The organism is Stenotrophomonas sp. WZN-1 (assembly GCF_002192255.1).
GTDB lineage: Bacteria > Pseudomonadota > Gammaproteobacteria > Xanthomonadales > Xanthomonadaceae > Stenotrophomonas.
On the sequence record NZ_CP021768.1, the window covers coordinates 4,291,314 to 4,404,947 of the forward strand.

Annotated in this window: 104 protein-coding genes, 1 tRNA gene and 1 pseudogene (2 of these 106 running past the window's edge); 36 read left to right on the forward strand and 70 right to left on the reverse strand. The window is 66.6% G+C overall.

What is annotated here, in order from left to right:
- From CCR98_RS20035 to CCR98_RS20045, 3 genes are all read right to left on the reverse strand, one after another.
- Positions 1–755, reverse strand: partial view of a S8 family peptidase gene (locus tag CCR98_RS20035; RefSeq protein WP_157721553.1) — the 5' portion only. 1,072 nt of this gene lie to the left of the window's left edge; the window shows 755 of its 1,827 coding nt (coding positions 1–755); it begins with the start codon at positions 753–755; the stop codon falls past the left edge of the window.
- Between the two features lie 121 nt (positions 756–876).
- The gene (locus CCR98_RS20040; RefSeq protein WP_198361041.1) at positions 877–5,211 is read right to left on the reverse strand and encodes an ESPR-type extended signal peptide-containing protein; all 4,335 of its coding nucleotides are present in this window, start codon (positions 5,209–5,211) and stop codon (positions 877–879) included.
- Between the two features lie 378 nt (positions 5,212–5,589).
- Positions 5,590–6,375 (reverse strand): response regulator transcription factor, encoded by a 786-nt coding sequence (locus CCR98_RS20045; protein WP_232463059.1) that lies wholly within the window; start codon positions 6,373–6,375, stop codon positions 5,590–5,592.
- Positions 6,376–6,488: 113 nt separating this feature from the next.
- Between CCR98_RS20045 and CCR98_RS21370 the strand changes: the two are divergent.
- Together CCR98_RS21370 and CCR98_RS21375 are read left to right on the forward strand one after the other, a co-directional pair.
- Positions 6,489–6,768: pseudogene (locus tag CCR98_RS21370) on the forward strand (transposase); the annotation flags it as partial.
- Between the two features lie 36 nt (positions 6,769–6,804).
- Positions 6,805–7,095 (forward strand): hypothetical protein, encoded by a 291-nt coding sequence (locus CCR98_RS21375; protein WP_087923971.1) that lies wholly within the window; start codon positions 6,805–6,807, stop codon positions 7,093–7,095.
- Positions 7,096–7,261: 166 nt separating this feature from the next.
- On the opposite strand, the gene CCR98_RS20060 is transcribed toward CCR98_RS21375, so the two are convergent.
- Complete coding sequence (locus tag CCR98_RS20060) at positions 7,262–7,900, reverse strand: response regulator transcription factor (RefSeq protein ID WP_198361042.1); 639 nt, start codon at positions 7,898–7,900, stop codon at positions 7,262–7,264.
- Between the two features lie 1,004 nt (positions 7,901–8,904).
- Between CCR98_RS20060 and CCR98_RS21150 the strand changes: the two genes are divergently transcribed.
- Positions 8,905–9,276: a hypothetical protein gene (locus CCR98_RS21150; protein ID WP_157721554.1), complete on the forward strand. Its 372-nt coding sequence runs from the start codon at positions 8,905–8,907 to the stop codon at positions 9,274–9,276.
- 374 nt (positions 9,277–9,650) lie between these two features.
- On the opposite strand, the gene CCR98_RS21155 is transcribed toward CCR98_RS21150, so the two are convergent.
- Positions 9,651–10,115, reverse strand: a complete 465-nt coding sequence (locus CCR98_RS21155; protein ID WP_157721555.1) for a hypothetical protein — start codon at positions 10,113–10,115, stop codon at positions 9,651–9,653.
- A 128-nt stretch (positions 10,116–10,243) separates the two neighbouring features.
- Here CCR98_RS21155 and CCR98_RS21160 point away from each other — a divergent pair, with 128 nt between their 5' ends.
- Positions 10,244–10,621, forward strand: coding sequence for a hypothetical protein (locus tag CCR98_RS21160; RefSeq protein WP_157721556.1), 378 nt, complete (start codon positions 10,244–10,246; stop codon positions 10,619–10,621).
- 889 nt (positions 10,622–11,510) lie between these two features.
- Here the strand turns inward: CCR98_RS21160 and CCR98_RS20070 are convergent.
- Positions 11,511–11,987 carry an NIF family HAD-type phosphatase gene (locus CCR98_RS20070; RefSeq protein WP_087923974.1) on the reverse strand — a complete coding sequence of 159 codons (477 nt, stop codon included), beginning with the start codon at positions 11,985–11,987 and terminating at the stop codon, positions 11,511–11,513.
- A 968-nt stretch (positions 11,988–12,955) separates the two neighbouring features.
- Here CCR98_RS20070 and CCR98_RS20080 point away from each other — a divergent pair.
- On the forward strand, positions 12,956–13,240 hold the full coding sequence (locus CCR98_RS20080) for a helix-turn-helix transcriptional regulator (protein ID WP_087923976.1): 285 nt from the start codon (positions 12,956–12,958) through the stop codon (positions 13,238–13,240).
- A 26-nt stretch (positions 13,241–13,266) separates the two neighbouring features.
- Here CCR98_RS20080 and CCR98_RS20085 read toward each other — a convergent pair whose 3' ends face one another.
- The 5 genes from CCR98_RS20085 to CCR98_RS20105 all read right to left on the reverse strand — a co-directional run bounded on the left by CCR98_RS20085 (position 13,267) and on the right by CCR98_RS20105 (position 19,964).
- A complete protein-coding gene (locus CCR98_RS20085; protein WP_087923977.1) occupies positions 13,267–13,779 on the reverse strand; it encodes a hypothetical protein in 513 nt (170 codons plus the stop codon).
- A 9-nt stretch (positions 13,780–13,788) separates the two neighbouring features.
- Entirely contained in the window at positions 13,789–15,777 is a 1,989-nt protein-coding gene (locus tag CCR98_RS20090; RefSeq protein WP_157721557.1) for a site-specific integrase, read from the reverse strand.
- Between the two features lie 62 nt (positions 15,778–15,839).
- Positions 15,840–17,828 (reverse strand): hypothetical protein, encoded by a 1,989-nt coding sequence (locus tag CCR98_RS21165; RefSeq protein WP_157721558.1) that lies wholly within the window; start codon positions 17,826–17,828, stop codon positions 15,840–15,842.
- A complete protein-coding gene (locus CCR98_RS21170; protein ID WP_157721559.1) occupies positions 17,815–19,137 on the reverse strand; it encodes a hypothetical protein in 1,323 nt (440 codons plus the stop codon). Before CCR98_RS21170 ends, CCR98_RS21165 begins: the two co-directional genes overlap by 14 nt.
- 77 nt (positions 19,138–19,214) lie before the next feature.
- A complete protein-coding gene (locus CCR98_RS20105; protein WP_087923981.1) occupies positions 19,215–19,964 on the reverse strand; it encodes a ferredoxin--NADP reductase in 750 nt (249 codons plus the stop codon).
- A gap of 83 nt (positions 19,965–20,047) precedes the next feature.
- On the opposite strand from CCR98_RS20105, the gene CCR98_RS20110 reads away from it, so the two are divergent.
- From CCR98_RS20110 to CCR98_RS20130, 5 genes are all read left to right on the forward strand, one after another.
- Positions 20,048–21,016, forward strand: a complete 969-nt coding sequence (locus CCR98_RS20110) for an ABC transporter ATP-binding protein (protein ID WP_198361043.1) — start codon at positions 20,048–20,050, stop codon at positions 21,014–21,016.
- Complete coding sequence (locus CCR98_RS20115) at positions 21,013–21,804, forward strand: ABC transporter permease (protein ID WP_049443488.1); 792 nt, start codon at positions 21,013–21,015, stop codon at positions 21,802–21,804. The genes CCR98_RS20110 and CCR98_RS20115 overlap by 4 nt, the downstream gene beginning before the upstream one ends.
- Before the next feature lie 397 nt (positions 21,805–22,201).
- Complete coding sequence (locus tag CCR98_RS20120; protein ID WP_087924253.1) at positions 22,202–22,969, forward strand: hypothetical protein; 768 nt, start codon at positions 22,202–22,204, stop codon at positions 22,967–22,969.
- A 297-nt stretch (positions 22,970–23,266) separates the two neighbouring features.
- Positions 23,267–24,205: a 2-dehydropantoate 2-reductase gene (gene panE / locus CCR98_RS20125; protein ID WP_087923982.1), complete on the forward strand. Its 939-nt coding sequence runs from the start codon at positions 23,267–23,269 to the stop codon at positions 24,203–24,205.
- Positions 24,202–25,086 (forward strand): NAD-dependent epimerase/dehydratase family protein, encoded by an 885-nt coding sequence (locus CCR98_RS20130; protein ID WP_087923983.1) that lies wholly within the window; start codon positions 24,202–24,204, stop codon positions 25,084–25,086. Before panE ends, CCR98_RS20130 begins: the two co-directional genes overlap by 4 nt.
- A 55-nt stretch (positions 25,087–25,141) precedes the next feature.
- Here the strand turns inward: CCR98_RS20130 and CCR98_RS20135 are convergent, their stop codons facing one another.
- Together CCR98_RS20135 and CCR98_RS20140 are read right to left on the reverse strand one after the other, a co-directional pair.
- On the reverse strand, positions 25,142–25,939 hold the full coding sequence (locus CCR98_RS20135; RefSeq protein WP_087923984.1) for a TatD family hydrolase: 798 nt from the start codon (positions 25,937–25,939) through the stop codon (positions 25,142–25,144).
- Between the two features lie 63 nt (positions 25,940–26,002).
- A complete protein-coding gene (locus CCR98_RS20140; RefSeq protein WP_087923985.1) occupies positions 26,003–26,389 on the reverse strand; it encodes a hypothetical protein in 387 nt (128 codons plus the stop codon).
- Between the two features lie 175 nt (positions 26,390–26,564).
- Between CCR98_RS20140 and hrpB the strand changes: the two genes are divergently transcribed.
- Positions 26,565–29,069, forward strand: coding sequence for an ATP-dependent helicase HrpB (gene hrpB, locus CCR98_RS20145; RefSeq protein WP_087923986.1), 2,505 nt, complete (start codon positions 26,565–26,567; stop codon positions 29,067–29,069).
- Between the two features lie 201 nt (positions 29,070–29,270).
- Entirely contained in the window at positions 29,271–29,645 is a 375-nt protein-coding gene (locus CCR98_RS20150) for a hypothetical protein (RefSeq protein ID WP_087923987.1), read from the forward strand.
- Positions 29,646–29,705: 60 nt separating this feature from the next.
- Here the strand turns inward: CCR98_RS20150 and CCR98_RS20155 are convergent, their stop codons facing one another.
- From CCR98_RS20155 to CCR98_RS20165, 3 genes are all read right to left on the reverse strand, one after another.
- Complete coding sequence (locus CCR98_RS20155; RefSeq protein ID WP_087923988.1) at positions 29,706–30,245, reverse strand: pseudouridine synthase; 540 nt, start codon at positions 30,243–30,245, stop codon at positions 29,706–29,708.
- Positions 30,246–30,313: 68 nt separating this feature from the next.
- Positions 30,314–30,574 carry a hypothetical protein gene (locus CCR98_RS20160; protein WP_087923989.1) on the reverse strand — a complete coding sequence of 87 codons (261 nt, stop codon included), beginning with the start codon at positions 30,572–30,574 and terminating at the stop codon, positions 30,314–30,316.
- Positions 30,575–30,673: 99 nt separating this feature from the next.
- Entirely contained in the window at positions 30,674–31,531 is an 858-nt protein-coding gene (locus tag CCR98_RS20165) for a class I SAM-dependent methyltransferase (RefSeq protein WP_087923990.1), read from the reverse strand.
- 169 nt (positions 31,532–31,700) lie between these two features.
- Here CCR98_RS20165 and CCR98_RS20170 point away from each other — a divergent pair, with 169 nt between their 5' ends.
- The 4 genes from CCR98_RS20170 (at position 31,701) to CCR98_RS20185 (ending at position 36,131) form a co-directional block, all read left to right on the forward strand.
- Positions 31,701–32,657 (forward strand): aldo/keto reductase, encoded by a 957-nt coding sequence (locus CCR98_RS20170; protein WP_087923991.1) that lies wholly within the window; start codon positions 31,701–31,703, stop codon positions 32,655–32,657.
- 642 nt (positions 32,658–33,299) lie between these two features.
- Positions 33,300–33,372, forward strand: a tRNA-Gln gene (locus CCR98_RS20175).
- A gap of 357 nt (positions 33,373–33,729) precedes the next feature.
- Positions 33,730–34,854, forward strand: coding sequence for a slipin family protein (locus CCR98_RS20180; RefSeq protein ID WP_087923992.1), 1,125 nt, complete (start codon positions 33,730–33,732; stop codon positions 34,852–34,854).
- A 56-nt stretch (positions 34,855–34,910) separates the two neighbouring features.
- Positions 34,911–36,131 (forward strand): RtcB family protein, encoded by a 1,221-nt coding sequence (locus tag CCR98_RS20185; RefSeq protein ID WP_087923993.1) that lies wholly within the window; start codon positions 34,911–34,913, stop codon positions 36,129–36,131.
- A gap of 42 nt (positions 36,132–36,173) precedes the next feature.
- On the opposite strand, the gene CCR98_RS20190 is transcribed toward CCR98_RS20185, so the two are convergent.
- On the reverse strand, positions 36,174–37,079 hold the full coding sequence (locus CCR98_RS20190; RefSeq protein WP_087923994.1) for an NAD(P)/FAD-dependent oxidoreductase: 906 nt from the start codon (positions 37,077–37,079) through the stop codon (positions 36,174–36,176).
- Positions 37,069–37,524 (reverse strand): Rrf2 family transcriptional regulator, encoded by a 456-nt coding sequence (locus tag CCR98_RS20195; RefSeq protein WP_087923995.1) that lies wholly within the window; start codon positions 37,522–37,524, stop codon positions 37,069–37,071. Before CCR98_RS20195 ends, CCR98_RS20190 begins: the two co-directional genes overlap by 11 nt.
- 183 nt (positions 37,525–37,707) lie before the next feature.
- Here CCR98_RS20195 and CCR98_RS20200 point away from each other — a divergent pair, with 183 nt between their 5' ends.
- Together CCR98_RS20200 and dkgB are read left to right on the forward strand one after the other, a co-directional pair.
- Positions 37,708–39,828: a methyl-accepting chemotaxis protein gene (locus tag CCR98_RS20200; protein ID WP_087923996.1), complete on the forward strand. Its 2,121-nt coding sequence runs from the start codon at positions 37,708–37,710 to the stop codon at positions 39,826–39,828.
- Between the two features lie 191 nt (positions 39,829–40,019).
- Positions 40,020–40,829: a 2,5-didehydrogluconate reductase DkgB gene (gene dkgB, locus CCR98_RS20205; protein ID WP_087923997.1), complete on the forward strand. Its 810-nt coding sequence runs from the start codon at positions 40,020–40,022 to the stop codon at positions 40,827–40,829.
- Between the two features lie 68 nt (positions 40,830–40,897).
- On the opposite strand, the gene CCR98_RS20210 is transcribed toward dkgB, so the two are convergent.
- Positions 40,898–41,605, reverse strand: a complete 708-nt coding sequence (locus tag CCR98_RS20210; protein WP_087923998.1) for an alpha/beta hydrolase — start codon at positions 41,603–41,605, stop codon at positions 40,898–40,900.
- 97 nt (positions 41,606–41,702) lie between these two features.
- Here CCR98_RS20210 and CCR98_RS20215 point away from each other — a divergent pair, with 97 nt between their 5' ends.
- Positions 41,703–42,083: a YbjQ family protein gene (locus tag CCR98_RS20215; protein ID WP_014038915.1), complete on the forward strand. Its 381-nt coding sequence runs from the start codon at positions 41,703–41,705 to the stop codon at positions 42,081–42,083.
- A 24-nt stretch (positions 42,084–42,107) separates the two neighbouring features.
- Here CCR98_RS20215 and CCR98_RS20220 read toward each other — a convergent pair whose 3' ends face one another.
- Together CCR98_RS20220 and mgtE are read right to left on the reverse strand one after the other, a co-directional pair.
- Positions 42,108–44,834, reverse strand: coding sequence for a bifunctional acetate--CoA ligase family protein/GNAT family N-acetyltransferase (locus tag CCR98_RS20220; RefSeq protein WP_087923999.1), 2,727 nt, complete (start codon positions 44,832–44,834; stop codon positions 42,108–42,110).
- Between the two features lie 143 nt (positions 44,835–44,977).
- Positions 44,978–46,348 (reverse strand): magnesium transporter, encoded by a 1,371-nt coding sequence (gene mgtE, locus CCR98_RS20225; protein ID WP_087924000.1) that lies wholly within the window; start codon positions 46,346–46,348, stop codon positions 44,978–44,980.
- Between the two features lie 340 nt (positions 46,349–46,688).
- Here mgtE and CCR98_RS20235 point away from each other — a divergent pair, with 340 nt between their 5' ends.
- Complete coding sequence (locus tag CCR98_RS20235; protein ID WP_087924001.1) at positions 46,689–48,467, forward strand: monovalent cation:proton antiporter-2 (CPA2) family protein; 1,779 nt, start codon at positions 46,689–46,691, stop codon at positions 48,465–48,467.
- A 123-nt stretch (positions 48,468–48,590) separates the two neighbouring features.
- Here CCR98_RS20235 and CCR98_RS20240 read toward each other — a convergent pair whose 3' ends face one another.
- The 27 genes from CCR98_RS20240 to CCR98_RS20370 all read right to left on the reverse strand — a co-directional run bounded on the left by CCR98_RS20240 (position 48,591) and on the right by CCR98_RS20370 (position 73,815).
- A complete protein-coding gene (locus tag CCR98_RS20240; RefSeq protein WP_087924002.1) occupies positions 48,591–51,929 on the reverse strand; it encodes an ankyrin repeat domain-containing protein in 3,339 nt (1,112 codons plus the stop codon).
- The gene (locus tag CCR98_RS20245; RefSeq protein WP_014648833.1) at positions 51,922–52,182 is read right to left on the reverse strand and encodes a YcgL domain-containing protein; all 261 of its coding nucleotides are present in this window, start codon (positions 52,180–52,182) and stop codon (positions 51,922–51,924) included. Before CCR98_RS20245 ends, CCR98_RS20240 begins: the two co-directional genes overlap by 8 nt.
- Before the next feature lie 160 nt (positions 52,183–52,342).
- The gene (locus CCR98_RS20250) at positions 52,343–52,783 is read right to left on the reverse strand and encodes an excinuclease ATPase subunit (RefSeq protein ID WP_087924003.1); all 441 of its coding nucleotides are present in this window, start codon (positions 52,781–52,783) and stop codon (positions 52,343–52,345) included.
- A 61-nt stretch (positions 52,784–52,844) separates the two neighbouring features.
- Positions 52,845–54,083 (reverse strand): beta-ketoacyl-ACP synthase, encoded by a 1,239-nt coding sequence (locus CCR98_RS20255; RefSeq protein ID WP_087924004.1) that lies wholly within the window; start codon positions 54,081–54,083, stop codon positions 52,845–52,847.
- Positions 54,083–54,814, reverse strand: a complete 732-nt coding sequence (locus CCR98_RS20260) for a 3-ketoacyl-ACP reductase FabG2 (protein ID WP_087924005.1) — start codon at positions 54,812–54,814, stop codon at positions 54,083–54,085. Before CCR98_RS20260 ends, CCR98_RS20255 begins: the two co-directional genes overlap by 1 nt.
- Entirely contained in the window at positions 54,811–55,266 is a 456-nt protein-coding gene (locus tag CCR98_RS20265; protein ID WP_087924006.1) for a hypothetical protein, read from the reverse strand. The genes CCR98_RS20260 and CCR98_RS20265 overlap by 4 nt, the downstream gene beginning before the upstream one ends.
- A complete protein-coding gene (locus tag CCR98_RS20270) occupies positions 55,263–56,447 on the reverse strand; it encodes a beta-ketoacyl-ACP synthase (protein WP_087924007.1) in 1,185 nt (394 codons plus the stop codon). Before CCR98_RS20270 ends, CCR98_RS20265 begins: the two co-directional genes overlap by 4 nt.
- Positions 56,444–57,001 carry a DUF3261 domain-containing protein gene (locus CCR98_RS20275; protein WP_087924008.1) on the reverse strand — a complete coding sequence of 186 codons (558 nt, stop codon included), beginning with the start codon at positions 56,999–57,001 and terminating at the stop codon, positions 56,444–56,446. Before CCR98_RS20275 ends, CCR98_RS20270 begins: the two co-directional genes overlap by 4 nt.
- On the reverse strand, positions 56,989–58,239 hold the full coding sequence (locus CCR98_RS20280; protein WP_087924009.1) for an NAD(P)/FAD-dependent oxidoreductase: 1,251 nt from the start codon (positions 58,237–58,239) through the stop codon (positions 56,989–56,991). The genes CCR98_RS20275 and CCR98_RS20280 overlap by 13 nt, the downstream gene beginning before the upstream one ends.
- Before the next feature lie 53 nt (positions 58,240–58,292).
- Complete coding sequence (locus tag CCR98_RS20285) at positions 58,293–60,647, reverse strand: hypothetical protein (protein WP_087924010.1); 2,355 nt, start codon at positions 60,645–60,647, stop codon at positions 58,293–58,295.
- Positions 60,640–61,263 carry an outer membrane lipoprotein carrier protein LolA gene (locus tag CCR98_RS20290; protein ID WP_198361101.1) on the reverse strand — a complete coding sequence of 208 codons (624 nt, stop codon included), beginning with the start codon at positions 61,261–61,263 and terminating at the stop codon, positions 60,640–60,642. Before CCR98_RS20290 ends, CCR98_RS20285 begins: the two co-directional genes overlap by 8 nt.
- A 2-nt stretch (positions 61,264–61,265) precedes the next feature.
- On the reverse strand, positions 61,266–61,697 hold the full coding sequence (locus tag CCR98_RS20295) for an acyl-CoA thioesterase (protein WP_087924012.1): 432 nt from the start codon (positions 61,695–61,697) through the stop codon (positions 61,266–61,268).
- Positions 61,684–63,234 (reverse strand): aromatic amino acid ammonia-lyase, encoded by a 1,551-nt coding sequence (locus CCR98_RS20300; RefSeq protein WP_087924013.1) that lies wholly within the window; start codon positions 63,232–63,234, stop codon positions 61,684–61,686. The genes CCR98_RS20295 and CCR98_RS20300 overlap by 14 nt, the downstream gene beginning before the upstream one ends.
- Positions 63,224–64,165 (reverse strand): acyltransferase, encoded by a 942-nt coding sequence (locus CCR98_RS20305; RefSeq protein ID WP_087924014.1) that lies wholly within the window; start codon positions 64,163–64,165, stop codon positions 63,224–63,226. Before CCR98_RS20305 ends, CCR98_RS20300 begins: the two co-directional genes overlap by 11 nt.
- Before the next feature lies 1 nt (position 64,166).
- Positions 64,167–64,937: a glycosyltransferase family 2 protein gene (locus CCR98_RS20310; protein ID WP_087924015.1), complete on the reverse strand. Its 771-nt coding sequence runs from the start codon at positions 64,935–64,937 to the stop codon at positions 64,167–64,169.
- Positions 64,927–66,612, reverse strand: a complete 1,686-nt coding sequence (locus CCR98_RS20315) for an AMP-binding protein (protein ID WP_087924016.1) — start codon at positions 66,610–66,612, stop codon at positions 64,927–64,929. The genes CCR98_RS20310 and CCR98_RS20315 overlap by 11 nt, the downstream gene beginning before the upstream one ends.
- Positions 66,605–67,156, reverse strand: coding sequence for a membrane protein (locus CCR98_RS20320; protein ID WP_032954654.1), 552 nt, complete (start codon positions 67,154–67,156; stop codon positions 66,605–66,607). Before CCR98_RS20320 ends, CCR98_RS20315 begins: the two co-directional genes overlap by 8 nt.
- A 22-nt stretch (positions 67,157–67,178) precedes the next feature.
- Positions 67,179–67,436 (reverse strand): acyl carrier protein, encoded by a 258-nt coding sequence (locus CCR98_RS20325; protein WP_005411609.1) that lies wholly within the window; start codon positions 67,434–67,436, stop codon positions 67,179–67,181.
- 17 nt (positions 67,437–67,453) lie between these two features.
- The gene (locus CCR98_RS20330; RefSeq protein ID WP_005411610.1) at positions 67,454–67,711 is read right to left on the reverse strand and encodes a phosphopantetheine-binding protein; all 258 of its coding nucleotides are present in this window, start codon (positions 67,709–67,711) and stop codon (positions 67,454–67,456) included.
- Positions 67,698–68,495 carry a lysophospholipid acyltransferase family protein gene (locus CCR98_RS20335; protein ID WP_087924017.1) on the reverse strand — a complete coding sequence of 266 codons (798 nt, stop codon included), beginning with the start codon at positions 68,493–68,495 and terminating at the stop codon, positions 67,698–67,700. The genes CCR98_RS20330 and CCR98_RS20335 overlap by 14 nt, the downstream gene beginning before the upstream one ends.
- Entirely contained in the window at positions 68,488–69,231 is a 744-nt protein-coding gene (locus CCR98_RS20340) for a beta-ketoacyl synthase chain length factor (RefSeq protein ID WP_087924018.1), read from the reverse strand. The genes CCR98_RS20335 and CCR98_RS20340 overlap by 8 nt, the downstream gene beginning before the upstream one ends.
- Before the next feature lie 217 nt (positions 69,232–69,448).
- Positions 69,449–70,462 (reverse strand): cytochrome d ubiquinol oxidase subunit II, encoded by a 1,014-nt coding sequence (gene cydB / locus CCR98_RS20345; RefSeq protein ID WP_087924019.1) that lies wholly within the window; start codon positions 70,460–70,462, stop codon positions 69,449–69,451.
- A gap of 1 nt (position 70,463) precedes the next feature.
- On the reverse strand, positions 70,464–71,861 hold the full coding sequence (locus tag CCR98_RS20350; protein ID WP_087924020.1) for a cytochrome ubiquinol oxidase subunit I: 1,398 nt from the start codon (positions 71,859–71,861) through the stop codon (positions 70,464–70,466).
- 198 nt (positions 71,862–72,059) lie between these two features.
- Positions 72,060–72,275 carry a hypothetical protein gene (locus CCR98_RS20355; RefSeq protein ID WP_087924021.1) on the reverse strand — a complete coding sequence of 72 codons (216 nt, stop codon included), beginning with the start codon at positions 72,273–72,275 and terminating at the stop codon, positions 72,060–72,062.
- Positions 72,272–72,925: a sigma-70 family RNA polymerase sigma factor gene (locus CCR98_RS20360; protein WP_087924022.1), complete on the reverse strand. Its 654-nt coding sequence runs from the start codon at positions 72,923–72,925 to the stop codon at positions 72,272–72,274. The genes CCR98_RS20355 and CCR98_RS20360 overlap by 4 nt, the downstream gene beginning before the upstream one ends.
- Before the next feature lie 37 nt (positions 72,926–72,962).
- The gene (locus tag CCR98_RS20365; protein ID WP_087924023.1) at positions 72,963–73,292 is read right to left on the reverse strand and encodes a hypothetical protein; all 330 of its coding nucleotides are present in this window, start codon (positions 73,290–73,292) and stop codon (positions 72,963–72,965) included.
- 79 nt (positions 73,293–73,371) lie between these two features.
- Positions 73,372–73,815, reverse strand: a complete 444-nt coding sequence (locus CCR98_RS20370; RefSeq protein ID WP_087924024.1) for a hypothetical protein — start codon at positions 73,813–73,815, stop codon at positions 73,372–73,374.
- Positions 73,816–73,964: 149 nt separating this feature from the next.
- Between CCR98_RS20370 and CCR98_RS20375 the strand changes: the two genes are divergently transcribed.
- The 7 genes from CCR98_RS20375 to CCR98_RS20405 all read left to right on the forward strand — a co-directional run bounded on the left by CCR98_RS20375 (position 73,965) and on the right by CCR98_RS20405 (position 82,718).
- A complete protein-coding gene (locus tag CCR98_RS20375; RefSeq protein WP_087924025.1) occupies positions 73,965–76,334 on the forward strand; it encodes a S9 family peptidase in 2,370 nt (789 codons plus the stop codon).
- A complete protein-coding gene (locus CCR98_RS20380; protein WP_087924026.1) occupies positions 76,331–76,750 on the forward strand; it encodes an NUDIX domain-containing protein in 420 nt (139 codons plus the stop codon). Before CCR98_RS20375 ends, CCR98_RS20380 begins: the two co-directional genes overlap by 4 nt.
- Positions 76,751–76,780: 30 nt before the next feature.
- Entirely contained in the window at positions 76,781–77,341 is a 561-nt protein-coding gene (locus CCR98_RS20385) for a hypothetical protein (RefSeq protein ID WP_087924027.1), read from the forward strand.
- A gap of 34 nt (positions 77,342–77,375) precedes the next feature.
- A complete protein-coding gene (locus CCR98_RS20390; RefSeq protein ID WP_087924028.1) occupies positions 77,376–78,497 on the forward strand; it encodes a hypothetical protein in 1,122 nt (373 codons plus the stop codon).
- A 37-nt stretch (positions 78,498–78,534) separates the two neighbouring features.
- Positions 78,535–80,151 (forward strand): hypothetical protein, encoded by a 1,617-nt coding sequence (locus CCR98_RS20395; RefSeq protein WP_087924029.1) that lies wholly within the window; start codon positions 78,535–78,537, stop codon positions 80,149–80,151.
- A 54-nt stretch (positions 80,152–80,205) separates the two neighbouring features.
- Positions 80,206–81,102: an oxygen-dependent coproporphyrinogen oxidase gene (gene hemF, locus CCR98_RS20400; protein WP_087924030.1), complete on the forward strand. Its 897-nt coding sequence runs from the start codon at positions 80,206–80,208 to the stop codon at positions 81,100–81,102.
- A 95-nt stretch (positions 81,103–81,197) separates the two neighbouring features.
- On the forward strand, positions 81,198–82,718 hold the full coding sequence (locus CCR98_RS20405; RefSeq protein ID WP_087924031.1) for a hypothetical protein: 1,521 nt from the start codon (positions 81,198–81,200) through the stop codon (positions 82,716–82,718).
- 43 nt (positions 82,719–82,761) lie between these two features.
- On the opposite strand, the gene CCR98_RS20410 is transcribed toward CCR98_RS20405, so the two are convergent.
- Both CCR98_RS20410 and polA read right to left on the reverse strand, forming a co-directional pair.
- Positions 82,762–83,241, reverse strand: coding sequence for a YetF domain-containing protein (locus CCR98_RS20410; RefSeq protein WP_087924032.1), 480 nt, complete (start codon positions 83,239–83,241; stop codon positions 82,762–82,764).
- A gap of 328 nt (positions 83,242–83,569) precedes the next feature.
- Positions 83,570–86,344: a DNA polymerase I gene (gene polA / locus CCR98_RS20415; RefSeq protein WP_087924033.1), complete on the reverse strand. Its 2,775-nt coding sequence runs from the start codon at positions 86,342–86,344 to the stop codon at positions 83,570–83,572.
- A gap of 98 nt (positions 86,345–86,442) precedes the next feature.
- On the opposite strand from polA, the gene CCR98_RS20420 reads away from it, so the two are divergent.
- The gene (locus CCR98_RS20420; protein ID WP_014038952.1) at positions 86,443–86,727 is read left to right on the forward strand and encodes a DUF2782 domain-containing protein; all 285 of its coding nucleotides are present in this window, start codon (positions 86,443–86,445) and stop codon (positions 86,725–86,727) included.
- A gap of 131 nt (positions 86,728–86,858) precedes the next feature.
- Here the strand turns inward: CCR98_RS20420 and CCR98_RS20425 are convergent, their stop codons facing one another.
- Positions 86,859–87,305, reverse strand: a complete 447-nt coding sequence (locus tag CCR98_RS20425) for a universal stress protein (RefSeq protein WP_005411629.1) — start codon at positions 87,303–87,305, stop codon at positions 86,859–86,861.
- A gap of 183 nt (positions 87,306–87,488) precedes the next feature.
- Here CCR98_RS20425 and CCR98_RS21240 point away from each other — a divergent pair, with 183 nt between their 5' ends.
- Positions 87,489–87,635 carry a hypothetical protein gene (locus CCR98_RS21240; RefSeq protein WP_185829990.1) on the forward strand — a complete coding sequence of 49 codons (147 nt, stop codon included), beginning with the start codon at positions 87,489–87,491 and terminating at the stop codon, positions 87,633–87,635.
- 88 nt (positions 87,636–87,723) lie between these two features.
- Here the strand turns inward: CCR98_RS21240 and CCR98_RS20430 are convergent, their stop codons facing one another.
- The 7 genes from CCR98_RS20430 to rpmB all read right to left on the reverse strand — a co-directional run bounded on the left by CCR98_RS20430 (position 87,724) and on the right by rpmB (position 94,784).
- Positions 87,724–88,278 (reverse strand): hypothetical protein, encoded by a 555-nt coding sequence (locus CCR98_RS20430; RefSeq protein ID WP_087924034.1) that lies wholly within the window; start codon positions 88,276–88,278, stop codon positions 87,724–87,726.
- Positions 88,279–88,401: 123 nt separating this feature from the next.
- Positions 88,402–90,594 carry a DNA helicase II gene (uvrD, locus tag CCR98_RS20435; RefSeq protein WP_087924035.1) on the reverse strand — a complete coding sequence of 731 codons (2,193 nt, stop codon included), beginning with the start codon at positions 90,592–90,594 and terminating at the stop codon, positions 88,402–88,404.
- 9 nt (positions 90,595–90,603) lie between these two features.
- Positions 90,604–92,025, reverse strand: a complete 1,422-nt coding sequence (locus CCR98_RS20440; RefSeq protein WP_087924036.1) for an FAD/NAD(P)-binding protein — start codon at positions 92,023–92,025, stop codon at positions 90,604–90,606.
- Positions 92,026–92,070: 45 nt separating this feature from the next.
- Entirely contained in the window at positions 92,071–93,489 is a 1,419-nt protein-coding gene (cls, locus tag CCR98_RS20445) for a cardiolipin synthase (protein ID WP_087924037.1), read from the reverse strand.
- 125 nt (positions 93,490–93,614) lie between these two features.
- A complete protein-coding gene (locus CCR98_RS20450; RefSeq protein WP_087924038.1) occupies positions 93,615–93,863 on the reverse strand; it encodes a hypothetical protein in 249 nt (82 codons plus the stop codon).
- Positions 93,864–94,369: 506 nt separating this feature from the next.
- Positions 94,370–94,537, reverse strand: coding sequence for a 50S ribosomal protein L33 (rpmG, locus tag CCR98_RS20455; protein ID WP_169411268.1), 168 nt, complete (start codon positions 94,535–94,537; stop codon positions 94,370–94,372).
- Between the two features lie 10 nt (positions 94,538–94,547).
- Complete coding sequence (gene rpmB, locus CCR98_RS20460) at positions 94,548–94,784, reverse strand: 50S ribosomal protein L28 (RefSeq protein WP_005411638.1); 237 nt, start codon at positions 94,782–94,784, stop codon at positions 94,548–94,550.
- 278 nt (positions 94,785–95,062) lie between these two features.
- Between rpmB and CCR98_RS20465 the strand changes: the two genes are divergently transcribed.
- A complete protein-coding gene (locus tag CCR98_RS20465; RefSeq protein WP_087924039.1) occupies positions 95,063–96,277 on the forward strand; it encodes a glycosyltransferase in 1,215 nt (404 codons plus the stop codon).
- 13 nt (positions 96,278–96,290) lie between these two features.
- On the opposite strand, the gene dnaQ is transcribed toward CCR98_RS20465, so the two are convergent.
- Together dnaQ and CCR98_RS20475 are read right to left on the reverse strand one after the other, a co-directional pair.
- Entirely contained in the window at positions 96,291–96,800 is a 510-nt protein-coding gene (gene dnaQ / locus CCR98_RS20470) for a DNA polymerase III subunit epsilon (RefSeq protein ID WP_087924040.1), read from the reverse strand.
- Positions 96,801–96,965: 165 nt separating this feature from the next.
- Positions 96,966–97,859 (reverse strand): LysR family transcriptional regulator, encoded by an 894-nt coding sequence (locus CCR98_RS20475; protein ID WP_087924041.1) that lies wholly within the window; start codon positions 97,857–97,859, stop codon positions 96,966–96,968.
- Positions 97,860–97,968: 109 nt separating this feature from the next.
- Between CCR98_RS20475 and CCR98_RS20480 the strand changes: the two genes are divergently transcribed.
- The 5 genes from CCR98_RS20480 to CCR98_RS20500 all read left to right on the forward strand — a co-directional run bounded on the left by CCR98_RS20480 (position 97,969) and on the right by CCR98_RS20500 (position 104,629).
- Positions 97,969–98,367, forward strand: a complete 399-nt coding sequence (locus CCR98_RS20480; protein ID WP_014038962.1) for a RidA family protein — start codon at positions 97,969–97,971, stop codon at positions 98,365–98,367.
- A 197-nt stretch (positions 98,368–98,564) separates the two neighbouring features.
- On the forward strand, positions 98,565–98,897 hold the full coding sequence (locus CCR98_RS20485; RefSeq protein WP_087924042.1) for a hypothetical protein: 333 nt from the start codon (positions 98,565–98,567) through the stop codon (positions 98,895–98,897).
- A 56-nt stretch (positions 98,898–98,953) separates the two neighbouring features.
- A complete protein-coding gene (locus CCR98_RS20490) occupies positions 98,954–100,207 on the forward strand; it encodes a TolC family protein (RefSeq protein WP_087924043.1) in 1,254 nt (417 codons plus the stop codon).
- The gene (locus CCR98_RS20495; protein WP_087924044.1) at positions 100,204–101,409 is read left to right on the forward strand and encodes an efflux RND transporter periplasmic adaptor subunit; all 1,206 of its coding nucleotides are present in this window, start codon (positions 100,204–100,206) and stop codon (positions 101,407–101,409) included. Before CCR98_RS20490 ends, CCR98_RS20495 begins: the two co-directional genes overlap by 4 nt.
- Before the next feature lie 10 nt (positions 101,410–101,419).
- Complete coding sequence (locus tag CCR98_RS20500; protein WP_087924045.1) at positions 101,420–104,629, forward strand: CusA/CzcA family heavy metal efflux RND transporter; 3,210 nt, start codon at positions 101,420–101,422, stop codon at positions 104,627–104,629.
- Positions 104,630–104,766: 137 nt separating this feature from the next.
- Here CCR98_RS20500 and CCR98_RS20505 read toward each other — a convergent pair whose 3' ends face one another.
- The 9 genes from CCR98_RS20505 to CCR98_RS20545 form a co-directional block, all read right to left on the reverse strand.
- Complete coding sequence (locus CCR98_RS20505) at positions 104,767–106,539, reverse strand: DUF885 family protein (RefSeq protein ID WP_087924046.1); 1,773 nt, start codon at positions 106,537–106,539, stop codon at positions 104,767–104,769.
- A 302-nt stretch (positions 106,540–106,841) separates the two neighbouring features.
- Positions 106,842–107,189, reverse strand: a complete 348-nt coding sequence (locus CCR98_RS20510; RefSeq protein WP_198361044.1) for a lipid-A-disaccharide synthase N-terminal domain-containing protein — start codon at positions 107,187–107,189, stop codon at positions 106,842–106,844.
- Complete coding sequence (locus tag CCR98_RS20515; protein ID WP_005420380.1) at positions 107,189–107,911, reverse strand: glycosyltransferase family 2 protein; 723 nt, start codon at positions 107,909–107,911, stop codon at positions 107,189–107,191. The genes CCR98_RS20510 and CCR98_RS20515 overlap by 1 nt, the downstream gene beginning before the upstream one ends.
- 90 nt (positions 107,912–108,001) lie before the next feature.
- Positions 108,002–108,967 (reverse strand): NAD-dependent epimerase/dehydratase family protein, encoded by a 966-nt coding sequence (locus CCR98_RS20520; RefSeq protein WP_087924047.1) that lies wholly within the window; start codon positions 108,965–108,967, stop codon positions 108,002–108,004.
- Between the two features lie 45 nt (positions 108,968–109,012).
- Positions 109,013–109,747: a suppressor of fused domain protein gene (locus CCR98_RS20525; protein WP_087924048.1), complete on the reverse strand. Its 735-nt coding sequence runs from the start codon at positions 109,745–109,747 to the stop codon at positions 109,013–109,015.
- A 95-nt stretch (positions 109,748–109,842) separates the two neighbouring features.
- Positions 109,843–110,766 (reverse strand): ParB/RepB/Spo0J family partition protein, encoded by a 924-nt coding sequence (locus tag CCR98_RS20530; protein ID WP_087924049.1) that lies wholly within the window; start codon positions 110,764–110,766, stop codon positions 109,843–109,845.
- Positions 110,766–111,563: a ParA family protein gene (locus CCR98_RS20535; RefSeq protein ID WP_087924050.1), complete on the reverse strand. Its 798-nt coding sequence runs from the start codon at positions 111,561–111,563 to the stop codon at positions 110,766–110,768. Before CCR98_RS20535 ends, CCR98_RS20530 begins: the two co-directional genes overlap by 1 nt.
- A 112-nt stretch (positions 111,564–111,675) precedes the next feature.
- Complete coding sequence (gene rsmG, locus CCR98_RS20540) at positions 111,676–112,314, reverse strand: 16S rRNA (guanine(527)-N(7))-methyltransferase RsmG (RefSeq protein WP_012512505.1); 639 nt, start codon at positions 112,312–112,314, stop codon at positions 111,676–111,678.
- A gap of 39 nt (positions 112,315–112,353) precedes the next feature.
- Complete coding sequence (locus tag CCR98_RS20545; protein ID WP_087924051.1) at positions 112,354–112,953, reverse strand: 4'-phosphopantetheinyl transferase superfamily protein; 600 nt, start codon at positions 112,951–112,953, stop codon at positions 112,354–112,356.
- Positions 112,954–113,037: 84 nt separating this feature from the next.
- Here CCR98_RS20545 and CCR98_RS20550 point away from each other — a divergent pair, with 84 nt between their 5' ends.
- Positions 113,038–113,289, forward strand: a complete 252-nt coding sequence (locus tag CCR98_RS20550; protein ID WP_005411656.1) for a GlsB/YeaQ/YmgE family stress response membrane protein — start codon at positions 113,038–113,040, stop codon at positions 113,287–113,289.
- Positions 113,290–113,365: 76 nt separating this feature from the next.
- Here CCR98_RS20550 and xth read toward each other — a convergent pair whose 3' ends face one another.
- Positions 113,366–113,634, reverse strand: the 3' end of a protein-coding gene (gene xth / locus CCR98_RS20555) for an exodeoxyribonuclease III (RefSeq protein WP_087924052.1). 499 nt of this gene lie beyond the right edge of the window; only the last 269 of its 768 coding nucleotides appear in the window; its start codon lies beyond the right edge, outside the window — the gene reads right to left on this strand; the stop codon is at positions 113,366–113,368.

The following is a 113,634-nucleotide window of genomic DNA, read 5'->3' on the forward strand; positions in this document are numbered from 1 at the left end:
CCGGCCACATGGGTGCCGTGCCAGGAACTTTCACTCTCGCCGCCGCACCACGGCATGCTGGCGTCGGTCCAGTCGCCTACATCGGTAGCGTCGGCATCACGGCCATCGCCATCGCCGGCGATGTCCCAGCCGTTCGGCGGCTGCCCATACTCGCTGATCATGTCATAGCCGGGCACGATGTTGGCGGTAAGGTCGCGATGCGGCAGGTAGCCGGTGTCCAGCACCGCCACGATCACGCCATCGCCCTGGCTGTGGTCCCAGGCGGCCGGTGCGGCGATACCCACGCCAGCCTGACTCATGTCCCACTGCCGGGTCGGCAGTTCCGGGTCGTTGGGTAGGCTGTCCAGGCGCTGCTTGAGCGTGTCCAGCTGGGCGTACTGCAGGTCTGGATCGCGGCGCAGTTCGGTCAACAGTGCATCGGCCTCGGCGGCCCGCAGTCCGCGCGAGGCCCGCACCAGCCGCGCACCGGTGGCGGTGCCACGCAGCACCGTGAACTGCAGTGGCGCAACCGTACCAGCCGGCCAAGCGGCACGGGTCCGGCTGGCAGCTGCCTGCAAGCGGTCGAGCAGCAGTACATCGCCGTGCGCCAGGCGTGTACCCGCCTTGTACTTGACGATTAGCTGCTGCGGTACAAACGCGGTCGCGGCATCGATTTTTAAGGGCTTGCGCAGCATCGGCGGCGCCGCGTTGGCCAGCGGGATGGCCAGGCCGATCGCAACGGCGGTGGAACAAAGCGTACGGATTGCTCTCTTCAAAATAATGCTCCCAACTTAGGGTCACCACAGGAAAGACCGCTTTGGCCGCCACCCGCGTAGGGCGGCGCCCTGTCCACGGCAAGGCCCACTGCCGGCCATCTGCGGTCGGCGGTGCGGGTACTTACAGATCGATGCCGAAACCAATGCCGGCTGAACTCTCGCTGCCACTGAACGATCCGCCCAGACTGAAGCTGGCGCGCTCGCCGATCTGCTTGGAATAGCCGATCGACAACGCCTTTTCACTGCCCTGGAAGCCGGCACCGACGCCGACCCGGCCGCGCTCGCTGCGGGTGTTGGCGGCGTTGATGGCCATGCTCATCATCGCCGAGTTCATCGCGCCCATCTTGTCGATGCGCTTGTCCTGGTTCCTCAGGCGGTTGTCGACGTCGTTGCGCAGCGCATCGAACTTGTCGTCCATCATGTCGAACTTCTTGTCGGTGTAGGACTTGGCCGAATCCAGGGTCCTGTCAGCGGTTTCATCGGCGTACTTCTTGGACTCGTTGTAGGTGTCCTGGTCGTAGGTGCCGTTGCCCGAGCCTCCCGGCGGGCTGTTCTCGGGGCCAGTGTCCGGACCCTCGTCATTGCCGTAGTCGGCGATCGGATCGACTGGCTTGTCCTTGGTGCCGCCGCTGCCGGCATTGCCGGGGCTCTTGCCATCCTCGACATCGCTGATGCGGTCATCGAGATTGTTGACCGCATCGTCCAGCGCATCCAGTGCACCGCCGACATTGCTGTAGGTACCGCCCTGGATCTGGTACTGCGGCCCGATGATCTTGCCATCGCTCCCCATGTACGCACCGCCGCCCAGCGCAGTGACCGCGCCCTGCAGCTGCTCGACGTTGGTTGCTTCATCCAGCGCGGTACCGGCCTTGAGGTTGGCGATCTTGGTGCCCTTCTCGCCTTCCAGGCTGACCTTGTCCTTGCGATCGGGGTTGTCGTACTTCACCGCCGACTTCTCCAGCTCTTCCATGCCACCACCGACGTCGGCGATGGCTTGGTCCATCTGGCCCTTGTTGACCGCATCGGTGTCTTCGGTACCGGCAGCGACGTTGGTGATTTGGCGCTCGTCACCTGCACGTCCCACCGAGACCGAGTTGTCACGGTCGGCCAGCGAGTTGGTGCCCAACGCGGTCGCGTTGTCGGCGGTCACTTCCGCGAACGCACCGACAGCGGTGGCATGGTCGGTCCAGGTGGTGGCACCGACGCCCAGCGCCACCGAGCCTTCGCCGCCGGCGTAGGTTGGACGCAGGTGCTCGGTGTCATCTACGCCCAGGCCGCCGATGGCGATGCCTTGGTTGTCGGCCACATAGCTGCCCACGCCCATCGCGATGCCCTGTTCGGCACCCTTAGCTACGGTGGCACTCAGGCCAAGTGCAATGGCACCAGCTGCATCGGCACCCACGGAGGCGCCCATGCCCATCGCCACGGCGCCACCGGAGTTCCTGCCGACCCCGGGGGTGGCACCTGCCCACATACCTTCTTCTTGGCCAGTATTGATGGCGGTGGAGCCATCGGATTCTGCCTTCGAGGCATAACCCAGCGCGACGGCGTTGGTACCCGATGCCTGCGCATGGGATCCCATCGCCACTGAATCCCAGCCGTTGGCAACGCTGCCATAGCCCACCGCCACCGAGGTTTCACCCAGCGCGGTGGCACCATTGCCGAGCGCTGTGCTGCCCTCACCGTCGGCATAGCTGTCGCTGCCAACGGCGGTGCTGCGGTCAGCTCCGGCCACGGCCTGGTTGCCCATCGCTACCGAGGCATCGCCGCCGGCATAGGCATTGGTGCCTATAGCAGCGGCATTGTCGCCGACGGCCAGCGCGTCATCGCTGCCATTGTCGGCGCCGTTTACCGACAGATAGTGGCTGGCCTCGGCCGCGCCATCGGCTACCGCCTTCAACTGCGCCAGGTTGACCGCATCGGTATCCTCGGTGCCTGCAGCCACATTGGTGATCTGGCGCTCGTTGCCGAGGCGGCCCACCGAGACGCTGTGAGAGCGGTCGGCAATTGAGCCCGCACCCAGTGCGATGGCGCTCTCGGCCTCCTTCCTGACCCAGGCATCTTTACCAACCGCAACGCTCCCTTCGCTACCGGCCCAAGCGTTTTTGCCGATGGCCACGGCGTTGGCGGGGCCGGCGTACGTTCCATTGCCGATACCGATGCTGCTGTCGCCGCCAACCTGTGCAAAGTCACCGATGGCGATGGCGTAGTCACCGAATGCCAACGCTAGATCCCCGATGGCCACTGAACTGAGCCCATCGGCCCAAGCACTGCGACCCATCGCGGCCGAACCTTCGCCCACAGCCAACGCATCGCCGACTGCCACGGACTCATCCCCGTGCGCCAATGCCCCCGTACCGAAGGCGCTGCTGCCAACGCCGCCGGAAATCGAACCCAGCCCGACCGCCGTAGACTTATCGCCCTTGGAGTTGCTGCCCTCACCGATGGCGATACTGGATTGCCCGCGCGCGAGCGCATCCTTGCCGATCGCCACGCTGTTGTCGGCGGTAGCCAGCGCCGAGCTGCCCATCGCCAAACTATCACTGCTCTGTGCCTGTGCGTTTCGGCCAGCGGCCAGGCTGCCCTCGCCGGTGGCGAGGCTGCCCTCGCCCAGTGCGGTGCTGCCATCGGCCAATGCGACCGCGCCGCTGCCCAAGGCCGATGCCCCGACGCCGGCGGCATAGCTCCCACTGCCCAGTGCGGTGCTGTAATCCCTATCGGCGACCGCGTTGTGGCCCAGTGCCATCGCATCCTCTCCAGAGGCCAAGGAATCGCTGCCAAGCGCCACGGCATGGTCACCGATGACCATGGCGTCCTGACCGATGGCAATGCCGCCGTCACCTGTCGCACGCGCGCTTTCGCCAAGCGCAACAACGCCATCGCCCAGTGCCCAGGCCTTGTAGCCAATTGCCGACGCAGCCTGGCCGAGCGCGCCACTGCTGGTGCCCAGTGCAATGCCATTCTCATCGAACACCTGGGAGCGCCCACCGATGGCGAGGCCACCAGCCTTGGCGGCCGTACTGAAAGCACCGATGGCCAAGCTGCGGTTGCCATAGGCGTTGCTCTCGCTACCGATCGCCACGGAGTCGTGGCCTTCGGAGAAGGCGTTGTCACCGAAGGCACTGCTGCCGTGCCCCACCGCATACGCGCTGGGTCCGACGGAGGTAGCCCGCTCACCGGAGGCATGCGCGTCGTCGCTACCATTGCCACGGCCATTGACCGACAGGAAGTGGCTGGCCTCGGCACTGTCTTCGGCCACCTCCTTCAACTGAGCCAAGTTGACCGCATCGGTATCGGCGGTACCGGCAGCCAGATTAGTGATTTGGCGTTCGTTGCCAGTGCTGCCAATTGAGATGCTGTTGTCACGATCGGCGACCGCGTCGGCGCCCAGCGCCACGCTGTTGTCAGCCAATGCCTGCGAATCACTGCCCAGCGCCAACGCGTCCTCACCAGCAGCCAACGATTGTGCACCGAGTGCAAGGCTGCCCGCGCCACCGGCACGAGCATTTTCACCGAGTGCGATAGCCTGGTCGGCTTCGGCCCTGGCCCGGTTGCCCAGTACCAGCGAACCTTCGCCGTTGGCCATCGCTTGGCGCCCCAAAGCAGCAGCATTCCCGCCGTTGGCCGTAGCATCTGCGCCAATCGCCACCGAGGCATCGCCGCTGGCACTGGCACCGGTGCCGAACGAACTGCTGCCCGCGCCCGTGGCGGTGCTACCAGCGCCCAAGGCCGTCGCTGCGGCGCCACTGGCGACGGACTCGGCACCCAGCGCGACACTGTGAGCGCCGCTGGCGAGGCTGTCAGCGCCAACTGCCGCTGCGCCCATACCGGAAGCCGAACTGCGGCTACCGATAGCGCTGGCGTCTTCATGCGAAGCGTTGGCGTGGTCACCCAACGCCAACGCACCTTCGCTCCCCGCAAAGGCGCTGTCACCGATTGCTACGCTGCTGTCGCCGTCGGCCTTGGCGTCGCTGCCCAGCGCCGTTGCTGCATCGCCGCGAGCGCGGCTATCGTTGCCCAACGCCAAGCTGTCATCGCCTTCTGCCTTGGCACGGCGACCGAACGAGCTGCTGTTATCACCGTCGGCCTTGGCGCCAGGGCCTACCGCACTGCCATTACGGCCGCTCGCCTGCGCATCGTCGCTGCCGTCACCGACTCCGCTCACCGACAGGTAATGGTCCGCACCACCGGCGCCGTTGACGTCCAAGTAGTGACAGTCCGTGCGGGCCGCCGCGCACCGCACGCCGCCGCAATCCAATGTGTCTTCGGCGCATAGCGGGGCTCCGCTGTTCTGCCGCTCGGCCGCCCAAGCCGGCATCAACAGCGCGCTAGCCAACAAGCAGAGCACCACGCGACCGCTGCTACCGCCGGCACTACCACAACCGCGGGCCAGTTCGGAGGTGACGACCAACTGCTGCAAGGCACGGTTCCAGACACGACGAAAGATCTTGTTCATGAAGCTTCCTGCACTGCGGATTGTTTGGGCAACAGGACGCCAATCGACCATTCGCAGGCAGTTACGCCAGCGTGTCGTTTCGGGTCTTGTCAGGGGTGTACGGTGCTCAAAGAAGGCAGGCTTCTGCACCGTTCGTGAACAACCTAGGCGCTTGAACAACAGCTGTCACGCACGCATTCTCACCGGATTTTCATGTCACATCACCGACTTCTCACCACCCACGTCAGCGCCCTGCACACAAGCATTTCGCCGCGGCGGTCGACGCGACACGTGTGCGACGATCGCCGATGGCCGCGACGAGAAACGAAGAGATGCAGACGTGCACAAGGTCAGCAAGGTGCGCCCACTTGGACGCCAACAGCCCAGCGCCAGACTGGATCAGGCGATGAACACGTAGCCTACGCCGTGTACCGAGGTCAGCGGAAGCGGCAGGCCGCATCTGTTGGCGACCTTGCGTCGCAGACGATGGATCATCGAATCCAGCCGATGGGAATCAAACTCGAACACGTCATCGGTCAAGGCGCCGATCAGTTCTTCGCGCAACACCACTTCACCGGTGGCGGCCATCAGTTGCTGCAGCAGTGGCCGCTCGCTGCGCGTCAGCGCTACGCCGCAGCCCAGAGGCGATAGCAATCGCCATCCGCCAGCGTCCAGCCGCCAACTGCCATCAGACACCGCCTCGGTGCTTGGCACCTGGCCACCACGCAGGCGCCGGGCCAGGCTGTGCAGTGTGGCGGCCAGTAGGCCGACGTCAACCGGCTTGACCAAATAGGCATCTGCGCCGTTGCTCAGGCCGCGCCGCTGGTCATTGATGCTCGACCGTCCCGTGAGCATCAGCAGCCCTAGTGACGGATACAACCGTCGCAACGACTGTACCAGCTCGAACCCGTCTGCATCGGGCAGACCAGCGTCCACTACTGCAATGTCCACAGGCTGCCGCCGTAGGCCATCGATCAGCTCGGCAGCGGCCGTCATCCCGACGACCTCGAAACCATAATCGTGCAGGCGCGGTAGCAGCACGCAATCACGCAACACTTGGTCATCTTCCAGTACAACGATCTTCACTGCAGTGTGTAGGCTATCGATCACGCTCAGAAGCAACATAGTACGGGCCACCCCGATGGTAACCAGAGACAGCGTGCAGGTCTTTCGATATTTGTCCAATTTTCCATGTCAAAACTGGCTACGCGGCAGTTGACCTACCCCAGAAAAATCGGGCCAGCGTAAAGCAGATTCTTCGCCTCGCATGGACGCCATGGATCACGAGGAATCAGGCGATGAAGAAGTTCCGTTTTACTGAGGAGCAGGTTGCCTACGCGCTCAAGCAAGTAGAGCTGGGGATGGTGGTCGTTGAGGTGTGCCGCAAAATGGGCATTGCGGAGTCGACGTTCTACGTGCGACGCATGAAGTAGGGTGGCATGGGGCCCTCGGAGCTCAAGCGCCCACGTCTGCTGGAAGAGGAAATCGCAAGCTCAAGCAGACGGTGGCGGACCTGAGTCTGGACAAGGCGATGCTGCAGGAGGTGGTCCCAAAAGAGCTTTAAGGGTGCCTCAGCAGCACAGCTGGGTTGGCCGCTTGAGAGAGCGCTTTGGAATGAGCGAACGGCGTGCCTTGGGGATTGTGGCAATGTCGCCCTCGGCGTTTTCGGACAAAGCCAAGGCGCTCGATTGCAGCGCCATCCGCCTGCGGATGCACGAGATGACACAGTTGCGTATCCACTATGATTGCGAGCGGGTGTGGTGGCGGTGCGAAGCGTGTGCGTCGCATCTAGGAAGAAGAGAGCCTGCCTTTACGGCATTGTCGGCCGATCTGCAGCCGGAGCAGCCGTCGCCGGAACCGATCTACGTGGTCACAGCGCCCAAAACGTTGTGGGCATGGACTTAGTCAGTGACGCGCTGTGCGATGGGCGTCGCTTCCGGTTGCCGCCGATGCGAGATCATTTCACGCACGAGTGTCTGGAGATCGTTGTGGATCAGTCCGTGCGTGCGGACGCCTCTTACTGGGACGCTACGGGTTACCCAGGCGTAGAAGAACAATGCCCCCTGAAACCCTAAAGCATGAAATCACTGCTATTGAGAAACACGTGCAACTCCGCGTCGGTGGTAAAGCCCAGCTTGCGCATGCCGCTAATTTTCTGGTGACTTATGGTTGCCACGCTGCGGTTCTGTTGCTGAGCAATCTCACTGACCGTTCGATGCGCGGCAATCAAACGTAGCACCTCGATTTCTCGCGGCGATAGCTGGCAGATTTCCTTTACTCGCTTGCCCTCCGAGCTTGCGTTCAGCTCGGCCTGGAGTGACTGTCCGATGTACGGCTTTCCGCGAAGGGCCGCATTGATCGCTTGCGGCAGTTCTTCCATCGCCGCGTTTTTGTTAACCACGCATCTGACACCCGAAGCAATGGCAAGCTGCAGAAGCCGGGAATTCGTGCTGACTGTGAACAGAACTATGCCCACATTCGGGTATTTTCGACGCACCGACGCCAGCATCGGCAGGCCATCTGGCTGGCGACCAGGCATGGTTAAGTCGGTGATCAGTACGTCGCAAGGCTCCCGAGCTAACGCGTCCATCAACTCTTCCGGCGTAGCCGCTTCAGCTACGACGATGAGCGACACGTCGCCGCTAACGATGCCGCGTGCACCTGCACGGACGATTGGGTGGTCATCGGCGATGATCACACGGGCACTCACGGGGTCCACCATAGGTCTCACTGAGAATTGTTGTATACCACAGTGTGCCCATTCATGTTGTGCGTGAACAACGAGCTGTCGGGGGCCGCTGTCCCAGCATTGGATCGGGGGCCTAGGATGAGCCTAGTCAACTCCCAATCTCGGAAGCCGTCCGGCATTCGCAAAACGAAGCCGCGATTAGGGGCATGAGGAGGTTCTACAGAAGGCGCGAAGAGCGTCATGGCTCGACACATCGGAACGTGGCCCCAATGCTAAGAGTCGCCAGAGTTGTCTTCTATGAGATAATTCGCAAAATCAACCGTGCAGTACTTTCGATTCAGCTCGATATTAGTTTATGGCTTACGCGCGCCTCGCGCTGCCATCCAAGCTCGCAAGTGATGCCATTCCAGTTGAACTTGGCTGATGAGGCAATGTAGAAAGTGGTGCAGGGGCAACTCGCACTCCACCTGCGGCGACTGATCAACAAGCAGTCTGGCAAAAGTAGGCATCCTCGGCTATGAGAATTTTCGTATTTTTAAGACTTCTCTGTTACGCATCTAGACAGCACCTAGCGATACGCGAGGCTTCGCTGTGCTTGAAGGCTTGGCGTTCGCAGAGCCTATGCCGGCAATGACCGTCTTTCAGGTCTGATGCAAGGGCGTCCTAGTTTTGCGGGTGGAGTCTCAATGCTGGCACCTGCTTAGCTAGCTGCCGCTGGGCAGCAAGCGACAGGCGTCGGCCATCGCCAATTTGTAGGAGACTATGAGCGGCAGCTGCAGCCTCTGCCGCATCTGGAACGGGTCTCGGCGGGTTTGAAGGAGCACGCCACGATGGATCGGCCGCTACCGGTATCAGCTGAAGCTCTGCCTAAAGATGAGCGACGTTGGGGACAGGAGCATTATGCCCACGTTGCTCCGGCGGAGCCCCCCAATGGTCCTGGCGTATACGTTGTAGCATTGCCCGCTTTCGGCCACAAGCAGCCGTACGCCTCGGCCTATCCTGCCGAACCGTGAAGCGAGTTCGGCGTGGATGAGCTAGTCCTCAGTCCAGGTGCCATTTCGGCAGTTTACCGGCTCGTCCTTATCAACCACATAGCGGCCCCAATTGCGAAGGCCTATGCCGAGCTTGTTCTTAACTTCACTTATTCCGATTACTCGGTAGAAGTCGCCGTCCAATTGACCTGGCATAAGAAGCAGGTCGTCCACTTGAAGTTCGGATGCGCGCATTCTCACAAGCACAATGCGCTCATTTCCGTCGCTACTTATTGCACGGACATGGATCCGCTCGCCGCATTCCGGGCATTTCCATTCGCTTGCAACATCGTCAAGGGATCGCTCCTGGTCACAATCATGGCACCAGTACTTCTCCATCGCCAAGCGATTGATTCCGCGCATTGAACGCATAAGTCTCCAATAAGGGCTTCTAGCCCTGGCAGTCCCCGATGATAAAGTGACTGGGCCAGGCCAACAAGCCAGTGAGTTGCCGGCCGCGCCAGGCTATCTGGAGGGTCCAATTCCCGTCAGGCGTGCAGAGCTCTGCCCAAGTGTGCAATTACAAAGCAGATATGCAATGAGCCTCGTTCCGCGAATCGTTCGCTTTCGGGGCCACGAGGGAAAGCTTGGCCAAGACCGGACACTCTTAGTGACCAGCGCCTATCTACAACACCCTGGGCAATTGACCTGACGCACTCTGCACACACAAGGCAGTCTTTCGGTCTTGACTCTTCTCTACAGGCGCATCGCCCACTAGCGGTGGGCCACGCGCCGATTAGCTATGCCTTGGCAAGCCTTGAAAAGGATGACGTGACATCGGAAAGCTCAATTTTTCTGAGCTTCCTCAAACGTGCATGGATGGGAAGCAATTCAGGGTCATCAACACTTCCGTACGCGATAGCATTGTTGACTATGACTGATGCCTTTTGCTGACTAGGAGGATTCCATGCCGCGAGGGAACCCACCCAATCTGCCATAGGCTTTAGGCCGCTATCCTGTCGACGGTCGAAATCCATCTGGCCTAAGAATGACTGCGATGTTGGATGCTTGATGATCTCGCGATATTTCCTTTCACGCCCGAAACGCATGCACGCCAGGAACACGGCGAGCTGTGGGAATGCAATCTCTTCAGGCCCACGTGTGCGGAGATAGACATCTATGAGTGTGAAGGCCTGCGCCTGATCTCTCAGCTTCAAATCGAGCCAAACGGCAACCGCATTCACGGCGGGCAAGTGGGTCTTCACCCCAGATGTCCTTGATAGTCGGCGTGTGCTGTTGGAGCTTCGAAAGAGACATCGCCGGTGTCCTTGATTAGGATGCCTCATTCTGGTGCCGGAAGTCGTCCCCAGCAAGAGTATCGACTCAATCGCGGGTGAAGCTCGCCGAGGCCTTGAATTTCTCCCAGAACACGATTCGGGCGAAGTTCCGCCTTCTGCACCGCATGTGCCTGGAGGCCATTGCGCTGCTGGCAGACATGTCGGTGGTCACCATTGCTGCAGCGCAAGACCTCCGAGTGTCACCGATTGCCCGGGAAGGGATCGAATCCGGGAGTGTGAAGGCCATCTGGAAAGGCCCTCAGGCGATCCATGATTTCGTGGAAGCGGTCAGGATTCAACACGACTACATCGCCTTTCTTAAACCACTGCAGGACCTCGAAGGGCTTGGAGGTATCCACCCGGCCACCCGCGTGCAGAAGACTGTTCCGCATACGGCGGATGTCGGAAAACAGGGGGGAGCGCACAGCGTTTAACTCTATGCCCAATGCCTTGGCAATTTCTCCCCGGGTTTTGTCCTCCCAATGAGCAAAGATCGACACTATGCCCAGCGAAGACAGAGCGCGGACGTTGAAACCATCGGGCGCACAGGCGTCTAGACGAGCACCCAGAGTGGACACATGCCGCACGTTCTCCGGGGTCGGATGGTCTACCCCGTGGATCAGCGGGGACATAAGGGCCTGTTCACGGGCCATACCCTTTTTGACCTGACTGTCTACGAGCAACTCAAGCATCTTTGAGAGCTGTTCCCAACCCCGCAAGCTGTCCATGAAAAGGCCACAGGTAGCTTCAACGTGGTCATGCAGCATGTCTATAGCCTGCTTCATCTGAGACACCTGCTCGCCATATCGCTGCATCTGTTGCGGGGTGGGCGGTCGGTGCATTGGGTCTGTCCGCAAGGGGGGCTTAGGCGAACCCTACGCCCACTGTGGCACGACCTCAACGGACCTCAGGCACACCCCGGTATCGGCATCCACTCGGCCGGTGTTCCGCAGGCGAAGCTGGATGTCGTAGTACGCCAAATCAACGAGTAGCCACACGAGGCGCTAGGCAAGGGAAACCGGCAGAGCGATATCGACAAGCTGTTGCGTCGATCGGTTGAACCCAAGGCCAGAAGTGGATATGAATCAACACCTGAATCAATGCGCATCGCGAAGCCGCATCGACTTGAATGAACTGTTACGCATCACGGGGTGATACTGAAATTCGATCAACCGGTGCACCAAATGTGCCGGCGTCGTGGACCGCGAAGCGCATCATCTGCAGTCGCAGATGAAGATGGCCTGGCCAGGGGGGATTCTGGCCAGACCGACACAGGGGAGTGTGCAGCACGTAATGCCATGTAGTGCAGATCCGAAAGCTACCTCATGGCTTGAGCTCTCCACCTCGAGCTGACGCGATTTCTCCAACATCCAGATCGCGAATACGATCCTGCAAACGCCTTGCGGCTATCTCGAACCCATCGTCTTCAGGAAGATAGGGGGGCCCAAACAATGGGATCTCAACCCACAGGTGCCGTTGGCCGGGGTGCACGTACGGACCGTGGTCATCGAGCAACAGCGCTTCTCCCAGAAGACGAGATACGTTGGTGAGATCCTTGGTAGGACCGCTCCAAGTTGTATAGGGCAGCTCGCTGAACCATGCAGGCGCTTTGCCCTCGATCACCAAAAGCTGGGCAATCTGGCGAAACAGGGTTTCTTCGACCGTGGTGAACATCACCAACTGGCCAAACTGCCGTTGGACTTGATCGAGAAATGCGTAGAGCCCTGGACGCGGGATCTGGCTGACTGCGTTGGAAATCAGGGTCCCTTCAAGGTCAAGGGCAAGTATGGCGGGTCGCATAATGTTGAGCCCTATCTGTGGCTTTCCCAGCCGATCTATCGAACATCGCGCCGAGGCTGGATGACAAGACCTCAGACGCTAAGCAGTGTTGGCGGAGCGAGCCAGTAGTTCGCCCCGATGGTGAGAATCGTTTCCATAGCCACATCGACCATTAGTGGGCGGCGCCACGAAGGTGCAGGCAGAAAACAGAAGTCAGTCCTCCGTAGCTGACCGGCCGACTCTCTGAAGGTCAACCAGCGCACTCTGTTTCGCATCTCCTCGGACATTGCGCGAATAGCAGCCTGATCGTCGCCGCCAGTACTCAGGAACTCGCTTGCCGCGCCTCGCACCGACGACCAGAGCACATAGCGCTTTCGCCCCAGACTTAGATGCACCCAGTCATCATCTTGTTGCGCAAGAATCTCCTCAGCGTGGCGCGCACCTATCCGGTGCCGACTCAGCAGCGAAGTCAGGTAGGCACATGCTTCTCGGTCAGCGAGCTGCCGCCAGAGCCACAGTCGGGCTTCCCCATCAAGACTGGACCGCCATGCCCCCAACACGTGCGAGAGCACCCTCTCCAAGTCGTCGCGCGCCTGCCATCGGTCGCGATAGTCCCAGCTGATGGGGTCGTAAAGCGATCTTCTTGCTCTATCGCTTCGGACCCCAGGCTCCATTAGCACGCCGGCACTTTCGAGGAAGGCGAGCAGCTGCTTCAGGACAGTCGGATCTGCAGAGACCGGAGCACTGACTCTGGCTGAGCGCTCAAGCGCGCACCATGCGCAGGCATAGAAGGGGCCAAGCGATACGACTAGGGCGTCGAGCTCGGGCCACGAGGAAGGGAGGGTCTGTTGGCTATGCCCATAGATCACTCGATCCCCGGCGAATTGGCCAGCCCGGATGCTAGCAAGGCCAGGCTGCACCGTCTACATAATTTTCTTGTAGAGGCGTCGCGAGCCATAGATTGCCATCCGCTCACCAAGGCGGACCGGATGGCCACGAAGACGATCTATCAGAATGCGTACCTTCGCTTGGTCGGTAGCCTTCGTGAACGTCGCGCATCATTGGGCCTAAGCCAAGTGCAGCTTGCCACCCATCTGGGATGGCCTCAGCAGAAGCTCTCGTCCGTAGAGACTGGTTCTAGGCGCTTGGATGTTCTGGAATTTTGCCTCATCACGTCGGCGCTGGGCTTCTCAAATGAGGAGGTGTCCGACTTGATGGGCACGGCTCGAAAATCCATTCGGGGCGCAGCTATCAAGGTCAATGCGCCCCGCTGAGGAGACGGCCGGGACTATGGCGACGCTTACTTCGGTGTCGCCTTGGGGTACGCCACTACCTTGTGTCCGGCGGCTGCGATGGCCAGTGCACGATTCTCAACCTCCAGTTCCTCGACACGCCTGCGCAATGCCTCCAGGCGTTCGTCCCTAAGAGGTATCTCAACTTGGTAGAGCAGCTGGTACTTAGCGGCCACTAGACTAAGCTCCTGCTGGAGACGCTCAGCACGCCCCGCGGCGCCGACGCCCCCCCGGACGATCGCATTAGCTTGTGGGCTGATCAGCCCTTTGAGCCAATCCTGAACATACCTCTTTGTCTGCGCCTGAGTTTTGTTCTGCAGCGTTTGCGGATGAACGCCCGCCCGGCGACAAACTTCCGCCAGCGGAAGAAGCCCCCCATTCTTTGGGTACACGCCTCCGTTAGACTTCAGCTCTTCCTCAATCCGCCCTAGCGCTGTCTCGATCTTGACCAGGACGGCTCCTGATCGAAGTTTCGCAGAGCGCGCGACGCATGCTGGGACTTCCTTCTTGTTCGTGGCCATAGATCTCTACTACACAAGGAGAATGGAGAGAGGGTGCTCATGCGCGTGCTTGTCAACCGCCCCCCACCTCCCCATGAGGGATTTGATTTGCCCGATGAATTGTCCCACAAGCATTTCCTCTCCTACATCGATAGCTTCCTGGAGCTTTGTGAACATGTAGTCAATGCTGATCACTGCGCGGTCCACGGCGGATTCCGTCGCCCCATCACCTCCTTCAAACGTCGGGAGAACAATCTGGTTTTGACAGGCGGGACTGCAGTGATGTGGGTTTGCACCACCCTGCTGCCCCTTGTTGCACAGACCGCCTCGGGTGAAACCAGTACACATCACCCCGGGCGAAATAACAGCCCACCCTTGACCGCCCTCGGTCATGGCTGAAGCGAACTCATACACGTTCTGCGGGTCAGATGCTGACTGTCCCAAGCGTCGGGCATACTCGTCAAAGCGCTTCTTCATTGCAGCAGCACCGGCGCCCTCAATCTCGTCTTGGCGACCCACCACCTCGACACCCTTAAGGATGATCATCTCTCGGACAAGCTCTTGAATCTCTGCAAGTATTCCCGGGTCTGAAAGGATGTACCGCATGATCGTCATCTGCTCGTCGTCGTGGCCCAGCAGATCCATGAGGACTTTGGGAGCATGCACCAAAGACAGCGCTACTGCCCTCACAAGCGTCTTTCGAAACCGATGCATGTGGATACCATCTTCGTCTAGAGCATCCTCCAAGCAGAATTTCTTGGCGAAGTTCTTGAGCGAATGGTAAAAGGTGCCAAGCGGGCTTCCCCTTCTAGTTGTGATCTGCACCCATAGGTGGTTTCCCTCCATCTTCCCAGAACGCTTGGCGAATGCTGCTAACCTCTCCTGCTGCTTGATCACCTCTACAACCAACTTTGGGAGCGGCACCTCCTTTGCGACTTGCCCTAAGCCCTCGATCTTCCAGCGAGGTAATTCAGTCGTCGGTATCTGACTAGACTCCCGACGAAGTGAGTCGACCTCCATCGCCTGCACCTCTCCATGACGTCCTGCGGTGGCGAACGCAATGATCCAGAGATGGCACCCCTGCAGGAGCACCAGTAGCGTGACTGCCTCAGCGAACGTCCTCGGAGGCCATTCAAACGCGCCGCCCTGACTCTTGCCGCTCCCACGCCATTTCGTTATGAGGTTGGTGTCCATAGGCAGGTCCGCGAGATCCGCCCCGCTCGGATCCTTCCATTGCCAGCCCAGGATCACGTCATCACGAGCCGGCGTAAGATGGTGGCGCCTCCCGCCCTCTGTTAGATCCTCCTTAATCGCTCTCTGCGGGTTGTTACGGGCAGCTTGAGGAAGCACTATCTCGCTCGCTGCCTCAATCGCAGCAAGCAGAGTCGGCCCGACCTGAGTGGAGAAAAAGATAGCGGCGAATCCCGCCCTTCCAACAAACCGATCAGGCAAGGGCAGGAACTGCCGAGTGGATTCCTGTGCATTGGCAAAATCCTTCTCTCCTAGCCGGTGCCTTGGCGCCAAAGTCCCATGAACAACGGGCTTACCTGGCAGACAGTCCGATAGTGCCCCAAGCGCGTGAAGTCGCTTCAAAATTGCTGAAGTTCCAGCGCTTCTTTGACTGCCGCAAGGCTCTGCAGCCCTCGACCAAAAATCTCTTTCTAGCGTCGATTCCATTCGGCGCGTCATCTTTCCGCACTGACGGATCACATTGATTATGTATGCGAATGAGGGCCGCTTTGCCCTTGCTCTAGCCTGCGGGAAGATCCTCATCCCGATAGCTACTCGCATTAGCTCACACCAGACCCTTTCGGCAAATTCCCCGCGGCAATCTAAGCCTTCTCTCAGCGCCAGTTCAATGCGATAACTCCTCTGACTCAGGGTTACATGCCCTGGACGGATCTGCTCAGCCGCCACCTCCAAGACGAACCATTCGGCTCCCATCATCAACTGTCCCTGAAGGGACAAAAGTTCGTCTTTCCCCATGCAGCGGAGCTGCTCAGGCGCGACTTCAAGCATGATCAAAGATCCTTCTACGGATAGGCGGTCTTCGCTTTTGATGCCGATTTTCTCTGATGCTTTCATCGTTGCCCCGCGAACATGAGCGGAATGTGCCTGCCTCTGGAGATCTCCGAACGCCAATGAGCGAGGTGCTTCTGAACACTCTCCTCCGGCCACTGCTCCAAAGTTCTTTGTAGGTACGCCATGTCCTTCAACTCACTACCCGCAGCAAAGCGCACGGCCCCAAGCATCATGCGTTTGGACTCCAACTCAGCGAGCATCTTGCAGATGCCACTCAAGCTGTCATTTAGCACGACCGCCTGCGGGCAGGCACGCGCCACACACAAGTGTCCTTGAATGCAGTGCGCAGAACCGTCTTTCGGATGCGTAGGGTCAATTGAGGACGGCGGATCGCGCGGGTTCCGGCACAGCACTCCTGAGTAAGTGCGCGCTTTCCGGTAGTGATCTAGTCGCTCTAGCGCATCTTCAGAGATACTAATTCCCTCAACTCTCGCACGAGTTAGCGCCGGGTCCCATTTTTTCGTGTGACTTACCTGCTCGAGCACATCACAGACAACCTCGACCACCTGCTGGTGCGACTCTTGCCTAACCGAATGCCGAAACCCATAGGAACGGGTTGTGATCATGTTCTTGTGACCTAACATGACCATTAATATCCACGCGTTGTAGCGGCTGTCGCGATACATTACTGCAGCAGCAATGTCTCTGAAGTCACTCGGAGTGACGCCCCTAACTTTCTCGTCATCAGGCGCAGTCGAGTTGATAGCTACGATATGAGTCGCCATAGCCCGACTGAGAGATGTGCCCCTGTAAGGACTTGCCACATATAGACGATTGGAGAACGTTTGATTCAACCCTAGCCACGGGCTGCGCAGTTCAGATTCTACAAGCCCCAGACGCCCAGGGTCCGCTATTGCGGCGTCTCTCAGAGGCTGGCCTCTTTCGATCAGCCTTTTTACTATCTGATAGGTTCCGGTAACTTGCTGCCCCCGCGAGATTGAGAACTGTCTTGCACCATCAGAGCGCTCCTTCGTCGCGTGCAGCCAATAGTGGTCTTCATCGTATGGGGCGCTCCAGTCCTCGTAGTCCATGGCGAGTAAGGTTGAGACATTCCAACCGGTTCTTGCCAACGCGAGCAGAGCAATTGTCGTGACTTGCACGGAGTTCGGATATGCGCCCGCCTGGCATTCGCCCCAGCTTACGACGTCTCCAACATTACCCCGCATTTGATCGCGATTGACAGCGTGGCGCGGCCACCATGCGGGCAGGGACTTTCGAGATGGAGTAATCGTCAACTTATTGAATTCCGAGACACTTGCCGTTGGCTTGCCCATACGGGCAGTGAATGCCCTGAAAGTCGCATGCGCATCAGCTTCCGTTGGCACTACATCATCTGGTAGCCACCCACCATTCGCTATCGCGATATCCAGCAGGTCCCGCCCTTGTTTAGCTAGGGCGTCAGCACGGCGCCACTCCGCGAATATTCGTGCTACCTCCTTACGAAGGTACTTGATGATACGTAGCCCTTCCTCCTCAGTAGCAGTGTCCTTGGGATCCGCTTTTCTTATTGCTACGGGAGCGAGAAGTAGAGGGCGCCCCCCAGCCAATCCCACTGCCGCTACAATCAATCTTCTGACTTCGGATTGACATCCGTAGGGCGCGACCTTCCAAGCGCCAGCTGGACCGGGGTTTGCCCAGGCCTCAACAACTGCCGCGCTGATTTGCGCCAGACTGTCTATTCTCAGCTGTACGCCATTTTTCTGCCGCCAACCCTCATACCGATCAAGGAACCTCCAAAATCCGCGCAGGACAGTGCGATACAGATAATTGATTCTAACTGGCCTCAGGTGGGAGTGATGCGCCCGAATCGCCGGCAACAAATCCCTTAGTAGACCTGGCCTGCCAGTATAGGAACCAGCACACTTGTGGTTGTTGCTCTTGAATTTTCCTAAGGCCAAGTCGGAAAGGTCGATCTCGACACCGTAATAATCAGAATGAAGACACGTAACGACCCATTCGAAAGGCTTTCCAAGTTCATTTGGCTTCATTCGCTGCACGCTCGATCCTCCGATCAATCTTGGCGTTCCACGCGAGCGAAGGATGCCCCGTCACCGTCGCCAATCGTCGATGCGCAGCTCGAAGGTAACGCATGGTGGTGACTTCAGAGGTATGTCCCAGGAGCGGACTCAAGATGAGGCGAACCTGATTCTGCATTAGGCCTTGCAGCCATCCGATCGGCACCTCTGCGGTGTCTTTAAGACCGTGGAGACTCATCAGATCAACGGTAGCTTTTACAATTTCTTCAACCGCAAAGTAGTGCCTACCTGCATGAGGATGCCAGCCAGGGGGGCACATAGGGGATTTCGTCCACGTCTTCCAGAGCATCTGGTAGCTGACCGGCAAGCACTTATCCTCTCCTAACCATAGACGGTCCGTCACCGCTGCCTGCCCATTAGTTCGGCGGTACCTGGCAAGCAGGGTAGGCCTGATGAACATCATGTAGTGCTCAATCCGCTCAGCAAGGTCTAACGGAATAAAAATCAACCTCGTGCGGACACTAAATTTCTCCTGAGGCAGCACCTTGGGTCCCTTGACCCCGTACTGAAGTTGGACCGGAAGGCGAGCTTCCCGATATACGCTCTCAGTCCAGTCGGACTTCCTGGGGAAACAGGTCACCCGGAGTTGGTGAGCCTCGTCTATGCGGCATCCGGTAGTTGTGATGAGCTCGAATGCCAGAGCCTTCACCGGATGCCTCTCCGCTACGGAGGCAAGCCATTTTTGGACGCTCTCCGCGCTAGGAAGAGAATCCAGAGAAACCTCGGGCAGGCTAAGTTTGTCTGAGCGAACCTTCACTTGCTTTGGAAGGTGGCCTTGGCTGTGCGTCCCGTCGCTGGACCGCACAGACTGTCCTCGGAGAGGAATCAATACTGGTGGGCGGTACCCACGCTCGTTCGCCCAAGCTAGGAAACCGCAAGCCTCGTCGACGTACTGATTGATCGTACTACGCGCCAGAGCTTTGGTTGCAGCACACTTCCGGCCTGCTAGCAGATCCAGCTGGTAGCCACCGCGGATATGATCTATGTAATCCAGCGCCCTCCAGTCCACATCGCGGTTTCGACACCATCGCAAGAAGACAACCATGCGTTGTGCCATGTTTTTTCGTGAACTGAGAGTTAGAACGACTGGCTGCCCCCCCGCCTCCATCGCAGGGGACCACTCTCCACACGATCGCTCGACCAGATAGCGGTTGGCTTCGACCGGGTAGCTCCCATCGTCCTCAATGAGGATGGGGATGAACTGAAGCTTCGGAACATTGGCCTCAACGAAGAAGCCACTAGGTGGCAGGATCCAGCGCATTCGGTTGCGGTGATGGAAGACGCATTGATGCTAAGCGACCCAGACCCGCGCGCATAGAGCGTGAACGAGCACGGCCGCTAGGTAGAACTTACGTACTTCTCGCGGCGGATCTGCGGGTTGCCCAGGCCGGCGGCCTTCAGCAGTTCGGCACAGGCATCGACCATGTCCGGATTGCCGCACAGGTAGGCAATGTCGGTGGCCGGGTCCGGGGTGAATCCGGCCAGCGCCTGTTGCACGTAACCGTGCTGCACGTCCGGGTGCGGATCGGGCGGCAGTTCGCGTGACAGGCACGGAACATAGCGGAAGTTCGGGTGCTTTTCGGCGAAGCTGTAGAAGTCTTCGCTGTACAGCAGCTCGCCCGGGCTGCGCGCGCCCTGCAGCAGCACGATCTGCACGCCGCGTTCGGCCATGGCCTTTTCAAGCAGTGGCAGCATCGAGCGGTACGGGGTAACGCCGGTACCGGTGGCGATCAGCAGGTAACGGGCGTTGTGATCACCGGGATTCAGGCAGAACCGGCCATAGGGGCCGGACGCACTGATCTGGCCGCCCTGCTCCAGCGCCTCGAACAGGGCCGTGGCAGCACCGCCGGGCACGAAGCTGACCGCGATATCCACCGCCTCGCCCGGGCCCAGCGCATGGTCGTGGATGGTCGCCAGCGAATAGCTGCGCTTGGTTTCGGTGCCGTCGGCGTAGCTGAAATGGACCTGGATGAACTGGCCGGGCTGGAAATCCAACGGCTGTCCATCATCACGCACGAACTGGTAGTGGCCGACGGTCGGGGCCAGCATGCGGCAGCCGACCAGCTTGAGGGGGAATTGAACAGGCACGACTTTTCGGGACAGTGTGTAGCCGGGGCAAGCCCTCGGGGTCTTCTATAATAGCCCTCCCCGCCCCTCTCCAGCGCCAGCCCATGGGCGCGAAGGCTTCGAGCTTGGCATCCCAGAACGATACGGCGCCCGCCCTGCGCGTGCGCGACCTGCGCAAGACCTACGACAACGGCACCCAGGCCCTGAAGGGGGTTTCCCTGGAAGTGGCCCCGGGCGACTTCTTCGCCCTGCTCGGCCCCAACGGTGCCGGCAAGTCGACCCTGATCGGCATCATCAGCTCCCTGGTCAACCTCAGCGAGGGCAAGGTGGAGGTGTTCGGCAGCGACCTGGTTCGCAACCGCAGCGCCACCATGCGCCTGATCGGGCTGGTGCCGCAGGAAATCAACTTCAACCTGTTCGAGAAGCCCTTCGACATCCTGGTGAACTACGCCGGCTTCTACGGCGTGCCGCGCGAGGAAGCCGAGCAGCGCGCCGAAGAGGAACTGAAGCGGGCCCACCTGTGGGAAAAGGCGCAGGTGATGAGCCGTACGCTGTCCGGCGGCATGAAGCGCCGGCTGATGATCGCCCGCGCGATGATGACCCGCCCGCGCCTGCTGATCCTGGATGAGCCGACCGCCGGCGTGGATATCGAGATCCGCCGCGACATGTGGCGCGTGCTGAAGGAGATCAACGCTGCCGGCACCACGATCATCCTCACCACGCACTATCTGGAAGAAGCCGAGTACCTGTGCCGCCACCTGGCGATCATCAACCATGGCCAGATCGTCGAGCAGGGGCCGATGCGCACCCTGCTGGCCAAGCTGGACGTGGAAGGCTTCCTGCTGGACATCGACGGTGACCTGCCGGCGCAGCTGCCGGTGATCGAAGGCGCGACGCTGACCGCGCCGGACCCGCATACGCTGGACATCGACATGCCGCGCGCGATGGACCTCAACCGCGTGTTCGCCACGCTCAATGAGTCCAGCATCCGCGTGCGTTCGATGCGTACCAAGAGCAACCGCCTGGAGGAGCTGTTCGTGCGCCTCACCGGCAACCTGGAGAAGCCTGCATGAGCACCACCGAGCTGACCGACGGCCAGCGCAACCGCATCGCACTGATGACCATCGTGCGCCGCGAAGTCGCCCGCATCATGCGCATCTGGGGCCAGACCCTGGTGCCTCCGGCGATCACCATGACCCTGTATTTCCTGATCTTCGGCAACCTGATCGGGTCGCGCGTGGGTGACATGGGCGGCTACACCTACATGCAGTTCATCGTGCCGGGCCTGGTGATGATGAGCGTGATCCAGAACAGCTACGGCAACATCAGTTCCTCGTTCTTCGGTGCCAAGTTCGGCCGCCACGTGGAAGAGCTGCTGGTCAGCCCGATGCCGAACTGGGTGATCCTGTGGGGCTACGTGGCCGGTGCCGTGCTGCGCGGCCTGATGGTGGGCGTGATCGTGCTGATCATCGCGATGTTCTTCACCCCGGTGCGCATCCCGCACCCGTTGGTGATGCTGACCACGGTGATCCTGGGTGCGACGATCTTCTCGCTGGCCGGTTTCATCAATGCGGTGTATGCGAAGAAATTCGATGATGTGGCGATCGTGCCGACCTTCATCCTGACCCCGCTGACCTACCTGGGTGGCGTGTTCTATTCGGTGCAGCTGCTGCCGGGCTGGGCGGAAGCGGCCACGCATGCGAACCCGATCTTCTACATGGTCAATGCATTCCGTTATGGCCTGCTGGGCAGCAGTGACGTGCCGCTGCCGGTGGCCTACGGGTTGATGATCGGATTCGTGGTGGCGCTGACCGCGCTGGCGCTGTGGCTGCTGCGTCGTGGCGTGGGCATGCGCAGCTGAGGGTTGCCTGCAGGGCCTGCGGCCCTGCACCCGCCGAATGAACGTCAACTTCAACTTCAACTTCAACTTCGACTTCGACTTCAACAGCAACTGCAACTGCAACTGCAACGGCAGAAGCTGACTATCCGTGGGATGGCGGGGTGGGTCCGGTTGCGGGGGCCGCTGCAAGTACGTCCATGTAAGCTCGGTCGCCGCATCCATGCGGCTCACGCCCCCGCAACCGGACCCACCCCGCCTTCGACGAATTCCTGCGATCTTCCGGGATGTCATTCTGCGCTGCTGTTGGTAGGTGTCGACCTTGGTCGACACGGTAGATCCACGCCATGCGTGGATGGAGCATTCACGGTAAGGCCGATGCTCGGCTCTTTTCGTTCGGGATTGCGGCTAGGCTGTGGTGATGAAGATCACTTCCATTGCGTTGGACAAGGCCGTATCGGAGGGTCCGATCGACGCCTTCAGCCATGTCCTGCTGAGCGATTCGCCCACGCTGGATGAGGTGCTGGATTGCCTGGCCTCGCTGCGCGTGGCCGATTCCCGCCATCGCTACCTGTGCACGCTCGATGATGCCGGCCAGTGCCGCTACACCAGCATGCACGCGTCAGACGACGCGCGCATCGCGCTGTACGAGGACGAAGACCCGGAAACCCCCGAGGATGCGTTGGCAGCACGCGAGCGGTTGCTGGCGCATGTCATCGCGCAGCTTGAGCATTCCACGCACCGGCTGCAGTGGCCCGCGCTGGCGGGCACGCTGATGTGCAGCGACGAGGACATCGAGGCGCTGGTCGCCGCCAATGCAACGCCGGACCTCATCGTCGACGAGGTGGTCTGCGTGCAGCAGGTGCCGGTGGACCGCGATGACCTGCTGATTGCCGCCCTGCCCAACGGCTACTTCAGCGCGGACTGGGACATCTTCCAGAACCATGCCCTGATACGGCATCTGCAGGAGCGCCACGACTACCGCCTGTTCGGGCTCGGCGCGTCGTGGCTCGGCTTCCAGCGCGATTGCGAACCGTCGCCTGCAGAAGCGGACGCGTTGGTCGCGGACCTGCAGCGCGTCTACGCTGCAGGTCCGCACGATACCTGGTCACAACTGGCTGCAACGCTGGCCACCCGTACCACACTGCTGTTGAACTACACCGAAGGCTTCAGCGAACAACTGCCCTGAGCGCGGCTCTACACGAGCGAGCGCAGCGAGCGACCCGCTTCCGCTCTTGATCTGCTTTCCGTGGTGGCCGCACCCGGAAACTGTCAGGGGTCGTGTGCGATGGGCTCGCGGGGGTATCCGCGCCATGGATGGCGCGGCTAAGCCCCCATGGACCGGTTCACGGCGTCCCCCGCGAACCCAGCGCACACGACCCAACCCATGAAACCAACTGCGCGAACCACTACGAGGGGCACCGCCGTTGGCCGCAATCTCCGGCACAATCGAAATCCTGATTCCCCAGAAAACGGTGAACGTGCAATGCGCATCCTGATCCTCGGCGCCGGCGGTACCGGCGGTTACTTCGGCGGTCGCCTGGCCCAGGCCGGCGTGGACGTGACCTTCCTCGTGCGCCCCGCACGCGCCGCCCAGCTGGACCGCGACGGCCTGGTCATCCGCAGCCCGCTCGGCGATGCCAGCTTCCCGGTGCAGCACGTCACCGCCGACGCGCTGCCTGCGCTCGCCGCACAGAAGCCGTTCGACCTGGTCATCCTCAGCTGCAAGGCCTACGACCTGTCCAGCTCGATCGACGCCATTGCCCCGGCCGTTGGCGCAGGCACCACCGTACTGCCGATCCTCAACGGCCTGCATCACTACAACGCACTGGACGCGCGCTTCGGCCGCGACGCCGTGCTGGGCGGCCTGTGCTTCATCAGCGCCACCAAGGCTCCCGACGGTGCGGTGCTGCACCTGGGCAAACCGGCCAAGCTCACCTTCGGCGAGCGCGACGGCGGCGCGGTCTCGGCGCGCGTGCGCGCCTTCGCTGCCGCCTGTGCGCAGGCCCAGCTTGATCACCTGGCCAGCGAACACATCGGCCAGGAGCAATGGATCAAGTACACGTTCCTGACCGCGCTGGCCGCCGCCACCTGCCTGCTGCGTGCGGATATCGGCACCATCGTCGCCACCGATGATGGCGAGGCGATCGTACGTGGCCTGTACGACGAGTGCCTGGCTGTGGCCGAGGCCGCCGGTGAACCAATTCCCGAGGCCGCGCAGGACATCGCGCGCGGCACCCTGACCCAGGCCGGCTCGGCACTGAAGGCGTCGATGCTGCGTGACCTGGAAGCCGGCCAGCAGGTGGAGGCCGAACAGATCGTCGGCGACATGCTGGCGCGCGCACGCAAGGCCGACCAGGAAGCCCTGTTCCTGCAGGTCGCCTACAGCAGCCTGCAGGCCTACCAGGCACTGCGCAGCGCGTGAGCCTTACCTCGCCCGCCAGTGCATTGCCCTCGCGGGTGCTGATCCTTGGCATGGGCTGGAGCGGACGCGTGCTGGCCCAGCATCTGCAGGCATTGGGCGCACATGTCGCCGGCACTGTACGCGATCCAGCATCGGCACCACACGATGGTCTGCGTCGCCATACGCTGCGTGCCGACGCTACGCCATCACCCGCCCTGCTTGATGAGATCGCGCAGGCCGAGGCCGTGCTGTGCAGCGTGCCGCCCGACGCCGATGGCGATCCTGCACTGCGCCTGCTGTTGCCCGCGCTGCAGGCCAGCCCGGCGCTGCGCTGGGTGGGCTATCTGTCGTCCACGTCGGTATATGCCGATCGGGCCGGCGGCTGGGTCGACGAGCGCAGTACAGCCGATGCCACTGAAGCCGCCGGCGTGCAGCGCCTGCGGGCCGAGGCGCAATGGCGTGCGCTTGCTGAAGACCGCGGCATCGCATCGGCAGTGCTCCGCCTGCCCGGCCTGTACGGGCCGGGGCGCAATGCGCTGCTGCAGCTGGCGCAGGGACGTGCGCGCCACGTAGTGCGTCCTGGGTTGGTATTCAACCGGCTGCACGTGGATGACCTGGCAACGGTCGTTATCGCATCGATGCAGCGGCCGTGCGTGGATGGGCTGTATCTACCGGCCGATGACGAGCCGGCACCGCCGCAGGAGGTACTGGCCTTCGCCGCGCAGTTGGGCGGCTTTGCGATGCCTCCTGCCGTGGCCTGGGACGACCCTGCACTGAGCCCGACACTGCGGCGCTTCTACGAGAGCAGCAAGCGCATCGACAGTCGCGGCACGCGTGAAGCACTGGCGTGGGCGCCGCAGTTCCCCAGCTACCGTGAGGGCCTGCGCGACCTGCTCCGGTAGTGCCGGCCGCTGGCCGGCAATCAACCGTGTTGCCGGCCAGCGGCCGGCACTACCATCAACCTGCGTCGGGCAGGCGGAAGAACGTACGCGTCGCGGCCGTTGCATTCGCGGCGGTCACTGCCACGTCCTCGCCACGATCACGCGCCAGTTCTTCCACGATGTGCGACAGGAACATCGGTTCGTTGCGGCGGTCCTTCGGCATCGGCTTCAGCGTGCGCGGCAGCAGGTACGGTGCGTCGGTCTCGATCATCAGGCGGTTGGCCGGAATGTTTTTCACCAGCTCGCGCAGATGCGCGCCACGGCGCTCGTCGCACAGCCAGCCGGTGATGCCGATGTACCAGTCCTGGTCCAGGTAATCGAAAAGCTCGTCACGCTCACCGGTGAAGCAATGCACCACCGCCGGGCCGATGCGACCCTCGAAGTTCTTCATCTGTGCCATGAAATCGGCATGCGCGTCGCGCTGGTGCAGGAACAGCGGCTTGCCGTTGTCTGCGGCCAGCTGCAGCTGGCGCTCGAACGCACGGTGCTGGGCCGGGCGCGGCGAGAAGTCACGGAAGTAGTCCAGCCCGCACTCGCCCACCGCCACCACTTCCGGGCGGGCATGCAGCGCGCGCATCTCGGCGTCGCATTCCTCGGTGTATTCCACTGCATGGTGCGGGTGCACGCCGGCGGTGGCATACAGGAAGCCCGGGTGCTGCTGCGCCAGCTGCAGGGCCAGTGGCGAGTGCTCGCGGCTGGCACCGGTGATGACCATCTGCACCACGCCGGCCTGGCGCGCGCGCTCCAGCACGGCATCGCGGTCGCGGTCGAAGGAGTCGTGAGTCAGGTTGGCGCCGATATCGATCAGGTGCATGGAGGGGCTACTGGACAGTATTCGTGCATATTGTAGCCCCCGCCTCGGCGGTGATTCGGCGGGTCAATGCGTGTGGCGGTCGTGGCGCTCCCAGCGCTCCGGCAAGTTGAGCGCAGCGCAGGGCTCGCACACCAGGTCGCCATTTGGCTGGCGGATGAACCGCATCCCCGCGTCGGGGCGTGCTGCGCAGGACTGGCGCGATCCACCCCCGACCAACAGCCGGAAGCCGTCTGGATTGTGGCACACGGTCAAGGTATTGAAGGTCGGTCCCATCCTGCTGCGCGCGAACTGGGCGAAGAAGATGAAAGCCTGGTCGCCGGAAAGTTCCAGCGAAGGAAAGTCCGGCGAACGCAGAATGCCCTGTTCATAGGCACGCCGGATCGACAGTTCATCGCTCATGCCCTGCGGCAGGTAGCGCTGCTGAACGTCCGCACCCAGCAGGCGCGCCATCGGGTGGGCTCTGTCGGACGGCGCGGCGCTGGCACTGTTGCACGTAGGCAGCAGCAGGAGTGAGGCAAGCAGGAGGCTGGGACGCATGGGCAGGCCGGAGGCAGGGCGCGTTACCAGAACACCCCGACCTTGCGGGGTCAAGCCACGTCGGTGCCGGGACGTTTATCCTTGGAACATGAAACCGCCTGTTTTCCCGATCTCCGCGCTGATTCCGCAGGTCCTGGACGTACTTCGACAGCACTCTCGATTGGTGCTGGAAGCGCCACCTGGCGCCGGCAAGACCACCCAGGTGCCGCTGGCGCTGCTGGATGCACCGTGGCTGCAGGGGCGGAAGATCATCCTGCTGGAACCACGCCGGGTCGCCGCGCGCAGCGCGGCGCAGTTCATGGCGCGGCAGCTGGGTGAGGAGGTCGGCGGCACGGTCGGCTACCGCATCCGCTTCGAGAACAAGGTATCCGCGCGCACCCGCATCGAGGTGGTCACCGAGGGCATCCTGACCCGGATGCTGCAGGACGACCCGATGCTGGAAACCGTCGGCGCGATCCTGTTCGATGAATTCCACGAGCGCCATCTCAGTGGGGATCTGGGCCTGGCACTGGCGCTGGACGTGCAGGCACAGCTGCGCGACGACCTGCGCCTGGTGGTGATGTCGGCAACGCTGGATGGCGAACGGCTGGCACGCTTCCTCGATGCGCCGCGGCTGAGCAGCGAAGGCCGCAGCTACCCGGTGACGGTCAGCCATTTCCCGGCGCGCCGCGATGAGGCGCTGGAATTGCAGGTTCGCCGCGCGGTGCAGCAGGCCCTGGCTGAACATCCCGGTGACCTGCTGGTGTTCCTGCCCGGCCAGCGCGAGATCGCGCGGGTGCAGGCCGGGCTGCAGGAATCGCTGGATGCGGGTGTGGAAGTGCTGGCCCTGCACGGTGAACTGCCGGTGGAGCAGCAGGCGCGGGTCCTGCAGGCAGCCAGTGATGGTCGTCGGCGCGTGGTGCTGGCCACCAACGTGGCCGAGTCGTCGGTGACCCTGCCCGGCGTGCGCGTGGTGATCGACAGCGGCCAGGCGCGCGAACCGCGCTACGACCCCAACAGTGGCTTCACCCGGCTGGACGTGGTGGCCATCGCCCAAGCCTCGGCCGACCAGCGCGCGGGCCGTGCCGGCCGCGTGGCCGAAGGCGTGGCATGGCGGCTGTGGCCGCAGTCGCAGCGGCTGGAGCCGCAGCGTCGCGCCGAAATCGATCAGGTCGAGCTGGCCGGACTGGCGCTGGAACTGGCGGCCTGGGGCAGCAGCGACCTGCGCTTCCTCGATCCGCCACCGGCGGGCCCGATGGGTGCCGCGCGCGAACTGCTGCAGCGGCTCGGCGCCCTGTCCAGCAGCGGCGCGATAACCGCGCTCGGCCGCCGTGTGCTGGCGCTGGGCACGCACCCACGGATCGCAGCGATGCTGCTGGCCGCGCCCGATACCCGCGCACAGGCGCTGGCCGCCGATCTGGCCGCCCTGCTGGACGCGCGCGATCCGTTGCGCCAGGGCGGTGATGCGCTGGCCGCGCGTTGGCGTGCGCTGGCGGCATTCCGCAATGGCCGCGCACCGGGCGACGCCAACCGCAGCGGCCTGGCCGCCATCGATGCCGCCGCCAAACAATGGCGACGTCGCCTGCGCTGCGATGCCGCGCCACCGGCCAGCATCGAGGCGCACGAGCTGGGTGACCTGCTCGCACATGCGTTCCCGGACCGCATCGGTGTCCAGCACCCCAGCGATCCGCTGCGCTACCTGCTGGCCAATGGCCGCAGCGCGCGCCTGCACGAGCTGAGCGACCTGCGAGGCGAACCGTGGCTGGTAGCCAGTGAACTGCGCTTCGAGGCACGCGATGCGCTGCTGCTGCGTGCCGCACCGGTGGACGAGGGCCAGCTGCGCAAGGCGTGGCCGGAGCGCTTCGTGACCGGGGATGTGGTGCGCTGGGACAGCGAGCGTCGCGCCCTGGTGGCACTGCGCGAGACCCGTTTCGACCGCATCGTGCTGGACAGCCGCTCGGCCGGCCGGGTTGATCCGCAGCACGCCGCACAGGCGCTGACCGACGCGGTGGCCGAGCTCGGCCTGCAGGCGCTGCCGTGGACCGAAGGCCTGCGCCAGTGGCAGGCACGGGTGGAATCGCTGCGGCGCTGGATGCCGGAGCTCGGCCTGCCCGACTGCAGCGACGACGCCCTGCTGGCCACGCGCGCGCAATGGCTGCAGCCCGCGTTCGCCGGCAAGACGCGACTGGATGCGCTGGATGAATCCAGCTTCGGCGAAGCCTTGAAGTCGCTGCTGGAGTGGTCGCAGCGGCAGCTGGTCGAACGTCATGCGCCGACCCGCATCACCGTGCCCTCCGGGCTGGAGCGGCCGATCACCTATGCGCTGGACAGCGAAAGCGGCGATCCGTTGCCGCCGGTGCTGGCGGTGAAACTGCAGGAACTGTTCGGCCTGGCCGACACGCCGCGCATCGCCGACGGCCGCGTGCCCCTGACCCTGCACCTGCTCTCCCCCGGTGGGCGCCCGCTGCAGGTCACCCAGGACCTGCGCAATTTCTGGGAAAGCACGTACGCCGAGGTGAAAAAGGAAATGAAGGGCCGCTACCCGCGCCATCCGTGGCCGGATGATCCGTGGACGGCGACGGCCACGCACCGGGCCAAGCCACGCGGCACCTGACCGGTAGTGCCGGCCGCTGGCCGGCAAAGCCCTCCACACGATGCCAGGAGGTTGCCGGCCAGCGGCCGGCACTACCGGTTGCGGACCCTGCCTGATCCTGAATGGCTGCGGTAAAGTCACGCCACGTGCTGCCTCGACTGACATACCGTTTACGGGCAACACGCGACACTGGACTTCGACCCGAGGCAAAGGACCCCCCGCATGAGCAAGCTGACCGTAATCACCGACCGCGCTCTGGAGCGCGCCCTGGAGCTGGCCCATACCGCCGGCGATGGCCTGAAGAGCGCCGGTGGCAGCCTGCGCAATGCGGACTGGATCAAGACCGGCGCCGCCATCGGCGCAGTGAAGACCGGCGGCAAGGCCGCCACCAAGTTCGTGCGCCGCAATCCGGCGGTGGCCGTGGCCGCTGCCGCGGTGGGTGTCGGCCTGCTCGGCTATGCGCTGTACCGCAAGCAGCAGAAGAAGAAGGCCGCCAATAGCCATGTGGTGAATGGGCAGGCGCAGCGCATCAACGCACGTGACCGCCGCAACGACACCGTCGTGGACGAGCACAGCGATATCGGCAGCGACGCCTGAGATCGTTGACCGCTGCCAGGGCCGGTGTCCTTCCCCAGGAAGGGCTCCGGCCTTTTCATTTCAACCGATCTGCCGCCACTGCCCAGGCTGCAGGTCATCGAGCCGGTACGGTCCCATCGACACCCGCACCAGCCGCAGCGTCGGCAGGTTCACCGCCGCGGTCATCCGCCGCACCTGGCGGTTGCGGCCCTCGCGGATCGTGATCGCCAGCCACGCATCGGGCACGGTCTTGCGGAAACGTACCGGCGGATCGCGCGTCCACAGCGACGGCGCCGGATCGATGCGTTCGATCTTGGCCGGCAGGGTCGGTCCATCATTGAGCACCACGCCGTCGCGCAGCTGCTGCAGCTGTTCGTCGCTGGGCATGCCTTCCACCTGCACCCAGTAGGTCTTGTCAGCCTTGTGCTTCGGGTCGGTCAGCTTGTGCGCCAGCGTGCCGTTGTCGGTCAGCAGCAGCAGGCCCTCGCTGTCATGGTCCAGGCGGCCGGCGGCATACACGCGCGGCGGCAGGCCGAACCCGGCCAGGGTCGGCCGCGGCGGCACGCTGCGGTCGGTGAACTGGCAGAGCACGTTGAAGGGCTTGTTGAAGGCGATCAGCATTGCGGGCACGGCGGGCGGCGGGTGGGGCATTGTCCCATTCCCGCATCGCCGCCGCGATCACCAGCTGCTCAGCCGAAGACCTTCCTTTCCATCAACAGCGCAACGAGCACCACCACGGCGCCGCACGTGGCGGCAGCGTTGGCGCGGTAGCGCAGCGGCGCTACCGGTGGGCAGGCCCTGCGCGCGCGTTCGTCCAGCAGGCAACCAACGAGCAGCACTGCAAAACCTGCCGCCGCCACCAGGTCATGCACGTGACCCGCATGGAACACGAAGTCGTACAACCGCGGCAACGCCATCAATGCGAAGGCGAAGTACAGCACTTTCTTCAACAGCACTCTCCATTGACGGCAGCGCCGGGCATTGCCCGGCGGCGACCCATTCCATCCAACACCGCTGCGCGCTCACCGGGCGCAGCCCGGCGCCACCCGCTATGGCTTGATGAAGCGCAGGGTCATGCGGTCGCTTTCGCCGATCGCCTGGTACTTCGCATCGTCGGCCTTGTCGTGCTGGTTGGTCGGCGGCAACGTCCACACGCCGTTCGGGTGGTCCTTGCTGTCACGCGGGTTGGCGTTGACCTCGCTGCGCGCGTCCAGCTTGAAGCCGGCGGCTTCGGCCATCGCGATCACCTGCTGCTGGCCGACATAGCCGGTGTCATCGTCGTCGGCCACATCGGCCTTGGCGCGATGCTCGACCACACCCAGCACGCCGCCCGGCTTGAGTACGTTGAAAAAGCCCTGGAACATGCCCTGCGCCTGGCCGGCCTTGCGCCAGTTGTGCACGTTGCGGAAGGTCAGCACCACGTCGGCTGAACTGGCCGGGCCGAACACCGGCTTGGCCGGATCGTAGGCCACCACGGCGGTCTTGCCGAACTGTGCCGGCGCGCCGGCGTACTTCTTTTCCAGGCCGTCGCGGCTGCGCTGCTGGTAGTCACGGCCGCGGCCTTCGGGCACGGCCATCGGATCGACAACGGCGGCAACGTAGTGGCCCTTGTCGTGCAGCAGCGGCGCCAGGATTTCCGAGTACCAGCCGTTGCCGGGGGTGATCTCGATGACGGTCTTCTCCGGCGTCACCTTGAAGAACGACAACGTCTGCGCCGGATGACGGAAGCCATCGCGCTTGACGTTGTTGGCATCACGGGTCGACGCCTTCACCGCCGCATCGATGGCCGGCGACACCTGGATCTTCGCCGGCGCCACCGTGGCCGGTGCGGCGAACGCGGGAACAGCGGCAAGCAGGGCCGAAGCAAGCAGCAGGCGGCAACCACGCAGGGACGAAGCAGGCATCATCGGAGCGACTCCAGCGGAAGATGCGGCGAGACTAGCAGCCGCGGCGTCCCAGGTGTTCACAAAACGTTAGCTGCGTGCGTATCGCGGAACACTGTTTTGTGGTCGCCGCCGCAGCGCGGTCACACAACGCGTTCTATTCTGGAACACTTCCCCCAAGGAGTCCGTGCCCATGACGGCAACCCGCGAACTGGGCCGTTCCGGCCTGCATGTACGTCCGCTCGCCTTCGGTGGCAACGTGTTCGGCTGGAGCGCCGATGAGAAGGCCAGCTTCGCCCTGCTCGATGCCTTCGTCGACGCCGGCTTCAACCTGGTCGACACCGCCGATGTGTATTCGGCCTGGGTGCCGGGCAATGCCGGCGGCGAATCGGAAACGCTGATCGGCAAGTGGTTTGCCCGTAACGGCAAGCGCGACAAGGTGGTGCTGGCGACCAAGGTGGCCAAATGGGCCGAACGCCCCGGCCTGACCCCGGACAACATCAATGCCGCGGTCGAGGATTCACTGCGCCGCCTGCAGACCGACGTGATCGATCTGTACCAGGCCCACGAGGATGACGAGTCGACACCGCTGGAAGCGACCCTGGCCGCGTTCGGCCGCCTGATCGAAGCGGGCAAGGTGCGCGCGATCGGTGCCTCCAACTACAGCGCCACGCGCCTGGCCGATGCGCTGAAGGTGTCCACCGACTACAAACTGCCGCGTTACGAAACCCTGCAGCCGGAGTACAACCTGTACGACCGTGCCGGCTACGAGAAGGAGCTGGAACCACTGGTGCAGCGCGAACAGATCGGCGTGATCGGCTACTACGCGCTGGCCAGCGGCTTCCTCAGCGGCAAGTACCGCACGCCGGCCGATGCGGCCAAGAGCCCGGCACGTGGCGAAACGGTGGTGAAGCGCTATCTGAATCCGCGTGGCCTGCGCATCCTGCAGGCGCTGGACGACGTGGCCAGCAAGCACAATGCCAGTGCCGCGCAGATCGCACTCGCATGGCAGATCGAACGGCCGTCGATCACCGCGCCGATCGTCAGCGCCACCAGCGTCGAGCAGCTGCACGATCTGCTGGCGGCGGCCAACGTGTCGCTGAGCGTGCAGGATGTCGCGCAACTCGATGCCGCCAGCAAAGAAGGCTGAGGGGCAGTGCCGGCCGCTGGCCGGCATCGCACAATGCCGAAGAAAATAGTTCAACAAAATGGTTGCACGCGAGTAAATCGTGGTTTATCGTGCGCACCTCGTTTCAACAACCACTGGAAACTTCCTTGAACGCGCATTCCGTCGCCATCGCCAAACTGCTGCCATGCCTGCGCATGGACGTGCTGGCGCGCGCGTTCGGCAAGGAAGTCCAGCTGACAACGGCCTGATACCCGCCCTGCGGAGATCGGCCCCCCCGATCTCCGAGGCCTGACGACGCCCTCGGAACGCAAGTCCCGGGGGCGTTTTCGTTTGCGTCGGCACAAGGACCCGCGATGCCAGAACTGCACCCCGCGCGGCGACCCGCCGCTCACTGACCCAGGCTTTTCCGCCCCGCCGAAGCATTTACTTCGCGCGACCGGCAGCGCCTGTACATTATCTGCATCGCACCCAAACATTATCGCTCGCGATAATGTCGGTGGCCTGCACCCTCGATTTTCCAACGGTCCCGTTTCCACCACGGGCTGGTGCGCGCGGCGTTGCCGTGGCGTATGCCGGAGGTCGCGGACATCCCATCGCCTGGATCGCCTGCTGGAGGCAGGCACCGGTTCGCCGGTACGCGGTTCGATTCCGCGCGGTTCACCACTGGATAGCTCAGTCGGGTAGAGCAACGGATCCTGATTCCGTCTGTCGTGGGTTCAACTCCCACTCCAAACCACATGACCTGTCACGTCATGACTTGAAGCAGCACCCGGGGCGCAAGCCCCAGCGGCCATCGTCGCCGTCCACGTCCATCGCCTTCGGGCAGGAACGCGGAAGGCTACGGACCGCACGCCGGGCCCCGGCCCGCCGCCACTGCCAGCCACGTTCCGCACCGGTGCCGTCCGCCGGGAACGACGATGGCAGCAGTGCCGGCGCACCGAAGGCTCCGCGCGCGGACCGTCCGCCGATGGCCGCCCTCTTCCGCTGCCTGCACGTGGTGTGCAGGCGGCCTCGCCACGACCTGATCGACCCGGGTCATGGCGATTCATCCGCAACGGGTCGAACCACCAGAGCCATACAAGGAGAGACTCCCATGTTCTGGACCATCAAGGTCGTGATCGGCGACGGCGAGCGCGGCCTGGTGTATCGCAACCGTCGTTTCCAGCAGATCCTGCTGCCGGGCGTGCACCGCCTGTCGCCGTTCGGCGGCCGCCCGCACGTGGACATCCACACCGCATCGAAGGGCGCGGCCTACACCGGCAGCGACCAGGACAGCCTGATCGAGGCACTGGGCGCACGGCTGGACACGCACTTCGTGCTGGCCAACGTCGGTGCCACCGAGGTCGGCCTGTTGCTGCGCAACGGCCGTATCGATGAAGTGCTGCCACCGGGCAGCCGCCGCCTGTACTGGCGGGGTTCGGTCGACACCCAGGTGCGCGTGATGGCGCTGGGTGACGAACCGCGCATCCCGGCGGACGTGCAGCAGCGCCTGGGCCAGTTGGGCGTGCTGCCGCGTGTGGCGGTGATCAGCACCGTGCCGAGCGAGTCGGTCGGCCTGCTGTTCATCGATGGCACGCTGCGGCAGACGCTGGACGCCGGCCTGCACGCGTTCTGGAACTTCAACGGCAACGTGTCGGTGGAGCGCGTGGAGCTGCGTGCGCGTTCGCTGGACGTGTCCGGACAGGAACTGCTCAGCCGCGACAAGGTGACCCTGCGGGTGAACCTCGCCGCGACCGTGCAGGTGGTCGACCCGGTGCGTGCACACCGCACGCTCAGCAATGTCGACGAGTTCGTCTACCGGCAGCTGCAGTTCGGCCTGCGCCAGGCGATTGCCGTGCGCAGCCTGGACGAGCTGCTGGGTGACAAGGCGGCACTGGACGGCGAGATTGCCGCCCATGTGCAGGCGGCGATCGAGGGCCACGGTGTGCGGTTGCTCGGCGTGGGCATCAAGGACGTGATCCTGCCGGGCGAGATGAAGGAGATCCTCAACGGCGTGGTGCTGGCCGAGAAGCAGGCCCAGGCCAGCGTGATCCGTCGCCGCGAGGAGGCCAATGCCACGCGTTCGCAGCTCAACACCGCAAAGCTGATCGAGGACAACCCGGTGCTGATGCGCTTGAAGGAGCTGGAGGCACTGGAGAAGGTCACCGAGAAGATCGACAAGCTCACCGTGTTCGGCGGCCTGGATGGCGTGCTGAAGCAGCTGGTGACGATCAGGTAGGGGGTAGCGGCGGCGCAGGGACGCGCCGCCGGCCCATCAAGGACAAACACGAAGACATGGACACTCAACACAACTATCAATGGCTGCATGCCGAGGGCACCACGCCGATCAAGGGCTGGGTCAACGGTGTGCCGCTGGAAGCGCAGGCACATGAGCAGCTGCGCAACATCGCCTCGATCCCGTTCGTCGGGCCGTGGGTGGCCGTGATGCCGGACGTGCACCTGGGCAAGGGCGCGACCGTGGGCTCGGTGATCCCGACCCGCGGTGCGATCATCCCGGCCGCGGTCGGCGTCGACATCGGCTGCGGCATGGCCGCCGTGCGCACCACGCTGCGTGCCAATGACCTGCCCGATGACCTGCGGCTGCTGCGCAACAGCATCGAGCGCAGCATCCCGGTCGGCAATGGGCGCGGCGGTGAGCATCAGCGCATGCCCGACAGCATCCATACCCGGCTGGTGCAGTCCGGGCTGGCCGCCGGCCTGGAGAGGATCAAGGACAGGCACCGCAGGATCCGCACCGACAAGCTGGACCGCCAGCTGGGTACGCTGGGCGGCGGCAATCACTTCATCGAACTGTGCCTGGACGAGACGGATACGGTGTGGGTGATGCTGCACAGCGGTTCTCGCGGCACCGGCAACCTGATCGGCACGTACTTCATCGAGAAGGCGCGCGAGGAACTGGCCCGGCGCGTGCTCGGCTTCCACCTGCCGGACAAGGACCTGGCGTTCTTCATGGAAGGCGAGCCGCTGTTCGATGACTACGTCGAAGCAGTGTCATGGGCGCAGGACTATGCCCGGCAGAACCGCGAGGCGATGATGTCGCGCGTGCTGGCCGAGATGCGCCACCGGCTGCCGAAGTTCCAGCTGGCGGCGATGGCGGTGAACTGCCACCACAACTACGTGCAGAAGGAGACGCACCACGGGCAGGAACTGCTGGTAACACGCAAGGGCGCGGTCAGTGCGCGTGAGGGCGAGCTGGGCATCGTTCCCGGCAGCATGGGCACGCGCAGCTACATCGTGCGTGGCAAGGGCAACGCGGACAGCTTCCACAGCTGCAGCCACGGCGCCGGCCGCGCGATGAGCCGTGGCACGGCGCGCCAGCAGATCACGCTGGCCCAGCACCGCGAGGCCACCGCGCACGTGGAATGCCGCAAGGACAGCGGCGTGCTGGACGAGTCGCCGGCCGCGTACAAGTCGATCGACGATGTGATGGCCGCGCAGCTCGACCTGGTCGACGTGGTGCACACGCTGCGGCAGGTGCTGTGCGTGAAGGGGTAACGGCGCGGTGCCGACCAAGGTCGGCACCCACCTGTGCAACGATCAGCGCGGCACGCTGTCTTCTGCCACCAGCGCATGGTGCATGCCGATCCCCGCGCGCACGCCTTCGGCGGTGGCCAGGGTAATGTTGCCGACCGTAGTCGCATCGCCTGCGGCATACACGTTCGGCACCGAGGTCTGCTTCATCGCGTCAACCTCGATCAGCACGCCGAGCGGGCTCTCAGCCAGCGTGCAGCCGAGCTGCTGCACCAGCGTCGTGGCCATCGCCTGGGTGGCCGGCACGAACAACGCACGCTGGGCGATGCGGCGGCCATCGGCCAGCTCCACTTCCAGCCAGGTCGGCTGGTCGCCCTGCACGCCCAGCACCGGCGAGGTCTCGATCTGCACGCCGCGCTGCTGCATGGCGGCGCGCTCGTCATCAGTGATGTCCAGTCCCATGCTGAAGAACGTGACATTGCCCCAGTCGGCGAACAGCGGTGCCTTGCTGGCGGACATCGGATGGCCGCCGAGCAGGCCGATGGCACCACCACCCACCTCATAACCGTGGCAGTAGGGGCAGTGCAGCACGGTGCTGCCCCAGCGCTCGGCCAGTCCGGGCAGTTCCGGCAGCTGGTCGGCGATGCCGCTGGCCAGCAGCAGCTTGCGCGCGGCCAGCACCTGGCCATCGGCGGTACGCACTTCCACGCCTTCGGCGGTGGTGCGGGCGTGCTCCACTTCGGCATGGACCCAGCGCACACTGGGGTAGTCCAGCAGTTGCTGGCGCGCGGTTTTCAGCAGCTCGGCGCCGCTGACGCCATCCAGCCCCAGTACACCGTGCGAATGGCTGGCGAAGCGGTTGCGTGGCGAACCGGCGTCGATGACGGTGACCGGGCGGCGGGCACGGGCCAGGATCAGGCCGGCGGCGATGCCGGCATAGCTGCCGCCGACGATGAGCACATCAGGATTCATGATGACCTTCCAGGGAACGGTGATGGGCGAGATGGCGGGCGAAATCGGCGCCGAGCTGGTCCAGCGTGGTCGCCTGCAGGCGCTGTTCGAGCAGCCGCTGCGCCTCGCGTGCGCCCTCCAGCAAGGCACTGTTGACCAACTGCTGGATCGGGCAGCCACCGCCCGGATCGCGGGTACCGACCTGCACCAGCGGCGGTGCGCCCACCGCCAGGTAGATGTCATGCAGGGTGATGGCTGCGGCGTCGCGGGCCAGCTGGCTGCCGCCCCCATGGCCGCGGGCACTGTGCACCAGGCCGGCCTTGTGCAGCTGCGCCAGCAGGCGGCGGATCACCACCGGGTGGGTCGGCAGGCACGATGCCAGCTGCTCGGAGGTGCGTGGGGCGGATTGGCCGACCAGGTGCGCCATCACGTGCAGGGCGTCGGAAAGCGGGTTCGCGGATTTCATGTAACAACAATAGTTACATTTAATTCTCCTGTCGAGGGTCCGCATTCGTTCCATATGGACGCATTTGTCCTATGAAATAATTTCTTCACATCGCTAAACGAAACACGAATGTGATGCCCGTCGCACTTCAGGCCCATGGGGGACGGGTCGATACCGCATTGCCCCTTCCCGAGAGTCCCTTCCATGAATGCGTCTGTCCGTGCTCCGCGCCTGCAGTCCAAGCTGCTCGGCGCGGTTTCTGTTGGTCTGGCCGTGGTCCTGCTGTGCGCGCTGGCGGGCCTGGCCTCCGCCTGGTTGAAGTTGTCCACCGAGGTTCCACCTGAAGTCGAGCACAGCCGCGATGCCGAGCGCCTGCAGCGTGAATTCCGCGGCCAGGTGCAGGAATGGAAGAACGTGCTGCTGCGCGGCCGCGACGACGCACTGCGCCAGCGCCACCTGGAGGCCTTCGACAGCGAAGGCCGCCTGGTCGAACAACTTGCCAAGAGCCTGGTGACCAGCCCGGACGCGCGCACGCGTGAACTGGCGCAGGCGTTCATCGGCCCGCACGCGCAGCTGCAGCAGGACTACCACGCAGCGCTGCAGGCGTTTGCCGAGGCCAGCTACGACCCCGCCGCCGGCGACAACCTGGTGCGCGGCAAGGATCGCCCGGTGGCGACGGCACTGGATGCGCTGAGCACGCACGCCACGCAGGTGGCCGAAGCGGCGGTGGCGGCACGTTCGCAGCAGGCGCGGCAGACGCTGCTGCTGTGCGCGGCGCTGACCGTGCTGGCTGCGGTGCTGCTGCTGATGGGGCTGGCCTGGTGGCTGCGGCGTGCCGTCGTGCAGCCGGTGCTGGCGGTGGAAGCCGCCGCGCGTGCAGTGGCTGCCGGCGACCTGCAGCACGTTGTGCAGGTGCGCAGCCGCGATGAGATCGGTCGCCTCGCGCAGGCCATGCAGGCGGTGCAGTCCACGCTGCGCGGCGTGCTGGATGCGCAGACCGCGATGGCGCAGGCGCACGAAGCCGGCACCATCAGCCATCGCATGGACGCCGGTGCCTTCCCCGGCGCGTTCGGCACCATGGTGGCCGACTGCAACACGCTGGTCGACGCGCACATCCAGGTCAAGATGCGCGCGATCTCGATCATGGGCCGCTACGCCGTCGGCGACCTCAGCCAGGACATGGAGCGCCTGCCCGGCGAGAAGACGGTGATCACCGAAGCGCTGGACGCGGTCAAGCACAACCTCGGCGCGATCAACGGCGAGATCCGCCGCCTGGCCGAAGCGGCGGCCGCCGGTGACTTCAGCCAGCGCGGCGACAGTGCCCGCTTCGAGCATGATTTCCGCGCGATGGTCGAGGGTCTGAACCGCCTGATGCAGACCACCGAGCTGAACCTGGGCGAGGTCTCCAGCATGCTGCGCGCGATCGCCGATGGACGCCTCGGCGCGCGCATGCACGGGGATTTCCAGGGCGTGTTCGCGCGCATCGCCGGCGATGCCAATACCACCGCCACGCAGCTGGCGACCATCGTCACCGACATCAAGCACGCCTCCGGCAACATCCACACTGCCGCAGCGGAGATCGCCGCCGGCAACAATGACCTTTCGCGCCGCACCGAACAGCAGGCCGCCAACCTGGAAGAGACGGCGGCGTCGATGGAGGAACTGACCTCCACCGTGCGCCAGAATGCCGAGCATGCGCGCCAGGCCAACCAGCTGGCGATCGGCGCACATACGGTCGCCTCGCACGGTGGCAGCGTGGTCGGCCAGGTGGTGGCAACGATGGGCGCGATCGAAACCTCCTCGCGGCAGATCGCCGAGATCATCAGCGTGATCGATGGCATCGCGTTCCAGACCAACATCCTGGCCCTGAACGCGGCAGTGGAAGCAGCGCGCGCCGGTGAACAGGGCCGCGGCTTCGCGGTGGTGGCCAGTGAAGTGCGCACCCTGGCGCAGCGCTCGGCGGCGGCTGCGAAGGAGATCAAGTCACTGATCGAAGCCTCGGTGGAACAGGTCGGCCATGGCGCGCAGCGCGTGCGCGAGGCAGGCGACACCATGGCCGAGATCGTGGCATCGGTGCAGCGGGTGACCGACATCATGGCCGAGATCTCCGCTGCCTCGCAGGAGCAGAGCGCGGGCATCGAACAGGTCAGCCAGACCGTGATCCAGATGGACGGCACCACCCAGCAGAACGCCGCGCTGGTGGAAGAGGCCAGCGCCGCCGCGCGCAGCCTGGAGCAGCAGGCGAACCGGTTGATCGATGCGGTGGACGTGTTCGATCTGTCGACCACGGCAGCGGTGAAGGGCGGGCTGGCACGCGCGGCCTGATTGATGCGGTTGCCGGCCAGCGGCCGGCAGCGTCCAACGCCGCATGGGTAGCGCCCGACCGTTGGTCGGGCGATGGCAGGAATCCGTGCGTACACGGTGGTGCAATGCACCGTTGCCGGCATGCACGCGGTCACTGGCCTACCCTTTGCCGGATATTCCCGCCTCCCTCCCCCCTCTGCTGGAGCCCCCCCATGACTGTCCCCGCCTTCGGTCTCGGCACCTTCCGCCTGAAAGACCAGACCGTGATCGACTCCGTGCGCAACGCGCTGGCGGTCGGCTACCGCGCCATCGATACCGCGCAGATCTACGGCAACGAAGCCGACGTCGGCCAGGCCATCGCCGATTCCGGCGTGCCGCGCGATGAGATCTACCTGACCACCAAGGTCTGGATCACCGCGTTCAAGCGCGATGCGCTGCTGGCCAGCCTGCACACCAGTCTGGAAAAGCTCCGCACCGACCAGGTGGATCTGGCGCTGATCCACTGGCCGTCGCCGAACGACAAGGTCGACGTGCCGATGGAGGAGTACCTGACCGCACTGGCCGAGGCCAAGGCACAGGGCCTGACCCGTGAGATCGGCATCTCCAACTTCACCATCGCGCAGACCCGCAAGGCGATCGCCATCCTCGGTGCCGATGCCATCGCCACCAACCAGATCGAAGTCCACCCATACCTGCAGAACCGCCTGCTGGTGAAGTTCCTGCAGGACAACGGCATCCACGTCACCGCCTACATGAGCCTGGCCTATGGCGAAGTGATCAAGGACCCGGTGATCCAGGCCATTGCCGGCCGCCACCAGGCCACCCCGGCGCAGATCGCACTGGCCTGGGCGCTGCAACAGGGCTTCTCGGTGATCCCGTCGTCGACCAAGCGCGAGAACCTGTCGAGCAACCTGGAAGCGGCAGCGATCCGTTTGACCGACGAAGACTTGGCGCAGATCGCCAAGCTGGATCGTGGCCATCGCCTGGCGAATCCGGAAGGGATTGCCCCGGCCTGGGATTGATCCCACAACCGCGGTTACGGATCGGAATCGTAGGTGCCGACCAAGGTCGGCACCTACCAAAGGCAGGGCTATCCCTCGCCCTGCAGCAACCACCCACGCATCGCCGCACTCACTTCGTCCGGTTTCTCCATTGGTGCCAGGTGCCCGCAATCGGGCACCACCACCAGCTGCGAGTGCGGCACCAACGCGTGCATTTCCTCACTCACTGCCAGCGGCGTAATGCGATCGTTCGCGCCGCAGACGATCAGCAGCGGATCGCGGTACCTGGCCAGCACATCGCGGCCATCGCGGCGCTCCAGCGCACTCTGGCGCAGAAACACTTCGGCGCCCAACCGCGCGGTCATGTCGCGCACACGCTGCACCAGCACGTAGTCGTCCAGCCGCGAGGCATCAATGTAGCTGCGCATCAACGCGTCACCGAAGCCGTGGAATTTTCCCGGAAGGCGCACGCTGGCACGTTGGCTGCGGCGCTGCTCGGCCCGCTCGGGTGAGTCGGCGTGGATCGAGGTATCGATCAGTGCCAACTGCAGCACGCGTTCTGGCGCGATGCGCAGGATCTGCTGGGCCACGAAGCCGCCCAGCGAGAAACCGGCCAGCGCAAAGCGCTCCGGTGCCTGCGCCAGCACATCCTCGGCCACCGCCTGCAGGGTTTCACCACGGGTCTGGTCGCCCACGGTGCATTCGGCGATATCGGCCAGGTCGGCCAACTGCGCGCGCCACAGCTCGGCATCGTTGAGCAGGCCGGGCAGCAGCAACAGGGGAATACGGTCGGTCATGGGGTTATTGTCGCGCCAGCGCGGTGACGGAACCATGCCGCAACGGGCGGTTGCGCTGTAGAGTCGGGCAAGCTCGCCCCCCCGTTACGGACGCACCATGGCAGATCCCTACAACAGCGGCACCCCTTCCCCGCCGGCACTGCGCTTCGACGATGCGCTGGTCACCACCGCCTTCGAGCTGCCCGGGCACCGGGTCGTGCGCAATCTGGGCGTGGTGCGTGGCATCACCGTGCGCTCGCGTTCGATCGTCGGCAACTTCCTGGGCGGCATCCAGACGCTCTTCGGTGGCAACATCACCATCTACACCGAGCTGTGCGAACAGGCCCGCGAGGAAACCTACCGCGACATGGTCAAGCACGCGCGGCAGCTGGGCGCCAACGCGATCATCGGCATGCGCTACGACGCCACCGATGTGATGACCGGGCTGACCGAGGTGCTGTGCTATGGCACGGCGGTGGTGGTGGAACCGATGCGGTGAGACCGCTGCACCGCCGCGCGCGGATCACGCCGCCGGCGGCACGTCGGGCACCTCGACCTGCTGCACCGGCAGGGTCACCATCATCACCGTCGGGTCGTCCGGGTCCAGCTTGGTCTTGAAGCCCAGGCTCTGGCACATCGCCAGCATGGTGCTGTTCTCGCGCAGCACCTGGCCTTCGACCACATCCAGGCCCAGCCACTTGGCGTACTCGATCATGATCGCCATCAGCCGCCAGCCGATGCCGTGGCCCTTCAGGTCCGAACGGATCAGGATGCCGTACTCGCCACGATGGTAATCGGCATCGGCATGCAGGCGCACCGCGCCCAGCATTTCGCCACTGCGTGGCTCGATCGCCACCAGCGCGATCGAGCGTGCGTAGTCGAGCTGGGTCAAGCGCGCGATGAACTCGTGGCTGAAGTGCTTCACCGACTGGAAGAAACGCAGGCGCAGATCCTCGTCACTGACACGGGCGAAGAACGCACGGAACAGTGCGTCGTCCTCCGGCCGCACCGGGCGCACGAAGGCGCGACCGCCATCGGACAGTTCAATGGTGCGCTCCCACTCCTTCGGGTACGGGAACACCGAGAAACGCGGATGGCCGCGGCCCTTGTGAAGGATGCGCGACGGCGCCACCGCCACGCGTGCGTCGAGGGCGAGGATGCCCTTGCCGTCGACCAGCAGCGGATTGATGTCCAGCGTGCGCACTTCGGGAATGTCGGCGGCCAGCTGTGCCAGCTTGACCAGTGCCAGTGCCAGTGCACGCTCGTCGGCGGCGGGCACATCACCGTAGGCCTTGAGGATGCGCGAGGCGCGGGTCTGGCCGATCAGCTCGTGGGCCAGGCGCAGGTCCAGCGGCGGCAGCGCCAGCGCCTTGTCATTGATCACTTCGACGGCAGTGCCGCCGCGACCGACCACGATCACCGGGCCGAACGTCGCGTCATCGGCAATGCCGACGATCAGCTCACGCGCCTTCGGGCGGACAATGGTCGGCTGTACCAGCAAGCCATCGATGCGTGCATCCGGCCGCAGCTGGCGTGCACGCGACAGGATCGCGTTGGCCGCGCTCTGCACCGCCGGCAGCGTGGACAGGTTGAGGCGCACGCCATCCACTTCCGACTTGTGCGGTATATCCGGCGAGAGAATCTTCAATGCGACCGTGGCACCGCGTTCCAGCAGCGGCTGCGCCAGGTCCATCGCCTCGTGCGCATCGCGCGCATGCATCACCGGCGCCGAAGGAATGCCGTAGGCCTTGAGCAGTTCATGGGTGGCCAGCGGGTCCAGCCACTGCTGGCCATTGGCCAGCGCAGCATCGATCAGCGTGCGTGCAGCCGCCGCGTCCACGCTGAAGTCCTGCGGCAGGCTGGGCGGCGTTTCCATCAGGGCGTTCTGCGCTTCGCGGTAGCGCACCAGGTGCTGGAAGCCACGTACTGCCTCCGCCTCGGTCGGATAGGTTGGCACCCGCGCCGCGTTGAGCGTGGCGGTGGCCTGGTCATCGTTGCCCAGCCACACCGCGAACACCGGCTTGTCACGGTGATGGCGCGGGCGCAGGCCGAGCGTGCGGGTGAGTGCCTGCGCAGCGTCTGCAGACGAGGTGAATGCGGTGGGTACGTTGACCACCATCACCGCGTCATTCTCATTGTCGGCCAGCAGCGCTTCGATGGCCGCGGCATAGCGGTCACCATCGGCGTCAACCACGATGTCCACCGGATTGCTGCGCGACCAGCCCTGTGGCAGCGCGGCGTCGAGTTTCTCGATGGTGCTGTCGGACAGGTTGGCCAGCGTGCCACGCAATGCGATCAGCTGGTCTACGGCGAGACGACCCACGCCACCGCCATTGCTGAGGATGGCCAGGCGACGACCGGGGAACGTCCCCAACCGACCCAGCGACTCGGCGGCGGTGAACAGTTCGTCCAGCGCCCCCACGCGCAGCAGGCCGGCGCGGTTGAAGGCCGCACCGTACACATCGTCGGCGCGGGCCAGGGCCTGCACATGGGTATCGCGGCTGCCCGGCTGCACGCGCTCGGCACGGCCGGACTTCACCACCACCACCGGCTTGGCGCGCGCGGCGGCACGCGCGGCCGACATGAACTTGCGCGCATCCTTGATCTGCTCGACGTAGAGCAGGATGGCGCGTGTGCGGTAGTCGGTGGCGAAGTAGTCGAGCAGGTCGCCGAAGTCGACGTCCATCGTGTCGCCCAGCGAGACCACGGCCGAGAAGCCGACCGAGCGCGCCACGCCCCATTCCACCAGCGCCGCCGCAATCGCCGAGGATTCGGAGATCAGCGCGAGGTCACCGGCCTGCGGGAAGTGCGCGGCGATGCTGGCATTGAGCCGTGCATGCGGTGCGATCACGCCCAGGCAGTGCGGGCCAAGAATGCGCAGGCCGTGCTTGCGCGCCACCGTTTCCACCTGTTCCGACAACGAGCCCGGGCCTTCGCCCAGGTGCGCGGTGAGGATGATCGCGGCCTGCACGCCGCGTTCGGCGGCGGTACGCACTACCTGCGGCACGATCGCCGCCGGTGCGGTGATGACGACCAGGTCCGGTACCCAGTCCAGGTCCTTCAACCGCTTGATCGTGCGGATGCCATCGATCTCGGCATGCCGCGGGTTGATCCAGGCCACCTTGCCGGGGAAGCCAGTGCCACGCAGGTTGCGCATCACCGCGCGACCGGCCGAACGCTCGCGCGGACTGCCGCCGATCACCGCGACCGACTGCGGACGGAACACGGACTGCAGGTGGTAGGTACTCATGCGCCTACGGTACCCAAAAAAGGGGACGGAGGGGATTACGTCGTTTGTGCCTCATGTGCCTTAAGCGACTTAATCCCATCCGTCCCCTTTTTGTTCTACGTGCCGACCAAGGTCGGCACCTACCGAAGCACGGTGGTTCCGGCTTACAGCAGCGTGCCGTGCAGGATCATCGCGGCGATGCTGAAATAGATCACCAGGCCGGTCACGTCCACCAGGGTGGCCACGAACGGGGCCGAGGCGCTGGCCGGGTCGAAGCCGAGCCGCTTCAGGATGAAGGGCAGCATCGAGCCGGACAGCGAACCGAAGGTGACGATGCCGACCAGCGCGGCGCCGATGGTGATCGCCAGCAGGATCCAGTGCTCGCCGTAGTCGTGCAGGCCGCCCAGCTGCCAGATCACGATGCGCACGATGGCCAGGCAGCCAAGGATGGCACCCAGCACCATGCCGGTCGGGATCTCGCGCAGGGCCACCTTCCACCAGTCGCGCAGGCGCAGTTCGCGCAGCGCCAGGCTGCGGATCAGCAGTGAGGTGGCCTGCGAGCCAGAGTTGCCACCCGAGCTCATGATCAGCGGGATGAACAGGGTCAGCACCACCGCCCGTGCCAGTTCGTCTTCGTAGTGCTGCATCGCGCTGGCGGTCAGCATCTCACCCAGGAACAGCACGCTCAGCCAGCCGGCGCGCTTGCGCAGCATTTCGAAGAAGCCGATCTGCATGTAAGGCTTGTCCAGTGCCTCCATGCCGCCGAACTTGTGTGCGTCCTCGGTGGATTCCTCGATCAGCGCATCGAGCACGTCGTCCACGGTGACGATGCCGAGCATCTGCTGCTGCGCGTCGACCACCGGGATCGCCAGCAGGTCGTGGCGGCGGATCAGCCGTGCCACTTCTTCCTGGTCCATCAGCGCATCCACGGTCACCGGCGGATTGACCTGGGCCACGTCCAGGATCGACTCCTCGGGCAGGCCGGTGATCAACCGGCGCATGGTCACCACCTGCTGCAGCTGCTGGCTGGCCGGCTCCAGCACGTAGATCGCGTACACCGTTTCGCGGGTGCGTTCGACCTGGCGGATGTGCTGCAGAGTCTGCGCCACGGTCCAGCTGGCAGGCACCGCCACGTACTCGGTGGTCATCAGCGCACCGGCAGTGTTCGGCGGATAGCTGAGCAGCTTCTGGATGGCCTGGCGGGCGTCGGTGCCCAGCAGTGGAATCAGCCGCGCGCGCTCTTCTTCGTCCAGCTCGTGGACGATGTCGGTGGCGCGGTCATCGGCCATCAGGCCAAGCAGAGCCGCAGCCCGTGCCGGCGGCAGCGCGGCCACCAGTTCGCCGCTGCGGTGCAGCTCCGGCGCTTCGAGCATCTTCACTGCACGCGGCAACGGCAGCGCGGCCAGCGTTTCCGCGGCGCGGCTCAGTTCCAGCGTGTTGAGGAATTCCACCGCATCGGCGGTGTTGTAGTTCGCCAGCGGTGCGGCCAGTGCGGCGGCATCGGCCACCGGGCGCAGCAATTGCTTCTGGTTCATCGGTTTTGCCTTGTGGGGGTGCGACCTCGCGCAACGCCAACGCAGGCAAACCGTCCCGATGTCAGGCGGTGGCCATCGCTGGCGTCGAACGAGGTCGACTTCTACTGTCGCTGGACATGGGTTGGGGACTCCGGGATGCGTGTGCCGACGGACGCGCCGCCAGCGGCGGGGAGTCTGGACCTGCCGGGCATGCAGGTCAACCCGGCCGCCCCGCGCCAAGGCCCCGCCGGTTGTTCTCGTGCGTACACAGGTCGGCGCGCATAATGTGCTGGTGGCGCTCGCCACGCTTCCTCCCACCCGAACGGACGCACAGCGGGCTCCCCGATGACCAGGTATTCCCATGCATAGCGGTGGTCTGGAACTGGCCCTGGTGCTGCTGCTGGCGGCGGTCATCGCCGTGCCGGTGTTCAAGAAGTTCGGCTTCGGCGCGGTACTGGGCTACCTGGCGGCCGGCGTGGTGCTGGGCCCGGACGGACTGGGCTTCGTGCAGGACGCCGACCGTATCCTCGGTGCCGCCGAGATCGGCGTGGTGATGCTGCTGTTCGTGATCGGCCTGGAGCTGTCGCCGGCCCGCCTGAAGGTGATGCGGCGCTCGGTGTTCGGTGCCGGTGCGGCGCAGGTGGCGCTGTCCGGGCTGGTGCTGGGCGGCCTGCTGCTGCTCGACCATTTCCAGTGGAAAAGCGCGCTGGTGGTGGGCGTGGCGCTGGCGCTGTCGTCCACCGCGGTGGGCCTGCAGCTGCTGTCCGAGCACAAGGCGATCAACAGCGACCATGGCCGGCTCGGGTTCGCCATCCTGCTGTTCCAGGACCTGATCGCGATCCCACTGCTGGCGGCCATCCCGCTGCTGGGCGGGGTGAAGAACGAGACCCTGCGCATCGAGGATGCGATGGTGGCACTGGGCGCGCTGGCGCTGGTGATCCTGTGCGGGCGACCGGTGCTGCGCAAGGTGTTCAGCGTCATCGCGCGCACCCGCAGCCCGGAAGTGTTCACCGCCACCGCCCTGCTGGTGGTGCTCGGCACCGCCTGGTTCATGCAGGAAGCCGGCCTCAGCCCCAGCCTGGGCGCGTTCCTGGCCGGCGTGCTGCTGTCCGACTCGGAGTTCCGGCACGAACTGGAAGCGCAGATCGAGCCGTTCAAGGGCCTGCTGCTGGGCCTGTTCTTCATCGCGGTGGGCATGGGCATCGACCTCGACCGCATCGCCGCCGAGCCGTGGCTGATCGCGGCCGGCGTGGCGATCCTGCTGGTGGTCAAGTTCAGCCTGCTGTATGTGATTGGCCGTATTGCAAAGCTCAGTTCACGGCAGTCGCTGCTGCTGGGCAGCGTGCTGTGGCTGGGCGGCGAATTCGCCTTCGTGGTGTTCAACGAAGCGCAGCGCGCGCACCTGCTGGGCAACGCCAACCATGACCGGCTGGTGGCGATCGTCGGCCTGTCGATGGCGATCACGCCGTTGCTGATGATCGCGCTGCTCAAGCTGCTCGGCCAGGAAAAGGCCACACCACGCGCGGCGGCCGAGGCCGACAAGGTTGCGCCGGACAACCGGCCGAAGGTACTGATCGCCGGCATGGGCCGCTTCGGCCAGGTGATCGCGCGCCTGCTGACCGCGCAGAAGGTGCCGTTCGTGGCGCTGGAGGCGAACCCGGACACGGTGGCCGACCTGCGCCGCTTCGGCAACCAGCTGTACTACGGCGACCCGACCCGGCCGGAGATGCTGCGTGCGGCGGGTGGCGAGCACATCGACGTGTTCGTGATAACCGTGGACGACCCGGAGACCAACCTGCGTGCGGTGCGCATGGTGCGTCGGCTGTACCCGGACGCGAAGGTGCTGGCGCGTGCACGCAACCGCCAGCATGCGTGGCGCCTGATGGACATGTCGGCCGAGCCGTTCCGCGAAGTGTTCGGCACCAGCCTGGAGATGAGCGGGCGCGTGCTGACCGCGCTGGGCGTGGCACCGGACGTGGCCGAACGCCATGTGCAGCGCTTCCGCGAGCATGACGAACAACTGCTGCGCGACCAGTACCTGGTGTACGACGACGAGGCTGCGGTGATCCAGACCTCGCGCGATGCACGCAACGACCTGATGCACCTGTTCGAGGCCGACGCGGAAAGCGACGGCGAGTAGGCGTGCCAACCAACGGTCGGCACCCACCAGGGGCAGATTCCCACAGTAGATCCACGCCATGCGTGGATGGCGCGATGTTGGGTCAGAGCCCTTTCCGTTGGAAAGGGATCCGACCCCGGCCTGTCAGCCGTTGTCGCGCAGGAACCGCGCCATCGACGAAACGCCCGGCACGCGCGGTTCGAACTCGCCGGCAACGTCGATGAAACCACGCATCACCGCGATCTCGCGCGGGCTGCGGTTGAGGCTGTCGCGTACTTCCGGATCAGCACCGGCGCGCAGCAGGCGCTGCACCAGCAGTGGCAGGCCGTGCAGGGCGGCCAGATGCAGCGGGCCGAAACCGCGCGGATCACGCACGTCCAGGCTCACGTCCTCGTCCAGCAGGCGCTCTACCGCCGCCATCACCACCTGCTCGTCGCAGGCGGTACCCGGCTCGGCACGCGCACCCAGCAGCAGCAGCAGCGGCGTGACCGAACCGGCGGCGGCCTGGTCCGGTTCGGCACCGGCCAGCAGCAGGGTGTCGAGCAGGGCCAGCAGACGCGAACGGTCGCGGGCACTGAAGCCGTACAGGGCAGCGCAATGCAGCGGCCCCAGCTGCTGCGCGTCACCGGCATGCACGTCGGCACCCGCAGTGAGCAGGCGCGCGACGATGTCCGGCAGGCCCAGCGCCGAAGCCAGCATCAGCACGGTCACTCCACCCGGCAGGCGGTGTTCCAGCTTGGCGCCGGCATCGAGCAGGGCCGACACGATATCCACCTGGCGCATGCTGACCGCCGCCGACAGCGGCGTCGCGCCACTGGCCGCGGCGTGCTGCGGATCGGCGCCACGCGCCAGCAGCAGGTCGGTCACCGCCAGGTGGCCACCACCGGCCGCACGCAGCAACGCGGTGCAGCCCTGTGCATCGACCGCGTCGACGGCAAACCCCAGATCGATCAGGCGGCGCACCGCATCGACATCGCCGGCCATCGCGGCGGCCGGCAGATCGGCCTCGCGCAGGGTACGGCGCGGCAACGGCCACACCCGCCAGTCCAGCCAGTCGGCCAGGTCACGGCGACCAATCGACAGCGCCACGCCCAGCGGCGTCTGGCCATCGGCGGCGCGTGCTTCCGGCGAGGCGCCGTGCTGCACCAGCAGCTTCAGCGCACCTTCGCGGGCCAATGCGGTGGCCAGGTGCAGTGCGGTCATGCCATGGCTGTCGCGCGCTTCGCGATCGACGCCAGCCTTGAGCAGGGCCTGCTGCAGGCGCAGCCAGCCCAGGCGCACTGCCAGCGACAGCGGCGGATCGCCCGCTGGCGAAGCTGCGAACGGATCGGCGCCACGTTCCAGCAGTTCCAACGCCAGCTGTTCCAGGCCACGGGCGGCCTGGTCGTGCTGCGCGCAGGCGGCAAGGAAGCGCGCCAAGCCGCCGCGGCCGGCCGGCGACAGGCCACGCTGCAGCATCACCTGCAGCGCAGGCACCGCATCGATGCCGCGCGACAGCAGCGCGAACATCGGGGTGTCGGCGCAGGCGTCCCGCACATAGGGATCGGCACCGTGGCCCAGCAGCCAATCGACCGCGCGCGGCTCCAGTGCCAGCTCCGGATCGAGCAGCAGACCACCCAGTTCTTCCGGCTGGCACAGCTTGGCAAGCGCGGCCATGCCCTCGGTGTTGCCGAAGCCCAGTGCTTCGCGCAGCAGGGTCAGCGGCGGACGGTCCGGCAGCAGGCCGCTGGCGCTGGCGGCTTCGCCGCGCTCGGCCAGGCCATCACTGACGGCGGCCGGCAACGGATAGGACGGGTCCAGCAGGGCGACGATCGCCCAGCGGCCGGCTTCAGCCGCGTAGTCCACCGCGCGGCGGCCGACCGGATCGGCGGCATCGGCAGCGATGCCCAGCTCGACCAGGCGCTTGATCAGCAGCGGCGAGACATCCTCGGCCATCGCCGCCAGCTGCACCGCATTGCGGCCTTCGCCGTCGACCGCGGCCAGGTCCGGCTTGTGCGGCAACAGGTGCTCGACCACCGCGGCTCGGCCGGCACGGGCCGCTTCCAGCCACGGCGTGCGACCCAGTGCATCGCGCGCCTCCAGATTGGCACCGGCGCCCAGCAGCACGCCGATGATCTCCACGTGGCCGGCCAGGGCCGCCTCGTGCAACGCACTGCGGCGCTGGCGATCACGCGCATCGGCCCGTGCCTTGTGCTTGAGCAGCAGCTGCACGCCGGCCGGATCGTCGTCCTCGGTGGCGGCGGCGGCCAGCAGCACCGGGGTGCCTTCGGCCGGTTCGCTGCGTGCACCGCGTTCGAGCAGGAAGCGGGCCAGGCGCCAGTTGCCGACCTGGCAGGCCACCGCCAGCGGCGACCAGCCCTCGCGGTTCAGCGCATCGACTTCGGCAGCGGCATCGCGCAGCAGCGCAGCTACACCCGGGTCGGAACTGCGCGCGGCATGGTGCAGCGGGGTGTTGCCATCGCTATCAGTGGCGCGAGAATCGGCACCGTTGGCGAGCAGGGTCATCACCGCTTCGGGGCGGCCATGCCAGCTGTCGCGGGTCGCAGCCAGCAGCGGGGTCATGCCCCGGTGCGGCGCATTCACATCGACGCCGCGGGCAATCAGTTCGCGCAGCAGGCGCAGGTCCGGCAGCACCGCGGCCAGCACCGCCAGGCTGCGCTGGTCACGCCAGTTCGGGTCCGGCAGCGCATACGGATCGGCACCGGCCTGCAGCAGCTGCAGGCCCCGGTCGATGCGGCCCTGGCGCGCGGCTTCATACAGCGCCGGTGTCAGTTCCTGCGGCGCCATCGCCTCCAGCGGCGCAGTTTCGGCCGCAGCGGGGAACATCGGTTCCTGTTCGCTGCTGGCCGCTGCGAACGGGCTGGGGCGCAGCGACACCAGCGGCGCGGGCGCGACCCGCTGCAGCAGCAGGTGCAGCACCGGCGACAGCAGCACGACCGCCAGTGCGGCGGGCCAGCGTGCACTTTCCGGCAACAGGCCCGGCCAGGCCGGCAGCACCACCAGTGCGGACAGCGCGATCACCAGCGCGGCCACGCCGAGGCCACGCCAGGCGGTCAGGTCGCGCCCGGCCAGCGCCTGCCAGTGCTGGGCCAGGCTGCCATCGAGGCGTTCGACATCGTTCCACAACGGCCAGGTGCGCCAGGCCGCCAGCAGGCCAGCGCTGACCAGCACGCTCAGGCCCAGCACCGCCGCCAGGCTGCCGCTGTCACGCAGTGCCGCCAGCGGCCAGGCCAGCAGCAGCGCCAGCAGCAACGGTGCGGCGGCCCACAGCGCCAGCAGCGCGGGCAGGTCCTGACGCGCGACCACCTTCAGCGGCAGCAGCGCACGGCTGCGACGCCACCACGACACACCCAGTGCAAACGCCGGCTGCGCCAGTGCGGCAAGGAGGGCTCCCGGCACACCGCCCACGGCGGCGCCCAGCGCCAGCACGGCACCCACGGCGAAGGCGATCGACAGGGCGCGCGGACGGGAGAGGTCAGTCATAGTGTCGCGGCATCAGGCTGGCCACCGACGGCGGCACCTGCAGGTAGAACCCGCGTTCGCTCATTTCGCTGCGGACCTTTTCGGGATCGGCCTGGGCCAGGCGGCGCTGGGCATCCAGGGCAACCTCCAGGACGAAGGCAAGCGTACCCAGCGAAGTGAGCAGCGGCGCGGGCAGCGCGCTGAAATCATCGCGTCGGGGAACGTAGACGTAGGTGTCCGGCTTGAGTTGGCTTTTATAGACGTAGGCGTGCATGTCCGCGGGACGATAACCCGGGAAGAGCCATGATTGTGTCGGAAAGCCGACACCGGGGAAAGCCGTCAGCCGACGATGGCGGCGCGATCGGCGGCGTTTCCCCAGCGGGGTTCAGCAATGTGGCGGCGACGTTCAGCCAGCGCCGCCGCCACACGGGCGCTTACTTGACCTTGGCGTAGGTGCCCTTCAGCGCAACACCGGCCAGGATGGCGCCGGCGTAGCACTCGTAGTTGGTGCTGCTCTTGAACTCGTTCTTCTTGTAATAGCTGACGATATCGACCACGGCGTTGGCGCCGCGCGACCTGGCGCCGTCCTGCAGCGCGCGCAGCGCCGACAGTGCGACCCAGCGGCAGGCCTCGGCGTCACTCTTGTTGGCGGCGTTGGTCTTCTTGTTGGTCACGTCTTCGCCCAGGCGCTGCTGCACGCTGACCGGCTGGCCGGCCAGGTAGAAGCGGACGCTGCCGTCGATGCCGGCGTCCTTGGCGGCCTGCGAATTGACCAGTTCCTGCAGGGACTGCTCCACGCGGGTATCGCGGGCAGAAGCGGTGGAGGCCAGGGCCAGCAGCGTGGTGGCGGTGGCGATCATGAGAGTGCGGCGCATCGGAACATCTCCTTGTCGAGGGTGCGGGTGGGTAGCGGAAACAGTGCGGTAGGGCGGTGGATCACTCGCTCCAGCGGCGGAACACCAGCGAGGTGTTGATGCCACCGAAGGCGAAGTTGTTGCTCATCACGTATTCGGCCTGCAGTTCGCGGCCTTCCCCGGTGATGAAGTCGAGCTGGCCGCAGCGCGGATCGACCTCGGCCAGGTTCAGGGTCGGCGCGAACCACCCGGCACGCATCATCTGGATGCTCAGCCAGGCCTCGAACGCACCACAGGCACCCAGCATGTGGCCGACATAGCTCTTCAGCGAGCTGATCGGCACGCGGTTGCCGAACACCTGCGCGGTCGCTTGGGTTTCGGCGATGTCACCGTGGTCGGTAGCGGTGCCGTGGGCGTTGACGTAGTCGATCTGCGCCGCGTCCAGGCCGGCATCCTCCAGCGCCAGGCGCATGGCCTGGGCCATGGTGTCGGCGCTGGGCTGGGTGACGTGCTGGCCATCGCTGTTGGTGCCGTAGCCGACCACCTCGGCAAGGATGGTGGCGCCTCGCGCCTGCGCGTGCTCCAGGTCTTCCAGGATCAGCGTGCAGGCACCCTCGCCCAGCACCAGGCCATCACGGCCGGCATCGAACGGGCGCGGCGTGGTCTGCGGCGCATCGTTGCGCGTGCTGGTGGCGAACAGGGTGTCGAACACCGCTGCGGCGGTGGCATCGAGCTGCTCGGCACCGCCGGCCACCATCACCGTCTGCTTGCCACTGCGGATCGCTTCGTAGCCGGCACCGATGCCCTGGCTGCCCGAGGTGCAGGCGCTGGAGGTGGTGTAGACCCGCCCGGACAGGCCGAAGAACACGCCGATGTTGACCGGCGCGGTGTGGCTCATCATCTTCAGGTAGGTGGTGGCGCTGATGCCGTCGGTGGTGAATTCGTGCAGCATGCGGCCGAATTCGCCGGTGGCTTCGTGGCTGCCCGAGGACGAGCCGTAGGCCACGCCGGTACGGCCACTGCGCAGCACCGGGTGTTCGAACAGGCCCGCTTCGCGCAGCGCCACTTCGGTGGTGCGCACCGACATGATGGCGACCTTGCCCATCGAGCGGGTGGTCTTGCGGTTGTAGGTCGGCGGCAGCTCGTAATCCTGCGCCGGTGCGGCCAGCTTGGTGTTCAACCCGGCATAGACATCCCATTCGGGCATCTTGCGCACCGCGTTGCGGCAGCTGCGCAGGTGCGCCTCGATGGTCGGCCAGTCGTGGCCGAGCGGGCTGATGGCGGCGGCACCGGTGACCACCACGCGGCGATCGGTGGCCATCAGAGCATGCCCCCGTTCACCGAGATCACCTGGCGGGTGATGTAGCCGGCCGGTTCGGACAGCAGGAACGCCACCGTGGCCGCCACTTCGTCGGGACGACCGACGCGGCCGGCGGGAATCAGCTTGAGCGCGTGTTCGATCACTTCATCATTGAGCATTTCGGTCTCGATCAGGCCCGGGGCCACGCAGTTGACAGTGATCTGGCGGCTGGCCAGTTCCAGCGCCAGTGCCTTGGTGGCACCGATGATGCCGGCCTTGGCCGCGCTGTAGTTGACCTGGCCGCGGTTGCCGGCCAGCCCGGACACCGACGACAGGGTGACGATGCGGCCCGGCTTGCGCCGCCGCACCATCGGCATGATCAGCGGATGCAGCACGTTGTAGAAGCCATCCAGGTTGGTGTGGATGACCTGGTCCCAATCCTCCGCCGACAGCGCCGGGAAGGCGCCATCACGGGCGATGCCGGCATTGCAGACCACGCCGTAGTACGCGCCATGCGCGTCGACATCGGCCTCCAGTGCGGCGCGTGCGGCCTCGCGGTCGGCCACGTCGAACATCAGCACGCGGGCCTGCTGGCCCAATGCCTGGATCTCGGCCACCACCGCCTGCGCCTCTTCCACGCGGCTGCGGCAATGCACCACCACGTCGAAGCCGTCGCGCGCGATGCGCAGCGCGATGGCCCGGCCGATGCCCCGGCTGGCGCCGGTCACCAGCACGCTTCGATTCCCTGTCATGCCTGTCCACTCTCCAGATAGGCCATCGCGTCGGCCGGTTCGAACACCGACACGTTGGCTGTCGCCCATTCTTCCTCGCCTGCCAGGATGCGGCAGGCGAACATCCCCAATCCATTGTCACCCAACAGCTCGCAGCGCGCCTGTACACGCAGCCGCGAACCGCTGGGGAAGCTGCTGCGCAGGCTGCTGTAGCGGCGGCTGCCGAGCAGGAAGCCCAGCTGCGGCGGCCTGCCGGCCGCGCGTGCGCGGCAACCGGCCCAGGCCGCGATGGCCTGCGCCATGTACTCGATGCCGACCCAGGCCGGCACCTCGCCGTTCTCCACGAACAGGCCGGCCCCGGGCACCACCAGTTCGGCCTCGATGGCGTCCTGGTCCCACCGCGTGATGCGCTCCAGCAGGCACATGTCCTGGCGGTGCGGCACCACGTCCTCGATCGCGTACAGCGTGTTCATCGACGCTCCAGCGCCAGCACGGCATTGCTGCCGCCGAAGGCGAACGAATTGCTCAGCACCCGCCGCGGCGGGTGCGCCAGGCGGGTGGCCGGGGCCACCAGCGGCAGCACCGGCAATGCCGGATCGGCCACGCCGTCCCACCAGTGCGGCGGCAGCTGCTGCTGCGGGTTCTCGGCCAGCAGGATCCAGCACAGCGCCGCCTCGATCGCACCCGAGGCGCCCAGCGTATGGCCGGTCAACGGCTTGGTTGAACTGGCTGGCACGCTGGTACCCAGCACCTGCGAAACCGCAAGGCTTTCCATCGCATCGTTGTGGCCGGTAGCAGTGCCATGCAGGTTCACATAGTCCACTTCGTCGGCGGCCCAGCCGGCACGCAGCAGCGCCTGCTGCAGAGCATCGATGGCGCCCAGCCCCTGCGGGTCGGGGGCGGACATGTGGTGCGCGTCGGCCGATTCGCCCCACCCAGCCAGGCACACCGGACCGGGTTCGCGGGTGAGCAGGAACAACGCGGCACCCTCGCCGATGTTGATGCCGGCGCGATGCTGCGAGAACGGATTGCAGCGCAGCGCCGATACCGATTCCAGCGCGCTGAAGCCGGCCACGGTGAAGCGGCACAGCGAATCAGCACCACCGGCGATCACCGCATCGACGATGCCGGCGCGCAGCATGCGCGCGGCCGACATCAGCGCCTTGGCGCTGGACGAGCAGGCGGTGGACAGGGTCCATGCCGGCCCCTGCGCGCCACTGCGCTGGCGCACGAACTGCGCGGCAGTGCCCATTTCCTGCTGGGCGTAGTCGAAGCCCTGCGGCCACTGGCCCTGTTCGGCGTGGCTGCGCAATGCCTGCTCGGATTCACCGATGCCCGAGGTGCTGGTGCCCAGCACCACCGCCACGCGCTCGGCGCCATGGCGGGCGATCGCGGCGGCCACCGCCGGTGCGATCTGCGCCAGTGCCACGTCCAGCAGCGCGTTGTTGCGCCCGCGCAGGGCCACCGGCAGGTCATCCAGCGCCGGCAGCAGCGTGCGCACTTCTCCCAGCGCCAGGGTGCGTCCCGGCAACAGGCTGTCGTTGTCACTGAGCCCGCCCGGCGCGTCGGCGAACATGGCCGACGTCACAGCCGCGCGGCCATCGCCGAGCGCACAGATCACGCCCAGGTCGTTCAGGTAGATCGGTGCGCTCATCGGTCCGGCCCGGCCATGTCGATCGATTCGATGCGCAGGGCGTAGCCTTCGGCGCGGTTGTCCAGCTGCACGCTGCCGTCGTCCAGGCGCTGCAGCTGCAGCCACACCGTGCCGTCGCGCGACAGGCTGCGCTGATGGCCGTCATCGCTGACCTGCCAACCGGCCGGCAACGCGGCGGCAATGGCCGCGGTCGGCCACAGCGCGAACTGCAGGTCATCCAGCACGCGCTCGGCACGCACCTGCGGCGGCAGCCACGGCGCGCGCTGCTGGGTCAGCTGCTGGCCGTCCCACTGCAGGCGCACGCCGGTCTGGCCCATCGCCTGCACCGCCAGCTGCACCTGCTGCGCATCGGCTTCCAGCAGAGCATCCAGGTCGCGCTCATGGCTGCCGAACCGGAAATGCAGCTGCTGCTGCAGTGCCAGCGGCGCCGGCAGGCTGGCCGGCGACAGGCGCAGCGGCGGCAGTTCCACCTGCGGCTTCGGCATGCGGCCGGCACAGGCGGCCAGCAGCAGGCACAGCAACAGCGCTGCAGTACGGGCGATCACGCGCTGCACAGCTGCTCCAGCACGCGCATGCGGCGGCCGCTTTCGTCGGCCACGTACGGGTTGTTGGTGTCCCAGGCGTAGCCGGCCAGGATGGAGCTGATCATGTCGCGCACTTCAGGCTGCTGCTGCGGGTGGTAGATGATCTTCTGGAAACCGCCTTCGTACCAGCTTTCGACGAAGCGGCGGAAGGTCTTCACACCGGCGCGCAGCGGGATCGAGAAGTCGGCTTCCCAATCGACGGTTTCGCCGGCATAGCGGCGCGCCAGGCACTCGCTGGCCAGCTGCGCGGACTTGAAGGCGATGGTGACGCCGGAGGAGAACACCGGGTCGAGGAACTCGCCGGCATTGCCCAGCAGGGCGTAGCCCGGGCCCCACAGCGAACTGACATTGGCCGAATAACCGGTGATCCGGCGCACCGGCAGCACCGCCCATTCGGCGTTGGCCAGCAGCCGGGTCAGGTTCGGGTCCTCGCCGACGATGGCCTGCAGTTTCTGCAGGTCGTCGCCCTCGTAGCGCTCGAAGAACGACGGCTCAGCGACCACGCCCAGCGAGCAGCAGCCGTTGGAGAACGGGATCGTCCAGTACCAGACGTCGATGTGCTCGGGATGGGTGGTGATCAGGATCTTGTTGCGGTCGAAGTCCGCTTCAGCCGGAATGTTGTCGCGCACGTGGCAGAAGATCGCCCCGCGCACCGGGAAGTTGGACGGCGATTCCAGCTGCAGCAGGCGCGGCAGCAGGCGCGCGAAGCCGGACGCATCGAGGATGAAATCGGCCTCGATGCGGTACTCGCTGCCGTCCGGGCGACGCACGGTCACCGCCGGCTGCTCGCCCGCTTCGACCGACAGCACTTCATCACCGAAGCGCAGCGTGGTGCCCATGCGTTCGGCGCCGCGCGCCAGCACGTTGTCGAAGTCGGCGCGCTGCACCTGGTAGGTGGTACCCCAACCCGGCGAGAACTTCTTCCTGAAGTCGAACGCGGTGCGCGCCTCGCCATGCACGAAGGCAGCGCCGTTCTTGTGCTGGAAGCCCGCTTCGACCACGTCCTGCAACAGGCCGGCGGCCTCGATGTACTCCATGCTCTGCGGCAGCAGGCTTTCACCAATGGAGAAGCGCGGGAACTGCTGGCGTTCCAGCATCAGCACCTGGCGGCCCTGCTGGCGCAGCATCGCTGCAGCCACGGAGCCGGCCGGGCCGGCACCGATGATCAGGATTTCAGTACGTTCGACAGCATCCACAGCAGTATTCATCGGTGCGTCCTTGTTGCTCGATCAAGTGGAAAGAAGGAAGTCGGAAAACAGGCTCAGGCCGGCGGCAGATCGTGCGGCGGCGGCCGGAACAGCGGCGAGATCAGCCAGACCAGGCCGATGCCAAACAGCAGGGTCAGGCCGAACGCGCGCAGTGCCGGGGTCTGCGACAGGCCCAGCAGGCCGAACGACAACCAGGTGCTGGCCGCGCCCACGCACACCGCCAGCCAGGCACTGGCGTCGCCGCGGTGCTCGATCAGGAAGATGCCGTAGTCGATGCCCATGCCCAGCAGCAGCATCAGTGCCAGCACGTTGAACAGCTGCAGTGGCTGGCCGAACAGGCCCAGCAGGCCCAGGGTCAGCGCACCGGCAATCAGGGTCGGCGCGAACACGCGCCAGGCCTGGCGGCGGTAGCGCAGCCACAGCGCGCCGAACACCAGCACGATGCCGACCAGCAGCAGCCCGCCCATCAGCTTGCGGTAGTGGCCCAGCAGCTGCGAGAAGTCGGCGGTGCGGTCCACCCAGCGCACACCCGGCAGGCCTTCGGCCGCCCCGCGCAGGGTGGCCAGCGCATCAGCGCGCGACAGGTCATCGACCATCACCACGCTGATCATCTGCCCGCCGACCTCGCCCACCCACAGGTGGCGGAACGGCTGCGAGGCCGGCGAGGCCAGGAACGCCTCCGCAGTCAGCGGCGCAGCGGCGAAGTCCGGGCGTGGCAGCGGTTCGCCGACCGCCTCGGACACCGCATCCAGCACGCCCGGTTCCACCTTCGCGGTCAGCGCGGCGTCGGCCTGCTGGCGCGCCGGCGACGGCAGCCAGTCGCTGATCGCCCGATAGCCCCCGATGCGCTTGTCGTTGGCCAGCACACGCAGGCGTTCGGTCAGCGCTTCTTCGCGCTGCAGCAGCTGTGCGGCGTCACTGCCCTGCACCAGGTAGAACTGCGCCGGGCTGGGCATGCCCAGCAGCTGGCTCAAGCGGATCTGCTGGGCCATCAATGCCGGCGGCGAGGACTGCAGGCTGCGCAGGTCGTCGTTGCTGTTCAGGCGGGCAATGCCGATGGCAGACAGCGCCAGCGTGATCACCACGAACACCGTCACCGCGCGGCGGCCTTGCAACCGCGGGAAGCGCTCCAGCGTGTTGCCCAGCCACTGCGAGAAACGGGTCTGGCGGATCTCACCGCCATCCAGCCACGGGAACCAGAAGATCACCGTAAGGAAGGCGGCAGCCAGGCCGACCACCGAGAACAGCGCCATCTGGCGCAGGCCCGGGAACGGGGCCAGGCCCAGGGCCAGGTAGGCCAGCGCACTGGTCACCAGCGCCAGCCAGAGGCCGGGCAGCAGGTGCCGCAGCAGTTTCCAGCGACGATCGGCCGGCGCGGCCTGGCGCGAGGCGAACCAGTGGATGCCGTAATCCTCGGCCACGCCCACCAGCGACGCACCGAACACCAGGGTGAGCACGTGCACCTTGCCGAACACCAGCACGGTCACCGCCAGCGCCACGCCGCAGCCGATCAGCAACGACGCGGCGACCAGCAGGATCGGCCGCAGCGAACGGAATGCCAGCCACACCAGCAGCAGCACCGCGGCCAGCGAGCCCCAGCCGATGGTGTTGATCTCCTGGTTGGCCTGCACCGCGGCCGCTTCGGCGTGCAGCGGCACGCCAGCATGCAGGATTTCCAGCTCGGGCGCCGCCGCCCTGGCGGCCTGCCCGGCACGTTCCAGCAGGCCATCGAGATGGCGCTCACCATCGAGCTGGAACGCCGAACCCGGCGTATCGAACTGCAGCGCGGCCCAATGCTTGCCCTCGGCTTCGAGCAGGCCGTCATCGCCCAGCCGCAACCCCGAACCCTGTGCCTGCTGCTGCCACCATTGCGGCCACAGCGACAGCGGGTCTTGCCGCCAGTCGGTCAGTCGTGGAGCGCCCATCGGGCCGTACAGCGCGGCCAACGCCTGCTCGGCCAACGCGCCCGGTTGGCTGCCCTGCAGCTGCGCGCGCTGGGCCGGTGTCAGCAGGCGGTCGCGATACGGCGCGTAGAACGCGCGCGCCTCATCGAACCAGCCTTCGATCGAACCGCTGGGCACCAGCAAGGCGTGCTCGGGGTCCTTGGCCATGGCCGCAGCGAAGGCTGCCTGTGCGCGCTTGGCGGCGGCGCCGTCCTTGCTGCCCATCAGCACCACCACCTGCCGCGAGCTGCCGTCGGCGATGCGCCGGGTGACGTCGCTCAACAGGCGGTCATGCGCATCCTGCGGCAGCAGGGCGAGGATGTCGGTGTCGATCCGCGATTGCTGAGTCCACAGGTGCCACTGCTGCGCGCCCAGTGCCAGCAGCAGCACCAGCCAGGCGATGCCCAGCCAGTGCCACCAGCGCCGCAACCGGTCCGGTGCCTTCGATGCCACGGCCTCACTCAAAGCGGCGGGCCTCGTCGGCGTTGAGCGTGGCCGGTGCCTCGCTCAATGCGCTGAACTGGATCTGGGTGCGGTCCTTGTTGGCCTCGACGATCTCGACCTGGCGCACGTAGCGGTCACCCTGCAGGGTCAGCGACTGGAACGCCTTGGCCAGCATCGCCGACTTCGGTGTCAGCCGCAGCCGCCAGCCCTGCCCTTCACGGCTGGCCACCACGTTGAACTGGCTGGACAGCGCCTGCACGTCGCCGCTCATCAGCGCGAACATGATCGCGTTCACCGAACGCATCGCCGGCTGCTGCCGTGCATCGAGCTCGACACGGGTGCTGCCATCGCGCTGGCGGCTGAGGATGCGGTCGGCGGTGACCACCACTTCGGAGGGGAACGGCTTGAGCGTGGTCCAGATCACGCCGTGCTGGCGCGCGACCACGAACTGGCCCTGCGAACGCAGCGGGTTCTTGAAGCCGCTGACCTGCTTTTCCTGGCTGAACTGGCCACGCAGTACATCCGGCCGCGCCACCGCCTGGGTGATCGCATCGATGGCGGGGTCGGCCGCCTGCACGCGCGGTGCGGCCATGAACATCAGCGCGCACAGCAGCACGCTCGGAAGACGGGCAAGCATAGTCACGGCGCAGGCACTCCCAGGCGTTCCCACAGTACCGGCGGGCACTGGTACAGCATTTCCTTGCTGGCCGCGTCCACCGCGACCTGGATGGTCATCGCGCGGGTCAGCACCTGGCCGCTCTGCGCATCGACGATTTCGTACTCGATCTTCAGCCGGTTCTCCCATTCCACGATGCGCGCGATCACGCGCAGCGCCTGGTTGAAAAGCAGCGGGCGCACGTACTTCACCCGGGCATCGACCACCGGCCACAGGTAGCCCGATTCGAGCATCTGCGGGTAGTCGTAGTCGTAGCGCCCGAGCAGCGCGCAGCGCGCGATCTCGAAGTACTTGAAGTAGTTGCCATGCCAGACCACGTTCATCGGATCGCAGTCATGGAAGGCGGGGGTCAACGCAATCTCGCCAACCCGTTCGATGGCATCATTCACCGGCATACAGCTCCCAACGTTGCGCGCGGATCTCCACCAGCAGTTCCCGCAGTTCGCGATCCAGCGCGCGGTCTTCTTCAACCAGGGCGATGCGCTGCCCCAGGTCGGCGTACATGTCGGCCAGACTGCCATGCAGCTGCGCGTTCAGGCCAACCCGTTCGCGCAGGGCCAGGCCCTGGCGGGCGGCGATCAGCATGGCCGCCACCACCTGTTCAGTCAGCTCGATCACGCGCAGGCAGTCGCGCGCGGCGATGGTGCCCATGCTGACCTTGTCCTGGTTGTGGCACTCGGTGGAACGCGAAAACACGCTGGCCGGCATGGTCTGCTTCAGCGCTTCGGCGGTCCAGGCCGACACGCTGATCTGCAGCGCCTTCAGGCCATGGTTGATGGCCGCGCGCGGGCCTGTGGCCGCCGACAGGTTGGCCGGCAGGCCGTGGTTGTAGCGGGCATCGACCACCAGCGCCAGCTGGCGGTCGAGCAGGTCGGCGATGTTGGCAACCGTATTCTTCAGCGTGTCCATCGCCAGCGCGATGTGGCCGCCGTAGAAGTGGCCGCCATGCAGGATTCGCTCGCCGTCGGCATCGATCAGCGGGTTGTCGTTGGCGCTGTTCAGTTCGGTTTCGATCAGCTGGCGCAGGAACGGCAGACTGTCCTCCAGCACGCCGATCACGTGCGGCGCGCAGCGCAGCGAATAGCGGTCCTGCAGGCGCTGTTCATTGCGCGGCGGACGCTCGCTGTGCAGGTCGCTGCGCAGGCGCGCGGCGATGCGGCCCTGGCCCGGGTGCGGCTTGGCCGCGAACAGGGTTTCGTCGAAGTGGTGCGCGTTGCCGTCGCTGGCCAGCACGTTGAACGCGGTCAGGCGCGTGGCCATGCGCGCCAGGTAATCGGCGCGCTGCCAGGCCAGGCAGGCCAAGCCGGTCATCACCGCCGTGCCGTTCATGATCGCCAGGCCTTCCTTCGGCCGCAGCTTCAGCGGGGTCATGCCGATCTTCGCCAGCACCTCTGCCGCCGGCTGCACGCGACCGTCATGCAGTACCTCGCGTTCGCCGCACAGCACCGCCGCCACGTACGACAGCGGCGTCAGGTCACCGCTGGCACCCACCGAGCCTTCGGCCGGGATCATCGGCAGTACATCGTGCTGCAGCAGCGTGGCCAAGCCTTCCAGCAACGGCACACTGACACCGGACATGCCGCGCACCAGCGAGGCCAGGCGCGCGGCCAGCACGGCGCGGGTCTCGACCGGGTCCAGGTAACGGCCCAGGCCGCAGCCGTGGTAGGTGTACAGGTGGTGCGGCAGTTCCGCCACCAGCGCCGGCGGGATGTTCACCGTGCACGAGTCGCCGTAGCCGGTGGTCACGCCGTAGATCACGCCGTCCTCGCGCAGCAGGCGGTCGAGGAAGTCGGCACCGCGCTGGATGTGCGCGCGGAACGCCGGCGCGTCACTCAGTGTGGCCTCGCACTGGCGCTGGGCCAGGGCAACCACGTCTTCGATGGTCAACGGTGCATCGCCAAAGCGGCACACGGGTACGGCGTCAGTCGTCATGCGGAGCCTGATCCCAGAAGGGGAAGAAATTGAACCAGTCCAACGGAGACTGGATGACCTGGAGTTCCAGCCAGCGCGCGAAGCGCTGCGCCTGTTCGGCCAGTGCGGCGTCGCGCGAGCCGCGTGGCAGCACGATGCGTTCGGCGAACTGTTCGAATGCCACGCGATAGCCCTCGCCCTGGTGCAGGCAGGCCATGGTGTAGACCGGGCAGCCGAGCGCGGCGGCGAGCACATAGGCGCCGATCGGGAACGGCGCGCGGTGGCCAAGGAATTCAGCGGTGACGCTGCGGCCGCCCTGCACCGGCGTGCGGTCGCCGACGATGGCGACGAAGCCACCCGCTGCCACGCGCTCGGCCAGCACCACCGCCGTGGCCGGCCCCATTTCGGTCACCTGCACCAGTTCCACTGCCGCCAGCGGGTCCAGCCGCTGCAGCAGGCGGTTGAAGCGCTGCGCGTGCGCGGTATGCACCAGCACGGTGATGCGGAACCCCGGCACCTGTTCGGCCAGCACCTGGCACAGTTCCAGGCAGCCGATGTGCGCGGTGAGGATCAGCCCGCCTTCGCGGCGCGCGATTTTTTCCAGCACCAGGCCGCGATGCAGGTGGATGCGTTCGGCCGGATAGCGCCCGCCCAGGCCGAGGATCTTGTCCAGCATCGTATCGGCGAAGGCGAAGAAGTGGCGCAGGCTGTCACGCCGGGTCGGCACGCGGCCGAGCACGCCGCTGTGCGCCTGCAGACGCTGCAGGTACTGCATCGAGGCCTGGCGGCCGACGCGGTTGCCCAGCCAATGGCAGGCCACCACCGGCCACACGCACAGGCGGAACGGCCAGCGCCCGAACCAGCGGTGCACCCAGCACAGGAACAGCACGCCGGCCACCGAGGTGGATTCGCCGATTTCGGCCCAGTGCGGGGCACCCTGCGCGGCCGCCATCTCAGCGCTGCCCCCGCAGGCGGCGCCACAACAGGTGCGGTGCGCGCCAGAGCATGCCGAAGAACAGGCGGGTATGCATGCGGCTGATGCGCACGTTGTCGCGCCACACATCGAAGTGCGACACGCCATCGGATGGATAGGTCACGCGCGTAGCCAGATGCTCGACCGGCAGCTGCCGCCAGTACAGGCGCACCATCACTTCAGTGTCGAAATCCATGCGCCGGCCGATGGTTTCTTCACCGATCAGGCGCAGTACCGGCGGCAGCGGATACACGCGGAAGCCGCACATGGTGTCGCGCAGGTGCAGCGACAGCGTGTTGATCCAGACCCATATATGGGTGGCGTAGCGGCCGTACAGACGGGCCTTCGGCACGCTGGCGTCGTAGGCCGGAATGCCGCAGATCACCGCCTCGGGATGCACGCGCGCCGCTTCGATGAAGCGTGGCAGATCGCGGGTGTCGTGCTGGCCATCGGCGTCGATCTGCAGCACGTGGCTGTAGCCACGCGCGCCGGCTTCGGCGAAACCGGCCAGCATCGCCCCGCCCTTGCCCTGGTTCATGTCCAGGCGCAGCAGGTCGACACCCTGGCGCTGTGCCAGCGAGCGCAGCACCGCCGCGCAGGAGGCCCGCGAACCATCGTCGACCAGCAGGCACGGCAGGCCGGCGGCCTGCACGCCGTCGACCACCGCCGCGATGGCGTGCTCGTGGTCGTAGACGGGAATCACCACCAGTGGCGCGAACGCGGCACCGGCAACGGCCGGGTCAGTCCGCATCAGCGAAAACCACCTTGCCGCTGGCATGCACACCATGGCTGGAGGTGTAGCGGAAGGCCAGCACGTTGCGCGCGGCATCCCAGTCCAGCTGCAGGGTCAGCTCATTGCCCGGGCGGGCCACGTGCTGGAACTTCACCGCGTCCATGCGCAGGAACACCGCCGGCATCGCAAACGCCTGGCGGCCGAAACGCACTGCCCAGTCCAGCTGCGCCACGCCGGGCAGGATCGCCGCCTGCGGGAAGTGGCCCTGGAACGGCCGCAGCGCCGGGTCCAGGGTCATGCGCAGCGTGGCGCTGGCGGCATCGCGGCGGTCCCAGACCGGCACCGGCATCAGTGGCTGGAACAGCGCCGCCAGGGCCGCCTGGGTCACCTTGCCCTGCGCGTTGATCGGCAACGCCTGCACCAGGCGCCAACGACGCGGCCGGGTCACGGCGTCATGCGCATGCGCCAGGCGGGCGCCGAGGCGCTGGCCCAGTGCACGACGCGCAGCGTCGCCCGCGTCCAGCAGCGCCGGATCGGCCGGCACCACCACGGCAGCCAGCTGCTCGCGCTGCCCGGGCAGCACCAGCACGCGCACGTCATCCACTTCGGCGTCTTCGCGCAGCGCGCGTTCCAGCGCATCCAGCGACACGCGGCGTTCTTCGATCTTGACGATGCGGTCGGCGCGGCCCAGCAGGCGGAAGCGGCCATCGGCCAACGCTTCAACGCGGTCCTGGGTACGCCACCAGTCGGAGGTTTCCAGATGCGCCGAGGCCACCGCCAGGCAGCCATCGTCGATCCGCCACTGCACACCCGGCAACGGCTGCCACGGAGGCAGGTCGGTGTCCCAGCGGCGCCAGGCGATGCCGCCGGTTTCGCTGCTGCCATAGACCTCGGTCGGGGCCACGCCCAGCCACTGCCGCACCTGCCGCGCCGCGTCTTCCGGCAGCGGGCCACCGGAGGAGAACACCGCGCGCAGGCGGCCATGGAGGCTGGCCCAGTCGAGCTGACCGGGCAGGCGCTTGAGGTGGGCCGGCGTCGCCACCAGCACTGTATCGGTACCGGCCAGCGCCCCCACCAGGTCTTCGTGGAAGAACCGGCGCGGATGAATCAGGCGACCGGCGGCCAGCGGCCACAGCACGCGGAACAGCAGCCCGTAGATGTGCTGGTGGGACACCGTGCCATGAACCTGCACGCCTTCCATCTGCGCGCCGAACGCGGCCTGCAGCGCCTCCACTTCGCGCGCCAGCTGGTCCAGGCGCTTGCCGATCGCGCTGGGCTCGCCGGTGCTGCCGGAGGTGAACACGCACAGTTCGCAGGCGCGCTCGTCCAGCGCCAGCAGTTCATCGTCCAGCGCGGCGTCCAGCACCACCAGCGGGCGATAATCGGCGCTGACATCACCCGCGAAGCCGCTCACCTGCGGCTGCAGTGCCTGCAGCGTGGCCGGCAGGTTGTCGGCGGCCAGGAACACCCGCTTGCCGGCATGCCAGGCACCGAACAGCGCCGCGGCGAAGGCCACGGCATCATCGAAGTACAGGGCCCAGTCGCGGCCTTCGGCCGCCGCAAAGGCGGCGCGCCAGGCCAGTACGCGCTGGCGGAAGCCGGCGTGGTCGATCAGCTCGCCGTCGCGGAGGCCGACGCCGCGCTGCGGCCGTGCCTCCAGCAGCAGCTGGTCCAGGGCAATCCACTCAGCCATGCGCGTGCGCCGCCTTCACCCGCCGCCGCACCAGCCACTCACCTGCGAACAACACGCCCATCATCACGTACGCCAACAATCCGTTGTAGAGCATCCAGACCCGGTCCGACGCGTACAGCGCGGTCAGCAGGGCCAGGCTGCCGTTGAGAACGAAAAAGCCGCACCACACCTGGGTGACGCGGCGGGTATAGGCCACCGCGAACGGGGGCAGGTCCGGCTCCTGCAGCCGCGCCAGGCGCTCCACCAGCGGCGGCCCGAAGCGCAGGCTGGTGCCGAACACCGCCAGCATCACCGCGTTGACCAGCGCCGGGTACAGCTTCAGCGGCAGGGCCTGGTTGAGCACGGTGGCCAGCACCGCCAGCAGGCCGGTGCCGGCGGCGGCGGCCCACCACAACGGCTGGCGCGTGCTCAGCGCACGCAGCAGGGCCAGGGTGAACAGCAGCAGCGACAGCCAGCGCGGCTCGAAACGGCCCATCGCCAGGTACACCAGCAGCGGATAGGCAAGCGAAATCGCTGCCACCACGACGGTACGTGCGCGAGCCATGGCGACGCCGCTGGCGCTGCGGTCAGGCGGCTGCCTGGTCCGGCAGCAGTCCATGCACGACATCGACGATGTCCTGCACGGTGCGCACGGCCTTGAACGCTTCCGGCTGCAGATTGCGGCCGAGCAGCGGCTTGAGCTGCACGATCAGGTCGACCGCATCGATGCTGTCGATGTCCAGGTCGTCGTACAGGCGGGCCTCGGGGGTGATCCGGGCGGTTTCGATCTCGAAGCTGTCGGTCAGGATGCTGACGATGCGTTCGAACAGTTCATTCTTGGTCATGGCAATTCCTGGCGCCGTTACGACTGGCGGGCGGCGACGAACTCGCCGAGCGCGCGCACGCTGGAGAAATGGCGACGGGTTTCTTCCGAATCGGCCGAGAGGCTGACACCGTACTTCTTCTGCAGCGCCAGGCCCAGCTCCAGCGCGTCGATCGAATCCAGGCCAAGGCCCTCGACGAACAGTGGCGCGGTCGGATCGATGTCCTCCGGCGTAATGTCCTCCAGCGAAAGGGAGGAAATGATCAATTCCTTGATCTCGTGCTCAAGTGCTTGCACGGGGCGGATCTCCAGACAGGTCGAAATAACGAGAAAGGTGCTCGGTGACGCGGCGTGCTGCCAAGGCATCCCCCCTTGGCGAGTCGTCATCGGCCAGGAAGGGCGCGATCGGGATATCTTCGCCGACCTGCAGCCGAACGTGAAAGCGACGTGAGGGGACACGATACCACTTCTGTCCCTTGGTCAACGTGGGCGGGGTGCAGGTGATCCGCACCGGGGTGATGTCCAGCCGGCCGCGGACGGCGATGTTGGCAGCCCCGCGCTGCAGCCGCGGCGACTGGCCCGGCACGCTGCGGGTGCCCTCCGGGAAGATCACCAGGGTACCGCCGGCATGCACCGCCGCCACGCAGTCGTCAACCAGGCCCGCCCCGTCATCATTGGCGATGTAGCCGGCCGCCCTCACCGGGCCGCGCATGAACGGATTGCAGGCCACGGCCCGTTTCACCACGCAATCGGCGTTGGGCAGGAGCGAGATCAGGCAGACCACGTCGATCAGGGTCGGGTGATTGGCCAGAACCAGCAAACCGTCGCGCTGCAGGCGTTCCCCGCCCTCGATCTGGTAGGTCATCACCCCCAGCGCACGCATCAGGCGCAGGTGGCTGGCAAAGGCGACCTGGACCACGCGGCGCGCCCGGCGGCGGCGGACCACCGGGTCGCGCATCAGCAGCAGCACCGGCATCACCAGCACGCCCAGCAGCAGGCCGCCCACGCCAAAAGCGACAAAGCTCAGGCCGGTGCCGAACACCCGCCAAACATGATCGAGGCGGCGCAGCGCCTCAGCCACGGCGCCCCCAGCGCCAGCGCTGGCCCTGGGCCACGTGCTCCAGCGCCGGCGCGCCGGACAACAGGAAACGGTGCAGGTCCAGCGCGTGCGGCAGCATGCCCGGTGCGGTGGCCGTAGCATGCGGCGCCGCCTCCCACTGCAGCGAGAGGGTCGGCCGGCCCGGCGTAGGCGCGGCCAAACGCCAGCACCAGGCAAAGAATGGGTCGGGTTCGTCGGCGAACGTCGCGTAAATTTCAGGAAGTGGCGATTGATAGACCACCACCCGCACTTCGCGGGCACCATCGGCCAGCAGACCGACCGCTTCCAGGCAGGCGGTCTCGACCGTGGCCTGGCCGGCGGCCAGCGCCAGGTAGTTGCCGCGATAGCCGCGGGCGATCGAGTACAGCGCCGCGATCGCGTTGTGCACCGACAGGCCGAACCCGGTCGGCGACAGCGGCTGCTCGCCGGCCAGCGCCCCCAGCAGGTCCATCGAACGGGCCACGTCGCCGTGGCGGCTGGCGAACACCAGCGGTACCTGGCTGTCAGCGCCCTGCCCGTCCTCGCACCAGCAGGCAACCTGGACCGCCATCCGGCCCAGCCGCTCGATGCGGCGGCGCTGCATCGCCGGTATCTCGGGCAGCGCCGGCGTGTCTTCGCCCTGTGGCGGATACGGCGCATCGGCCCAGCCCAGCCACTGGCTACGCTCGCTCAGGCCGGGCGCCCAGGCAGCCCAGTCGACGATGGAGAATTCGATCATTTGGCGATGGTGCTTCAGCGGGAGAACGATAGGCACGAGCCATTACGGCGACGCGCGGCGGCCCCCCATTCCTGCAGCCGTGCGTCCGTCCAGGACGTCGCCGGCTGCCCCCCTGGCCGCCGGAAAGGAGCGCACGCTAGCACGTCCTGCACGGGGTGTGCAGGTTTCACATTCCCCAACGCGGGACCAGGCACCGGCGGCCCCCCGTTTCAATCGATCAGTGGTAACCGGTATCTGCGCGCACCTTGCCGCGGAACACCCGGTACGACCATGCCGTGTAGCCGAGGATGACCGGCAGCAGAACGGCCAGCCCGACCAGGGTGAAGCCCAGCGAGGAAGCCGGCGCGGCGGCCTGCCACAGCGTCATCGACGGCGGCAGCAGGTAGGGCCACATGCCCAGCACCAGGCCGAGGAAGCCGAGCACGAACAGGGCAAGGCTGAGCAGGAACGGCGGCAGGTCGCGGCGCGGATGGGTCGCGCTGCGCCACAGCGCGGCAGCCACCGCCAGGGTCAGCAGCGGCACCGGCGACAGCCACCAGAAGTTGCCGTCGCTGAACCAGCGGTCCATCAACCGCGAATCGAGGAACGGCAGCCAGCTGCTGACCAGGCCCATCGCCGCGATCACTGCCACCACCAGCGGCCGGGTCATCTGCCGTGCAAGCGCCTGCACACGCCCTTCGGTCTTCAGGATCAGCCACGTGCTGCCGAGCAGCGCGTAACCAGCCACCAGTGCAGCACCGGTCAGCATCGCGAACGGGCTGAACCAGGCAAACGCACCGCCCTGGTAGACACCGTCCACCAGCGGAATGCCCTGCACCAGGGTGCCCAGGATCACGCCCTGGGCGAAGGTCGCCAGCAGCGAGCCGAGGCCGAACGCCACGCTCCACAGCCGGCGCGAACGATGTGCCTTGAAGCGGAACTCGAAGGCCACGCCGCGGAACACCAGCGCCACCACCAGCAGCAGCACCGGCAGGTACAGCGCCGACAGCAGCACCGCATAGGCCTTCGGGAACGCCGCCAGCAGGCCGGCGCCACCGAGCACCAGCCAGGTCTCGTTGCCGTCCCAGATCGGCGCGGCGGTGTTCATCATCAGGTCCAGCTGTTCCTCGTCCTCGGCGAACGGAGCAAGGATGCCGATGCCGAGCACGAAGCCGTCCAGCACCACGTACATCAGCACGCCGAAGCCGATCACCGCGAACCACGCCACCGGCAGCCAGGTCATCAGGTCCATGTCAGCGGTCCTCCAGCGGTTCGTCGGCGGCCGACAGCGGGCGTGCCGGAGTGTGGCTGCCATGGTCCAGCGACGGCCCCTCGGCATACGGCTGCGGCCCGTGGCGCAGGATCTTCACCAGGTACCAGATGCCCCAGCCGAACACGAAGGCGTAGCCGACCACGTAGACGCCCAGCGACAGCGCGGTCATCCACGCGCTCTGCGGGCCGACCGCATCGGCGGTGCGCAGCACGCCGTACACCACCCACGGCTGGCGCCCCATCTCGGTGACGAACCACCCCGACAGCAGCGCGATGAAGCCGCTGGGCAGCATCCAGTTCCAGCCACGCAGCAACCACGGTGAATCCAGCAGCTTCCTGCGCCACAGCTGGAACGCTGACACCCAGGCCAGCAGCAGCATCAGCGTGCCCAGCCCGACCATGATGCGGAAGGCGAAGAACACCGGCGTCACCGGCGGCCGTTCGCTGGCCGGTACCGAGGTGAGCGGATCGAAGGTGCCGTCCAGCGAATGGGTGAGGATCACGCTGCCCAGCTTCGGGATGGCCACTTCGAAATCGTTGCGCTCTTCCTTCTCGTTCGGCAGCGCGAACACCACCAGCGGCACGCCCTCGCCTTCCTTGGTTCCATGCCAGTGCGCTTCCATCGCCGCGATCTTCATCGGCTGGTGCTTGAGCGTGTTCAGGCCATGCATGTCGCCGACGAAGATCTGCACCGGCACGGTCAGCGCAGCGAATCCAACGGCGGCGATCAGCATGCGCCGGCCCGCTTCGACGTGCGAGCCCCTGCGCAGGTACCACGCGCCGACGCCACCAATCACGAAACAGGTAGTGATGAACGAACCCAGCGCCATGTGCGCCAAGCGGTACGGGAACGAGGGATTGAACACCACCTGCCACCAGTCCACCGGATGCACGATGCCGTTGACCATCTCGTAGCCGGCCGGCGTATGCAGCCAGCTGTTGGACGACAGGATCCAGAACGTGGAGAACAGCGTACCCAGCGCCACCATGCAGGTGGACAGGAAATGCAGGCGCGGCGAAACCCGGCCCCAGCCGAACATCATCACGCCGAGGAAGCTGGCTTCCAGGAAGAACGCGGTCAGCACTTCATAGGTCAGCAGCGGGCCGATGACCGTGCCGGCCACCTCGCTCAGCCGCGGCCAGTTGGTGCCGAACTGGAAGGCCATGACGATGCCGCTGACCACGCCCATGCCGAACGACACGGCAAAGATCTTCTGCCAGAAGAAATACAGTTCCCGCCACACGGGCAACTTCGTGCGCAGCCAGCGCCATTCGATGAAGGCCAGCCAGCTGGCCGTGCCAATGGTGAAGGCGGGGAACAGCACGTGGAAACTGATGACGAATCCGAACTGGATCCGGGACAACAACAACGCGTCCAAGGGACGCCTCCTGCCTGTGACCGGTGGGATACCGGACCACTTTAGGAGGATTTCGTTAAGCCGGGATGCGACCGGGTGACGCGCTGCTTCACTTTGTCGCAGGGGTCAACCGTTCTGGTAGCTGCCAACCTTGGTTGGCACACACGCCCAGACGCCGACCAAGGTCGGCATCTACCAGGCCCACCGCCCGGAGGGCCCTCAGTTCCAGAAATACCAGGCTGCGGCAGCCAGCAGCGCGCCAAACAACAGCACCTGCACCACCACATAGCCCACACCACTGTCGCGCGACTCAGCGGTAATGCGCTTCTGCAGCGCCTCGCTTACATCCGGCGTGTCTTCCTGCTGCGCCTGCTCACGCAACGCCTGTGCCAGCGCGCGCGCGTCCGCATCACGAGGGTCGGTCGGTGGGTTCACAGCAGCTCTCCGGCGGTGGCATGCCGCGTCAGTTCCTGCTTCAGGACCTGGCGCGCGCGGTGCAGGTGGCTCTTGATGGTACCGCGTGCCAGCCCGGTCACCTGTTCGATCTCGGCCAGATCGAAATCCTCCAGGTAATGCAGGCCGACGATCAGGCGCTGCGGTGCGCTCAGTCGCTCCAGCGCAGCGCCGAGCTGGCGCCCCGCCTGCAGCGCCTCGCTCAACTCGGCCGGGCCCGGGCCCTCATCACCGATGCCAAGTTCTTCCGGCACCTCCACCGCCACCATCCATTGCGCCTCCAGCCGCCGCCGGCGCAGGTGCTGCAGCGCGGTGGTGTAGGCCACCCGCGAAACCCAGGTACGCAGCGAGGATTCGAAGCGGAACCGGTGCAGCTGGCGGAACACGGCCAGGAAGGTCTCCTGCAGCAGGTCGGCGACCTGGTCGCGGTCGCCGACCATGCGTCCGATCACATGCGCGCAGGTGCGCTGGTGGGTCTCCACCAGCTGCGAAAACGCCGCCTGCGAACCGTCGATGATGGCCCGCACCAGGGCCTGGTCCGCGTCCAGCGGCTCGGCGGGCGGTGCCGCCGCTGCTGCATCGTGGCGGCGACGGCCCCGCAGTGCCGACAGCGCTTCGCCGAGCAGGTTCATGCGCGGGGCGCCCCCTGTGCCCGTGGCATGTTCCGGCTCAGCTCTTGCGAGCGGCAGGACGGGTGAAGTGCCAGGCCAGCAGCTGGCCCAGGCCAGCACTGCCGACCAGCGCGGCGGCGGCGCCGAAGGTCAGGTCACGGGCACCGATGGCTTCCAGCAGGGCCATGGCCAGGGCCAGGCAGACCAGGCTGATGCCCCAGCGCAGCGCGCCCTGGCGGCGACGCTCTTCTTCCAGCACCGCCAGCGAGCGGATCACTTCCTCCGGCACGTGCGGGGCCACCAGCTTGCTGCGCGCCCGCGCATCGGCAATGGCATGGATCGCGTAGGCGATGCAGATGAAGAGGGTGATCGGGATCAGTTCCTGCATGGTCGAGCTCCTGTTCGGTGGATGATGCGGGTTCAGGAGAATGGATGCGCAGGGCCGGCTACCGGTTGCAGTGGAGATTTCAGGCCTCGTCGTCGCTCTCGGAGTCGACCGGCGGATCCGGAAAATAGGTTTCCAGATGGAAACCCAGGCGGAGATCGGCCATCAGTCGCACCAGCGCGTCGTCCAGTACAAACCCGGCCCAGGCGCGCTTGCCGAATACGCCGATGCGCAGGCCGACGTCGGCGCCTTCCTGGCTCAATGCCTGGATCACAGCCACCCGCGCCTGCAGCATGTCGACCAGCTGTGGCCAGGCGTCCATCAGCCAGCCGTCCTTGCCCTCGGCCAGCTCGAAGAGCACCCAGGTGTGTGCATGCACGCGGATCAGCCTGCCATCGGCGCCACGCAGATCGGTCCCCACATCGCGGAAGAACCCGCGCTCCATGCCGAGCCGGGCGGCGATGTCAGCGCTGGCTGCGGAGGAGTGCCTGACGCCCAGGGAGATGGCGTAGTCGTAGCTGTACACGTCGGTTCCTTCCGGGGCGGGTGCCCATCATGCGCCACACAGGGCCCCGCCGCGCCTTTGCCCATGCGGGTTGCATGACCTGTGGCCCCTGCCCCGGGTCCTTGCGGCTGCTACGCTTGCCCGGTTTCCTCTTCTGGTGCCGTCCGCCCATGTCCCGAGTGCTGCCCCTGTCCCTCCTGCTGTCGGCCGTGCTGGCCGCACCGGCTGCGCATGCCGCGCCGACGCCGATCACCATCGAACAGGCCATGGCCGACCCGGACTGGATCGGTCCGCCGGTCGAGAAGGCCTGGTGGTCGTGGAACAGCCAGCAGGTGGAGTACCAGCTCAAGCGCAACGGCAGCCCGGTGCGCGATACCTTCCGCCAGTCGGTGGCCGGTGGCGTGGCCGCACAGGTGGCCGATGACCAGCGCGGCACCCTGGACGTGGCCGAGCCGGTCTACGACCGCAGCCGCAGCCGCAGCGCCTTCGTCCGCAATGGCGACGTGTTCGTGCGTGACCTGCGCAGCGGCGCGCTGACCCAGCTGACCCGCAGCAACGAGCGCGCGGGCAACGTGAACTTCGCCGCTGACAACGGCGTGATCTGGCGTGTCGGCCAGAACTGGTTCCACTGGACCGCCGCCAGCGGCGTGCAGCAGGTGGCCAGCCTGAAGGCCGACAAGGATCCGCGCACGCCGCCGAAGGCCGACGTGCTGCGCGACCAGCAGTTGCGCACGCTGGAAACCCTGCGCCGCGACCGCGACCAGCGCGAGGCACTGAAGGACCAGGACCAGCGCTGGCGCCAGGCCGACCCGACCCGCGCGCCGGGCCCGGTGTACCTGGGCGCCGACGTCGAGATCGGTGACAGCGTGCTGTCGCCCGACCTGACCCACCTGATCGTGGTGACCAAGCCGAAGGACTTCGACGACGGCCGCACCAGCAAGATGCCGCTGTACGTGACCGAATCGGGTTACGAAGAAAGCGAGGACACCCGCACCCGCGTCGGCCGCAACGGCTTCGAACCGCACACCCTGTGGTACGTGGACGTGCGCACCGGCAAGGCCGAAAAGATCTCGCTGTCCGGCTTGCCGGGCATCAGCACCGACCCGCTGGCCGAGCTGCGCCGCAAGGCCGGCAAGGATGCGCTGAAGGGCGAGCGCAGCGTGCAGGTGATGAGCGACTTCATGGGCGGCGGCATCCGCTGGAGCGCCGACGGCCAGCAGGCCGCGGTGATGCTGCGTGCCAACGACAACAAGGACCGCTGGATCATCAGCGTCAACGCCGCCGACGGCCGCGTGCAGAACCGCCACCGCCTGACCGACAACGCCTGGATCAACTGGGGCTTCAATGATTTCGGCTGGATGGCCGATGGCCGCACGCTGTGGCTGCTGTCCGAGGAATCGGGTTTCTCGCACCTGTACACCCAGGCCGGTACCGCCAAGCCGCAGGCGCTGACCAGCGGCAAGTGGGAAACCTCGGCGCCGGTGCCGTCGGCCGATGGCAAGGGCTTCTATTTCCTGTGCAACCAGCAGGCGCCGCATGACTATGAAGTCTGCGCGGTCGACACCGGCAATCGCCAGGTGCGCGAACTGACCAGCCTCAACGGCGTGGAAGATTTCTCGCTGTCGCCGGACGGCCAGCAGCTGCTGGTGCGCTACTCCGGTGCCTACCTGCCGCCGCAGCTGGCGGTGCTGCCCAGCGCCGGTGGCCAGGCACGCGTGCTGACCGATACCCGCACCGCCGACTACAAGGCACGCCAGTGGATCCAGCCGAAGCTGGTCGCGGTGCCGTCCAAGCATGGTGCCGGCGTGGTCTGGGCCAAGTACTACGAGCCCGAGCACAAGGAACCGGGCAGGAAGTACCCGATCGTGATGTTCGTGCACGGCGCTGGCTACCTGCAGAACGTGCACCAGCGCTACCCGGCCTATTTCCGCGAGCAGATGTTCCACAACCTGCTGGTGGAGAAGGGCTACATCGTGCTGGACATGGACTACCGCGGCAGCGAGGGCTACGGCCGCGACTGGCGCACGGCCATCTACCGCAACATGGGCCACCCGGAACTGGAAGACTACAAGGACGGCCTGGACTGGCTGGTCGACACCCAGCAGGGCGACCGTGACCACGCCGGCATCTACGGCGGCTCCTACGGCGGCTTCATGACCTTCATGGCGCTGTTCCGTGCACCGGGCACGTTCAAGGCCGGCGCAGCGCTGCGCCCGGTGGTCGACTGGCACAACTACAACCACGGCTACACCAGCAACATCCTCAACACCCCGGACATCGATCCGGAGGCGTACCGCGTGTCCTCGCCGATCGAGTACGCGCAGAACCTGCAGGACAACCTGCTGATCGCCCACGGCATGATGGATGACAACGTGTTCTTCCAGGACTCGGTGCACCTGACCCAGCGCCTGATCGAACTGCACAAGGACAACTGGTCGATCGCACCGTACCCGCTGGAGCGCCACGGCTACGTCCGCGCCGATTCCTGGCTGGACCAGTACAAGCGCATCCTCAAGCTGTTCGAGCAGAACCTGAAGTGAGCAACGCCGCGGCCACGATCCACATCGTGGCCGCGGTCATCCTGGATGACCGCGGCCGGGCGCTGGTGGTGCGCAAGCACGGTGCCCGCCGCTTCATCCAGCCCGGTGGCAAGCCCGAACCCGGCGAGGCACCGCTGCAGGCGCTGGCGCGCGAGCTGGACGAGGAACTGGGGGTGCAGCTGCGCACCGCGTCAGCCATCGCGCTGGGCACGTTCGAGGACTGGGCAGTGAACGAGCCCGGCCACCGGGTGCAGGCACAGGCGTGGTGGGTGCAGGTGGTCGGCACGCCGCAGGCACGCGCCGAGATCGCCGGACTGGCCTGGGTACCGCTGCAGCCGCCGCATGGCCTGCCCTTGGCACCCTTGAGCGAACACCATATCCTGCCGGCGGTCGCCATCCGGGTGACGGCCCGCTGAGCAGGCGGGCGCCGACTGCAAGGACATCGGATGTCAATGTCGATCCCGTCGATCCCCTCCCTGCCTTCCCCGGCCTATCACGCCTGGGTGCGCCCGGTGGCCCAGGCCTCGTTCTGGCTGTCGCTGCTGCTGACGATCTACTTCGTGCTGCAGGGCCTGGTGCTGTGGCCGCTGCACAACCTCGCGCTGTGGCGCCTGGTGGAAGGCGAAGTGCAGCTTCAACAGCTGCACAGCCTGATCTGGCTGCTGGCGCACCCGGTGGCCGCGTCGATGGTCATCGCGCTGCTGTGCCTGGCCTCGACCGTGTCCAGCTGGGGCCTGTTGCGCGAACGGCGCTGGGGCCTGTGGAGCTTCGTGCTGTTGCTGCTGCTGAGTGGCTTGACCAACTTCGCAGCCGCCTGGTGGCTGGATGTGTTCATGGGCGACCTCATCCCGTTCCTGGCCGATGACCCGGCCCTGCTGCAGGAACTGCAGCTGAAACGCTGGCTGATCACGCTGACCGTGGTCGGCATGTCGTTCGTGCTCCTCGGCCTGCAGGGTTGGCTGGCCTGGCGCCTGCTGCGCCCCGACGTGCGCTCGCGCTTCCACTGAGTTCCACCGATCCCTGCCCGACAAGGACTGTCGCATGCGCTGGCTGTCGCTACTTCCTGCACTGCTGCTGTTCGCCGCGCTACCTGCTTCCGCCGACGCACTGCAATGCGGTGAGTACCGCAGTGTCGATGACGGCGTGGCACTGATGTTCACCACCCACAGCAGCGGCTACCGCCACAACGGCATCGGTGAGCCGCAGCCGCTGTGGGTCGATCGCAGTGCGGCACAGACCCGCCTGGTCATGCTCGACGATGGCGTCGCGGAGCCGATCCGGATCAGCGCCGATGGGCGGCGCATCGAGGACGACGCGCTCGTGGTCTACACCCTGCGCCAGCCCCGGGCCTGCGCTGTCGAGCCCAGCACCGTTGCCGGCAGCTGCCGCGCTGCTGGCAGCTACTGCATGGTGCAGCTGCCAACGGCCTCGCCCGGCCAGGCCCGGCGCGCCTGCGACGAGGGGGTGGGTGCCGGTTGCTCGGCACTGCTGCAGCAAAGGCTCGAAAGCAACTCCGCGGCAGCGACCGATGGCGCCGGCACCGCGCGCTTCGAGCGCCCGCCAGCCTGCCGCGCGCACACCCCCACCCACGATCCACAGGCCTGCGAAGCGCTGACCGACGATGATCTGGCTGCCGCCATGCGACGGGTTGATCAGCGCCTGGAACGGGCCGGGATGGCACCGGAGGGACCGCCGTTGCCCCTGGCGGCACTGCAACAGCTGCAGCAGCTGTGCCTGCGCCATCGCGGTGGCCGCTTCTGTGTCGAAGTGGCCGAACAACAATTGAAAGCACTGCAGCCGGCGCTGGCAGTACAGGCGCTGCAGGTGGTCTGCGACGCAGGCCGCGTCAGTGCCTGCGAACGTACCGCGCCATTGCGTGAACTCGGTGCCGATCTACGCCTGGTGCCGCTCCAGCAGCTGCCGTGTGGCCGCTACCAGGCCGAGGGTGGCCAGGTCGACATGCTCGACTTCGGTGATGGCACGCGGGGCCGCCTGCAGGAAGGTGCTGTCCATCTTCAGCGCGACGGCGAAACCCTGGTGCTGCGCCAGCTCGGCAACGGCGACCTGCTCGGCATGGATACGCAGACCGGTTACCAGCGCTACCAGCCGGTGGCCGGCACGGCACAATGCTCGCCCCCGCGCGAAGGCCGTGGTTCGCCGTAGCGCCTGGAGTTTCCCGTTCGATCGTCAAGGAGACGACATGCATTCATCCGCACCGCGCCGCCGCTGGCTGGCCTGGGCCTTGCTGCTGGCCGCGCCGACCGCCTTCGCACAGTCACCGCAATGCGGCCTGTTCAAGGCCGACGAAGGCAGCGGTACGCTGCGCATCAGCTCACCCAACCGTGGCGAACAGAAGCACTTCGGCAGTGCACCGTCTCCGGTCGCGTTCCAGCAGATCGACGGAACGCTGCAACTGGTGAACCTGGAGTACGGCCTGCCCAGCGCGCTGCAGGTGCGCGATCGTGGCCGCACGGTCGAGGTGGATGGCACGGTCTACCTCCTGCAGGCTCCCGCACAGTGCGCCGCAGCCGCCACGCCGGCTGAAGGCAGCTGCCTGGCTGATGCGGCGGCGTGCCTGGACAACCGTCGCGAAGCGACCCCGACCGCGCTGGAAGCAGGGTGCCGGGAAGGCGTGCCCGGCATGTGCCTGCAACTGGCTGATCGTTGGCACGAGGAGGCCAAACCCACGGTCGAGGCCGATCCCGCCTTGGCAAAGGCAGCGCTCGACGCCGCCCTGTCCGGCATCAAACTCCCGGCCGCCTGTAACAACGGCGGCTTCGAACAGGGAACCCCGGCGTGTGCCGCCGCACTCGAGGCCGACCCCGCGGTGCAGGAGCAGCTGGTCAAGGCCGCGATGACAGCAGCCATGACCGAAGCCATGGTGACGATGACGGCGCCGACCGTGCCGGTGATCATTCCGGCCGAGCGGCGGCAACAGTTGTTGCGGCTGTGCCGCGAGGTACCGCATGGCGGCTTCTGCACCCGCGTAGCTGAGCTGTCCTGGGAGGCGGGAGATCCCCTGCAGGCAGTGCAAGCGCTGGCTGCGGGCTGCACACCTGGCAATGACACCGCCACCTGCGAGCGCCTGCCGGCGTTGCAGGCGGTGGGCGCATCGTTGCAGCCGCAACCGGCAACGGCCTTGCCCTGCGGCAATTACCGGGCCGACGGCGGCCTGATGGACACGCTGGACTTCGGCGATGCCGGCCTGGTCGGCGTCGGCTGGGGCAGCCATCTTCGCGCGCGTGTCGAAGCGGGCGACATCCGCATCCGCCACGACAAGGGCGGCGACTTCGTGCTGCGCCCACTGCCGGGCGGCCAGCTGCTGGGCCTGGATACCTGGACCCGCTTCCAGGTGTTCCGTCCCACCGGCGAGGGCCCGACCCGCTGCAGTGCACCGAAGCAGTTCAAGGTGCTGCCACTGCCGCAGGATTGCCCGCTGGCGCTGGCCAACGAGGGCGGTGCCGAAGCCTGCTGTGCCCAGGGCAAGCTGCAGGGCTGCAACATTCTTGGCAACCACCTTGCGCTGTCCGGAAACTGGCTGCAGGCCGCCGGGCACTACACCACGGTCTGCCGCGCCGGCGTCCGCGAGGGCTGCGAGAACCTGGTCACCGCTCAGGGCAACGGTGCGGATGTGGACGCACGGGCAACCCTGGAGCAGCTGTGCAAGGCCGACCGCAGCGGCCTGCACGTGGCCTGCGACGTGCTCGGAACCCAGAACTGGGAGCTGATCACGCTGGGTGGTGCCCTGCAGAAGGCGGTTGACGAGGCGGCCGTGGACGACGCTCCGGCGCCGCGCAATTCCAACCGCAAGCGCTGAGCCCGCCAGGGCCTGTCCGCTGCTTCGGGCGGGCCCTGCGGTAAAGTACGCGCCATGAACGAATTCGAGCGCGTGCGCGCCTACCTCACCGACCTGCAGGACCGCATCTGTGCGGCGATCGAGGCCGTCGATGGCCAGGCCCGCTTCCAGGAAGACCTGTGGCAGCGGGCCGAGGGCGGTGGCGGGCGTACCCGCGTGCTGCGCGATGGCGCAGTGTTCGAGCAGGCCGGCATCGGCTTCTCCGACGTGGCCGGCAGCCGCCTGCCGCCGTCGGCCTCGGCCAACCGCCCGGAACTGGCCGGCGCCTCCTGGCGTGCTACCGGCGTGTCGCTGGTGTTCCACCCGCTCAACCCGTATGTGCCGACCACCCATGCCAACGTGCGCTTCTTCCAGGCGCAGCGCGACGGCGAAGTGGTGGCCAGCTGGTTCGGCGGCGGTTTCGACCTGACCCCGTTCTATCCGTTCGACGAGGACGTGCAGCACTGGCACCGGGTCGCACGCGACCTGTGCACACCGTTCGGCGAAGAACGCTACGCCGCGCACAAGCGCTGGTGCGATGAGTATTTCTTCCTGCGCCATCGCAATGAAACGCGCGGCGTCGGTGGCCTGTTCTTCGACGACCTGCACGGCGACTTCGAGCGCGATTTCGATTACCTGCGCGCGGTCGGCGATGGCTTCCTCGACGCCTACCTGCCGATCGTGCAGCAGCGCAAGGACGCCGCCCATGGCGAGCGCGAACGCGAGTTCCAGCTGTACCGCCGCGGCCGCTATGTGGAATTCAACCTGGTCTACGACCGCGGCACCCTGTTCGGGCTGCAGAGCGGTGGCCGCAGCGAAAGCATCCTGATGAGCCTGCCGCCGCGGGTGCGTTGGGAGTACGGCTTCAACCCGGAAGCCGGCAGCGCCGAGGCGCGCCTGGCCGATTACCTGGTGCCACGCGACTGGCTCTGATCTTGCGACGCCACGCCTGACGCGTGGCGCCTTCTCACGCCTGTGGTGCGCCCTGCACCGGACAGGCCCTGCTCTGCCTCCTCAAGGATGACCCCATGCCTGTTGCTGTTCCCTTCCGCCCCCGCGCCGCGGGCTGGCGTGCCTTGCTGGTGCTCGCGCTGGCCTCGGCCAGCCTGCCGGCCGCCGCGCAATCGATGGCCTGCGGCACCTACAAGGACAGCAGCGGCAACACCACGCTGACCATCGAAAGTGAAGGCCATGGTTTCCTGTCCGGCCCCTACCAGGCCACCGAGCAACTGCGCATCGCCCGCCAGGAAGACGTGCTCGGTACCGGCAACCTGTCCACGGGCCAACTGGAAAACTGGTACTTCTCGGACAACAACCGCACGATCAACACGCCCTATCGCGAGTTCACCCGTGAGCGGTCCGCCGCGTGCACGACGATGCCGGAGCCCATCGAGGGCGGCTGCGTGATGAACACCTCCGAGTGCCTGGAGGCGTTGCCGGAGGCCGAACCGGGGAAGCTGCATGCCTGGTGCGCCGAAGGCGTGGGCGCAGCCTGCACGCAGCTGCTGGAAACCTACCAGCGGCAGGCCAAGGACACAGCGCCGGCGCCTGCACGGGCCGAGCCGCCGATGCCGGAGATCTGCAAGGAGAGTTCGGCATCCTTCAATGCCGAGGGCTGCAGGGCAATCGCCGAGGTGATCGGCGCGGAGATGATGGGCAAGGCCGTGCTCGGCCTGCAGCATTCGGTCGATCCTGCGTTGCCGTCCGCGCAGCTCGATGAGCTGGCCGCCCTATGCCGGCAGCAGCACGGCGAGACGTTCTGCGGCGACGTTGCCGAGGCGCTGTGGAGTGGTGGACGCCTGTTGCAGGCCAACGAAGCGCTGCAGCTGTCGTGCGCCCAGCGCGCGGAGGGCGTGGCCTGCGGCCGCGCCGAGGCGCTTGCCCCACTGGCCTCGGTACCGGCCGCTGCACTGGCCCCGGTGCCGGCCACCACGCTGCCGTGCGGGAGCTTTGAAGCCGGTTACGGCGTGCTGTCGCAGCTGCGCTTCCTCGATGGTGGCCTGGTTGAAGCCGAAGGCCGCGACCAGCGCCTGCGCGCGAGCCTGCAGGACGGCCGCATCCTCATCCATCGCGACGTCGGCAGCGACTTCGTACTGCAGCCGCTGAAGAACGGAAACCTGGCCAGCGTCGACGGCGGCAACCGCTTCGCCTACTACGAGCGCACGCCGGGCACAGGCAATGCCAGCTGCGCACCGCCAGTGGCCTTCGTGGAAATCCCGCTGCCGCTGGACTGCCCGGCCCTGGGCCGCAAGGACGGCGCCAAGGCCTGCTGCACCGAGGGCAAGCTGCTGGGCTGCAAGGTTGCCGGCGAGGCACTGTTCAACAACGAACAATGGGCCGCCTCGCTGCCCTATTTCGAGACCCTGTGCCGCGCGGGCGTGCGCGAAGGTTGCGTGGCGCTGGCCGCGGTGTACGCGCGTACCGCGGACCCGAAGATTCCGCAGGCCATGGCTGCGATCTGCGCGAAGGACGGCAAGGGCACCCACGTCGCCTGCGATGTGGACGCGACGCGCAACTGGCCGGCGCTGAAGGCTGAAGCCGCTCCCTGAGGCCAGGCACCTGTTGAGCCGGGCCTGGGCTCGGCGCTACAGGTCAGGTGCTCTTCCGCACGATGATCGTGATGTGCCCGGTCGTCTCCAGCAAGGCGATCTGCACGTCCTCGATCCGCAGCCCGCCCTGCTGGCGCAGCGCGGCATCGAAATCGGCCCGGCTGATCAGTTCGCGGCGGAGAACGCCCTCCAACAGCCGGCCATCACGCGCGATCACGGTGGGCTCTCCTTCGATCATCCGCTCCATGCGCCGATTCCGGGTGGTCAACCAGCCCACCCCATAGTTCAGCACGATCAGGGTGGCCGCCAGCAGCAGGCCACCGCCCAGCGAGGTGTCGGTGCCCAGCAGCGCGTTCTGTACCGCGTTGCCCAGCAGCACGATCAGCAGCACGTCGAAGGGCGTGATCTGCCCCAGAGCCCGCTTGCCACCGAGCCGGACCATGCCCAGCACCACGACATACACCACCACTGCGCGCAGGATGAACTCCCACCACGGCATGGCCAGTGCGAACAGGTCGGGCATTGTCTTCCCCTGCGGAGCGGTGGCCCAGCGTGGCGCAGGCCATGGCGTCTGGCAACGGCACAAATAAAAAGCCCCGCTGACCAGGGGGAGGTCAACGGGGCCGGGGAACGGGCACTTGGGGAGGAGTCCCCGTTCCGAGATCTGCTCCAGGGGATGGGAGAGATCCACAACAGGCATTGCGCCTGTCGGGAGTTATAGAAGCACTCCGAACACTAACGGTTCGTGAAGAGGCCCCATTTAATGAATTTCAATCGGGGCAACATTCATGGTCGAGTCAGAAACCCCCGACTCATGAACAAATTCACGTCGTTTTCGGCCTGAAATGCCGTCAGTGCGCTTCGTCCCAGTTGCTGCCGACGCCCGTATCGACCACCAGCGGCACCCGCAGTTTGGCCGCTTGCGACATACGCTCCACCACCTGCAAACGCAAGTCTTCAACGAAACTGCTTTCGGTTTCGAACACCAGCTCATCGTGCACCTGCAGGATCATCCGCGCCGGTGCCCCGCTGTCACGCAGCCACTGGTCCACATCCACCATCGCGCGCTTGATGATGTCGGCAGCGGTGCCCTGCATCGGCGCGTTGATCGCCGCGCGTTCGGCACCGGCCCGCAGGCCCTGGTTGCGAGCGTGAATGTCGTTCAGGTACAGGCGGCGGCCGAACAGGGTTTCCACGTAGCCCTGGTCACGGGCCTGCTGGCGCATCCGCTCCATGAAGTCGCGCACGCCCGGGTAGCGGCTGAAGTACAGCGCTACGTAGTCCTGCGCCTGGCCGCGGTCGATGCCCAGGTTGCGGGCCAGGCCGAAGGCGCTCATGCCGTACATCAGGCCGAAGTTGATCGCCTTGGCGGCACGGCGCTCGTTCGGGGTCACCTCCTCCAGCGTGCGCCCGAACACCTCGGCGGCGGTGGCACGGTGCACGTCGGCGCCCTGCTCGAAGGCACGCACCAGGCCCGGGTCTTCGGACAGGTGGGCCATGATCCGCAGCTCGATCTGCGAATAGTCGGCCGCCAGCAGCTGGAAGCCCTCCGGGGCGATGAACGCGCGGCGGATGCGGCGGCCGTCCTCGGTGCGGATCGGGATGTTCTGCAGGTTCGGGTCCGACGAGGACAGGCGGCCGGTGGCGGCACCGGACTGGTGGTAGCTGGTATGCACGCGGCCGGTGTCCGGGTTGACCATCTCCGGCAGCTTGTCGGTGTAGGTGCTGCGCAGCTTGGCCAGGCCCCGGTAGTCGAGGATCACCCGCGGCAACTCGTGCTGGTCGGCAATCGCCTCCAGCGCCTCTTCATTGGTGCTGGGCTGGCCCTTCGGGGTCTTCACCACCGCCGGCAGCTTCAGTTCGTCGAACAGCACCGCCTGCAGCTGCTTGGGCGAATCCAGGTTGAAGCTGCGGCCGGCCAGCTCGGTGGCCTTCTGCTGTGCGGCCAGCATGCGCGAGGAGAGGTCCTGGCTCTGCCGGCGCAGTTCGTCGGTGTCGATCCGCACGCCGTTGGCTTCGATCGTGGTCAGCACCGGCACCAGCGGCATCTCGATGTCGCGGTACACGCTGTCCAGCGCCGGCTCGGCCAGCAGCTGCGGCTGCAGCGCGTGGTGCAGGCGCAGGGTGACGTCGGCGTCTTCGGCCGCATAGCGGCTGGCTTCGTCGATGCCCACCTGCGAGAACGGAATCTGCTTGGCGCCCTTGCCGGCCACGTCCTCGAACTTGATGGCGCTGTAGCCCAGGTAACGCAGGGCCAGCGAATCCATGTCGTGGCGGGTGGCGGTGGAATTGAGCACGAAGCTCTCGAGCATGGTGTCGTCGTGGTAGCCCTGCACGTCCACGCCGTGGCGGCGCAGCACATGCAGGTCGTACTTGCCATGCTGGCCCAGCTTCTTCTTCGCCGGGTCCTGCAGCACCGGGCGCAGCGCATCCAGCACCTGCTGCATCGGCAGCTGCGCTGGCGCACCCGGGTAATCGTGGCCAACCGGAATGTAGGCCGCCTTGCCGGGCTCGACCGCCAGGCTGATGCCGACCAGGCGCGCACGCATCGCATCCAGCGCATCGGTTTCGGTATCGAAGCTGATCAGGTCCGCCTGCTGCAGGCGCTCGACCCACGCCTGCAGCTGTTCGACGGTCAGCACGGTCTCGTAATCACCCGGCGCGGCCAACGCCGGATCCAGCGTGCCGGCGGCCGGTGCTTCGGCGCTGCCACGGGCGAAGCCAGCGGCGGTGCCGCGCAGGCTCGGCGTGGCCTCGCTGGCCGCGGCCGGCGCCGGCAGCGGCGCCCCCAGCTCCTTCAGCGCCTGGGTGAAGCCGTAGCGCGTATACAGCTCGGTCAGCGCCGGCACGTCCTGCTCGCGCAGGGCCAGCGTGGTCGGGCTGGCGTCCAGCGCCACGTCGGTGCGGATGGTCACCAGCTCGCGGTTCAGCGGCAGCCGCTCCAGCGCGGCGCGCAGGTTCTCGCCGATCTTGCCCTTCATGGCCGGCGCGGCTGCCATCACCCCGTCCAGGTGCTGGTACTCGGCCAGCCACTTGGCGGCGGTCTTCGGTCCGCACTTCTCCACGCCCGGCACGTTGTCGACGGTGTCGCCCATCAGCGCCAGCAGGTCGATGATCTGGTCGGCGCGCACGCCGAACTTCTCCATCACCACCGCGTCCGAATCCATGCGGCTGCCGGTCATGGTGTTGACCAGCTCGATACCCGGGCGCACCAGCTGGGCGAAGTCCTTGTCGCCGGTGGAAATGGTCACCTTCAGGTCCTGCGCCAGGCCCTGCAGGGCCAGCGTGCCGATCACATCGTCGGCTTCCACGCCGGGAATGCGCAGGATGCTGATGCCCAGCGCTTCGACGATGCGGCACATCGGCTCGACCTGGCTGCGCAGTTCATCGGGCATCGGCGGGCGGTTGGCCTTGTACTGCTCGTACAGGTCGTCGCGGAAGGTCTTGCCCGGCGCGTCGACCACGAACGCCACGTAGGCCGGGCGCTCCTTCAAGGTCGAGCGCAGCATGTTGACCACGCCGAACAGCGCGCCGGTGGGTTCACCCTGTGCATTGGACAGGGGCGGCAGCGCGTGGAACGCGCGGTACAGGTAACTGGACCCGTCGATCAGGACTAATCTGCTCATGCGCCGATTCTACGCGCCCGTGCCTGCACCGCGGCGACACGGCCCGTACACCGCGATGGGGCATAATCAGGGCTCTTTCCAGGCAAAGGCCCCCGCCGATGAAGACCCTGATGCTCGCTTCCCTGCTCCTGCTCGCTGGCTGCGCCAGCATGGGTGGCGCAGGCGCTCCCCCGGTGGACGTCAAGGGCGCGGATGTGTCCAAGCGCACCATGGACAACGGCGACACCATCGAGGAATACCGCGTGTCCGGCCAGCTGCGCATGGTCAAGGTGACCCCGTCGCGCGGCGCCCCGTTCTACATGTACGACAAGAACGGCGACGGCCGCATGGACAACGACAAGGACGGCGTGTCGCCGGTCTACTGGAAGCTGTACAGCTGGTGATGTGACCGGGGGTCGGGTCCCTGCGATCCAGTAGATCCACGCCATGCGTGGATGCCCCCCGGCCCCACAAAAAACAACGCCGGCGCGCATCCTGCGGCCGGCGTCGGGTCCCCTCCCCGGGAACACTTGTATCAGCGGATGACCAGCACCGGCAGCGTGCTGCGTGCCAGCACCTCGGCGGTCTGGCTGCCCAGCAGCACGCGGGTCACGCCACGGCGGCCGTGCGAGGTCATCACGATCAGGTCGCTGTTGCGCTCCCCTGCTGTCTCGATGATGCCGTCGGCGGCGTAGCGGTCCAGCACGTGCACAGGATTGGCGGTGATGCCCTGCTCGGCGGCCTTGGCCAGCGCCGGCTGCAGCACTTTCTGTGCGCCTTCCTCGCGGTCGGCCTTGTACTCGGGGCTGTTCATGTAGCCCACGCTCCAGCCCATGGCGTCGTACATGCCGACGGCCCACGGCTCGGAAACAGTGACGATATCGACCTCGGCGTTGAGGTCCTTGGCCAGCTCCAGGCCCTTGGCCAGGCCCTTGTCGGCCAGCTCGGACCCGTCAGTGGCAATCAGGATGCGCTTGTACATGGTGGGGCTCCGTGGCGGTCTGCCAGATGGGAACACCACCATTGCACACCGGATGTGCAGGGCGCGCCTTGAGCAGGATCAATCCGGCGTCGCGCATTGGCGTGTGCGCACCGCCGGCTTGCGTACCCGAACACTGCAGCGCAAGCTGGGTGGGCGGCGGCGCGCCGCCTTGGGAGAACCCGCATGCAGGACAGCAAGCCGACACCACCAAGAACGCTCAGGATCATCTTGTGGAGCCTTATCGCCGCCTTCGTACTGTTCTGCGGCGGCTATTACTTGGGCAAGGATCTGGCCCAGCGCGACAACGCCCGGCAGTCAGCCGGCCGATAACCTGCTTCTGTAGAGCCGAGCCCATGCTCGGCTGCTTTTCCCGTCAGAAGCAGCCGAGCATGGGCTCGGCTCTACATCAGGCCTGCCCTCAGGCGATCTGCACCACGCGTGCGTTCTGGCACAGCGGGTAGCTGGCCACGAATTCAGCGATCGCATCACGCATCGCTTCGAACGATTCGCCGTACATGTACAGCGCGGTCTCGGTCGGGCCCTGCCACCAGCTGCAGATCTCGCCCAGGCCGTCGATGCGCTCCGACAGCTGCTCGAACACGTGGTTGGAATCGCACTGCTCGTAGACGTCGTCCGGCAGGTTCAGGCCATCCAGGTAGATGCCCAGGCCTTCGGTCACGCCGAAGTGGCGATCAGCCTCGCCCGCGCCCTGCAGCTGCGAGCCCTTCGGCGCACCCAGCTGCTCCAGCAGGTCGATCAGCTTGGGCACGCCGGCGGCGTCCACCAATGCAACCTCGATGTCGCCGTACAGGACCTCGCCCTCGTCGGAGGTCGCGGTGCCACCGCCGACGATCTCGCCGATCCCGGCGGCCTGCATCAACGCGTCGAGCGGATCCTCGAACAGTTCATGACGATGCGCGGGCTGCAGCTTGGCATTCAACGTCACGGTAACGTGCAGGGTCGGTTCGGTCATCGGGGTGTTCCTGGTGGATGTGACCGCTATTGTAGAGCCGAGCCTGTGCTCGGCTGATTTCCCCGCCAACAGCAGCCGAGCCTGGGCTCGGCTCTACAGGAATTCCCGATCCCTCGATGGTGATCAGATCACCGTCAGGTTGGCGTAGGCCATCACAAGCCACTTGCTGCCGGCGTCGGCAAACTCGACCTGCACGCGGGCGTGGGCACCGTTGCCTTCGTAGTCGGTCACCATGCCTTCGCCGAACTTGGGATGGGTAACCAGCGCGCCGAGCTTGATCGGCGGTGCCTCGATCGAGGCATGGCCCATCACCCGGCTGGCGCCCATCGAGGCCGGTCGCGAAACCTGCACCTTCGGGCGCACTTCGTGCAGCAGCTCGCGCGGGATCTCGCGCAGGAAGCGCGACGGCAGGCTGTAATTGTCCTGGCCGTGGATGCGGCGCGATTCGGCATAACTCAGCACCAGCTTCTGGCGCGCGCGGGTGATGCCCACGTAGGCCAGGCGGCGCTCTTCTTCCAGCCGCCCGCTTTCCTCCAGCGAGCGTGCGCTGGGGAACAGGCCTTCTTCCAGGCCGGCCAGGAACACCAGCGGGAATTCCAGCCCCTTGGCCGAGTGCAGGGTCATCAGCTGCACGCCGTCCTCGCCCGCCTGCGCCTGGCCCTCACCGGCCTCCAGCGCGGCGTAGGCCAGGAACGCGACCAGCTCGTCCATGTCCTCTCCCACTTCCTCGATATCGTCGGCGCGGCGCACGAAGCGCGAGGCCACCGAGACCAGTTCGTCGAGGTTGTCGGTGCGCGATTCGGAGTCCAGCGCGTTGCGGCTTTCCTTGCTCCAGTGCTCGCGCAGCTGCGAGCGGGCCAGCACGTGGTCCACGCGCTCGGCCAGGGTCATGTGCAGGGTCTGCGCCTGCAGCTCGTTGACCAGCACCAGGAAGCCCGCCAGCGCATTGCGCGCACGCGCGGCCAGCGCGCTGCCCTGGGTGACCAGCATGGTCGCTTCCCACAGCGAAATGCCCTGCGCGCGCGCCTCGCGGCGCACTTCGTCCAGCGTGCGGTCGCCGATGCCACGCGTCGGCGTGTTGACCGCGCGCTCGAACGCCGCGTCGTCGTTGCGGTTGGACAGCAGGCGCAGGTAGGCCAGCGCGTCCTTGATTTCGGCACGCTCGAAGAAGCGCATGCCACCGTACACGCGGTACGGCACCTGTTCGCTCAGCAGCGCTTCTTCCAGCGCGCGCGACTGCGCATTGCTGCGGTAGAGCACGGCCACTTCGGTATAGCTGCCACCGTCACGCACCCACTGGCGCGCGCGCTCGACGATGTAGCGTGCCTCGTCCATCTCGTTGTAGGCGGCGTACAGGTCGATCGGCTCGCCGTCGCCGCTGTCGGTCCACAGCTGCTTGCCGATGCGGTCGGGGTTGTGCGCGATCACCGCATTGGCGGCGCCGAGGATGTTGGCGGTGGAGCGGTAGTTCTGTTCCAGGCGGATGGTCTGCGCGCCCGGGAAGTCGCGCAGGAAGCCCTGCACGTTCTCGACCTTGGCACCGCGCCAGCCGTAGATGGCCTGGTCATCGTCGCCGACCACAAACACGTGGCCGGAATCGCCGGCCAGCACGCGCACGAAGGCGTACTGGATGGCATTGGTGTCCTGGAACTCGTCCACCAGGATCTCGCGGAAGCGCGCGCGGTAGTGCGACAGCAACGCCGGGTTGTCGCGCAGCAGTTCGTGCGCGCGCAGCAGCAGCTCGGCGAAGTCGACCAGGCCGGCGCGGTCGCAGCGTGCCTGGTACTCGATGTAGGCCTGGCGCATGGTTTCCAGCCAGGCATCGTGCGGCTCGGGCTGGATGTGCTGCGGGCGGCGGCCTTCGTCCTTCTGCGCGTTGATCCACCACGCGATCTGCTTGGCCGGGTACTTGCCGTCGTCCAGTTCCAGCGCCTGCACCACGCGCTTGACCAGCCGCAGCTGGTCGTCCGAATCCATCACCTGGAAGCCTTCCGGCAGCTTCGCGTCCTGCCAGTGCAGGCGCAGCAGGCGGTTGGCCAGGCCGTGGAAGGTGCCGATCCACATGCCACGGCTGCCATTGGGCAGCTGTGCGTCGATGCGGTGGCGCATTTCGCCGGCCGCCTTGTTGGTGAAGGTCACCGCGAAAATGCCGTGGGTCGGCACGCCATCGACTTCATGCAGCCAGGCGATGCGGTGGGTGAGTACGCGGGTCTTGCCGGAACCGGCACCGGCCAGCACCAGGTGGTGGCCGGGGGGAGCGGAGACGGCTTCGCGCTGGGCCGGGTTCAGGCCATCAAGCAGGTGGGAGACATCCATGCCCCCATTTTACGGCATCGCCGTCGCGGCTCCTGCGACCACCTGGGTGGCCAGTGCCTGCGCCTGCTGACGCAGTTCAGGCACCGCCAGGCTTTCCCACAGGCTGCCGATGCGCAGGCTGCCGAGCACGCCCAGCCGTGCCTGCGGCTGGCCACCAGCGGCACGCAGGCGGTCGCCCGGCACCGTGCTGTCCAGGCCCAGCCCATGCGGGCCGGGGCGCGCCAGTCCATCAGCCTGCAGCTGCTGCAGCAGCGGATTACGCAGCGCGCTGGCGCGGGTTTCCACGCCGGTGGCGTTGATCACCCCGCTGATCGTCCACTGCTGTTCATTGCCCAGGGTATCGCGGCCGGACAGCTGCAGCGCATCGCCTTCGCGGCAGACGCGCTGCAGGCGGGACCGGTGGATACGCAGTTGGCCGCTGTCCTGCAGGGACTGCAGCTGCGCGTCGACCTCTTCGGCGATGCGGTGGCGATGCACGTCCCAATAGCGCACCACATGGCGCAGGAAGCGGCGCTGGTCGGCCTCATCGAGGCTGCACCACAGCGCCTGCCCGTGCGGACGGATGCGGTCCATCACGCCCTGCCACGGCAGGCCGTCGGCCTGGGCCTGGCGCGCGAATCCGCGCAGCGCGCGCAGGCGCTGGCGCAGGTTCATCGGCAGCAACGTGGCCGGGTCGAACGTGGGCAGGCCGCCATGCGCATGCGGCAACGGCAGCAGGCCATGGCGCGAAATCACGTGCAGCGGGCCGGTGTGGCCGGCGGCGACCAATGCCAGCACGGTGTCGGCCATGCTCAGGCCGGACCCGACAATGGCCACGGCCTGCTCGCCGGCCAGGGTGCGTACGCCGTCGTAGTCCCAGGCCTCGATCACATCGTCGGCAGGCAGCGCATCGGCACCGGCCACCGGCAGCGGACGCATGCTGTTGCCGGTGGCGAGCACCGCCCGCGTGGCGTGCAGCGTCTGGCCATCGCCCAGCTGCAGCCGGTAACCATGGTCATCCGGCTGCAGGCCCAGCACCGGCTGCGCGATCACCTGCAGCTGCGCCGGGCTGGCCGCGGCGGCCTCCTGCAGGCGCTGCTGCAGATAAGCCGCAAAGTAGTGGCGGCATACGTAACGCTCGCCGAGCACCTCGCGCGCCTCGCCCGGGTAGGCATTGGCCGCTATAAGGTAGTCGAGGAAATCGCCGGGCTGGTCGGCAAACGCACTCATCTTCGCCGCCGGCACGTTCAGCAGATGCTCCGGCCATGGCGTGGCATAGGCGATGCCCTGCGCCAGCTGCGAGGCGGGTTCGAAAATGGCCAGCGCCAGCGGCGCCTTGGCCTGGCGCAATACCTGGATCGCCACCAGCACGCCAGCCGCACCACCACCGATGATCGCCAGGTCCAGTTCGCCATTACGCGGTGAATCAGTCATGCGCCGATTGTAGGCCATCGGCGATGACAGGCCGGATTGCCGAAATGGGCGGTTGCCGCCGCCTCACATCAACGCATCGGCCAGGCGTGCGATGCCCTCGCGGCTGCGCCGCCACGTGGGGCGGCTGCGCCATTGCTGCAGGTCCAGCTGCCGCGCTTCACGCAGGTAGCCGTCCTCGATCGCACACAGCTGTTGCACCAGCGCACGGTCGTAGCAGATCAGGCCGATCTCGGCATTCAGCGCGAACGAGCGGATATCCATGTTGATCGAGCCGAGCACGGCGATGTCCTCGTCCACGCTCATGTGCTTGGCGTGCAGGAACTGCGGCTCGTACAGGGCGATGCGCACGCCGCAGCGCAGCAGCTCGTCGTAGTACGCCTCCTGCGCCCATGAGGTCAGCCGCTGGTTGTTGCTGGCCGAGAGGATCAGCTGCACCTGCACGCCGGACAACGCCGCAATGCGCAGCGCGCTCAGCGTGGCTTCGTCAGGCACGAAGTACGGGGTGACCATCACCAGCCGGCGCCGCGCCAGATGGATCAGCGCCGCCACCGCATCGCGTGCGTTGCTGTAGGGATAGGCCGGGCCGCTGGGCAGCAGCTGGGTGGCGATGTCGTCGCTGCACTCGGGCACATCGGCGATCACGTCCAGGCGCTGGCCGGTCTCCATGTACCAGTCGCTGGCAAATACGGCCTCCAGATGCGCCACCGCCGGGCCGCGCACGCGCGCCACCAGCTCGCGGTTCGGGTGTCCGGGCACGAACTGCGGGCCCGCCAGGTTCTGCGAACCGACGTAGGCCACTTCGTTGTCGATCACCGCGATCTTGCGGTGGTTGCGCAGGTCCATGCGCCCGCTGCGGCGCCAGCGCAGGCCACCGGGCAGCATCGCACGCACTTCGATGTCGCGTGCTTCCAGGCGCTTGCGATAGGCGCGCAGGCCGCGCTTGGCACCTACCGCGTCGAGCAGCACCCGGCACTGCACGCCACGCGCCGCTGCACGCTGCAGCGCCTCGACCACCGCCTCGCCCACCGCGTCATCGAACATCAGGTAGTACAGCAGGTGCACGCGGTCTTCGGCCTGGTCGATGTCGGCGATCAGCGTGTGCAGCGATTCGTCGTAGTCGGTCAGCAGGTCCACCGCGTTGCCGTGCACCGGCATGAAGTCGCCTTGGCGCTGCACCAACGGCACGATCTCGGCGCAGGCGGTGTCCGGCTGCGGGGCCCAGCGCAGGCGATGCTGCAGCGCCTGTTCCTCGCGGATCACCTGCGAGGCCTCGGCCTGGCGGCGGATACGCTCGCGCGACAGCCACGGGTGGCCGAACAGCAGGTACAGCGGCAGGCCCAGCAGCGGCACGAAGCCGACCAGCAGCAGCCAGCTGCGCGCCGCCCCCGGCGTGGTGCGGGTGGGGATCCAGCACAGCGCGACCAGCCGGATCAGCCAGTCGATCAGCAGCAGGTACGAACCCAGCAACCACTCGAACAGCATCGCGTCGCCCGTCGGGAGGTGATGGGCCATTCTGCCCAGCGGCCCTTGTAGAGTCGAGCCGCGCTCGACGGCCTTTCGGTCCGACGGCAGAGCAGCCGAGCGTAGGCTCGGCTCTACAGGACGGCTCAATGCCGCACCAGCGCCTCGCACAGCTGCCGCACCGATTCGGCGTGACGGCGGCCGTTGAGCGCCATGCAGGCAATGGCCTGTGCGGCCCGCTCCAGCTGCGCCTCCGGCAGCGGCGACGGCGCACCGTTGGCCAGTGCCAGATGGTGGTCGCACAGCAGCAGCGCCATGCCCTCGATGCCTTGCAGCATGCGCTGCAGGCGCAGCCAGCCCAGTTCCAGGTCCTGCCGGTGTGATGGGGTGTTCATGCAACCTCCTTCAACGGATCTGGCCACCGTGAAGGTGGCGGACGATGCGTGGTTGCAATACCGGGAAGCAATCAATCAGCAAACGAACCGGCGGGCGCAAGGCCCCCTCGCACCGTCCGCCATAGAGGCGGATAGGTCACCAACCGTCGCCGGAGGGATCTCCGGCGACGGCGGGCGAGTCTACTGATTGATTGACTTCACGGGATTGCAAGCCCGACCGCTGCAACCGCAGCGGCTCGCCATCATGGGCACGGTCACGCCCGTCGTTCCAATCGATTTGAACCGCGCGGAGCACCGGAACCGGTAGGAAGAATCATTTATCGCATTCGGCCCTTCACACCAGGCAGGGCGCCATTGGCGACAGCCTGCGCGGGGACTGCCCCAGTGCCGACCAACGGTCGGCACCCACCACGGCAATGCAGGAAGTACCCACTACCTGGATGCCAGACATGAAAAAACCCGCCACAAGGGCGGGTTTTTTCGCGGGGACCAGCAATCCTTGCGGATTACTTGATCTTGCCTTCCTTGTACAGGACGTGCTTGCGCACGACCGGATCGTACTTCAGGAATTCCATCTTCCCCGGGGTGTTCTTCTTGTTCTTGTCGGTCGTGTAGAAGTGGCCGGTACCGGCCGAGGAAATCATACGGACCTTATCGCGCTTGCCTGCCATGATGCTTTACTCCTCAGACCTTTTCGCCGCGCGCACGCAGCTCAGCCAGAACGGAATCAATGCCGTTCTTGTCGATGGTGCGCAGTGCATGCGCGGAAACACGAAGCTTGACCCAGCGGTTCTCGCTGGCCACCCAGAAACGGCGCTCGTGCAGATTCGGCAGGAAACGACGACGGGTCTTGTTGTTGGCGTGCGAGACGTTGTTACCCGTCTGCACTCGCTTGCCGGAAACCTGGCATACGCGGGACATTGCGCACCTCGATAGTAGTAGTTGTCAGCCCGTAGCCCGGGAGACGGCGGCCTCGATGGTTGCCCACCACACGTCAAGAGAATCAAAGGGTTACGCTGGCGTTGGGCGGCCGGGGACGTGCTCCCGGGGGCGCCGCCCGGTAGAAAACCGGACACAGCGAGCCGCGCATTATGCACGGGTTCAAGCACTTGCGCAAGTTACCCACAGGCTGGGGCTGAACCAGCAGGGCCGGGCGCCCGCCAACCGGCATACTGGTCCAGATCACTGCGGAGCTTTCCATGCGGCTGCTGGCCCTGACCTACGGAACCGAAGGCGATACGCGTCCGCTGGCCATGCTCTGCCATGGGCTGACCGGCGCAGGCCACGAGGTGACACTGCTGGCCGATGGCGGCACCTTGGGCAGCGCGCAGGCGCTGGATGTGCCCCACGCGGCCCTTGAGGGTGACATCCATGACGAAGTGGTCGCCTTGGTGTCGCGTGGCAACGGTGTTGCCGCCGCCAGTACCGGTCTGGCACGGATGGCGCTGCAGCATGTCAGCGGCTGGATGCGCCAGGCCGATGCCGCAGCCGAAGGCTGCGATGCGATTCTGACCGGTGGGCTGGCGGCCTTTGTCGGCCTGAGCGTGGGCGAGCGCCGGGGTCTGCCGGTAATCGGCACCGGCATGATTCCGCTGACACCGACGCGAGCCTTCCGCTCTCCGTTCCTGCCACCTGGACGCTCGCCGGGCTGGTTGAACCGGGCCAGCTACGGTCTGGTCAACGGCCTGATCTGGCGCCAGTTCCGCCGGCCGATCAACGCAGCACGCCAGCAGTTGGGGCAATCGCCGCGCCGCGCGCTATGGTCCGGCCTGCCGATGCTCTATGGCATCTCGCCGCAACTGCTGCCGCCACCGGCGGACTGGCCGGTCGACCACATCGCCTGTGGTCAATGGCGGCTTCCTGACGCGCCTTGGACGCCCTTCGCCGATCTGCGGGCCTTCCTCGATGCCGGCCCGCCGCCGGTGTACCTGGGCTTTGGCAGCATGACCGGGTTTGATCGCGAGCGCGTGCTGCCGGCCCTGCTGCACGCGCTGGCACCGCGCCGGGTGCTCCTGTTTCCAGGGTGGGCCGGTCTGCCGACGGGTGCGCTGCCAGCAAATGTATTCGTGCTCGGCCCGACGCCACACGAAGCACTGTTCCCGCATTGCGTACTCGCCATCCACCATGGTGGCAGCGGCACTACGCATTCGGCCTGCCGCGCCGGCATTCCCTCGCTGGTGATGCCGTTCGCCGCGGATCAGTTCTTCTGGGCCGATCGCCTGCATCGATTGGGCGTGGCACCGGCACCGTTGTCACCGAAACGACTGGATGCAGCAACGCTGGCAGCAGCCATCACCTTCGCTGAAACCGAAGCAACACGCGCACGCGCGGCGGCTCTGGGCGTAGCGATGAGCGATGAGGACGGGGTGGCATGTGGCGTGGCAATGATCGAGCGCTGGTTGCGGCCGATGTAACGGCGGCCAGGCCTCAACGCAGGTGCGGAATCACCTGGGCCAGCAGATGGGCATCCTTCAACGCGCCGTGCAGACCCCGGTTGCCGGGGATGCGCAGGCGCTGCAGGACATCATCCAGCTTGTTGCCCTGGCCGGGCCAGCGCCCGCGCGCCAGCTTCAGGCTGCAGGTGATGCGGCAGTGCTGGGCCAGCGTGCCGGGGATGCCAGCCAGGCGCAGCTCGTTGTCCAGGAAACCCACGTCGAAGGTGGCGTTATGCGCGACCATCTCGCTGCCGCGCAGGAAGTCGAGCAGTTCGGCGGCCTTGCTGGAAAACAGTGGCTTGCCCACCAGCATCGCATCGCTGATGCCGTGCACGCGCTGCGCGCCCCAGTCGACCCTGCGCTGCGGCTGCAGGTAGGTGTGGAACTGGCGGCCGCTGAGCTGGCCATCGATCAGTTCGACGGCACCGATCTCGATCACCCGGTGCCCCAGGCGGTGGGAGATGCCGGTGGTTTCGGTGTCCAGTGCGACGATGCGATTCATGCGTGGCGATGGTTCCTGTTGCGTGCCGCGATGATTTTCGCATGCCTGCAGCAGGAAGCCCTCCCTGTAGCCGAACCCGTGCTCGGCTCACGCGCGAAGCGCTGGCCTTGAGCGTTGGAGCGAGAAGCAGCCGAGCGTGGGCTCGGCTCTACAGGTGCGTGTGCATCACCCCAACGCTTCCACCACCCAATCAATGAACACCCGCAGCCGCTGGCTCATGTGCCGGTTCGGCGGAAACATCACATGCATCGGCATCGGCGGCAGCTGCCAGTCCTGCAGCACCGGCAGCAGCTCGCCACGCGCCACGTGTGGTTCGGCCATGTAGCTGGGCAACGCGACCACGCCCAGCCCCGCCAACGCCGCGGCCAGATAGGCGTTGCCGTCATCGAAGCCGACCGTGTAGCGGCCCTGCACCTCAACGCGCTCATCGCCGCGCTGCGCGCTGAACGCCCGGGCCCGGCCACTGCGCGGGCTGAGGAAGCCGACCATGTGGTGGTCGGGTCCTTCCAGCGCGCGCGGATCGGCTGGCAGCCCGAAACGCTGCACATAACCCGGACTGGCGTGGAAACCGATCGGCAGCGCAGCCAACGGCCGCGCCACCAGTGCCGGGTCGGCCGGGGTGCCGCCGCGGATCACGCAGTCGACGTTGTCGGCGATGACATCAACCTCGCGGTCGCTGACGCCGATGTCCAGCTGGATCTCCGGGTAGCGCGCCTGGAAATCCGGCAGCGCCGGCACCAGCCGCAGCCGCGCGTACGGCCCGGGCACATCGACCCGCAGGCGGCCGCGCGGCTGGCTGGCCGCGTCGCCCAGCCCGCCCTCCACCTCTTCCAGCTCGGCCAGCAGGCGGGCGATGCGCGGGTAATAGGCCGCGCCATCGGCGGTGACGCTGACCCGGCGCGTGGTGCGGTTGAGCAGGCGCAGCCGCAGGTGCGCCTCCAGCTGCTGCACCAGTTGGGTGGCCGTGGTGCGGCTGATCTGCAGGGTCTGCGCGGCGCGGGTGAAGCTGCCGGTTTCCACCACGCGGGCAAAGGCCCGCATCGCCTCGAAACGGTCCATGGTGGGCCATGATTGTTTGGGATCGGCAATCAATCTAGGCCGATCATCGCGGTTTATCCAGACAGCGCTGGCGCGGAGGATGGGCGTTCTCTCCCACGGGATCTTGCCCATGTCACAGCGTGATGTCGTTTTCCCCGCCGGTCGCCAGGCCCTGTACGAGCGCAACCGTTACTCGCCGGCGATCCGATCCAATGGCTTCCTGTTCGTCTCCGGCCAGGTCGGCAGCCGCGAGGACGGCTCGCCCGAGCCGGATTTCGAAACCCAGGTGCGCCGCGCCTTCGAGAATCTCAACGCGGTGCTGGCTGCTGCGGGCTGCACCTTCGATGACGTGATCGACGTGACCGTGTTCCTGGTCGATCCCGAGAAGAACTTCGAGAAGGCCTGGGCGATCGTGCCCGAGTACTGGGGCGAGGCGCCGCACCCGACCCTGACCGGCATCGGCGTGACCTGGCTGTACGGGTTCCAGTTCGAGATCAAGGTGATCGCGAAGCTGCCAGCAGACCGGTAGTGCCGGCCGCTGGCCGGCAATGTGCCGGGGGGTTGAAATGCGTGTCGACCAAGGTCGACACCCACCAGGGCAGAAGATCGGCAGCCACCAAGGCAGATGGCCCCCCAGACCGCCCACCTGAACGGGAGATTCCGACGAATTCCCGAGGTGGCCATTGATATTGTATCCGGCGAAAACCGCTTGCTAGCCTCCCCTTCATGCGCCGGATTTCCCGCCACCTTCGCTCGTACCTGCTGATGCTGCTGATGGCGGCATTCGTGGTCGTACCGGTGGCCGACGCGCTGGCCTGCACGGTGGAACCGCACGCCAGCACGGTGCACGTGGAGTCCGCACCGGATGCCGATGGCGATGCCGACGGCAAGCACGTCGGTGCCTGTGGCCACAACCACTGCCACCACTCCAATCTGAGCCTGCCGGCCAGCACCCTCGCCGCCTTCGGTGCGCCGCTGCCGGCGCGCTGGATGAGTGCGGGCGATGCGGCGACCTATGCGGTCGCCCAGGATGAATTGACGCGTCCTCCCCGGGCGTGAGTTGAGCGCGTCCCGCGATTGCGGGCTCCCGTTTCACTCACAACCGGAATCCCCCTATGTCGATCCTGACACCTCGGTCGCCGCGCGCGGCCGGGCTCGTCGTCGCTGTGCTGCTGGGCCTGGCCCCGGCGGCATCGGCGATGGCGCAAGCCGCCCCTTCCTACGACACCCTGCTTGAACGCCTGGACCAGCTGCCCGGTACCCGTGTGGGTACGGCGCTGGCCGAGGCCGCCGACGCGCGCGCCGACCAGGCCCGCGCGTTGCCCAACCCTTCCCTCTCCTACTCCGCAGAGAACGCCTGGGGCACCGGCTCCTATGGCGGCATGGGCAAGGCCGATACCGTGCTTACCCTGTCCCAGCCGCTGGAGGTCTGGGGCCAGCGTGGCGCGCGTGTCCGTGCCGCCCGTGCCGAGGCACAGGCCGCCAACCTGCGTGGTGCCCAAAGCCGCAGCGACGTGGCCAGCCAGCTGGCGGTGGTCTACGCACAGGCGGAAAGTGCACTGCGCCGCTACTCCCTGGCCGAAGAGGCGCTGACCCTCACCCGCGATGACGCCAATGCGGTCAACGCGATGGTCAAGCAGGGCCGCGAACCGCAGCTGCGCGCGGTGCAGGCGCAGAGCGAAGTGGCCAATGCCAGCGCTGCGCTGGATGAAGCGCAGGCGTTCCGCGACGCCGCGCTGGCCCGCCTGGCCGGTGCCGCGCTGCTGGATGCGCCGGTGCAATCGATCGACAACAGCCTGCTCGACCGTGCCCCGCCGCTGCCGCGTGGCGCCACCGACGTGGCGCTGGCCGTGCGCATCGCCGAAGCCGAAGCCGATGCAGCCGGCAAGCTGGTCGACGTGGAGCGCAAGCGCGCCCTGCCCGATCTGAGCGTCACCGCCGCGCAGACCCGCTTCCGCGAAGGCGGCGAGCGTGCCTACAACCTCGGGATCAGCCTCAGCATCCCGCTGTTCGACCGCAACCGCGGAGGCATCCGCGCCGCCAATGCCGACCAGCGCGCGGCCGAGGCACGCCTGGACCAGCAGCGCCGCGACAGCGAGGCCGAACGCCTGTCTGCCGTGGCCGGGCTGAAGGCGGCCGGCAGCCGCACCCGCGCCGCCGATGAAAGCGTGGTCGCCGCCGAAGAGGCGTATCGCCTCGCACGCGTCGGCTTCGACGCCGGACGCATCTCGCAGCTGGAACTGCGCAGCACGCGCAGCGCCCTCATCGCCGCCCGCGGCACCGCCGTGGACGCGCGCCTGTCGCGCGTCGGCGCCGAAATCGATCTTGCCCGGCTTGAAGGGCGCGCACCCTTTGTGGAGGCCAAATGACTCTCTCCCGTACCTTCCCGCTGATCGGCGGCGTGCTGCTGACCGTGCTGCTGGCCGGCTGCGCCGGCAATGCGCAGACGCCTGCCAATGAAGACCCCGCTGCGGCCAAGGCCGGCACCGACGATGGCCACGGGCATGCCGCCGACAGCAAACAGGCCAAGGCGGAAACCGCCAAGGCCCCGGCCGACGCCGATGAAGGCGTGGTGCAGTTGACGCCTGAGCAGATCAAGGCGTCCGGTATTGAAGTGGTCGCGATCGGCCGCGGCGGCGGTGGCTCCACGCGCCTGTCAGGCCGCGTCGAGCCGTCGGTGGGCGCACGCGCGTCGGTGGCCTCCACGGTGACCGGCCGCGTCGAACGCGTGCTGGTCGCGCCGGGCACGGCGGTGAAGCAGAACCAGGCACTGGCGATCGTGGTCAGTGGCGAGGCCGCGGTGTTCCGCGCCAATGCGCTGGCCGCTTCGGCCGAAGCCGAGGCCGCGCGCCTGGCCTATGGCCGCGACAAGGCGCTGGTCGACCAGGGCGTGGTCGCCCGCCAGGAACTGGAGGCCTCGCGCGCCCGCTCGCTGGCGGCACAGGCCCAGGCCGCTGCCGCGCAGGCACAGGCCGCCGCCAACGGTGCGCCCGATGCCAGTGGCCGCGTGCGCATCACCAGCCCGGTGGCCGGCATCGTCGGCAACGTGCAGGTCACCCCGGGTGGCGTGGTCGCTGCCGGCAGCGCGGTGGCCGATGTCGCCGACCCGTCGATGAACGAACTGGTGTTCACCGCGCCGCCCGCGCTGGCCGCACAGGTCACGCCCGGCATGAAGCTGGAAGTGAGCGTGCCGGGTGGCAGCTTCACCGCCACCGTCACCGGTTCGGCCGCCGATGTGCGCCAGCAGGGCGGCGTCGCGGTGATCCGCGCCACGCCGGTGGATGCTTCGCTGCCGCCGGCCGGTTCGCCGGTTTCGGCGGTGGTGGTCACCGAAGGCCAGGACGGTTCGCTCAGCGTGCCCGCCGATGCGGTGCAGAACGTTGATGGCAGCAGCGCGGTGTTCGTCGCCGTCGATGGCGGCTTCAAGGCGCAGCCGGTGCTGGCCGGGCGCCGTGCCGGCGACCGCATCGAGATCCTCGGTGGGCTGACCGGCAACGAGCGCATCGTCGGTGCCAACGCCTTCCTGCTCAAGGCCGAACTGGCCAAGGGCGAAGCCGAGCACGGCCACTGAGGAGGCGACCATGTTCAAGCTGATCATTGAAACAGCGGTGCGCCACCGCTGGCTGGTGGTGTTCATGGCGGCGCTGATCGCTGCCGTGGGCCTGTTCCAGCTGGGCAAGCTGCCGATCGACGCAGTACCGGACATCACCAACCGCCAGGTGCAGATCAACACGGTGGCACCGGCGCTGCCCCCGGAGCAGATCGAGCGGCAGGTGACCTATCCGCTGGAAACCGCGCTGGCCGGCATTCCCGGCCTGACCACCACGCGTTCGCTGTCGCGCAATGGCTTCTCGCAGGTGACCGCGATCTTCACCGATGCGACCGACATCTACTTCGCCCGCCAGCAGGTGGCCGAACGCATGCGCGAGGCATCCGAAGACCTGCCCGATGGCGCGTCGCCGATGCTGTCGCCGGTCACCACCGGCCTCGGCGAAGTGCTGATGTGGACCGTGGACTTCACCACGTTCGATCCAGCCAGGCTGGCCAAGCCCGGTGAAGCCGGCTGGCAGGCCGGTGAGGTCTACCGCACGCCGGAAGGCAACCTGCTGCGTACGCCGGAAGAACGCGCCACCTACCTGCGCACCGTGCAGGACTGGATCATCGCGCCGCAGATGCGTTCCAGCCCGGGGCTGGCCGGCGTCGATACGGTCGGTGGTTATGTAAAGGAATATGGCGTGCATCCGGACAGCGCCCGACTGGCCGCGCACGGCCTCGGTCTGGCCGATCTGGTCACTGCCCTGCAGCGCTCCAACGTGCAGGCCGGTGCCGGGTTCGTACAGCGTGCCGGCGAAGGCCTGGTGGTACGTGCTGACGGCCTGGCGCTGACCACCGAGGATCTGGCACAGGCCCCGGTGGCCACCCGCAATGGCGTGGTGGTGCGCGTGTCCGATGTGGCCGAGGTCGAGCTGAGCCGCGCACCGCGCCTGGGTGCGGCCAGCCGCAACGGCCACGAAGCCGTGCTGGGCACCGCGCTGATGATTGCCGGCGGCAACAGCCGCACCGTGGCCCAGGCCGCGGCCGCGCGCCTGGAGCAGGTGAACACGTCGCTGCCGGCCGACATCGTGGCGGCACCGGTGCTGGACCGCAGCGTGCTGGTCAATTCCACCATCAAGACCGTGGCCAAGAACCTCACCGAGGGCGCGCTGCTGGTGGTGGTGGTGCTGTTCCTGCTGCTGGGCAACCTGCGTGCGGCGACGATCACCGCGCTGGTGATTCCGCTGTCGTTCCTGTTCGCGGTGATCGGCATGAGCCGCTTCGGCATCAGCGGCAACCTGATGAGCCTGGGTGCGCTGGACTTCGGCATCCTGGTGGACGGTGCAGTGATCGTGGTCGAGTCGACGCTGCTGATGCTGGGCCAGCGCCGTGCCGAACTGGGCCGTGCGTTGACCGCGATGGAACGCCTGCGCGTGGCCGCCGATTCGGCCATGAAGATGGCGCGCCCTGCGGCCTTCGGCCAGTTGATCATCCTGCTGGTGTTCGCGCCGATCCTCACGCTGGAAGGTGTGGAGGGCAAGACGTTCCACCCGATGGCGGCGACCTTCATGCTGGCCCTGGTCGGTGCCTTCATCTTCTCCTTCACCTTCGTGCCGGCGATGGCCGCACTGCTGGTGCGCGAGCCGAAGGTCAAGGACGGTGATGCGCATGCCGATGATGGCGAGCACGAGACGAAACTGATCCGCGTGCTGCGTGCGCGCATCGAACCGGTGGTGCGCAAGGCCGTGGCGCATCCGCGCACGGTACTGGCTGGTGCGGTAATGATGGTGGTGGTGGGCGTCGGCTCTTTCTCGCTGCTGGGCCGCGAGTTCATGCCGACGCTGGATGAAGGCAACGTGGCGATGCAGGCCCTGCGCGTGCCGTCGACCTCGCTGGAACAGTCACTGGCGATGCAGCTGGCACTGGAAAGGGCAATCGCCAAGCAGCCGGAAGTGGAGACCGTGTTCTCGCGCACCGGTACCGCCGAGGCGGCGATCGACCCGATGCCGACCAACATCTCCGACAGCGTGATCGTGCTGAAGCCACGCAAGGACTGGCCCGATCCGAAGCTGGGCAAGGACGCGCTGGTGGCGCGCTTCGAAACGCTGGCCGGACAGCAGCTGGGCAACAGCTTCGAGTTCAGCCAGCCGATCGAGCTGCGCTTCAACGAACTGATTTCCGGCGTGCGTACCGATCTGGCGGTGATGATCTTCGGCGATGACTTCAGCCAGCTGCAGAAGGTGGCCGACCAGGTGGCGTTGAAGCTGCGTGCGGTGAACGGTGCGGCCGACGTGCGGGTGGAACAGATCTCCGGCCTGCCCACGCTCAATGTGGCCATCGACCACGTGGCGGCGGCGCAGTACGGCCTGACTGCCGCGGACGTGAGCGATGCACTGTCCACCGGCATCGGTGGTGCTGCGGCCGGCAAGATCTTCGAGGGCGACCGTCGCTTCAACGTGGTGGTGCGCCTGGACGATGCCTCGCGCAACGATCCGGACCAGCTCGCATCACTGCCGATCGCCACGCCATCGGGGCTGGTGATTCCGCTGTCGTCGGTCGCGCGCATCACGGTCAGCGAAGGGCCGAACCAGATCAGCCGCAACAACGGCAGCCGCCGCGTGGTGGTGCAGGCCAACGTGCGTGGGCGTGATCTGGGTGGCTTCGTCGGTGAAGCACAAGCGGCGGTGGCCGACGTGGCGCTGCCACCGGGTGCCTACCTGACCTGGGGCGGCCAGTTCGAGAACCTGCAGCGCGCTGAGAAGCGGCTGGCGACGGTGGTGCCGGTGGTGTTCCTGCTGATCGGCAGCCTGCTGTTCATGGCCCTGCGCAGCGGCAAGGAGGCCATTCTGGTGTTCAGCTGCGTGCCGTTGGCGCTGGTCGGCGGCATCCTCGCGCTGCTGCTGCGTGGCATGCCGTTCTCGGTGTCGGCGGCGGTCGGCTTCATCGCCGTCTCCGGCGTGGCCACCTTGAATGGTCTGGTGTTGATGCAGGCGATCCGCGAACGCCTGGATGCCGGTGAACTGCCATTGCAGGCGGCGATCAACGGTGCCTCCAGCCGTATCCGCGCGGTGCTGACCACGGCGCTGGTGGCGATCGTCGGCTTCATACCGATGGCGATCGCCAGCGGTTCCGGTGCCGAGGTGCAGAAGCCGTTGGCGACGGTGGTGATCGGTGGCCTGATCACCGCCACCGTGCTGACCCTGCTGGTGCTGCCGACTTTCGCGGCACGGGTGGCCAAGCCGCGGGCGGTGGGGTGATGTGATGCCGGGGTCGGAGCCCTTTCCGTGGGAAAGGGTTCCGACCCCGTCTACCGCGCTTCGCGCTCGCCGGGCATGGCCCGGCGCTACCACCGCACGTTCCGGTAGCGCCGGGCCATGCCCGGCGACGCGTCGGGTCAGGCCTTCTTGCGCTCAGCGATGTAGGCCTGGATCTGCTGTTCCAGCACCGGCAGCGGCACCGAGCCCTGCTTGAGCAGGGTGTCGTGGAAGCCCTTGATGTCGAACTTGTCGCCCAGCTCCTTCTCGGCCTGCGCACGCAGGCGCACGATGGCGATCTCGCCCAGCTTGTAGCTCAGCGCCTGGCCCGGCCAGGAGATGTAGCGGTCCACTTCGGTGGTGACTTCATGCTCGCTCAGCGCGGTGTGGTCACGCAGGTAGGCCAACGCCTGTTCGCGGGTCCAGCCCTTGCTGTGCACACCGGTGTCGATCACCAGGCGCGCCGCGCGCCACATTTCGTAGGTCAGGCGACCGAAATCCTCGTACGGGGTTTCGTAGATGCCCATCTCCACGCCCAGCTTCTCGCAGTACAGCGCCCAGCCTTCGCCATAGGCAGAGATGTAGGCGTTGCGGCGGAACTCGGGCAGGTTCTTCTGCTCGGCGGCAATCGCCCCCTGCAGCGAGTGGCCCGGGTCGGATTCATGCAGGGTCAGCGCCGGCAGGTTGTACAACGGGCGCGACGGCAGGTTGTAGGTGTTGAGCCAGTAGGTGCCCATGCCACCACGGCCGGCGGTCCAGAACGGTGCGATGTCCGGCGGCACCGGCACGATGGTGAAGCGCGCACGTGGCAGCGTCATGTACTTGCCGAGCTGGCCGTCGGCCCGCTTGGAGATCCATGCCGCGCGCGACAGCAGCTCCTCCGGGGTCTTGGCGTAGAACTGCGGATCGGTGCGCAGGAAGGTCAGGAACTCGGCGAAGCTGCCCTTGAACTTCACCTGCTTGATGATGTCGTTCATTTCCTTCTGGATGCGCTCGACTTCACCCAGGCCGATGCGGTGGATCTCGTCCGGCGACAGGTCCAGCGTGGTGTATTCGTGGATCTGCTGCTTGTAGTACGCCTTGCCGTCCGGCATCGCTTCGGCGGCCAGGGTGGTGCGCGCCTGCGGCACGTATTCGTTGACGAAGAAGGTGCGCAGCTGCTGGAACGCCGGCACGACCTTGCCGCTGATCGCCGCGCGCGCCTGCGCCTGCAGCCTGGCCTGTTCGGCGGCCGGGATGCTGTTGGGCAGCTTCTTGAACGGCGCGTACAGCGGCGACTCGGTCGGGTCTTTCAGCTCGGCGACGGTGGCGATGGACACTTCGCGACCATCGAGCACGGCACGCGGCACGCTGAAGCCACGCTTCAGGCCGGCCCGCATGTTCTCGGTCTGCTGGCCGAAGTAGCGCGGCACATCGTTCAGGCGGGCGATGTAGTTCTGGTAGTCCTGCGCGGTCTTCATCTCGCGCCGGGCCATGAAGGACAGGTTGGACCAGAACGAGGAGTCGGCGTTGAACGGCATCTCGTAGCCGCGCAGGCGCGTCTCTTCGGCCAGGTTGAACACCTGGTCGTGGTAGATCGCGTAGTTGACCTGGTTGTCGGGCGACAGGGTCTTCGGATCGATCTTCTTCAGCGCGGCGAGGGTTTCGTCCCACACCTTCAGGCGTGCCTGCTGCGCAGCCGGGCCGATGTCGGGCATGCGGGTGGCGTTGGCCGGGGCGTCCTCGTCCTCGCTGGCTTCACCGCCGCCCTGCTGGCGCCACTTCCATTCCTTCTCGTACAGCGCGCGGAAGGCGGCGTCGGCGGGCGATTCAGTGGCCACGCTGGCCGGTGCGGCGGTGGCGGGCGGCGCGGCCAGGGCCACGGCGGGGGCGGACAGGGCGATCAGCAGGGCAACGGCAAGACGGGTTTTCACGAGCACAGGTTCCCGGGAAGGCAGACCCCGATCATGGCACCCCCCACCGCCCGTGGCATGGGACGAAGGTCCTGCCTTGGCCGTGCCCAGTAGCTGCCGACCTTGGTCGGCACGCGGGGAGACCCAGCGCCGAAGGCGCACGGTAGCGCGGGGCCATGCCCCGCGAGCGCGCAGCGCGGCCGACGGATACAGCCGCCGGGCATGGCCCGGCGCTACCGGTGCACGGCCGCTCTGGTAGCTGCCAACCTTGGTTGGCACCCGGAGAATCCCAGCGCCGACCAAGGTCGGCATCTACCGAAGACCTAGTGGCTGGCCCTGTCCCGCTTCCAGCCCCGGTGCTTGATGTCCAGGTGCAGGCTGTACAGCGCGGTGAACGCCGGGAACAGGTTCTGCAGCACGCCCACCGAGTCCTGCTTGGCCGAGAACAGGAAGTAGCTCAGCGTCATCAGGCTGCCGACCACGCTCATGTACCAGAACAGGCGCGGGATCACCGGCTTGCCTGCACGCTTGGAGGCGACGAACTGGACCAGCCAGCGGCCACCGAACATCAGCGCGCCGGTGTAGCCGATCAGCTTCCAGCCGGTCACATGCAGGCCGGTCCAGTACAGCCAGGTCAGGGGCTGGTCGAGCCAGTGCAGCTCCAGATCCATCAACGCTCCTCCACCGCAGTGCGCTTGCTGCGGGTGATCAGCCAGGCCACGCCACGCAGGTCACGGATGCCGACCAGCGCACGGCCGAGGTTGTTGTACTTGGAGACACCGGCGGTGCGGTGGCGGTGATTGACCGGCACGCTGGTGGTCTTCCAGCCGGCACGCTGCATCAGCGCCGGCAGGTAGCGGTGCATGTGGTCGAAGTACGGCAGGTCGAGGAACGCACTGCGTTCGAACAGCTTGATGCCGCAACCGGTGTCGGGCGTATCGTCGCGCAGCATGCGTGCACGGATGGCATTGGCCCACTTGCTGGCCCAGCGCTTGCTGCCGCTGTCCTGGCGGTTGACGCGCCAGCCGGCGAACAGCTTCACCTGCGCCTCGGCGGCGTCGCGCGCGGCGAGCAGCTTGGGAATATCGGCCGGATCGTTCTGGCCATCGCCATCCAGGGTCGCGATCCACGGCGCCCGCGCGTGCTTGACGCCGGTGCGCACGGCGGTGCTCTGCCCGCTCTGGTTCACATGGTGCAGCACGCGCAGTTCCGGCGTGGTCGCCTTCAGGCCCTGCAGCACCGCCAGGGTGTCATCGCGCGAGTGATCGTCGATGTAGACGATCTCGAACGGCAACCGCCCACGCAGCGCGGCGGTGATTTCGGCGACCAGCGGGGCGACATTATCGCGCTCGTTGAATACCGGGACGACAACGGAAAGCTCGGGTTGGCTCATAAGGCACTCGGCCAAAGGGGGGACAAAGACCGCGCATTCTCCGAAACCGAGGTTATCCGAAGATGAACCCCGCGGCGTGAGGATCCATCCTCAGGCGCGATCGCCAAAATACTCGCGGCACCACTGCACCACAGGCGGCAGGCCTTCTTCGATCGGGGTCACCGCATCGAAGCCGAAAGCGTCATGTGCGCGTCGGGTATCAGCCATCGTGCGCACCATGTCGCCGGGCTGCATGGGCTTGTAGACCTTCTGCGCGGGGCGGCCGGCGGCCTGCTCGATCACGCTGATGAAGCGCTCCAGCTCGACCGGCGTGTGGTTGCCGAGGTTGAACACCCGGTGCGGCACGGGACCATCGGCCGGATGCGCGAGGGCGCCGAGGATACCCGACACGATGTCGGAAACATGTGTGAAGTCTCGCTGCATGTGGCCTTCGTTGAACACGTCGATCGGCCGCCCGGCCAGCACCGCACGCGAGAACAACAGCGGTGCCATGTCCGGCCGGCCCCACGGGCCATACACGGTGAAGAAGCGCAGGCCGGTGGCATGCAGGCCGTACAGCTGCGCGTAGGTGTAGGCCATCAGCTCGTTGGCGGCCTTGGTCGCCGCGTACAGCGAGCGCGGCTGGTCCACGCGCTGGTCCTCGGAGAACGGCGGCGTGGCCGAATCGCCGTAGACCGAGCTGCTCGACGCATACACCAGGTGCTGCACGCCACGGTGGCGGCACAGCTCGAGCATGTTGACGAAGCCGACCAGGTTGCTGTCGACGTAGGCGTGCGGGTTTTCCAGCGAATAGCGCACGCCGGCCTGCGCGGCCAGGTGGATCACCGCGGTCGGCTGCACTTCGTCGAACAGCGCCGCCAGGCCCTCGCGATCGGTCAGGTCCAGCGTGCGCAGGTCCAGCGCCGGGCACAGCGCGGCCACGCGGTCGCGCTTGATCTGCGGATCGTAGTAGTCGTTGAAGTTGTCCAAGCCGACCACGGCCTGGCCGGCCTCCAGCAGCGCGCGGGCGGTGTAGGCACCGATGAAGCCGGCAGCGCCGGTGAGCAGGATGGTCATGACAGGGGCCTGGAAACGAAGGTCAGGCCCCTGATGTTACCGGTCTCAGAACAAACCGAAACGCTTCCTGGCCACGTTGGTACGGCCGGGTTCGATCACGTCCTGGATCTTCTTCGCATCGAAGCGGTCCAGCAGCGCCTCGGCGCCCTTCTTCAGCTTCAGGTCCATCTCTTCCGGATACAGCGGGACCAGGGACATGAAGCTGATGGTCTTGCCATCGTCCAGTTCCAGCGCGGCGAAGTCGTCCGGAGCAGTCACCGGCGGCAGAACGATGGCACCGTCGAAGCCGACGCCCGGCGCGTAGGGTTCGCTGGGATGGCCGTTGGGGATGGTGTGGCCGAAGCCCAGCCAGGTGTCGTACTCGTGCGGCAGCCGCGCCATGCCCTTCAGCAGTCGCACGGGCCAGTAGTTGCGCTCATCCTCGAAGGCCTCCTGCGAGATCGGCCAGTCAGCCGGCAGGGTCACCATCAGTTCCATGTAGCGCGGCACGTCCGCGTCCAGCTCGGCGGGCACGGTCATCGGCAGATCGCTCATGCCGGAGGTCACCAGCCGCACATGCGGGCAGTGGTCATTGGGAGGCACCACGTGCACGTCGATGTGCACCAGGTCGGAGATGATTTCGTGCAGGACCGTGGCGATCGGTCCGAGATGGCGCGCGATGTGGTCGCTGATCGCCTCGATATGCTGTTCTTCGCCGGTGGCGAGCACGAAGTCCTTTTCGCGCTGGTGCACCAGTATCTGGGTGCCGTCCGGGCTGACGTCCTCGTATTCGTTGCTCATGTCCTGCTCCCTGATGAGGCCACGGCGCGCGCGGCGGTACGTTCCCTGTCACCGGCGGGACCCGGCACGCCGCGTCCCCCGTCACCGCACCAGGCTCAGCCTTGGCGCGTGCGCAGCTTTTCCAGCACGCCGTCCAGGGTATCCAGGTCGGTGTAGTGGATGATCAGCTTGCCCTTGCCGCCGCGACCATGGTTGATCGCCACCTTGGCCCCCAGGGCTTCGGACAGCTCGGTTTCCAGCGAGGCGATGTCGGCCTGCTGCACCTTCGGCGTGGCCACCGGGCGGTTGTTCGGCACCTTGCCGGCCGCAAAGGCCTGCGCACGACGCTCGACCTCGCGCACCGACCAGCCTTCATCGGCCGCTTCCTGCGCCAGCTTGCCGGCCAGCTCGGGAGCCAGGGTCAGCAGCGCGCGGGCGTGGCCCATTTCCAGGCGGCGGGTTTCCAGCAGCAGGCGGATCGCCACCGGCAGCTCCAGCAGGCGCAGCAGGTTGGACACCGCCGCGCGCGAGCGGCCAACGGCCTCGGCGGCCTCGGCATGGGTCAGGGTGAACTCGCTGATCAGGCGCTGCAGCGCCTCGGCTTCTTCCAGCGGGTTGAGGTCTTCGCGCTGGATGTTCTCGATCAGCGCCATCGCGATGACGGTGCGGTCTTCCAGCTCGCGCACCACCACCGGCACTTCGTCCAGGCCGGCCAGCTGCGAGGCGCGCCAGCGGCGCTCACCGGCGACGATTTCGTAGTTGCCCGCCGGCAGCTGGCGCACCAGGATCGGCTGGATCACGCCCTGCGACTTGATCGAGTCGGCCAGCTCGGAGAGCTTGCCCTCGTCCATCTCGCGACGTGGCTGGTACTTGCCCGGCTGCAGCTGGCCCACGGCCAGCTTGCGCAGCACTTCACCCGGCAGCGGTTCGATCACCGCGGTGGTGGCCTGCACCTGGCTGACCGCCCCCTTGGGACCGAGCAGGGCATCCAGGCCACGGCCGAGGCCTCGCTTCTTGGCTGCCGGCTTGCTGCTGGTCATCAGACGGTCTCCACGGCCTTGGTGGCCTTGTTGCGTTCGTTGTTGCGGCGGATGATCTCGCCGGCCAGGCCCAGGTAGGCCACGCCACCGCGCGAGGCGCGGTCGTAGCCGACGATGCTCTGGCCATGGCTGGGCGCCTCGGCCAGGCGCACGTTGCGCGGCACGATGGTGCGGAACACGCGGTCGCCGAAGTGCTCGGTGAGCTCGGCCGAGACCGCGTTGGCCAGGTTGTTGCGCACGTCGAACATGGTGCGCAGCACGCCTTCGATCTCCAGCGCCGGGTTCAGGCTGGTGCGTAGCGCCTCGATGGTTTCCACCAGCGCGCTCAGGCCTTCCAGCGCGTAGTACTCGCACTGCATCGGCACGATCACCGAGTCGGCGGCGGCCAGCGCGTTGAGCGTCAGCAGCGACAGCGCCGGCGGGCAGTCGATCAGGATGTAGTCGTACTCGTCGCGGATCGGCGCCAGCGCGCGCTTCAGGCGCTGCTCGCGCTCGCTCTGCCCCATCAACTGGATCTCGGCGGCGGTCAGGTCGATGTTGCCGGGCAGCAGGTCGTAGCCCTCTGCAGTCTGCACGCGCACATCGGCGGCGCTGTTCTCGCCGAGCAGCAGGTCACAGGTGGAGGCGGCCAGCTCTCGTTTGTCCACGCCACTGCCCATGGTCGCGTTGCCCTGCGAATCCAGGTCGACCAACAGCACGCGCTTGGGTGCGTTGGCCAGGGAAGCGGCCAGGTTGACGGCGGTCGTGGTCTTGCCGACGCCACCCTTCTGGTTGGCGATGGCGATGATGCGGGCCATGCGGGTGTGCCTCGTCGACGTGTGCTGGGACCGGTCATTATGCGTACAACCGGCCCCTTGCGGAAATCGTGGATCGCCAACCCGTTGTTCCACAAGGGGCTGGCGGCGGGAATCAGGGGCCTGTAACAGTGACCAGGTGGCGTTCGCCGGCCAGGCCGGGCACGCTCAACGGGGTCACCTCACGTACCTGCCAGCCAGCCGGCAGCTCCGCGATCTCTTCATGCGGGTAGACGCCCTTCATGGCCAGCAGCACGCCGCCGGGGCGCAGCAGGTGGCCACCGACGCGGACGATGCCGGCCAGGGTGTCCATCGCGCGCGCGGTCAGCTGGTCATAGTGGCCGGCCTCGTCCAGCGCCTCGGCGCGCGATTCGGCCACGCGGGCGTTACCCAGGCCGAGCTGGCGCACGGCCTCGCGCATGAAGCGCGCCTTCTTGCCGTTGCTCTCGACCAGGGTGACCTGCAGGCCCGGGCAGGCGATCGCCAGCGGGATGCCGGGCAAGCCGGGGCCGGTACCGAGGTCGGCCAGGCTGCCATCGGCCACGAACGGCTGCATCGCCAGCGAGTCGAGCAGGTGGCGGGTGACCATCTCCTGCGGATCGCGGATGGCGGTGAGGTTGTAGGTGCCGTTCCAGCGGTGCAGCAGGGCCAGGTAGCGCAGCAGCGGCGGCGCCAGCGCGGCGTCCAGGCCCATGCTGGCCAGGCCCTGTTCCAGCGTGGCAGCCACGCTGGCGGGAAGTGGGTGTTCGCTCATGCCGACATTATCGCCGGTTTTGCGCGCTGATTCCCCGCTTCAGTGCGGATACCAGGCCAATGCCGCACGGAACTGGCCGGTGGCCTGCCATTCGTGCAGGTGCCAGCGCGTGGCCTCGCCCAGTTCCGGGTCGCACCAGCGCAGGTGCAGGGCGCCATCGGCCCCCGGTGCCAGCTGCAGGCGGTGCAGGCCGAACGAGATGCCCTGCCCGTGCGCCTTCAGGATGGCCTCCTTGATGCACCACACACGGAAGAACCAGTGCTCGCGCCCGGCCTCGTCCAGGCTTTCCAGCCAGGCTACTTCCTCGGGGTGGAAGAAGCGCTGCACGATCTCCAGCAGGCGCGCACGCGGCCTCAGCAGCTCCAGGTCGACGCCCAGCCGCACGCCCTCGCCCAGCGCCACCAGCAGCACCTCGCCGCTGTGGCTCCAGCCGGTGCCGTAGTGGGCCAGCGCGCCGCTCAGCTCCGGCCGGCCCTTGTCATCACGGACCAGTGGCAGCGTCTCCGGGTCGACGCCCAGCGCCTGCGCCAGCACCTGCCGCGCCTGCGGTTCGCCGCGGTGGCCCGGCACATGCGGGCGTCGCCAGACCGTCACCGGACCGAAGCGCCACGGGCCGTCGAGGGTGGCTGGCAGGCTCATCCGCACGCGCCCATCACGCAATTCCACGACGGGTTCACGGCCGTGCGCGTCAACTGGTCACAGTTCCCCACCGGAGGTTCGATCATGGGCATCATCATCTGGCTGATCGTCGGCGGCATCGTAGGCTGGCTGGCCAGCATCATCATGAAGCGCGATGCGCAACAGGGCATCATCCTCAACATCGTGGTCGGCATCGTCGGCGCGCTGATTTCCGGCTGGCTGTTCGGCGGCGGCATTAACGAAGCGATCACCATCCGCACGTTCCTGTTCTCGCTGATCGGTGCGGTGATCCTGCTGGCGATCGTCAACCTGTTCACCCGCAAGAGCATACGGTGATCTGAGGGGTAGCGCCGGGCCATGCCCGGCGTCTCCCAGCCGCCGCTGTGGTCGCCGGGCATGGCCCGGCGCTACCTCAACCCAACTGCACCCATGCCGGCGCGTGGTCGCTCGGTCGTTCCCAGGTGCGCGGCTCGCGGTCGATGCCCGAGGCCACCGCACTGCCCTTCAGCGCGTCGGAGACCAGGGTCAGGTCGATGCGCAGGCCCAGGTTGCGGCGGAAGCCCGCCGCACGGTAATCCCACCAGCTGAAGGTGCCCGCCTCGTCATTGTGCAGGCGGAAGCCATCGTGCAGGCCCAGCTGCAGCAGCTTGTTCAATGCACCGCGCTCGGCGGTGGAGGTCA

Bases quoted from the DNA above. Each gene is read 5' to 3' on its own strand.
- CCR98_RS20040 (WP_198361041.1), bottom strand. From the start codon at position 5,211: ATGAACAAGATCTTTCGTCGTGTCTGGAACCGTGCCTTGCAGCAGTTG.
- CCR98_RS21375 (WP_087923971.1), top strand. From the start codon at position 6,805: ATGAGCGAACGGCGTGCCTTGGGGATTGTGGCAATGTCGCCCTCGGCG.
- CCR98_RS20070 (WP_087923974.1), bottom strand. From the start codon at position 11,987: ATGCGACCCGCCATACTTGCCCTTGACCTTGAAGGGACCCTGATTTCC.
- CCR98_RS20080 (WP_087923976.1), top strand. From the start codon at position 12,956: ATGGCCACGAAGACGATCTATCAGAATGCGTACCTTCGCTTGGTCGGT.
- CCR98_RS20085 (WP_087923977.1), bottom strand. From the start codon at position 13,779: ATGGCCACGAACAAGAAGGAAGTCCCAGCATGCGTCGCGCGCTCTGCG.
- CCR98_RS20090 (WP_157721557.1), bottom strand. From the start codon at position 15,777: ATGCTTGAAGTCGCGCCTGAGCAGCTCCGCTGCATGGGGAAAGACGAA.
- CCR98_RS21165 (WP_157721558.1), bottom strand. From the start codon at position 17,828: ATGAAGCCAAATGAACTTGGAAAGCCTTTCGAATGGGTCGTTACGTGT.
- CCR98_RS21170 (WP_157721559.1), bottom strand. From the start codon at position 19,137: ATGCGCTGGATCCTGCCACCTAGTGGCTTCTTCGTTGAGGCCAATGTT.
- CCR98_RS20110 (WP_198361043.1), top strand. From the start codon at position 20,048: ATGGGCGCGAAGGCTTCGAGCTTGGCATCCCAGAACGATACGGCGCCC.
- CCR98_RS20115 (WP_049443488.1), top strand. From the start codon at position 21,013: ATGAGCACCACCGAGCTGACCGACGGCCAGCGCAACCGCATCGCACTG.
- CCR98_RS20120 (WP_087924253.1), top strand. From the start codon at position 22,202: ATGAAGATCACTTCCATTGCGTTGGACAAGGCCGTATCGGAGGGTCCG.
- panE (WP_087923982.1), top strand. From the start codon at position 23,267: ATGCGCATCCTGATCCTCGGCGCCGGCGGTACCGGCGGTTACTTCGGC.
- CCR98_RS20135 (WP_087923984.1), bottom strand. From the start codon at position 25,939: ATGCACCTGATCGATATCGGCGCCAACCTGACTCACGACTCCTTCGAC.
- CCR98_RS20140 (WP_087923985.1), bottom strand. From the start codon at position 26,389: ATGGCGCGCCTGCTGGGTGCGGACGTTCAGCAGCGCTACCTGCCGCAG.
- hrpB (WP_087923986.1), top strand. From the start codon at position 26,565: ATGAAACCGCCTGTTTTCCCGATCTCCGCGCTGATTCCGCAGGTCCTG.
- CCR98_RS20150 (WP_087923987.1), top strand. From the start codon at position 29,271: ATGAGCAAGCTGACCGTAATCACCGACCGCGCTCTGGAGCGCGCCCTG.
- CCR98_RS20155 (WP_087923988.1), bottom strand. From the start codon at position 30,245: ATGCTGATCGCCTTCAACAAGCCCTTCAACGTGCTCTGCCAGTTCACC.
- CCR98_RS20165 (WP_087923990.1), bottom strand. From the start codon at position 31,531: ATGATGCCTGCTTCGTCCCTGCGTGGTTGCCGCCTGCTGCTTGCTTCG.
- CCR98_RS20170 (WP_087923991.1), top strand. From the start codon at position 31,701: ATGACGGCAACCCGCGAACTGGGCCGTTCCGGCCTGCATGTACGTCCG.
- CCR98_RS20180 (WP_087923992.1), top strand. From the start codon at position 33,730: ATGTTCTGGACCATCAAGGTCGTGATCGGCGACGGCGAGCGCGGCCTG.
- CCR98_RS20185 (WP_087923993.1), top strand. From the start codon at position 34,911: ATGGACACTCAACACAACTATCAATGGCTGCATGCCGAGGGCACCACG.
- CCR98_RS20190 (WP_087923994.1), bottom strand. From the start codon at position 37,079: ATGAATCCTGATGTGCTCATCGTCGGCGGCAGCTATGCCGGCATCGCC.
- CCR98_RS20195 (WP_087923995.1), bottom strand. From the start codon at position 37,524: ATGAAATCCGCGAACCCGCTTTCCGACGCCCTGCACGTGATGGCGCAC.
- CCR98_RS20200 (WP_087923996.1), top strand. From the start codon at position 37,708: ATGAATGCGTCTGTCCGTGCTCCGCGCCTGCAGTCCAAGCTGCTCGGC.
- dkgB (WP_087923997.1), top strand. From the start codon at position 40,020: ATGACTGTCCCCGCCTTCGGTCTCGGCACCTTCCGCCTGAAAGACCAG.
- CCR98_RS20210 (WP_087923998.1), bottom strand. From the start codon at position 41,605: ATGACCGACCGTATTCCCCTGTTGCTGCTGCCCGGCCTGCTCAACGAT.
- CCR98_RS20215 (WP_014038915.1), top strand. From the start codon at position 41,703: ATGGCAGATCCCTACAACAGCGGCACCCCTTCCCCGCCGGCACTGCGC.
- CCR98_RS20220 (WP_087923999.1), bottom strand. From the start codon at position 44,834: ATGAGTACCTACCACCTGCAGTCCGTGTTCCGTCCGCAGTCGGTCGCG.
- mgtE (WP_087924000.1), bottom strand. From the start codon at position 46,348: ATGAACCAGAAGCAATTGCTGCGCCCGGTGGCCGATGCCGCCGCACTG.
- CCR98_RS20235 (WP_087924001.1), top strand. From the start codon at position 46,689: ATGCATAGCGGTGGTCTGGAACTGGCCCTGGTGCTGCTGCTGGCGGCG.
- CCR98_RS20240 (WP_087924002.1), bottom strand. From the start codon at position 51,929: ATGACTGACCTCTCCCGTCCGCGCGCCCTGTCGATCGCCTTCGCCGTG.
- CCR98_RS20245 (WP_014648833.1), bottom strand. From the start codon at position 52,182: ATGCACGCCTACGTCTATAAAAGCCAACTCAAGCCGGACACCTACGTC.
- CCR98_RS20250 (WP_087924003.1), bottom strand. From the start codon at position 52,783: ATGCGCCGCACTCTCATGATCGCCACCGCCACCACGCTGCTGGCCCTG.
- CCR98_RS20255 (WP_087924004.1), bottom strand. From the start codon at position 54,083: ATGGCCACCGATCGCCGCGTGGTGGTCACCGGTGCCGCCGCCATCAGC.
- CCR98_RS20260 (WP_087924005.1), bottom strand. From the start codon at position 54,814: ATGACAGGGAATCGAAGCGTGCTGGTGACCGGCGCCAGCCGGGGCATC.
- CCR98_RS20265 (WP_087924006.1), bottom strand. From the start codon at position 55,266: ATGAACACGCTGTACGCGATCGAGGACGTGGTGCCGCACCGCCAGGAC.
- CCR98_RS20270 (WP_087924007.1), bottom strand. From the start codon at position 56,447: ATGAGCGCACCGATCTACCTGAACGACCTGGGCGTGATCTGTGCGCTC.
- CCR98_RS20280 (WP_087924009.1), bottom strand. From the start codon at position 58,239: ATGAATACTGCTGTGGATGCTGTCGAACGTACTGAAATCCTGATCATC.
- CCR98_RS20290 (WP_198361101.1), bottom strand. From the start codon at position 61,263: ATGCTTGCCCGTCTTCCGAGCGTGCTGCTGTGCGCGCTGATGTTCATG.
- CCR98_RS20295 (WP_087924012.1), bottom strand. From the start codon at position 61,697: ATGCCGGTGAATGATGCCATCGAACGGGTTGGCGAGATTGCGTTGACC.
- CCR98_RS20300 (WP_087924013.1), bottom strand. From the start codon at position 63,234: ATGACGACTGACGCCGTACCCGTGTGCCGCTTTGGCGATGCACCGTTG.
- CCR98_RS20305 (WP_087924014.1), bottom strand. From the start codon at position 64,165: ATGGCGGCCGCGCAGGGTGCCCCGCACTGGGCCGAAATCGGCGAATCC.
- CCR98_RS20310 (WP_087924015.1), bottom strand. From the start codon at position 64,937: ATGCGGACTGACCCGGCCGTTGCCGGTGCCGCGTTCGCGCCACTGGTG.
- CCR98_RS20315 (WP_087924016.1), bottom strand. From the start codon at position 66,612: ATGGCTGAGTGGATTGCCCTGGACCAGCTGCTGCTGGAGGCACGGCCG.
- CCR98_RS20320 (WP_032954654.1), bottom strand. From the start codon at position 67,156: ATGGCTCGCGCACGTACCGTCGTGGTGGCAGCGATTTCGCTTGCCTAT.
- CCR98_RS20325 (WP_005411609.1), bottom strand. From the start codon at position 67,436: ATGACCAAGAATGAACTGTTCGAACGCATCGTCAGCATCCTGACCGAC.
- CCR98_RS20340 (WP_087924018.1), bottom strand. From the start codon at position 69,231: ATGATCGAATTCTCCATCGTCGACTGGGCTGCCTGGGCGCCCGGCCTG.
- cydB (WP_087924019.1), bottom strand. From the start codon at position 70,462: ATGGACCTGATGACCTGGCTGCCGGTGGCGTGGTTCGCGGTGATCGGC.
- CCR98_RS20360 (WP_087924022.1), bottom strand. From the start codon at position 72,925: ATGAACCTGCTCGGCGAAGCGCTGTCGGCACTGCGGGGCCGTCGCCGC.
- CCR98_RS20365 (WP_087924023.1), bottom strand. From the start codon at position 73,292: ATGCAGGAACTGATCCCGATCACCCTCTTCATCTGCATCGCCTACGCG.
- CCR98_RS20375 (WP_087924025.1), top strand. From the start codon at position 73,965: ATGTCCCGAGTGCTGCCCCTGTCCCTCCTGCTGTCGGCCGTGCTGGCC.
- CCR98_RS20385 (WP_087924027.1), top strand. From the start codon at position 76,781: ATGTCAATGTCGATCCCGTCGATCCCCTCCCTGCCTTCCCCGGCCTAT.
- CCR98_RS20390 (WP_087924028.1), top strand. From the start codon at position 77,376: ATGCGCTGGCTGTCGCTACTTCCTGCACTGCTGCTGTTCGCCGCGCTA.
- CCR98_RS20395 (WP_087924029.1), top strand. From the start codon at position 78,535: ATGCATTCATCCGCACCGCGCCGCCGCTGGCTGGCCTGGGCCTTGCTG.
- hemF (WP_087924030.1), top strand. From the start codon at position 80,206: ATGAACGAATTCGAGCGCGTGCGCGCCTACCTCACCGACCTGCAGGAC.
- CCR98_RS20405 (WP_087924031.1), top strand. From the start codon at position 81,198: ATGCCTGTTGCTGTTCCCTTCCGCCCCCGCGCCGCGGGCTGGCGTGCC.
- CCR98_RS20410 (WP_087924032.1), bottom strand. From the start codon at position 83,241: ATGCCCGACCTGTTCGCACTGGCCATGCCGTGGTGGGAGTTCATCCTG.
- polA (WP_087924033.1), bottom strand. From the start codon at position 86,344: ATGAGCAGATTAGTCCTGATCGACGGGTCCAGTTACCTGTACCGCGCG.
- CCR98_RS20420 (WP_014038952.1), top strand. From the start codon at position 86,443: ATGAAGACCCTGATGCTCGCTTCCCTGCTCCTGCTCGCTGGCTGCGCC.
- CCR98_RS20425 (WP_005411629.1), bottom strand. From the start codon at position 87,305: ATGTACAAGCGCATCCTGATTGCCACTGACGGGTCCGAGCTGGCCGAC.
- CCR98_RS21240 (WP_185829990.1), top strand. From the start codon at position 87,489: ATGCAGGACAGCAAGCCGACACCACCAAGAACGCTCAGGATCATCTTG.
- CCR98_RS20430 (WP_087924034.1), bottom strand. From the start codon at position 88,278: ATGACCGAACCGACCCTGCACGTTACCGTGACGTTGAATGCCAAGCTG.
- uvrD (WP_087924035.1), bottom strand. From the start codon at position 90,594: ATGGATGTCTCCCACCTGCTTGATGGCCTGAACCCGGCCCAGCGCGAA.
- CCR98_RS20440 (WP_087924036.1), bottom strand. From the start codon at position 92,025: ATGGCCTACAATCGGCGCATGACTGATTCACCGCGTAATGGCGAACTG.
- cls (WP_087924037.1), bottom strand. From the start codon at position 93,489: ATGCTGTTCGAGTGGTTGCTGGGTTCGTACCTGCTGCTGATCGACTGG.
- CCR98_RS20450 (WP_087924038.1), bottom strand. From the start codon at position 93,863: ATGAACACCCCATCACACCGGCAGGACCTGGAACTGGGCTGGCTGCGC.
- rpmB (WP_005411638.1), bottom strand. From the start codon at position 94,784: ATGTCCCGCGTATGCCAGGTTTCCGGCAAGCGAGTGCAGACGGGTAAC.
- CCR98_RS20465 (WP_087924039.1), top strand. From the start codon at position 95,063: ATGCGGCTGCTGGCCCTGACCTACGGAACCGAAGGCGATACGCGTCCG.
- dnaQ (WP_087924040.1), bottom strand. From the start codon at position 96,800: ATGAATCGCATCGTCGCACTGGACACCGAAACCACCGGCATCTCCCAC.
- CCR98_RS20475 (WP_087924041.1), bottom strand. From the start codon at position 97,859: ATGGACCGTTTCGAGGCGATGCGGGCCTTTGCCCGCGTGGTGGAAACC.
- CCR98_RS20480 (WP_014038962.1), top strand. From the start codon at position 97,969: ATGTCACAGCGTGATGTCGTTTTCCCCGCCGGTCGCCAGGCCCTGTAC.
- CCR98_RS20485 (WP_087924042.1), top strand. From the start codon at position 98,565: ATGCGCCGGATTTCCCGCCACCTTCGCTCGTACCTGCTGATGCTGCTG.
- CCR98_RS20490 (WP_087924043.1), top strand. From the start codon at position 98,954: ATGTCGATCCTGACACCTCGGTCGCCGCGCGCGGCCGGGCTCGTCGTC.
- CCR98_RS20495 (WP_087924044.1), top strand. From the start codon at position 100,204: ATGACTCTCTCCCGTACCTTCCCGCTGATCGGCGGCGTGCTGCTGACC.
- CCR98_RS20500 (WP_087924045.1), top strand. From the start codon at position 101,420: ATGTTCAAGCTGATCATTGAAACAGCGGTGCGCCACCGCTGGCTGGTG.
- CCR98_RS20510 (WP_198361044.1), bottom strand. From the start codon at position 107,189: ATGGATCTGGAGCTGCACTGGCTCGACCAGCCCCTGACCTGGCTGTAC.
- CCR98_RS20515 (WP_005420380.1), bottom strand. From the start codon at position 107,911: ATGAGCCAACCCGAGCTTTCCGTTGTCGTCCCGGTATTCAACGAGCGC.
- CCR98_RS20520 (WP_087924047.1), bottom strand. From the start codon at position 108,967: ATGACCATCCTGCTCACCGGCGCTGCCGGCTTCATCGGTGCCTACACC.
- CCR98_RS20525 (WP_087924048.1), bottom strand. From the start codon at position 109,747: ATGAGCAACGAATACGAGGACGTCAGCCCGGACGGCACCCAGATACTG.
- CCR98_RS20530 (WP_087924049.1), bottom strand. From the start codon at position 110,766: ATGACCAGCAGCAAGCCGGCAGCCAAGAAGCGAGGCCTCGGCCGTGGC.
- CCR98_RS20535 (WP_087924050.1), bottom strand. From the start codon at position 111,563: ATGGCCCGCATCATCGCCATCGCCAACCAGAAGGGTGGCGTCGGCAAG.
- rsmG (WP_012512505.1), bottom strand. From the start codon at position 112,314: ATGAGCGAACACCCACTTCCCGCCAGCGTGGCTGCCACGCTGGAACAG.
- CCR98_RS20545 (WP_087924051.1), bottom strand. From the start codon at position 112,953: ATGAGCCTGCCAGCCACCCTCGACGGCCCGTGGCGCTTCGGTCCGGTG.
- CCR98_RS20550 (WP_005411656.1), top strand. From the start codon at position 113,038: ATGGGCATCATCATCTGGCTGATCGTCGGCGGCATCGTAGGCTGGCTG.